The organism is Micromonospora luteifusca (assembly GCF_016907275.1).
Classification (GTDB): Bacteria; Actinomycetota; Actinomycetes; order Mycobacteriales; family Micromonosporaceae; genus Micromonospora; species Micromonospora luteifusca.
In genome coordinates, this window is the sequence record NZ_JAFBBP010000001.1 from 5,372,679 (window position 1) to 5,484,639 (window position 111,961).

Consider the following 111,961-nt stretch of genomic DNA (forward strand, 5'->3'; position numbering starts at 1 on the left):
ACTGCGCGATGCGACTCATGTGGACCAGCTGTTCGGCCATCACCGCAGCACCGCCGACCGGGCGCAGCAGCACCGCCTCGTTGAGGACCATCGACAACTGGACCGGGTCCTCGCGGCTCAGCACCTCCTGGCGGCGCAGCCGGGCGGCGACCTTGCGCTCCAGGCCGTCCTCGCCCGCGGTGCGTCGGAAGATCTCCCGCGCGTACGCCTCGGTCTGGAACAGCCCGGGCACCGACTCGGCCTCGTACGAGCGCAGCGCCGCCGCCTCGGCCTCCAGCCCGACGTAGAACTCGAACCACTCGGGCAACACGTCGCTGTAGTTCTGCCACCAGCCGCGCTGCTGTGCCCCTCGGGCGATCTCGATCAGCGCCTCGGCGTCCGCACCGGTCACCTGGTACAGCGCGAGCGCCGCCCGGACGTCGCGCGGCTTGATGCCGATCTGCGCGTTCTCGATCCGGGAGAGATTGCTCTTCGACATGTCGAGCTGGCGGGCGGCCACATCGAGCGTCATGCCCTCGCGTTCCCGAAGCTGGCGGAGCTCCCTGGCGATGCGTCGACGGCGCACGGTAGGGCTGGCGGCGGGTCGGATGGCGGGGGAGGCGGTCACCGTCTGAGTCTGCCACGACAAGATCCGCAGGTCGCGCGTGCACGGAGTGCAACTATCAAATCTGGGAGTTGCGTTGCAGTAGCTGTCGGTGCATCCTTTCCCGGTCGCGATCACTGTGGACACACCTGTGTGGGAGGACCGTTGCTCATCGCCGACGAGTTCTTTCTGATCGCGCACAACGACAGTCGTGGCAAGGCCAAACTGCATCCGGCGGCGACCGGACTCGGGTTGGCGAGCGGGCTGCTCGGCGAGCTGCTCCTCTACGGACACATCACCGTCTCGTCCGGGCGGGTCACCGTCATCGACCGGCGACCGCCGGCCGACGCGCTGGCGCACACCGTGCTCGACCAGCTCATCGGCGAGTCCCAGCACCAGGAACTGCGTACCTGGCTCAGCTTCCTGGCGCAGAGCGCGACGACCTCGGTCGGGGAGCGGCTGGCCCGCGCCGGCGTGCTGCGCCGCCAGGAGAGCCGCCGGCTGCTGCGCACCTCGGTCAGTTACCTGCCGATCGACCTCAACGCGGTGGCCTGGCCGGCCACCCGGCTGCGGGCCCTGCTGGACCGGCCGGACCCACCGAGCGTGCCGGACGCACTCCTGCTGGGCCTGGTCGTGGCCGCGGGGCTGACCCGTGAGGTGCTGTGGAGCGCTGGCCCCCGCGCGCACCACCGGCTGAACGTCCTCATCCCCGCGCTGCCGGCACCCCTGAAGGAACTCGTCGGGCACACCGAGGCTGCCGTCGGCGCCGCCGTGCTGCGTGGCGTCCCGTGATCCCCCGGTAACCCCCTACCCCCTCCCCTCGACGACCGGAGTAGTCGTATGCCCCCGACATCGACAGTCGACCGACCCAGCAACGTCTCCGAAGCCCTGGCCCGAGGCCGTCTCGGCATCCCCTCGGTGATCTTCTTCGTGCTCTCCGCCGCCGCCCCGCTGACCGTGGTGGCCGGCGTCGTCACCACCGGCTACGGCGTCATCGGGGTGACCGGCATCCCGCTGGCCTTCCTGCTTGTCGCCGCGGTGCTCGCGCTGTTCTCGGTGGGCTACGTGGCGATGTCCCGCAGGGTGGAGAACGCCGGCGCCTTCTACGCCTACATCTCCCGTGGACTGGGCCGACCGGCCGGCGTCGGCGCCGCCTGGGTCGCACTGATCGCGTACAACGCGCTGCAGGTCGGGCTGTACGGCACCATCGGTGTCGCCGCCGAACCGGTGCTCGACCGGATCTTCGGCGGGCACCCGCACTGGGCCGTCGTGGCCCTGGTGGCGTGGGCGGTGGTCGGTCTGCTCGGCCTGCTCCGGGTGGACCTCAACGGCCTGGTCCTGGCCGCGCTGTTGATCGCCGAGATCGTCGTGATCCTCATCTTCGACCTGGGGCAGATCGGCAACCCGGCCGACGGTCAGGTCAGCTTCGCCGCGTTCTCGCCGGACAACCTCTTCGTGCCCGGGGTCGGCGCGGTGCTGGTGCTGGCCATCCTCGGCTTCGTCGGCTTCGAGTCCGCCGTCGTCTTCAGCGAGGAGAGCAAGGACCCGAAGCGGACGGTTCCGCTTGCCACCTACCTCTCGGTGGCGATCATCGCCGGGCTGTACGCGCTGTCGTCGTGGACCATGACGGTGGCCGTCGGGCCGGACCAGATCGTCGCGCAGGCCGGCGAGCAGAGCGTCGGGCTGATCTTCAACCTGGCCGCCGCCCAACTCGGCGACACCGCCGTCACCATCGGGCAGGCGCTCTTCCTGACCTCCGTGCTCGCCGCGATGATCTCGTTCCACAACACCACGGCCCGCTACACGTTCGCGCTCGGTCGGGAGCGGGTGCTGCCCGCGGTGTTCGGGCAGACCTCGGTCCGTACCGGGGCCCCACGCGCCGCCTCGGTCGCGCAGAGCGTCCTCGGTCTGGTGGTCATCCTGCTGTACGCGGTCAACGGCTGGGACCCGGTGGTCAAGTTGTTCTTCTGGGGCGGCACCACCGGCGGGTTCGGCGTACTGCTGCTGATCGCCACCACCTCGGTGGCGGTGATCGTCTACTTCGCCCGCTCCGGCGGCGGCGAGAACCTCTGGCGGCGGGTCGTCGCACCCGGTGCCGCAACCATCGCGCTCTTCGTGATCATCTGGTTGGCCGTCTCGAACTTCGCCAACCTGCTCGGCGTCGCGCCGGACTCCACCCTGCGCTGGGCGCTGCCCGCCGTGTACCCGGTGGCGGCCGTGCTGGGCATCGGCTGGGCGCTGGTGCTGCGCGGCAACCGGCCCGACACGTACGCCCGGATCGGCCTCGGCGCGGCGAGCGCCGCCGCAGCCGTCAAGCCGGAGGCGCCGACCACGGCGGAGGTGACCCGATGAGCGTGACCATCGAGCGCCTCGGGCCGGAGGAGACCAGCCTGGTGGCCAACCGGATCGCCGAGGCGTTCACCGCTCTTGAGGTGACGTACTGGCTGGTGCCCGACGCGAGCAAACGGGAGGCCGTGCTGGCGGGGGACTTCGAGATTCTGGTCGGGCACGCGATGCGGCACGGCATGGTGTACGCCACCGCGGACCGGGCCTCGGTCGCGGTCTGGTTCACGTCGGTCGGTGAGCCGCCCCCGCCGCCGGCCGACTACGACGCTCGACTGGCCGCCGCCTGTGGCGAGTGGACCGACCGGTTCCAGCATCTCGACGACCTGTTCGCGGCGAATCACCCGCATCCGGATCATCACCACCTCGCATTCCTGGCTACCGAGCCGGGCCGGCAGGGGCAGGGGCTGGGCAGCGCTCTGATGCGGGAGCACCACGCCTGGCTGGATGCCAACGGGATGCCGGCGTACCTCGAGGCGAGCAGCCCGCGCAGCCGGGACCTGTATGCCAGGCACGGATACCTGGCCGGTGAGCCGTTCCGGGTGCCCGACGGCACGCCGTTCTGGCCGATGTGGCGGGAGCCGGTCGGCCGGTGACCCTCCGCTGACGCTCGGAGGGGCCCCTTCCCAGGTGCGTCACGTGCGCGTGACAACGCGGGCACGCGAGAGGGCCGGGTCCGACGGACCCGGCCCTCTCGCATGAACCAACTACTCAGTACGTGCCGTCGAGCTGGCCGCGCAGCTTGGTCAGCGCCCGGGTCAGCAGCCGCGAGACGTGCATCTGCGAGACACCGATCTGGTCGGCGATCTGCGACTGGGTCAGGTTGCCGTAGAAGCGCAGCGTGAGGATCTTCTGCTCGCGCTCGTCGAGGGTGGCCAGCGCCGGGCCGAGGGCGACGCGCAGCTCAGCCAACTCGAACTCGCTGTCCTCGCCGCCGAGCATGTCGCCCAGCTCGGTGGCGCGCTCGCCGTCACCGGTCGGGGTGGACAGCGACACCGCGTTGTACGCGCGGGCGCCTTCCAGGCCTTCCAGCACCTCTTCCTCGGTGAGCTTGAGGTGGGCGGCGATGTCGGCGACCGTCGGCGAACGGCCGAGGGTCTGCAGCAGCGAGCTGTTGGCGTCGGAGATGGCCAGCCGCAGCTCCTGGAGGCGGCGGGGCACCCGGATGTCCCAGGTGCGGTCCCGGAAGTGCCGCTTGAGCTCGCCGATGATGGTGGGGATCGCGTACCCGGCGAAGTCGACGCCGCGGGACGGGTCGAACTTGTCGATGGCCTTGATCAGACCGACCGCGGCGGTCTGGGCCAGGTCGTCGGTCGGCTCGCCGCGCCCGCTGTAGCGGTGGGCCAGGTGGTTGGCCAGGGGCAGCCACGCTTCGATCGCCCGGTCCCGCAGTGCGGACCGGGACGGGTGGTTCGCGGGCAGCGCGGCCATCGCGTTCAGCAGGTCTGCGGCGCTGTCGGTGAGAGCGCGCGGGTCAAGTTTGGGGGTGGCCTTGGCAGCGGTGCTCCGCTGCTCGGTGATCGTTGGCGCGGTCATGGGTGGTCCTCCCTGCACCTCGTCCGCGGACAAAAAGGTGTGACGCTTTGGTTTAACTTTCAATGGGCCGTTCGGGACTCACCTTAACCTGATCGTCTCCCCGAAATCTAGCCGAAAGGCTGATGTACTTAAGGTGTGTTGAGCTACAAAAGGCGCAAACAGGGCAGAAGTTGAGCGGGTTGTGATCGCCCTTACCCCGTTTTCCGGCCATGCCCTGCCGCCGGTCGGCCACCCGCCTCGCCGGTCGGTCACCTCGGCTCGGCCGAGCGGTCAACATGAAATCCGACATCGGGGCAGGAGTGTCGCCTATCCGTCGTTGTCCCGCTGGCGGGACCCGCCGTAGCGTCGCGTGTACACATCCGGTTTTCGGAGGCACCGTGCTCGATCCAGCCGCTCCCCAGCTCGTCGTGAACAGTCAAACGCTCTTCTTCAGCTGGCTCCCGGCCGATCCGGACGCGGTCAGCGCACTGGTACCGCCCGGGCTGCGCCCCCGCCCCGACCGGCAGGTGTTCCTCAACCAGTACATCGTCGAGGACGAGACACAGACCTCCGGCTTCGGCGCGTACTCACTCACGTACCTCGGCATATCGCTGCTGGGCGTCGATGCGCCCGGCGGGCTCAACCCGGGCGGCTGGTGGACCACCTACGTGGCCTCCAGCCGGCGCGTCCGGGAGTACGCTGCCGCTCGCGGTGCCCCGGTGGTCACCGGAAGAACCCGGTTCGACCTCAACGGCGAGGACCTGCTCTCCGAGACGGAGATCGACGGAACGCCGTTGATCCGCGCACGGTGCCGAGTGGGGGAGACCGGCCATGTGATCAGCAGTGGCCACCACCGCTACTTCACGCGCCGCGACGGCCAACTCCTCAGCTCGGTCTACCCCTTCGTCGCCGAGCCGGTCGCCCCGTTCGAGATCGAGTCGGTGGAGTTCCTCCAGCCCGGGCATCCGATGTACGCGCTCCGCCCGGCCAACCCGCTGAGCATCGGCTTCGGCTACTACTCGCCGCGCTCCTCGTTCGCCTACCCCGGTGGGCTGAGCGTGCACCCGGTCGTCGACGCGGCGGAGCCGACCCGGTCAGCTCACCAGGTGCCGGCCAACCTCGCTCGCAGCGGCCTGCCGTCCGGGTCGTAGACCAGCCGGTACACCGGCAACGCCCAGGCCCGGGTGTACCACGGCAGCCGCTCGGGGCGGTGCGGACGCAGCCGTCCGGGTGGCCGCTCGCCGACCTGGCCGTCGTCGTACCACCGTTGCAGCGCGTCGGCGGCGGCCGTGACCGCCGCGACGGCGTCCGCCGGGTCGAGCAGGTCGGCGTCGTCCGCACCGGCCGGGTCACGGTCCAGGTGCTCGCGCCAGAGTCGCAGTCGCAGGTCCCGCGCGAAGGCCCGCGCGCCATCGCCCTGACCCGCGGGGTCGGTGGGCTCCCGCTGGTCGCGGGTGTCGTCGAGCACCGCGCAGGACAACTCGCTGTCGTGCGTCCAGGATCGGCGGTTGAAGTTGTCGCTGCCCACGCTGGCCCAGACGTCGTCGACCACGCACACCTTCGCGTGCACGTAGACCGGGTCGCCGGCGTGGTTCTCCACGTCGAAGACGTGCACCCGGTCCGGGGCGGCCCGCTCGCACAACGACAGCGCCTGCTCGCGCCCGACCATGTTCGGCGGCAGCGCCAGCCTGCCGTCCACGTCCGGGTGTCGGGGCACGACGGCGATCAGGTGCAGCTCCGGATTGGCTCGCAGCGCACGTGCGAACAGGTCCGCCACCTCGGCCGACCAGAGGTACTGGTCCTCCAGGTAGATGAGTCGGCGGGCGCGGCGTACCGCCTTGGTGTAACCCCGGGCCACGGTGCGCTCGCCGTCGGGTGCGAACGAGTAGCGCGGGCGGACGGCGGGGTAGGTGCGCAGCACCTGGATCTGGTGCGGCCCGCAGGCCGGCGGATCGGCCGGTTGCTCGGGCAGCGGGTCGGGGCGCAGGTCCGCGCCGCGCAACCGATCCCGCAGGTGGGCCATCGGATTCTCCGAGTCCAGTGGCATCGGGTCGGTCCAGCGTTCCCGGAACAGGGTGTCCAACGCGCCGACGACCGGGCCGCGCACCGCGACCTGCACGTCGTGCCAGGGCGGGTTGGGTCCGTACCGGGGGGACATCTGCACCGGCTGCGGGTCGCCGTGGTGCGCGGCGTCGTCGCGTCGGCTGTGGCACAGGTCGATCCCGCCGGCGAACGCGATGTCCCGTTCCGGTGCGCCCTGGTGCCGCAGCACCACGAGCTTCTGGTGGTGCGAGCCGCCGCGCCGGACCCGCTGGTCGAGCAGCACCTCGCCGCCGGCGGCTGAGATCGTCTCGCTGAGGTCGCGGTTCTCCACCTCGCTGTAGGCGAGCACGTCGAGGTGCGAGCGCCAGATCAGTCCCTTGACCAGCACGCCGCGTTGGGCGGCCTGGGCGAAGAGTTGGGCGACGGTCGGGCCGTCCGGGCGCAGCCGCTGGTCCGGGTCACCCCGCCAGTCGGTGAAGAACAGGTGGTCGCCGGGGCCCAGGGCCTCCACCTCGTCGACCAGTCGGTTGAAGTACGCGGCACCGTGAATCAACGGCTCAACGAGGTTTCCCGTGGTCCAAACGGGTAACCCAGACACCGGGTTGGCGCGTTCCTGCGCGGTGAGGAACCAGTCCTGCGACGGCAACGTCCAGCCCCCTGGAGGTCGGCAACGTCCTCACGGTAGGACCCCCGACGCGGGTCCGCACGCCAGCCCGGCGGACCGGTGATCTGGCCAACGCCATCGGAAGCGACGCGACAACAGCCCAGGAGGCCACACTATGCCCCGCGACACGACGAATCCCGTGACCGAGTACCGCGAGCCGGCGGTGGAGAGCGAACGGGGTGCGCTGGTAGCGGTGTTGGTGATGGTGATTCTGGGGGTCGCCGGGATCTTCGCGGTCTCCTGAGGCGGCGTCGGCGCCCCCGGATTGACCCGGAGGCGCCGACGCCGATCTCAGTGGTTGCGTGTGGTCAGGGCCGGGCGCCCTGACCGCCGGTGTGCGGCAGCCGCTCGGTGGGGATCACGCCGAGCCGTCCGGCCTGAAAGTCCTCGAACGCCTGGACCAACTCGTCGCGGGTGTTCATCACGAATGGGCCGTACTGCGCCACGGGCTCCCGGATCGGCTTGCCGCCCATGATGTAGAGGTCCAGTGCCGGGGTGTTGCTGTCCTGCGCGGTGTCGGCGCTGAAACGCAACGCGTCGCCCGGACCGTGCACCGCGAGCTGGCCGGTGCGCACCGGCCGCCGGTCGGTGCCGACCGTGCCACGGCCGCCGAGCACGTACACCAGGGCGTTGAAGTCGGGCTGCCAGGGCAGGTCGACCTGCGCCCCCGGCTGCACGGTGACGTGCGTGATGGTGATCGGGGTGAAGGTCGAACCCGGGCCGCGGTGCCCGGCGATCTCACCGGCGATGACGCGGATGAGCGCGCCGCCGTCGGGCGTGGTGAGAAGTGCCGACTCCCGACCCCGGATGTCCTGGTAGCGGGGCGGATTCATCTTGGCCGAGCGGGGCAGGTTGACCCAGAGCTGGGTGCCGTGGAAGAGCCCGCCGCTCACCACCAGGTGCTCCGGCGGCGCCTCGATGTGCAGCAGGCCGCTGCCCGCCGTCATCCACTGCGTGTCGCCGTCGGTGATGGTGCCGCCACCGCCGTTCGAGTCCTGGTGGTCGAAGACGCCGTCGATGATGTACGTGACGGTCTCGAAGCCGCGGTGCGGGTGCCACGGGGTGCCCTTGGGCTCGCCCGGCGCGTAGTCGACCTCGCCCATCTGGTCCAGGTGGATGAACGGGTCCAGGTCGGTGGTCGACACCCCGGCGAAGGCTCGACGGACCGGGAAGCCCTCACCCTCGAAGCCGGTGGGCGCGGTGGTCACCGTGCGGACCTTGCGGAACTTGGTGCTCTCGCCGAGTCGGGGCAGGCGCGGCAGGACAACGACGTTGTCGACGGTGATCGCGGGCATCGGGGGGCTCCTTAACGTGTGGCGTGGGTGGACGACGTGACCTGGGCCGCCCGCAGGCGGTGACCGAGTCGGTCGAAGACCCGGGTGAGGCAGGCGACCTCGGCGTCGTCGAGGTCGTCCATCAGGTGGGTACGCACCGATGCCAGATGGTGGGGTGCGGCTTCGGACAGGGCGAGCAGCCCGGCGGCGGTGAGCACAGCCTCGCTGCCGCGTCGGTCGTCCGGGCAGGGCTCCTTGCTGACCATGCCCCGGCGCTGCATGGAGGAGATCTGGTACGTCAGTCGGCTGGGCGAGAAGATGAGCCGGTTGGCCAGCTCGCCCATCCGCAGCCGCTGCCCCGGCGCCTCGGAGAGCAGGACCAGCACGTGGTAGTCGGCGAAGCTGAGGTCGCTGTCGGCGCGCAGGTCCTCTTCCAGCTGGGTGAAGAGACGCTGGCTGGCCTCGATGTAGGCGCGCCAGGCGGCCCCTCGGATGCTGTCCAGGCTCTCGGTCATGTCCAAGACCGTAGCACTCTTTCAAAATTTAACTAACGTTTTTGAGCGTTGCCTGCATCACGTTCTCGTAGGCCGTGTGCCAAGTCGTGCAGGTTTGAAGGAAGGTGGCGATAATTCAGAGGCGAGTGACGATGCGATGTGCCAGACTCCGGCCTCGTGGAACACGTGGAACTCACCACCGCCGACCTGCTGCTGCGCCCCTGGCGGGACGAGGACGCCCCAGCGGTGCGCGATGCCCTGCGCGACCCGGACATCGCCCAGTGGAACCCGCAGGGTGGCGATCCGATCGACGACGACGTCGCGCTGCTCTGGGTCCGCCGCCGGGCCGACTGGTCCACCGGCAGTCACGCCTCGATGGCGGTGACGTCGGCGGCCGACGGCAAGCTGCTGGGCTCGGTGTCGCTGCACCGTATCCACGACGGCGACGCCTCCATCGGCTACTGGACGGTGCCCGCGGCACGGGGGCGTCACGTGGCGGTACGCGCCGTCGTCCGGCTCACCGACTGGGCGTTCGCGGATCTCGGGCTGCACCGGGTGGAGCTGTGTCACGCGGTAGCCAACCCAGCCTCCTGCCGGGTCGCCGACCGGGCCGGTTACCCGGCCGAGGGGACGCTGCGCGAGTCGTACCGGTACGGCGACGGCCGCCGCTACGACGAGCACCTGCACGCCCGCCTGGCCACCGACCGCTAGTTCGCGGGCATCATTCGGTGACCTTGCGGAGGAACGTCGCGAGGGCGGCGTTGACGCGGTCGATCCGCTCCGGCTGGGGTAGCGGCTCGGGCATCGGGGGCCCGGCGTGCTTCTTGCCCCGCACATAGAGCGAGCAGGCCAGGTCGGAGCACATGTATGTGCCGACCGAGTCGCCCTGGCGGCCACCCGGGCCGGCCTTGCGGGCGGTCATCAACGAGACGCCGTCGCTGAGGTGCGTGGTCAGGCAGAGCGAGCACATGCTGCGCCGCACGCGCCCGATCTGGTGCGTCGCGGCCCGTAGCACCACTCCGACGAGCTTGCCGTCGGATTCGGTGACCAGGTAGGCCCGCTGCGGCGCCGCCGGGTCCCGCCAGCCGAAGAAGTCGAGGTCGTCCCAGGGGCGCATCTCAAGATCGTTTGGTACGGCCATCCGCTTCGCCTCACCCTGCGAGCAGTTGACGAAGGACTTGCGGATGGCGGATTCGGTTACAGCTAACATAGGTAGTAGCCTAGCCCTCTTAGGCAAACGATTATTAGAGCTAGGTTGGGGTGTGCTGCGTGGCACGTGCGGGGGTGACCGTCGAGCGCCTGGCGCTGGCCGCGGCCGAGCTGGCCGACGAGGTGGGCCTGGAGAACGTGACGGTCGCCGCGCTCGCGCGCCAGTTCGGTGTGAAGGACGCGAGCCTGTACTTCCACCTCAAGAACGCACGGGACCTGCGGGTCAGGATCGCTCTGCTGGCACTGGCGGAGCTGGCCGACCGGGTCGCCGCCGCCCTGGCCGGCCGTGCCGGCAAGGATGCCCTGGTGGCGTTCGCCAACGCGTACCGGGACTACGCGAGGCAGCACCCGGGCCGGTACGCCGCCATGCAGATCGACCTCGATCCGGAAACGGCCGCCACGAGCGCCGGCGTCCGACACGCCGAGATGACCCGGGCGATCCTGCGCGGCTACCGGCTCGCCGAGCCCGACCAGACCGACGCGGTACGGATGATGCACAGCATGTTCCACGGCTTCGTCAGCCTGGAGAAGACTGGCGGCTTCCGGCACACCCCGCGCACCACGGACGACTCGTGGACCCGCACCCTGGACGCCCTCGACGCCGTCCTGGCCAACTGGCCGCCACGCTGATGTGCGACACCGCGACGGCATAGGCTCGACGGCGTGGATGATCTGGAGCTGGCCGACTGGCGGGAGAGGGTGGCCCGGCTGTACCTGTCCGACGTCGACCTGACCGGGTTCCGCGCGGGGCGCGACGAGCTCTTCGCCACCCACCCGCAGAGCCCGATCCCGGCGGCGGACCGAGCTGACTTTCCCGGGGTGCGCTACTTCCCCGCCAATCCGGACGCAGTGGTGGAGGCACCGCTGCGGTCGGCCAGGGGCGAGCTGCGCGTCGACACGGGCGGTCCGGACGGCGTGGTCGCGTACCGACGGGTCGCGGTGGCCGAGACACCGTGGGGGCCGTTGACCCTCTGGTGGATCGAGGCGTACGGAGGTGGCCTGTTCGTGCCGTTGCGCGACGGCACCTGTGGCCAGGAGACCTACGGTGGCGGCCGGTACCTCACCGACACCGTGAAGGGCACCTTCGGCCGGGGCGTCGAGCTGCTGCCCGGCGACCGGGTCCGGCTGGACGCGAACTATCTCTACAACCCGAGCTGTGCGTACGACGACCGCTGGGCCTGCCCACTGGCACCGCCGGAGAACCGGGTCGACGTGCCGCTACGGGCCGGCGAAATGGCGTACCACGACTGAACGGCCGCCCCGGCGTACCGCCGGGACGGCCGGTCGATCGTCGCTCAGCCGGCGTTCGTGGCCGGGCTGGGCGTCCGGATCCGGGCCAGCAGCTGTCGGGCCTGGTCGGCGAGCTGCGCGTCGACGATCACCGCGTACTGGCCGGCGCGCAGTGAACTGGCCGAGGTGAAGTCGCGTTGCCCGCCCGTCATCGCGTGGGCGACCGCACCGAACACGGCACCCCAGATCGCGCCGATGACCAGCCCGACCAGGATCACGGCCAGCCAGTTGCCGACGGTGAAGATGCCGAACAGCAGACCGATGAAGAGCCCGAACCAGGCTCCGGTACCGGCGCCGAGCAGGCCGGCTCGGCCGGTGGTCATCCGCCCGAGCACCGTCTCCACCAGGGTGAGGTTGGTGCCGACGATGGCGCTGTGCTCCACGGGGAAGCGGTTGTCGGCCAGATAGTCGACGACCCGCTGCGCGGCCGGATAGTCCGGGTACGAGCCGATCGTCACGGTAGGCGGGCCGGTTTCCGGCCCGTGGCCGTCACCGGACGGCGTCGACAGCCGGCCGGCCGGCCCGGACGGAAGCAGGTCGCCACCTTGTGTGCCGGGCTGCCACGCTGCGGTGGGCCCCGAAGCTGACGTCATGAGCATCCTCCCTCGTCAGCGTCCCGGGTTCCCGCACACGCCGACCGGTAACGCCAGCGAGCACGCTGAGTGCTGTCCCTCCCTGGGAATGCACGCGGGCGGCCCGGGTAGGAAGGGAGGTGGAGAGCGGACAGATCAGCGACTACGGCTTCCTCGCCGACGGCCGGACTGCGGCGCTGGTGGACACCAAGGGCTCGGTGAACTGGTGGTGCCCGGGCCGGTTCGACGCCCCGTCGGTGTTCGGGCGGCTGCTCGACGACGACGCCGGGCACTGGTCGATCCGACCGGAGGGCGACTTCACCGTCGAACGCTGCTACCTCAAGAACACAATGGTGTTGCGGACCGTCTTCCGCACCCCGCAGGGGGACGTCGCGCTGACCGACGCGCTCGCCTTCGAACCCGGCTCGCGTGGCCACGACATCGGGATGCGTCCACCGCAGGTGCTGGTCCGGAGCGTGCAGGGACTCTCCGGTGAGGTGCCGATGCGGGTGCACTACCGGCCGCGCTTCGAGTATGGGCGCACAACCGCGTACCTGGTCGAGCGGGACGACATGCTGGAGGCCATCGCCGGGGCCGCACGGCTCACGTTCCGCAGCGACGTGCGGTTGGAGTGCGGCGACGGCGAGGCCGCGACGACCTTCGCCGTGCGCGCCGGCACGACCCACAACTTCTCCCTCGGGTACGCCCCGACGTACGACGCCCCGCTGCCCAAGGTGCCCGACGCTGATCAGACCATCGCCGACACCGTCGCCGGCTGGCAGTCCTGGGTCGACGAGCACGGGTACCCGGGGCTCTACGCCGATGAGGTGCGGCGTAGCGGGCTGGTGGTGCAGGGCATGACGTACCGACCCAGCGGCGCGGTGGTGGCCTCGGTGACCACCTCGCTGCCGGAGAAGGTCGGCGGGGACCGTAACTACGACTACCGCTACGTCTGGGTACGCGACTTCAGCCACACGCTGCGGGCGCTGTGGCGGTCGGCGTGCTTCGACGAGGTACGGCGGCAGTTCGCCTGGTTGGGGCGGGCGATGGGCCGGATCGATGACAAACCGGTGCCCATCATGTACGGGGTGCTGGGGGAGCGGGACCTCACCGAGCATCGCCTGGATCAGCTCGGCGGTTACCGCGACAGCCCGCCGGTGATGATCGGCAATAACGCGTGGCAGCAGCGGCAGAGCGACATCTACGGCGCCACCATGGACGCCGCATGGCTGATGCGCGACCAGCTGGAACCATTCGACCAGGAGGTCTACCACCTGCTCCGGGTGCTCGCCGACCAGGCCGAGCGGGACTGGAAGCTACCGGACGCGGGAATGTGGGAGGAGCGCGGAGTCCAACACCACCACGTGTCCTCGAAGGTGGAGTGCTGGGTCGCTCTGGACCGGGCGGTCCGCTTCGGCGACCGGCTCGGCGAGCCGCAGGACGTGGCCCGCTGGACGGCGGCCCGCGACGAGGTACGCGCGGTGGTGCTGGAGCGGGGGTGGAGCGACCGGCTCCAGTCGTACACCGGGATTTTCGATTCCGACGAGTTGGACGCGTCGGTGCTGGTGATGCCGCTGGTGGGGTTCCTGCGCGCCGATGACCCGCGGATGCGCTCGACGATCAGCGCGGTGGAGCGGCGGCTGTCGCACAACGGCCTGCTGCGGCGCTGGGAGGGCGACCCCGCGGGTTTCGTCATCTGTTCCTTCTGGCTGGTGAGTTGCCTCGCCTTGGGCGGTGAGCGGGAGCGCGCGCATGAACTGTTCCGCGAACTGGCGGGACGGGTCAACGACCTGGGGCTGTTCGCCGAGCAGATCGACACGTCGACCGGCGAGCAGTTGGGCAATTTCCCCCAGGCGTTCTCGCACATCGGCCTGATCAACGCCGCCGGCGTGCTCAGCGACGTCGAGCTGGACCCGACACTGCGCGAATGCGGCATGCCCCCCGCGCATTTCACCCCGACGCGTTCCGGTTCCGAATAGCGGGCCCTGGCGCTGTTCTCCTGGCGGTGGCGTGCCGTGGCGGCGGGGCCGTGGCCGTGCCGGGGGACAATGCCAGGATGCGGCTGGTGCTCACGGCGGACACCCACCTACCGAAGCGGGCCCGGGACCTGCCCGGGCCTCTCTGGGCGGCCATCGAGGAAGCGGACGTGGTGATCCATGCCGGCGACTGGGTGGATGAGGCGCTGCTCGACGCGATGACCCTGCGCTCGCGCCGTCTGATCGGGGTGTACGGCAACAACGATGGTCCGGCGCTGCGCGCCCGGCTGCCGGAGGTGGCCCGGGTGGAACTCGACGGCCTGCGGGTCGCGGTCGTGCACGAGACCGGGCCGCGAACCGGCCGCGAAAAGCGGTGCGCGGCCCGTTTCCCCGACGTCGACCTGCTGGTTTTCGGGCACTCGCACATTCCCTGGGACACCGAGGCCCCCGGTGGGCTGCGCCTGCTCAACCCCGGCTCGCCCACCGACCGTCGCTCCCAACCCCACGCGACCTACCTGACCGCAGAAATTCGCGCCGGCCGTCTCACCCAGGTAGAGCTGCACCGCCTACCCCGCCCCTGACCCGCCCCGTCGTCCCGAGCGGGAGAGGGTTACTGGCCTCGGCCTGTTTTTGCTTGGAGTTCGTCGATGCGCTTGGAGGCCTCGGCCTTGGTCAGGTCGGGCGGTAGCTCCGCGTGGGCTTCCCGAGCCAGGGTGCTCAGATAGGACTCCTGAGCTGCGGTCGGCGGCTCGTCACCGGTGACCCACTCGTCCGGGTCCTTGATCGCCGCGCTCTGGTCGGCCTGTTCGTTGCCTCGGTCGGTCATCGTCATCATCCTTTCTTCGAACAGGTGTGCCATTACCCTGATTTCGGCTCCTTCATGCCTGCCCGCTCGCCGCCACCTGAGATCACTCGCCGCCACCTAAAATCGCCGGATGAGCGTGGACCGGTCGGGTGTGGTGGTGGTCGGGGCGGGCATCGCAGGGGTGGCTTGCGCGGTGGAGTTGACCCTGGCCGGGGTGCCAGTTCAGGTCCGCGAGCGGGGGCATGTCTGCGGCGGCCGGATGGCCAGCAAACGCTTCGAGGGCCGGCCCGCGGACATCGGTGCCGCGTACTTCACCGCCACCGACCCCGACTTCGTCGCCGTGGTCGAGCGGTGGCGCGCCGCCGGCCTGGTCCGCGAATGGACCGACACCTTCCAGGCGTACGACCAGAGCGGGCAGCACGACGTGCCCGGGCCGATGCGTTTCGCCGCCCCGAGAGGGCTGCGCTCGCTGGTCGAGAACCTGGCCGACGCGGTGCCGGTGACCGTCGACCGGCTGGTGCTCAGCGTGGAGCGCGGGCCGACCGTGGACGGCGAGTCGTGCGCGGCGGTTGCCCTGGCCATGCCAGGCCCACAGGCCGCCCTGTTGCTCGACCCGGCCCTGACCGACGCCACCCAGGTCGTACAGGCGCAGCACTGGTCGCCGTCACTGGCCGCGGTGCTGCGCTTCCCGACGCGGCGCTGGCCGGACTTCCGTGGTGCGTTCGTCAACGATCATCCGGTTCTCAACCTCGTCTGCGACGACGGCGACCGGCGCGGAGACGGCGCGCCGGTGCTCGTCGCGCACACCGCGCCGGAGTTCGCCGCCCGACACCTGGCCCAGCCCAGCGCGGCCGGCCCGGCGGTCGAGCAGGCCGTCCGGGACCTGCTGGGCTTGCCGGAGCAGGCCGTCGATGTGCACGTGCACCGCTGGACGTACGCGAAGCCGACCGGCAACTCCGCTGGTGCCAGCCACCACCTGGATGCCGACGGGATCGGCCTGGCCGGCGACGCGTTCGGCAAGCCCCGGGTGCAGAGCGCCTGGCGCTCCGGCCGGGACCTGGGTCGCGCTATCGCCGCCCGGCTGGCCTGACCGCCACTTCCCGACACCCGGCCCCTGGGTGTTGACGCGCCCGGAACGATGCCGGCCGACATTCACGTCCCATCGGAATCGGGACCTGCGGCCTCGGCCCGCGCCTGGAACGCCACCCAGGATCCGCGTCTGCCCGCCTCGACCCGGGCCCGCATCCGGCCGGCGGCGGACGCCTGCGTATCGATCCAGGCCACCGCGACCTGCGACTTGTCACAAACGATCGGCGCGGATCGACGTTCTTGTGAAAAGCCACTTCGGGAGGGAGTTCACGAGATGCGTATCGTCGTCTTCGGCGCGAACGGGGGCACGGGTCGTCGCCTGGTACAGCAGGCGCTGGACGCCGGCCATGACGTACGGGCGGTCACTCGGCAGCCGGACTCGTTCCCGGTCAAGGGCCCCGGCTTGGAGGTGGTGGACGCCGATGCGACGGTGGATGCCCCCGTGGACGGTGCCGACGTGGTGTTGTCGACCCTCGGGGTGCCGTTCACCCGGCACCCGGTGATGGTCTACAGCCGTAGCACCGCGACGGTCCTGGCCGCGATGCGCCGTGCGGGTCTGCGGCGGCTCGTCGTGGTCAGTTCCAGCGCCACCGAGCCGCATCGCCACGCCGAGGGTGGCTTCCTGCTCAACCGTGTCATCCAGCCGTTGGTCACCGCCACGATCGGCAAGTCCACCTACGACGACATGCGCGCCATGGAGAGGATGGTGCGGGACAGCAACCTCGACTGGACGATCGTGCGTCCGTCGGGGCTCTTCGACAGTGACAGCGTCACTCGCTACCGGCTCTCCGAGAATCGCTCCGACGGTGTCTTCACCAGCCGCGCCGACCTGGCCGCCTGTCTGCTCGCCCAAGCCAGCGACAGGGCGTGGGTCGGCCGGACCGTGGCGGTCACCACCGGGGAGGGCACCCCGACACTATTGGCGATGCTGCGCCGGGAAGCGTTCGGGAAATAGGAAGATGGACGACCAGGAGTGGTTCGCCGAGCAGTTGGCGCAGCACCGCCCCCGGCTGCGGGCCGTCGCCTATCGGCTGCTGGGGTCGTCGATCGAGGTCGACGACGCGCTGCAGGAGACGTGGCTGCGCACCACGCGCGCCGATCCGGCTGCGATCACCAACCCGGCCGCGTGGCTGACCACGCTGGTCGGCCGGGTGTGCATCGACATGCTGCGGGCCCGGCAGGCACGCCGCGAGCAGTTGAGCGCGACCTGGGAGCCGCTCGTCAGCGAGTACGGTGATCCGGAGGAAGCCAGCCTGCACACCGACGCGGTCGGCATCGCGTTGCTTGTGGTGCTGGACAGCCTCGAGCCCGCCGAGCGGCTCGCGGTGGTGCTGCACGACATGTTCGGTATGCCGTTCGAAGAGGTGGCCGTCGTCGTGGGACGCACACCGGCGGCCACCAGGCAACTGGCCAGCCGCGCCCGGCGGCGACTGCGCGAGAGTGCCCCGCAGCCCCGTGCCGGTCTGCCCGCCCAGCGACGTGTCGTCGACGCGTTTCTGGCCGCTGCCCGCGCCGGTGACTTCGACGCCCTGCTGACCCTGCTGGCCCCCGACGTCGTGTTCCGCTCCGACCACGGACGCCGTGCGCGGCTCGCACCCGCCCTGCTCACCGGCGCTGGTGCCGTGGCCGCACGCGCTGCCGACGCCGGGCCACGGTTCGCACGCCTCTGCGTTCCCGCGTTGGTCAACGGGGTCGCTGGCGTCGTCGCCCGCGACCGGAGCGGCAAACTCATCGCCGTCGTGGGGTTCACCGTGTACGACGAGCGCATCGCCGCCATCGACATGATCCTCGACCCGGACAAGCTTCCCTTATGAGACCGACCCTAGGCGTGCCCGGCCGCGGCGACCGGGCGGGAGCCGGTGTCACGTTCGGCCGGGTCGGAGGTCCGCTCGCCTTCGGCGTCCAGCAGTTGCATGACCGGAGTCGCCGTGATGCCGTGCACCACCACGGAGACGAGCACCACCAGCCCGGTGGTGGCCCAGAGCAGTTCGGCCTGCGGGAAGTCGGCCTTCGTGGTGGCGTACGCGAGGTAGTAGAACGAGCCGACGCCGCGGATGCCGAACAACGAGATGACCCAGTGCTCGGCCGGCCGTCCCGGCGCGCCGCGCAGTGACAACCAGCCGACCAGCGGCCGGATCACGAACACCAGCGCCAGCCCGACGGCAGCCGCCGGCCAGGTCAGTGGGACCAGCAGGCCACCCACGATCGCGCCGCCGAGCAGCAGCAGCAGCACCAGGGTGAGCAGCCGTTCGACCTGCTCGGCGAAGTCGTGCAGCACCGAATGGAACTCGTGGGTCCGCTCGGCGGCCCGGATCGCCCGAGCGGCCACGAACACCGCCAGGAAGCCGTACCCGCCGACCACCTCCACCAGCCCGTACGCCAGGAACGTGGCGGCCAGCGCCAGGAAACCCTCGGCGTGCCGGGCCAGCCGCAACTCGCTGGGCGCACGGAAGAACAACTTGCCGAGCAGCCAGCCGATGAGCAGGCCACCCCCGACGCCGACGCCCACCTTCCAGAGCACGTCCACGGTGAACCACTCGGCGAACCAGTCGCGCGGGGCGAGGCTGGTCGACGCGATGGCGATGGCGGCGTAGACGAACGGGAACGCCAGGCCGTCGTTGAGGCCGGCTTCGGAGGTCAACGCGAAGCGGACCTCGTCCTCGGAATCCTCCACGTCCGTCGGCTCGCCGACCTGCACGTCGGCGGCGAGCACCGGATCGGTCGGGGCCAGCGCGGCGCCCAACAACAGTGCGGCGGCCGGCACCAGCCCCGCCCACCACCAGCCGAGCAGCGCCACCGCCGCGATGCACAGTGGCATCGCGATCGCCAGCAGGCGCCAGGTGGACGACCACCGCCGCCAACTTAACGGACGGTCGATCTTGAGACCGGCACCCATCAGCGCGACGATCACCCCGACCTCGGTGAGGTGGGTGATCAGGTCCGGGTGGGCCAGCGGGTCCGGGGTCGGCAGCCCGACCGGCAGCAGGAACACCAGCATGCCGAGGGCGAGGAAGGCGATCGGCATCGACAGTGGGCGCCGCTCCAGCACCCGCGGTAGGACGCCCGCGAGCAGAGCGCCCAGGCCCACCAGCGCGAATGCCACGTCTACCGGCTCCACGGCACCACCCTTCCGCCGCACCCGCGAGGCGCGGGGCAGGTGGTGACAGACCATGCCCCGGAGGGCCTCCGGCTATGCGCGTACGGGCCGGCGAACCGGAGTGAGGCTCACCTCGGTCGGGTGAGCGGCGAGTCTGCCAGTTCGCCCAGCAGCGCGGCGGGGTCGTCGTACACCGCCACCGCGCCGGCGCCGGCGAGTTCGCCGCGGCTGGTGCCGCCGCAGGTCAGCCCCACACACGGGATGCTCAACGCGCCGGCCGCGACGACGTCCCACACCGAGTCGCCGACGAAGACCACCCGCTCGGCGGTCAACCCGGACTGTGTCAGCGCGGCGACCAGGATGTCCGGCGCCGGCTTGCTCTGCTGGGCGTCCGCCGAGGAGGTGACGGTGTCGATCACGTCATCGGCGGCCAGCGCCCGACGCAGCGCGCCGAGTTCGGCTTCCGAGGCGGAGGTGGCGAGCACCACCCGCAGCCCTCGCTCGGCGCAGGCGCGCAGCAGGTCCGCCGCCCGGGGCAGCGGCGTGAGGCGTTCCCAGTACTCGGCGTACAGGGTGTCGTGCGCGTCGCGCAGCTTCTCGTCGGCGTCCCGGTCCCGCTCAGGGCCCAGCAGATGGTCCAGGAGCTTGTCCGAACCCATCCCGATCGATCGGTGCACCGTCGCCATCGGCACCGGCTGGTCGGTCTGGCGCAGCGCCTCCCACCAACTCACGGTGTGGAGGTAGGTGGTGTCGACCAGGGTGCCGTCGACGTCGAAGAGGACTCCGTTGGGCTGGTCGGTACGCATGGGCGTCCTCCTACCCGTCGGGCGTCTCAGGGATGCGCGGTCGGCGGCGTCAGAATCTCGAACCAGACCGTGGAGCCGCGGACCGACGGGTCGGTGCCCCAGGCGTCACTGAGCTCCTCGATCAGGCCCAGGCCCCGCCCACGACTGCTCAACGTGTCGGTGCGGGTCCGGGTCACGGTGCCCCGGGTGCCGGAATCGGCCACCGAGACCAGCAGCCGCTCGGGGCTGAGGTCGATCTCCACGCGGGCGGCCGTGCCGGCGTGCAGCAACGCGTTGGTGGTCAACTCGCTGGTGCAGAGCACCGCGGCCCCGATCACCGATTCCGGCACCCGCCACTCGGTGAGCTGGCCGGTCATCCAGTGCCGAACCCGGCTGGGCGCGGTCGGCTCGGCAGGCACCTCCATGCTCGCGGAACGACTCGGCTTGAGCGCATGCTCCACCGCCAGCACGGCCACGTCGTCCTCCGTGCTGCCCGGTACCGCCGCGGTGGCCACCGCGCAGAGCGCGCGAGGGTCGCCGCTGCCGGCCTTGGCGACGGCGTCGCCGAGGGTGGCCAGCCCGGTGGTGAGGCTCTGCCGCCGGCGCTCCACCACCCCGTCGCTGAACAGCAGCAGGGTGTCTCCGGGGCGGAACGCGACCGTGACGGTGCTCGGCCGGCCGCCGAGACCCAGCGGGGGACCAGCCGGCACGTCGACGTACTCGGCGTGCGAGCGGCCCGCCGGGTCGCTGCGGCGGATCAGCGGCGCGGGGTGGCCGGCGCTCGCCAGGGTCAACTCCCGCCGCCCCGCGTCGATCACCCCGAACACCACGGTGACGAAGAGCTCGTGTGTGCCGGCCTCCGCGCCCAGGCTGGTCACCAGGCGGTCCAACCCCGCCAGCACCGCGTCGGGCGCCGGGTCGGCGAGGGCCAGCGCACGCAGGGCGGCCCGGACCTGCCCCATCCGCGCGGCGGCCTGCACGTCGTGGCCGGCGACGTCGCCCAGCACCACGCCGAGCGCGCCGCTGGGCAGCAGAAACGCGTCGTAGAAGTCACCGCCGGCGGCGTTGCCGTCCACCCCCGGGTCATAGCGGGCCGCGACCCGCAACCGAGGCAGGTCCGGCAGGTGCTCCGGCAACATGCTGCGTTGCAACAGCTGGGCGGTGCCGTGCTGGGTCTCGAACCGGCGGGCCCGTTCGGCGGCCTGGCCGATCAACTCGGCCGAGGCGGCCAGCAGCGCCCGCTCGGCGGGCGACCAGGTGTGCGGCACCTGGTAACCGACCGCCAGCCCGCCGCGGACCACCGAGGTGCCCAGGGGCAGAGCCGCCATCGAGCGGATCTTCTGGTCGTGGCGGTCCACCGCGATCTCCCACAGCGGTTGCCCGTCGCGGATGAACGACGGGCCGCCGGAGCGTGCCGCCTGCACCACCGGGGCCGTCCAGCCCGCCGGGGCACGTCGCCAGAGCGGGGGAAGGCGCTCGTCTGCCTCGTCCAGCAACTCGCCGCGGACCCGGCGCACCATGCGCCAGCCGCCGCCGCCCTCGTCGACCGCGAACGAGACCTGGTCGGGGTCGAACGTGGTGATCGCCCACCGCAGGGTCACCCGGGCCACGTCGTCGAGGGTGAGCGTGCCGGCGAGCGCCGCGGCCACCTCGCTGAGGCTCTGCAACTGCTCGGTGACATGGGTGGTCTCGGCCGCGACCATCAACGTGCCGACGATCTGCCCGGCACTGTCGCGCACCGGCGAGTAGCCCCGGGTGAAGACCGCCTGCTCCACCGTCGCGGAGTGCCCACGCACCAACGGCAGGGTGGATTCCCTCTCCAGGAACGGCACGCCCTGCCGGTAGGTGCGCTCGAACACCTGGCCGACACCGGGCAGCGCCCAGATCTCGGCGAACACCTCGGCGGCCGGGCGGCCGAGGGCGCTCGGGTGTTTGGCGCCCAGCAACTCGGCGTAGCCGGCGTTGTAGAGCAGAACGAGGTCGTCGCCGTACGCCAGGGCCATCGGCATCGGTGAGGCGAGGATCAGGTCGACGACCGCCCGGATCGCCACGTCCCAGCTCTCGGGCGGGCCCAGCGGGGTGCCGGCCCAGTCGTGGGCGAGCACGTCAGCGGCCGCCCCGGGCCCGGCGGATGCCTCCGGGGCCGGAGTTGCTGGCGTGGGGACTCGCCCGACCGTTCCTGGCATGTTCGCAGCCTAGTCGGCTGACCGGAAAAGGCATCCGATCATAGCGGCGGGCCGTCGCTTTCACCATCGAGGTGGCCGTTCGGGCAGTTCAGGGCCGCTGCCCGGCGGCCTGCCGCAAAAAACTCGGCGCGTTGCGCGGACTGCCAGACCGGTAGCCGGGTATGCGCCCGGCGCAGTCCATGCGACAGGAGGGACATCATGCTGAAAACCCTCGCGGTCCGGCAGGCCGACATCGGCGATGCCATCGCCGACACCTGGAGGTCGGTGCTGCTCTTCATCCCGAAGGCAGTGGCCTTCATCGTCATCCTCGTGGTCGGCTGGCTCATCGCCAGAGCCGTCCTGAAGGTCGTGGATGCGGTGCTAGAACGGGTGCACTTCGACCAAGCGGTCGAACGCGGCGGTATCAAACGGGCCCTGGAGAGAACGAAGTACGACGCCTCCGACATTCTGGCCAGACTGGCGTACTACGCCGTACTGCTGTTCACGCTGCAGTTCGCGTTCGGAGTCTGGGGGCCCAACGCGATCAGTGACCTGATCAGCGGCGTGGTGTCCTGGCTGCCGCGTGCGTTCATCGCGATCGTCATCGTGGTGGTGGCGGCCGCGATCGCCAACGCCGCCCGGGATCTGGTCACCGGGGCGCTGGGAGGACTCTCGTACGGCAAGGTCCTGGCCGACCTGACGGCGATCTTCATCATCGCGCTCGGCGTGATCGCCGCGCTGAACCAGGTGGGTATCGCCACCACGGTGACGACCCCGGTGTTGATCGCGGTGCTCGCCACGGTGGGCGGCATCCTGGTCGTCGGTGTCGGTGGCGGTCTCGTGAAGCCGATGCAGAAACGCTGGGACGGCTGGCTGGAGCGGGCGGCTCGGGAAGCCCGGGCGGTGCAGCAGCAGCGTCAGGCCAACGTGGCCGGGCGGAGCGACGTGGAGCGGCAGATGGCCGACCGCGGGGGCGATCGTACCCAGGCCATGCCTCGGGTGGAGGAGGAAGCCCCGCAATACCGCTCGTAGCATGGCAAAAGGCACGGAGGGTGGGGAGGGTGTTCCGCGGACGACGCGGGGTGCCCTCCCCGTCCCCGTCAGGCCGGATCGAGCGAGCGGGCCAGCGCGCAGACCGCGAGCAGCCGGGTGAGCAGCCAATCCGGCTCGCTCCAGTCCACCGAACCGTCCGGCGGCGCCCACCCGTGCTCCAGGGCAGCGGCGCGGACCCCCTCGGCGTAGCCGGCGAGGGCCGCGGCGGTCAGCGGCTGGCGGTCACCATCGAGGCTGTCCCGCACGGCGGCCGCATGCTGGTCGACGAGGGCCAGCAGCCCTGGTCGCGCGGCGGCGGCGGCGAGCCCGACGGTGCCCACGGAGACGGTGAGGGCGGCCAGGGTGGACCGCGCCGAGTCGACGGCGGTACGGGAGGCGACCCGGTTGAACGGCACACGCATGGTGACCGAGGTTAACCGACGCGTCACCGGGTCGACCTCGGCCGGCCGGCGGGTGTCGCCTGCGCCACCTGGACGCCAGGTGCTGGCCGCGGGGGTTGATCCGGCACAGACGGGGCACCAGGAGAACCACGCGCAGAGGGCGGCACACGGTACGGAGGCACGCCATGGGACAACAGCCGGACGGACCGGACGAGCAGCACCGGCGCCCGCCGGCAGTGAGCGACGCGACGGTCGCCGCGCTCGGCAAGCTCAGCGAGGCACTGGAGTGCGTGGAGCGGGCCCGGGGGCATCTGTACTCGTTGCACCAGTTGATCGGCCACGCCGACCTCATGCTCGACGACGCGGTGGAGCAGTTCCGGGCCGCCGGACATCCGCACCTCGCCGACCGGATCGACACGGAACTGCTGGGCCGGAATGTCATCGCCGGCCGGTGGACGTTCCAGATCGTCGAGGACTTCGACGACGGCTACCACGCGCTGTTCCGGGAGCTGGACCAGCAGGCCCGCGACGAGCTGGTGGGCGGGCGACGCCACCTCTACGAGGCGGAGATGAAGGAACGCCGCCGCAGTCGGGGCCGACCAGGTCACGAGGCCCGGCCGGCCAGCGGAGGTTAGTCGCTTGTCGCGTCGGCCGGGCGTCGCCGCGCCGCGTCGTCAGCGATGATCACGGTGGCCACCATCAGCGCGACGCAGAGGCTGAACAGCCACGACTCGTCGGCGACGAGCTTGGCGGACAAGGGCGCCTGCAGCGCGGCGAGCAGAAAGCCGAGCCAGGCGAGCCGGCGCTGACGCGTCGAGAGGATTCCGGAGCCTTGAGACATCCCGAAATTCTTACGCGAATCAACCGGCTTGCCGTCCTCCGATCGGCCGATTCTGGACGAGCTGTCCGCTTTCTCGACCGTCCGGACACGATTTCTTTCCGCCGTGGGCGATCGGACACCTACGGCGCTAGGGTGCGCCTGCGGCAGGATGGTGTCCCGTGTCCACCACGCCCGCGCGCCCCCGCGCCTCGTTGCTCCTGCTGGCCTACCTCGCGTTCGTCAGCCTCGGCCTGCCCGATGGTCTGCTCGGGGTTGCCTGGCCCTCGATCCGGGGCGACTTCGGTGTGCCGACGGAGGCGGTCGGTCTGGTGCTCACCGCGGGCACCGTCGGTTATCTCACTTCCAGTGTGCTGGCCGGGTTCACGTTGGCCCGGGTCGGCGTCGGTGCGCTGCTCGCCGGCAGCACCCTGCTGGCCAGCCTGGCGCTGACCGGCTATTCCCTGAGCCCGGCGCTGGGCGTGCTGGTGGCGTGTGCGCTGCTGCTCGGGCTCGGCTCCGGCGCGGTGGACTCCGGGCTGAACGCGTACGCCGCAGGGGCCTTCGGGCCGCGCCACATGAACTGGTTGCACGCCTTCTTCGGCCTGGGCGTGGCGATCGGGCCGCTGATCATGACCGGGGCGCTGAGCGCCGGGCTGGCCTGGCGGTGGGGCTACGGAATCGTGGCCGTCGCGCAGCTCGTGCTCGCCACCGCGTTCGCGCTCACCGTGCGCGCCTGGCAACGCGACAGCCCGGCCAGAACCGAAGCGGGCACCGCCACGGCCAGAACCGAAGCGGGCGCTGCCGTGGGGACGGCACCCGCCGACGCGGGCACCGAAAGGTCACCGGCCGTCCGAGTTCCGATCCGGGCGACGCTGCTGCTGCCGGCGGTCTGGTCGGGGACCCTCGCCTTCGTGCTGTACGTCGCCATCGAGGTGTCCGCCGGCCTGTGGGCGTTCCTGCTGCTGACCGAGGGGCGTGGCGTGAGCGCGGCGGTGGCCGGCGGCTGCGTCTCCGCGTACTGGGGCAGCCTGTTCGTCGGCCGGGTGGTGCAGGGTGTGGTGGCCGAGCGCCTGGGGGCCGGGCTGGTGCTGCGCGTCAGCCTGGTCGGAATGGCCGTGGGCGCGGCGCTGATCGCCGTTCCCGGGCCGGCCGCGCTGGCGGTGCTCGGCCTGGTCGTGGTCGGCTTCGCCGCCGCGCCGGTGTTCCCGCTGCTCACCCTCACCACCGCCGAACGAGTCGGCGCGGCGCACGCGGACCGGGCCATCGGGTTGCAGATCGGTGCCGCCGGCATCGGCGCGGCGCTCGTCCCCGCCGGGCTCGGCGTGCTGATCGCCAACACGTCGGTGCAGGTGCTGGGCTCGGCCCTGGTGGTGCTCGCGCTGGCGCTGATCGTGCTGCACGAGTGGGGGGCACGCCGATCGACCGGTCGACCCGCCGCGGAGCTGGTCGCGCCACCGGTGCCGGCTCAGCCCGGCGGGGAGGATCAGACGTCCGGCCCGGTCCGGCCGGTGGTGGACGGGCGGTAGGCACGCTCGGGGTCGGTGGCCTCCCGGCTGTTCGCCCCGTTGTCCGCCGCTTCCGGACCGTGCCCGAATGCGGCCTCCTCGCCTGCGTCGTTGCCGGTCACGTCGTCGGCCTGCCCGTCGAGGCTGGAGCCCGACACCGCGCGCTCCAGCTCTTCCAACGGAAGCCGTTCCTCGTCTCGCCACACCCTGTCGTCGGTCATGCCATCAGCCGTACCCGGGCGCGATGATCGCAAACGGCGCCGTGCGACAAGGCCCAGCCACAGCGATGGCCGCCGGAATTCCGGCGGCCATCACGCGCTGTTCGCGTACGGGATCACGGTTGCGGACGGTCCACCGATCCGCGCCAGGCGCCGGTCTCATGACCGCGTCGCTCGATGTAGGTCTTGAACCGCTCCAGGTCGCCCTTGGCACGTCGGTCGACGATGCCGAGCTTGTCACCGGCCTGCTCGACGACCCCGTGCGGCTCGAACTCGAGCTGCAGGGTGATCCGGGTCTTGTCCGGGTCGAGCCGGTGGAACGTCACCACACCGGCCTGCTGGGTGCCGTCGGTCGAGCGCCAGGCGACCCGCTCGTCGGGAAGCTGCTCGGTGATCTCGGCGTCGAACTCGCGCTTCACCCCGGCGATGTCCACCGTCCAGTGGGTCATCGTGTCGGAAAGCTGCCGGACCTCCTGCACACCCTCCATGAACTCGGGGAACTGCTCGAACTGCGTCCACTGGTCGTACGCGGTGCGGACGGGTACGGAAACTTCGACGTGTTCGGTAACGCCACTCATGAGAGAACCTCCTTCAGCCGCTGGTGGTCATCGAATCGGGGGGCGATTCCTCTCACCAGCGAGTCGTCTCGTTCTTGTTGCCGAGCGCGGCCCACACCTCGGAAACCGTCTGGTAGACGGTGCCCTCGGGCAGTCGTTCCAGCGCCGCCACGATGTCGTCGGGCGCCTCGTTCTCGCGGGCGCTGGCGATGAGCACCATGCGGTCGCCCGGCAGCGCGCTCATCGAGATGAACCGGCCGAGCCGGCTGCGCTGCTCGACGTCGACGGAACTCATCCCCTTCGGGGCACCGGTGCGCGTCTCGCCGGCCGGCGCGGTGGTCACCTCCGGCTGGTCCTCGCCAGCCGGTTCCGGCACCCGCGCCTCGTCGATCCGAGAGCCGCCGGTCCCCGGCCCCTGCACGAGGCCGCTGACCTCCTGACTCATCTGTTCGTCGATCCTGGGTCCGTGCTTGCTGTTGCCACGCTCCATGCCTTCTGCGCTACCCGGCCCCGTGCCCGGTAAACCGGCACCGGGCCACGAACCGGCCCTCGGCCCGGCCCCGGACCGGACATCCGACCCCGAACGGGCGTCAGTCGTCGGCGGGCTTGCGTGGCGGCAGCACCGGCTCCTCCGGGTCGGGGTCACCGGCCTGCAACTGCCGTCCACGCTGCACCTCGGCGTTGATCTGCACCCCCAGCATCAGCGCCGAGTTGGACAGGTAGAGCCAGACGAGGAACGCGATGGCCGCACCGAGGCTGCCGTAGGTCGTCTTGTACGAGGCGAAGGTGGCCACGTAGAAGCCGAAGGCGAAGGAGACCGCCGCCCAGGAGAGCAGGGCCACCGCGCCGCCGGGGGTGAGCCAGCGGAAGCGGGGCTGGCGCACGTTCGGGGCGATCCAGAACAGCAGGGACAGCAACGCCATCATGATCATGGCGAGTACCGGCCACTTCGCCACGCTCCACACCGTGCGAGCCAGGCCCCCCGCGTTGATCAGGTCGCCGACCGCGTCGGTGACCGGGCCACTGACGATCAGACCGAGGGCGACCACCGCGAGCAGCACCAACGTGATCGCGGCCAGGCCGATCTGCAACGGCCGCAGCTTCCAGACCGGCCGGCCCTCGCTCACCCCGTACACGGCGTTGGAGGCCCGGGTGAACGCCCCGATGAAGCCCGACGCGGACCACAGCGCGCCGAGCAGGCCGAAGCTCAGCAGCAACTCGGGGTTGCTCTGCTCGAGCACCACGGACCGGATCACCCCGACCACGCCGTCCTTGTCGGTCAGCACCGACCCGGCACCCACCTGGTTGGCCAGGTCGACGACGGTGTCGACGGTCTGCTCGCCGCTGGAGACCAGACCGACCAGGGCCACCACCACGATGGCGGACGGAAAGAGCGCCAGGACCCCGTAGTAGGTCAGCGCGGCGGCCCAGTCGGAGCAGTTGTCGTCGACGAAGTTCCGCACGCTGCGGACCAGCACCCCGCGCCAGGTCCGCCAGCTCAGCTGCCGCATCCGCCGGGGAACACGCGTGTCCTGTGCGCCGTCGCGCGTCGTACCGGGCTCCGTGGTCGTCATGCCCGCTCCCTGCGCCCCGGCCACCGGATGACCGGTCGTCCGGTCGGGCCTGGCCCGCCGGTACCCGGATCACGAAATCGACAAACTCGCCCTGCCCCGCGCGGGTACCGCGTATGGTTTGCCGCCGCGTCACAGGGGAACGGTCGGGGTGACCCTGTCGACACGGAGGAGGACGAGATGCCCGGGCGCGAGGACCTGCCCAGCACGCTGCGACGCTCCCCGGATAAGGCGCAGCGCACCTGGGAGAAGACACACGACTCGGCGGTCGAGACCTACGGTGAGGGGGAGCGGTCACACCGCACCGCCTTCGCCGCGGTAAAGCACCAGTTCGAGAAGGTGGGCGACCACTGGGAGCCGAAGGGCCGCAAGGGCCCGAGCGACCAGCAGGCCGCCGGTGGCGGGCCGGAACGGCGCGCTCCCACCGCCGCTGGAGTGGACGCCAACGCCACCAAGGACCACCTCATGTCGGTGGCCCGCAAACTCGACGTACCCGGCCGGTCCAGCATGACCAAGCCGGACCTGGTCAAGGCGATCGAGAAGGCCAACGACCGGGCCACCCGCAAGGCTCGCGGGGACTGACCAGCACCGCGCCGGAACACACCGACGCGGTACGGGCGGACGCGCGACACCTGCGTCCGCCCGTACCGTTCACCAGTGCCCGCCGCCCGGCGCCTCGATGTGCACCGCCTTTGTGGCCGTGAACTCGTCCAGCAGTTCCGGGCCGTACCCGAAGCCCTGCCCACTGGCCCCGCGCGGGTGCGCGGCACCGCCCGGCGCGCCCCCGAACACCGCGTTGACCTTGACGGTGCCGACCGGCAGCTCCCGCCAGGCCCGCTGCGCGTGAGTCATCGACGCGGTCAACACGGTGGCGGCCAGCCCGTACGGGGAGTCCGCGGCGCAGCGCAGAGCCTCGTCGAACGAGTCGACCACCACCACCGGCGCGACCGGCCCGAACGTCTCCTCCCGCACCAGCGGCATGTCGTGCCGGCAGTCGGTGACCACCGTGGCCGGGTAGAACGCTCCCGGGCCGTCCGGGACCTCACCGCCGAGGCGGACCTGGGCGCCGGCCGCCACCGCCGCCGCCACCTGCCCGTGCACGTGGTCCCGGTGCCGCCGGTCGACCAGCGGGCCCAGCTCGGTGCCGGGGTCCCGGCCCGGCCCGACCCGCAGCGCCCCGGCACGCCGCACCAGGGCGGCGACGAAGTCCTCGGCCACCGTCCGGTGCACGTAGATCCGCTCCACCGCCACGCAGATCTGCCCAGCGTTGGCGAACGCACCGAGCGCGGCCTGACCGGCCGCCCACTCCGGGTCGACGCCCGCGTCGACGATCAACGGGTCACTGCCGCCGTTCTCCAGGAGCACCTTCGCGCCGGTGCGGGCCGCGGCGGCGGCGATCGCCCGCCCGGTCGCGGTGGACCCCACGTGCGCCACGACGTCGACCTCCTGGGCCGCCAGCGCCGCACCGACCTCGGGGCCGCCGGTGAGCAGCGACAACACGCCGGCCGGCAACGCCTGATCCAGGGCCCTCGCCAGCAGCCAGCCCGTCGCCGGCGTCCGTTCGCTCGGCTTGTAGAGCACCACGTTGCCGGTGACCAGGGCAGCGCCGAGCAGCCCGCAGGAGACCGCCACCGGGTCGTTCCAGGGCGTGATCGCGGCCACCACACCGCGCGGCTGCGGGGTCAGGAAGTCCAGTGCGTCCGCTTCGCCGTTCAGTGTCCGCCCGCCGCGTAACGGGGCCAGCTCCGCGTACTGTCGCAGGGTGCCGATACCTGCCTCGACGCCGCCGCGGGCGTCCGCCAACGGCTTGCCCATCTCGGCGGTGACGGCCTCCGACAACTCCTCGATGACCGCTTCCACCGCGTCCGCGGCCCGGTGTAGCGCCCCGGCCCGCTCGGCGGGCGCGGTCGCCGCCCACTGGGCCGCCGCATTGCGTGCCGCCTGGGTCGCCTTGCCGACCTCGTCGGCCGTGGCCACCGGCACCGTGCTGACCGGCGAGTCGTCCGCCGGATCACGCACGACCAGTTCGCCACCGTCGCCGCCCGCGCCCCACACTCCGCCCACCAGTTGCGCAACCGTGTACATGCGGTGCTGGATGCCCCGACCTCGGCGCGGCAAACGCGTTTCGCCCGGTTGCGCGCCGGGTAGGCGGATCGGATGACAACCACCTCCGCGCAGAGCGTGGACGCCGTCATCGTCGGGGCCGGTCACAACGGTCTGGTGGCGGCCAACCTGCTGGCCGACGCCGGCTGGGAGGTGGCGGTGCTGGAGGCGACCGCGGTGCCCGGCGGCGCGGTCCGCTCCGCCGAGGTCACCGCGCCCGGCTACCTGAGCGACCTCTACAGCTCGTTCTACCCCCTGGGGTACGCCTCACCGGTGCTGGGCAGCCTCGACCTGGGTCGGCACGGATTGTCCTGGCGGCACGCGCCGGACGTGCTGGCGCACCTGCTGCCCGACGGCCGGTCCGCGGTGATCAACCGGGACCCGGATGTCACAGCCGCCTCACTGGAGCAGTTCGCCCCCGGTGACGGCAAGCGCTGGCTCAACGCGTACTCCGACTGGCTCGAGGTGGCCGAGCCGATGCTGGAGGCCATCACCTCGCCGTTCCCACCGGTACGCGGCGGGCTGGGTCTGCTGCGTCGGCTACGCGTGGCCGGCGCGCTGCGACTGGCGCGGCGCCTGGTGGTGCCGGTCCGCAAACTCGGCGACGAACTCTTCGACGGCGCCGGCGGGCCAGCTCTGCTGGCCGGCTGTGCCCTGCACACCGACCTGTCCCCCGAGGAGGCCGGCTCCGGCGTGTACGGGTGGTTGCTGGCCATGCTCGGCCAGCAGGTCGGCTGGCCGGTGCCCGACGGCGGCGCGCAGCAGATCACCAACGCGCTGGTGGCGCGGTTGCAGCAGCGCGGCGGAGCGATCCTCTACGGCGCCCGCGTCGACCGGGTGCTCACCGCCCGGGGCCGGGCGATGGGGGTACGCACGGAGGGCGGCGCGCTGTGGCGAGCCCGCCGGGCCGTGCTCGCCGACGTGCCGGCGCCAGCGCTGTACCTCGACCTGGTCGGTGCGGCGGCGCTGCCGTCGAGGCTGGTGGAGGACCTGGCGCACTTCCGGTGGGACGGTTCGACGCTGAAGGTGGACTGGGCGCTCTCCGCGCCGGTGCCATGGACGAACCGGGAGCTGGTCGGCGCGGGCACCGTGCACCTCGGCGCGGACCTGAACGGGCTCACCCACTACGCGGGTGAGCTGGCCCGTGGCGAGCTGCCCCGTGACCCGTTCCTGCTGGTCGGGCAGATGTCCGTGGCCGATCCGAGCCACTCCCCGCCGGGGACCGAGTCGCTCTGGTCGTACACCCACCTGCCGTTCCGCCGCACCTGGCGGGCCGAGGACATCGCCGGGCACGTGCAGCGGATGGAGGACGTGCTGGAGGCGGCGGCACCGGGTTTCCGGCAACTGATCGTCGGCCGACACGTGGCCGGGCCGGCCGACCTGGAGAAGGGCAACCCGAGCCTCGTCGGCGGGGCTCTGGGCGGCGGAACCGCCGCCGCGTACCAGCAGCTTTTCCTGCGCCCGATCCCTGGCCTGGGCCGGGCGGACACCCCGGTGGACCGGCTCTTCCTGGCCAGCTCCTCGGCGCACCCCGGCGGTGGGGTACACGGCGCACCCGGCGCGAACGCCGCCCGCGCGGCGTTGGCCCGCGACCGCGCGCTGACCGGCCGCGCCTACGCCGCAACCATCGCAACAGCCCACCGCGCCCTCTACCCCAACTAACCCACCCCCCACCCCCCTACCCCCCACCGCCCCGGGTCCGGCCTCCCACCCCACCTCGCCCGTTGATCATGAGGTTATTGCGACGACACGCCGATGCGAGTGGCAATAACCTCATGATCAACCGGCGAGGGCGGGCCAGGGCCGGACCGGGGGCCGGGTGGGTGGGTGGGGGTTAGTTGGGGTAGACGGGGGTTAGCGGGTGATGTTGCGGTGCTTGCTTCGCAGGCGGAAGGGCATCAGGGCGCTCTCCACCTTGGTCGCGGTGGTCATCTTCGAGATGCCGTCGCGCCGCTCCTCGAAACGGATCGGCACCTCCAGGATGGTGTGCCCCAGCTTGGTGGCGAGGTAGTGCATCTCCACCTGGAAGCTGTAGCCGTTGGACTGCACCCGGTTCAGATCGATGTCGCGCAGCGCATCGGCCTTCCAGATCTTGAAGCCGGCGGTCAGGTCCCGGATGCGCACCCGCAGCAGGGTGTGCACGTAGAGGTTCGCCCAGCCACTGAGGGCCCGACGGTACAGCGGCCAGTTCTCGTCGAGCTCTCCGCCAGGCACGTAGCGGGAACCGATCACCACGCTGGCCTGGGTGGAGACCAGCGCGCCCAGCATCCCCGGCAGCGCCTCCGGCGGGTGCGACAGATCGGCGTCCATCTGCGCCACATACTCGGCGCCGCCCTCGATCGCCCGGGTCATACCGTCGACGTACGCCCGACCGAGGCCCTCCTTGCCGGCGCGGTGCACGACCTCGATCCGGTCCGGATGCTCAATGGCCAGCTTGTCGGCCACATCGCCGGTGCCGTCGGGAGAGTTGTCGTCGGCGACGAGGATGCGCAGGCCGGGCAGCGGCAGGGCCAGCAGCCGCTCCACCAGCGTGGGCAGGTTGCCCGCCTCGTTGTAGGTGGGCACGACAACGGTCAGGCGTGCGTCCCGCCACGGCGACGGCAGCTGCACAGGCTTGATCATGCGGACATCCTCGGTTTGCGGAAAGGGCTCCCGGAAAGGGTATCCAGTTGTCAGGTCCGGGTTGAAGAGGCACCCCGTCCGGGCGTTGCGTGATGGCGGGCACCGAGTAGTCGTCCGGGCATCGATGCGCTGGTCGGGGCGTACGTGCCAGCGCCAGCGGCGGCGATCAACGTCTGCGGCTGGCCACGGCGGTGAGGGCGAGCGCCACAGCGGCGAGCGCGACACCGGACAGCGTCGGCTTGTGGGTGCCGACCCAGAGCGCCGCCGACCGGTTACGCGCCTGTTCATGGAACACGCCCGCCGTGCCCCGGTCTGTGTCCTCATCGACGGGCTGGTCGAGATTGTCCCGCCAGGTGGTCGGATCGATCTCGTCTCCGGTCTGCTGGCTCTCGTACCCGTCGCGGGCCAGCTTCCGGTCGAGCAGGCCGGGGAACAGGATGTCGGCCAGTCGGGCCTTCCACGTCGGGCCGCCCACGTTCAGCTCCCTGGTGCCGCGGTCGGCGGCCCACACGATCGCCCGGGCGGCCAGCTCCGGCGTGAAGATCGGCGGGACCGGCTGCGGATGCCGGGGCAGCCGGGTGCGGACCCAGGAGAACTGTGGTGTGTTCACCGCCGGCAACTGCACCATCGACAGCTTCACCGCCGGGCAGTCGTGCAGCAACTCGGCGCGGAGCGAGTCGTTGAACCCCTGCACGGCGTGCTTGCTCGCGCAGTACGCCGACTGCAGCGGAATCCCCCGGTAGGCCAACGCGGAGCCGACCTGCACGATCGTGCCCCGCCGGTGCGCCCGCATGTGCCGCAGCGCCGCCAGGGTGCCGTGCACGGTGCCGAGGTAGGTCACCTCGGTGACCCGCCGGAACTCGCGTGCCGGGATCTCCCAGGCCGGCGCGAAGACCGACGCCATGGCGTTGTTGACCCACACGTCGATGCGGCCCCAGCGGTGCACCGCGTCGTCGGCGGCCTGCTGCACCGCACCCGCGTCGGCCACGTCGACCCGGTACACGCGCACGTCGGCGGCGCCGCGCTGCCGGCACTCCCGCTCGGCGGCGGCCAGGCCGGCGTCTCCCCGGGCCAGCAGCGCCAGCCGGGCGCCCCGCGCCGCGTACGCGTGCGCGACCGCGCGTCCAACGCCAGCGCTCGCGCCCGTCACCACCACGGTCTGCGTCACTGCGGCCCCTTCTGCCGGGTGGCGAAGTCGGCGAGCCGGTCCAGGGTCTCCCGGTTACGCAGGTGCAGCACCAGATCGTTGACCTTGTTGCGGACCCAGCGCAGCGGGCCGGCCGCGAAATCCTCCCCGATGCGTACCCGGGTGGCGCCCCCGTCGACCGGCTGCAGCGTGAACGCCACGATCGCCTCGCCGGCCGGCCAGAGACCCGCCTTCAGCACGAGCCGGTGCGGCGGCTCGCAGACCAGCACGGTCGAGGCGTCCTGCAACGAGAACGGCCACGGCCCGGCCTTGTGGTGCAGTTGGCTGCCCACTCGGGGCCAGGTGTCGTCCACGTCCCGCACGTGTGTCGTACCCACCACCCAGTCGCTGTACGACCACCCGTCAGCGAGCACGTCGAACACCTGCTGCGGGGGAGCTTGGATCACTTTCTCCACAATCGCCACTGGGCTTCCATACCCACACCACGACACGGGTAACGGTTTGCGGGTTAGCTTCTCCCGCGCGGCGGGTAAGGCCGGTCCGGGCACCGCCGGCGCGCTGGCCCACCGCCTCGGTGACGACGTTTACTCCTCGGGGCGCAGGGAACCCGCCGGCTGTGCGACAGGACCAGGAGGATCCGTATCAGCGCAGGTCAGCCCGGTGGTACGCCGCTGCTGACCGCGCCGGCTCCGGGTCCGTCGGGAGTCCCCGAGGCGTCCTGTACGACGCGGTGTTGCTGGATCGCGACGGCACCCTGATCGAGGACGTGCCGTACAACGGCGACCCGGAGAAGGTGCGGCCGGTGCCGGGAGCGCGGGCGGCGCTGGACCGGTTGCGGGCGGCCGGGCTGCGGCTGGCGGTCGTGACGAACCAGTCGGGCCTGGCCCGCGGTTACTTCACCGGCGAACAGATGAGGGCGGTGCACGCCCGCGTCGAGGAGTTGCTGGGCCGGTTCGACGCGTGGTTGATCTGCCCGCACGACGACGCGGACGGCTGTGACTGCCGCAAGCCGGCGCCCGGCCTGGTGCACGCCGCCGCCCGGGAGTTGGGCACGACCGCGTCCAGGTGCGTGCTGGTGGGTGACATCGGCCGCGACGTTGCCGCCGCGTTGGCCGCGGGTGCCGCCGGGGTGCTGGTGCCGACCCCGGTGACCCGGCCGGAGGAGGTCGCCGCCGCCGGATGGGTGGCCAGCGACCTGCCGGCGGCGGTGGACGAGATCCTGCGCCGCCAACAGGCCGTGCGGCCCGCCACCCCGCCCGATGATCCGGTGCGGACAGCGCTGGTGGTCAGGTCGGATTCGGCGGGGGACGTGCTGGTCACCGGGCCGGCGATCCGCGCCGTCGCGGCCGGAGCGCAGCGGGTGGTGCTGTTGTGTGGGCCGCGTGGCCGTGCCGCCGCCGACCTGCTGCCCGGCGTCGACGAGATCATCGAGTATCCGCTGCCGTGGATCGACCCCACGCCGGCCCCGGTCGACCCGGAAGTCATGTGGGGCCTGACCGCACGCCTCAGCGCGGTCGGCGCGGACCAGGCGGTGGTGTTCACCTCGTTCCACCAGTCCGCCCTGCCCCTGGCGTTGCTGCTGCGAATGGCGGGGATCGGCCGAATCGCGGCGATCAGCGACGACTACCCGGGCTCGCTGCTGGACATCCGGCACCGGGTGCCGGTGGGCGTTCCCGAACCCGAACGTGCCCTCTCCCTCGCCGCCGCCGCGGGCCACCGACTGCCCGACGGCGACGAACCCGTTCTCCGGCTGCGCCGCGACGCCATGGCATCGCGTCCAGCCGATCTCGGTGACCCGGGGTACGTGGTGCTGCACCCCGGCTCGGCCGCGTCGAGCCGGGCCTGCCCGCCCGACCTGGCGGCCCGGATCGCCGGGGCGCTGACCGCTGCCGGGCACCGGGTGCTGGTCACCGGCAGCGCCGACGAGCGTGGGGTCACCGCCCAGGTCGCGGCGGCCGGCGGCACCGACCTGGGTGGCCGAACCGACCTGGCCGGGCTGGCCGCGATCGTGGCGGACGCCGGCGCGGTCGTGGTCGGCAACACCGGGCCCGCGCACCTGGCCGCCGCGTCGGGCGTGCCGGTGGTGAGTCTCTTCGCGCCGACCGTTCCGTTCGGCCAGTGGGGGCCCTACCGGGTGCCCACCGTCCGGCTCGGCGACGCCGCCACGCCCTGCCGGGACACCCGCGCAGCCAGCTGCCCGGTCTCCGGGCACCCCTGCCTCAGCGGCATCGACCCGGACGAGGTGGTCGACGCGCTGCGGACGCTCGCCGTGAGCGGTGGTGGTGGCGGCCGATGAACATCCTGCTCTGGCACGTGCACGGCTCCTGGACCACGTCGTTCGTGCACGGCAGCCACCGCTACCTGATCCCCACCACACCCGACCGTGGCCCCTACGGCCTCGGCCGGGCCCGCACCTACCCCTGGCCGGAGAGCGCGGTCGAGGTCAGCCCGGAGGACCTGCCGGGGACCGACGTCGACCTGGTCATCGTGCAACGCCCCGAGGAGATCGACCGGGCCGAGGCGTGGCTGCGTCGCCGGCCCGGCCGCGACGTCCCCGCCATCTACGTCGAACACAACACACCCAAGGGCGACGTGCCCAACACGCGTCACCCGATGGCCGACCGTGACGACCTGCTCATCGCCCACGTCACCGGGTTCAACCAGATCTTCTGGGACACCGGCACCTCCCGCACCACAGTGGTCGACCACGGCATCGTCGCACCCTCCGCGTCCTACACCGGCGAGCTCGACCGGCTCGCCGTGGTGATCAACGAGCCGGTACGACGAGGCCGGGTCACCGGCACCGACCTGCTGCCCCGGTTCGCCGAGATCGCGCCGCTGGACGTGTTCGGCATGGGCGTCGCCGGCCTGGCCGACCATCTCGGGCTGCCCGCCGACCGGCTCACCAGCCACGACGACGTACCCCAGGACCGGATGCACGCCGAGTTGGCCCGGCGGCGTGCGTACCTGCATCTGTGCCGGTGGACCTCGCTCGGGCTCAGTCTCATCGAGGCGATGGCGATCGGTATGCCGGTCGTCGCGCTCGCCACCACCGAGGCGGTGATGGCGGTGCCGCCGGAGGCGGGGGCCCTCGCCACCCGAACCGACACCCTGCTCGACGCCGCCCGCCGGTTCATCGCCGAACCGGCGACCGCGCGCCAGGCCGGCGCGGCGGCGCGAACCGCCGCGCGCGACAGGTACGGCCTCGACCGTTTCCTCGCTGACTGGGACCGGCTGCTGGAGGAGGAAGTATGCGGATCGCGATGATCTCGGAGCACGCCAGCCCGCTCGCCGTCCTCGGAGGGGAGGACGCCGGCGGCCAGAACACGCACGTCGCGGAGCTGTCCGCCGCGCTCGCCGCCGCTGGGCACGAGGTGCGGGTCTACACCCGCCGGGACGCGCTCGACCTGCCGGTGACCGTCCGCAGCCCGGACGGGTACGACGTGGTGCATGTGCCGGCCGGCCCGGCCGAGCCGGTGGCGAAGGACGCGCTGTTGCCGCACATGCGGGAGTTCAGTCGGTGGTTGATCGAGCGGTGGCGGGGCGGGGACTGGGTGCCCGAGGTGATCCACGCGCATTTCTGGATGAGTGGTCTGGCGGCGCTGACGGCCGGCCGGCAGACCGGGGTGCCGGTGGTGCAGACGTATCACGCGCTGGGCACGGTGAAGCGTCGCTACCAGGGCGTGCAGGACACCAGCCCGGCTCGGCGGGTGTCCTACGAGCGGGAGTTGGGCCGCTCGGTGGACCGGATCGTCGCGCAGTGCCGCGACGAGGTGGGCGAGCTGGTCCGGATGGGTGTGCCGCGGTCCCGGATGACCGTCGTGCCGTCCGGAGTGAACCTCGCCACGTTCGCCCCGCTCGGGCCGGCCGCTGACCGCGAACCGGGTCGGGCCCGGATCCTGACCGTGGGCCGGCTGGTCGAACGCAAGGGCTTCCAGACCGTGATCCGCGCGATGGAGCTGGTCCCGGACGCCGAGTGCGTGGTGGTCGGCGGCCCACCCGAGGGGCTGCTGGAGACCGACCCGTACGCCCGGCGGCTGCGGGCTCTCGCGGAGTCGTGCGGGGTCGCCGACCGGGTGCACCTGGTCGGCGCGGTACCCCGCGAGGAGATGGGCCGCTGGTACCGCTCGGCGGACCTGCTGGTCGCCGCGCCCTGGTACGAACCGTTCGGGTTGACCCCGCTGGAGGCGATGGCCTGCGGGGTGCCGGTGGTCGGCACCGCAGTCGGCGGCATCCGGGACACCGTGGTCGACGGGACGACCGGTGACCTGGTGCCGGCACGGGACCCGCACGCGCTGGCCACCGCCATCCAGGGGCTGCTCGACGACCGGATCAGGCGCTTCGCGTACGCCGCGGCGGCGCGCGAGCGGGCCCGGGCGCGGTACTCGTGGGCGGCCACCGCGGAGCGGCTGGTCGAGGTCTACAGCGAGGTGGCTGCCGTGCGCCGGCCGGCCCGGGTGGTGGCCTGATGCCGGCGGGCAGTCTGCTCGACACCCACCTGACGAATCTCGCCGCCGCGCTGGTGCCGTACCGGGGGTGTGAGTCGCAGCTGGCGCGCTGGGGTGCGGATCTGGCCCGCCGGCTGGCCGCCGGGGGTCGCCTGCTGGTCGCCGGCAACGGTGGCAGCGCCGCCGAGGCCCAGCATCTCACCGCCGAGTTGGTCGGCAAGCTTCACGACGACCGTCAGCCGCTGTCGGCGATCGCGCTGCACGCCGAGACGAGCGCGCTCACCGCCATCGCCAACGACTACGGCTACACCGAGGTCTACGCCCGACAGGTGCGCGCACACGGTCGCCCCGGCGACGTTCTGCTGCTGCTCAGCACCAGCGGTACCAGCCCCAATCTGGTCAGCGCCGCGCAGGCCGCCCGCGACGTCGGCGTGACGACGTGGGCGCTCACCGGCGCCGCCCCCAATCCCCTCGCCGACGCCTGCGACGACGTGCTGGCCGTCGCGTCCCCGGACACCCAGGTCGTCCAGGAGCTGCACCTGGTGACCAGTCACCTGCTCTGCGAGTACCTCGAACAAGAGCTGGCCGCGCCCAGCGACCCGGCGGTTCGCCACCGCGTGCCGGAGGAGCCCACGCCCGCTGGTCAGCTCCCGTCCGGGCCGGTGCGCGCCGGGGTCGAAGTGGTGCTCGACGGTGGGACCGGACAGCAGGTCGACGCGTGACGACGGGGAGGCAAGCGTGAGGGGACCTGTGGTGGTGCTCGGGGACACCCTGCTCGACCGGGACGTGGAAGGGGTGGTGAACCGGCTCTGCCCGGACTCGCCGGTGCCGGTCCTCGACGAGACCGCGGCCAGCGACCGACCCGGTGGCGCAGGTCTGGCGGCGGTGTTCGCTGCCGCGCAGGGCGCTGACGTGGTGCTGGTGACCGCGCTCGCCGACGACGCCGGCGGGGCCCGACTGAGCGCGCTGCTCGCCGCGGCCGGAGTGCAGGTGTACCCACTGGCCCTGTCCGGTGCGACGCCGGAGAAGATCCGGCTGCGGGCCCGGGGTCGGGTGCTGCTGCGCCACGACCGCGGCGGCACCTCCGGGGAGCCGGGTCAGCCCTCCGACGAGGTGCTCAGGGTGATCGGCTCGGCGTCCGCGGTGCTGGTCAGCGACTACGGCCGGGGCGTGGCCCGGCAGCCCGCACTGCGCGACGCGTTGGCCGCCACCCGCGCCCCGGTGGTGTGGGACCCACACCCGCGCGGCCCGGCGGCGGTCCCCGGCGTACATCTGGCCACCCCGAACGAGTCGGAGGTGCGCGAGCTGGTCCCCGCACTGCCCGGTGCCTCCCGGCTGGCCACCGCGTCGCGCGGCGCGCAGGGCCTACGGCGGCGCTGGCGGGCGGGTGCCGTCGCGGTGACGCTGGGCGGGGACGGTGCACTGCTCTGCCACGCCGGGTCGACACCGCTGGTGGTGCCGACACCGGGCAGCGCCGAGGGGGACACCTGCGGGGCCGGCGACCGGTTCGCGGCCGCCGCCAGCCTCGCGTTGGCCCAGGGCGCGCTGGTCTCCGAGGCGGTGCAGGCGGCGGTCGCCGAGGCGTCCGCGTACGTGGCGGGTGGGGGAGTGGCGGCGGCGCTGCCATCGAGCGCGAGGAGTGAGTCGTTGATGCGAGCCCCGCAATCGCAGACGAAGGGCGGCCGAATGTCGACAAGCGTCGTCGGCCCGGGGGGTGAACGGGTGGGAGTGGCCGCGGTTGCCACGCTCCTCGGCGAGGTACGGGCCGCAGGCGGCACGGTGGTGGCGACCGGGGGTTGCTTCGACCTGCTGCACGCCGGGCACGTGGCGACCCTGCAGGCCGCCCGGCAGCTCGGCGACTGCCTGATCGTCTGCGTGAACTCCGACGCCAGCGTGGCCGGGCTGAAGGGGCCGGATCGGCCGGTGATGTCCGAGGGTGACCGCAGCCGGCTGCTGGCCGCGTTGAGCTGTGTCGACGCGGTCCTCATCTTCGACGAGCCGACCCCGGAGGCGGCGCTGTCCTGGGTGCGACCGGACATCTGGGTCAAGGGCGGCGACTACGCCACCGGCGGTGGCGATGCCAACGTAACGCTGCCGGAGGCGGCGGTCCTGCGGCGGTGGGGCGGTAACACGGTGGTGGTGCCCTACCTGGACGGCCGTTCCACCACCGACATGATCGTTCGCTCCGTCGGGGAGCGGACCCGATGACCGCCACGCGGTCCGGCGCCGGACCCACCGTCCTGGTCACCGGCGGCGCCAGCGGGCTCGGTGCCGCGGTGGTCGCCGCGGTGGCCGCCTCCGGCGGTCGCCCGGTCGTGCTGGACCGGCAGCCGCCGGCCGACGGGGTGTCCTGGACCGAGTGCGACCTGGCCGACACCCGGGCGGCCGAGGTGGCCACCCAGCATCTCGCCGAGCAGTCCGGTGGCCTGGACGCGGTGGTCACCGCCGCCGGCACCGACGTCCCGGGGCGACTCGGCGACGTGCCGGGGGAGACCTGGGACCGCATCGTCGCCGTCGACCTGCTGGCCACCGCGGCGGTGATCCGGGCCGCGCTGCCGTTCCTGCTGACGTCTCGGGGCCGCATCGTCACGGTCGCCTCGACCCTGGGTGTCAAGGCGGTCAGTGACGCGACGGCGTACTGCGCGGCGAAGTTCGGTGTGGTCGGCTTCACTCGCGCCCTCGCCGCCGAGCTCGCTGGTCAGGTCGGCGTCACGCTGCTCATCCCGGGCGGTATGCGCACCGCGTTCTTCGACGAGCGCGACCCGCAGTACAAGCCGGGGGCGGACGCGATCCTCAACGATCCCGCCCACACCGCCGCCGCGATCATGTTCGCGCTCAACCAGCCCGCCGGTTGCGCGGTGCGGGAGATGGTGGTCTGCGCCGAGCAGGAGACCTCGTACCCGTGATCCTCGTCCTGCGCGCCCTCGGCGTCGGCGACCTGGTCACCGCGGTGCCCGCGCTGCGGGCGCTGCGGGCCGCGTACCCCGGTCGGGAGCTGGGGCTCGCCGCGCCCGCCTGGCTTGCCCCGCTGGTGGACCTGGTCGGTGGCGTCGACCGGCTGGTCGACACCGCCGGGCTGGATCGGCCCCTGCGGGTCGGTTCGGCCCCACCGGTCGCGGTCAACCTGCACGGGCGCGGCCCGCAGTCGCACCGGTTGCTCGCCGCCACCCGGCCCGGCCGGCTGCTCGCCTTCGCCAACCCGGAGGCCGGCTGCACCGACGGCCCCCGGTGGGCCGCCGACGAGCACGAGGTGGACCGGTGGTGCCGGCTGCTGTCCTGGTACGACATTCCGGCCGACCGCACCGACCTCGGCCTGCGTCGGCCCGGTCCGACCGGGCTGCCGACCGGGGCCACCGTGCTGCACCCCGGCAGCAGGATCCCCGCCAAGCGCTGGCCCGCCGAGCGGTTCGCCGCGCTGGCCCGGGCGCTCACCGAACGGGGGCACCGGGTGCTGCTCACCGGCTCGGCCGACGAGCGGGCGCTGGCGGCCCGGGTGGCGGACGCGGCCGGCCTGGCATCCGACTCCGTGCTGGCCGGCCGGACCGACCTCGGCGCGCTCGCGGCGCTGGTGGCCGATGCCCGGCTGGTGGTCAGCGGGGACACCGGGGTGGCCCATCTGGCCACCGGGTACGGCACCGCGTCGGTCGTCCTCTTCGGGCCGGTGCCGCCCGCGCAGTGGGGGCCGCCGCCGGACCGGCCCCGACACCGGGTGCTCTGGGCCGGCGAGGGCGATTGGCCCGGGTGGGACGGGGTAGGAAGTCACCCGACGATGGCGGCTCTGCGCCTCGACGAGGTGCTGGCCGCGGTGGCCGAGGTGGAGAGGGTGGTGCGGGTCTCCGGTGCGGTTGCGGCGTAGCGACCCGGGTGGACCGGGGTACGGACGGCGTCGGCGCGGACGGGGCTGGCTCTTCGTCGACCCGACCGGCGCTCCGGTCCGGGATCCGGACGTCCTGGCCCGGTTGCGGGAGCTGGTCATCCCTCCGGCCTGGCAGAACGTCTGGATCTCGCCGTACCCGAACGGGCACATCCAGGCGATCGGAATCGACGCGGCCGGTCGTAAGCAGTACGTCTACCACCCGCTGTGGCGGGAGAAGCAGGACGAGGCGAAGTTCGACCACATGCTGGAGGTGGCCCGGCGGCTCCCGGTGCTGCGGGAGCGGGTGGGGCGTGACCTGGACGGCCGAGGGCTGGGCCGGGACCGGGTGCTGGCCACGGTGGCTCGACTGTTGGACATGGGGATGTTCCGGGTCGGCAGCGACCAGTACGCGGCCGGCGACGACCCGACGTACGGGGTGTCGACCCTGCGTCCCGAGCACGCCCGGTCCCGGCGCGGCTGCGTGGTCTTCGTGTTTCCGGCGAAGGGTGGCATCGAGCAGGTACGCCGGATCGAGGACCCGGAGCTGTGCCAGGTGCTGGTCAATCTGCGCCGTCGTCGGCGCTGGGCGGACCGGCTGTTCGGCTACTGGGACGGTCGGGAGTGGCGTGATGTGCGCAGCGACGAGGTCAACGGGTACCTGCGCGACGCCAGCGGTGGGGAGATGACCGCCAAGGACTTCCGTACCTGGCACGCCACAGTCCTCGCCGCCACCGAATTGGCCACCGTCGGCCCGGCCCGTTCGGTGACGGCCCGGCGCAAGGCGGTGGTCGCGGTGATGCGTGAGGTGGCCGAGCTGCTGGGCAACACTCCGACGGTGGCTCGTGCGTCGTACGTTGATCCGCGGGTGGTCGACCTGTACCACGACGGGGTGGTGGCGTCGGTGGACCCGCGGGCGTCACGCGAGGAGGCCGAGCGGCTGGTCCTGGAGTTGCTGGAGAAGGCTTGACCGGCCCACCGGGCGGCCGCCCGCCGCACTCGCGGCGGACGCCTCGCCGCGGCCCCCGTTGGCGCAGCCCACCTTGGCTCGCGGTGCGGGCGGTGGCAGGCCGCGTTGGTGTCAGTCTGCCGGCAACGAGTTGACCGTGGACGCCGGGCGGTTGACGATCCGCGCCGGATGCAAGCTGCCCTCGCGATGCTCCTGCGGGCTCATCCCGTACGCATCCGTGTCCTCAGGCCGCTCGCCGGCGGATCAGAGCCTCGATGCCGTCGAGGATCCGGTCCAGGCCGAAGGTGAACTCGTCGTCCGGGTCGTCGTCCTGGTCGAGCACACCGGCGGTCAGCACCCGGTGCAGCGCCGGGAAACGGGACGGGTCGATGAGCCGAGCCACCATCCGGCTGTACGCGGGCATCATCTCGCCCGGCTCGATCCCGGCGGCTCGGCTGCCCTCGGTGATCTGGGCGGTGAGCGAGGCCTCGTTGCGGATGTATCCGGTGATCAGCAGGAGCACGGAGATCTTCTCGCCCTCGGCCAGGGCGGTGTCGTCGAGGCAGCGCAGCCCGTCCTCCAGCCAGCCGAGCTGCTGCGGGGTGATCGGCGGGCCGGTGATCGGCACGTGCAGCAACCAGGACCGGTGCCGCAGCACCTCGTGCTCGGCCCAGGCCCACCGGGTCAGGCCGGCGCGCCAGTCGGCCTCCGGCGGGGGCGGGCCGGGCGGCGGGCCGTACCCGGTGTCCACCATGAGCATCAGCAGCTCGTCCTTCGAGCCGACGTACCGGTAGAGGGCCATGGTGGCGGCGCCCAACTCCTTGGCCACCCGGCTCATCGAGACGGCCGCCAGTCCGTCGGCGTCGGCCACCCGGACTGCGGCGTCCACGATGGTGGGCACGCTCATCTGGGGCCGGGGGCCCTTGGGGGGCCGTTCCCGTAGCCCCCAGGCGCTCTCGATGGCCGGTGGGATCACTGGCCCGCTGTCGTCTGTCTTCGCCGCCACATTTCCTCCTTGCCTCGCCATCCTAGTTCTGCGTATGGTCTACGCATTACAGCGTACGACATACGCAGAAGGGGACTGGATCATGACGACGATGACCACACCGGCACCGCGGGCGGGCCGGCGGGAGTGGATCGGGTTCGCGGTGCTGATGCTGCCGCTGCTCCTGGTCTCGATGGACGTGTCCGTGCTCTATTTCGCCGTCCCGTTCATCAGCGAGGAGTTGCGCCCCACCGGCACCCAGCAGCTCTGGATCTTCGACATCTACGGCTTCGTGCTGGCCGGGCTGCTCATCACCATGGGCGCTCTGGGCGACCGGATCGGCCGACGCCGGCTCCTGCTGATCGGCGCCGCGGCGTTCGGGGCGGCGTCGTTGCTGGCCGCGTACGCCGACAGTGCCGCGACGCTGATCGCCGCGCGCGCCGTCCTCGGCATCGGCGGAGCCACCCTGATGCCCTCCACGCTCGCCTTGGTGCGCAACATGTTCCACGACGCCAAGCAGCGCGGCACCGCGATCGGCATCTGGACCGCCACCCTCACCGGCGGCATCGCGATCGGCCCGGTGCTCAGCGGCATCCTGCTGGAGCACTTCTGGTGGGGCTCGATCTTCCTGATCAACATTCCGGCAATGCTGATGCTGCTCCTGCTCGCCCCGCTCCTGGTGCCCGAGTTCCGCAACCCGGCGACCGGGCGGTTCGACCTGCTCAGCGCCGCGCTCTCCCTCGGCGCGCTGCTGCCGGTGATCTACGGCATCAAGGAGATGGCCCGCGACGGCGTCAGCGGTGTGCGGGTGCTCGCCATCGTCGCCGGCCTGCTGGTGGGCGCGCTGTTCCTGCACCGGCAGCGGACCCGGGCGTACCCGATGGTCGACCTTGCGTTGTTCCGTCGGCGCGGCTTCGCCGGGTCGCTCGCGGTCAACCTGCTGGCGATGTTCGCCCTGGTCGGCTTCGCCATCTTCACCACCCAGCACCTCCAGCTGGTGCTCGGCCTGAGCCCGCTGCGGGCGGCACTGTGGAGCCTGGTGCCGTCCCTCGCCGTGGGCGGGATCGCGCCGGCCGCGGCCGCGCTCGCCCAGCGCGTCGAGCGGGCGTACCTGATCGGCTCGGGGTTCGGGATCGCCGTGCTCGGCTTCGCGGTGCTGACCCGGGTCACGCCGGAGACGCCGCTGTGGCTGCTGCTCGTCGGCGCGAGTGTCTACGCCGGCGGCCTGGTGATGGTGATGTCGCTCGTCACCGAGCTGGTCCTCGGTGCGGCCCCGCCCGAGCAGGCCGGTGTCGCGTCGGCGCTGACCGAGTCCAGCAGCGAGCTGGGCGGCGCGCTGGGGATGGCGATCCTCGGCAGCGTGGGCGCGGCGGTCTATCGCCGCGAGATCGTCGACAGCCTGCCGGCCGGGTTGCCCGCCGACGCCGGTGACGCGGCCCGCGAGACCCTGGGCGGCGCGCTCGCCGTGGCGCAGGGGCTGCCGGCGGAGCTGGCCGACGCGGTGCTGCACGCCGCACGGGTCGCGTTCACCGACGGGCTGCACCTCGCCGCCATCGCCGCCATGGTGTCGATGGTGCTGGGCGCGGTCACCGCGCTGGTCGCCCTACGCGGCGTCCGTCCGGCCGACCCCGCGGCGCTGGCCGCCGAGCCGACCGGTCCGGTCGATGCGTCGTTGTCGTCGGTCAATCGGTGAGCACGTGTGCGAGCCGGTCACGGAAGCGCCGCTCGGAGTCGCTGACGGACTCGCCGCCGATGCCCAGCAGCCCACCGCTGGACGCGGCGCCCACCACCTGTTCGGCGATCGTCACGAGCCAGTGCTTGTACGCGCCGGCCTCGCCCTCGTCGACACGACCGGCCAGCAGCGCGGCGGCCTGGCCGGCCCGCAGCAGCACGTCGTCGATCAGCGCCCGTGGGTCGTCGGGCGCGATGACCGGCAACTCCGCACCGGTCTCCGGGTCGCCGACCCGGGTGACGATCTCGCCGGCCACGGCGGCGACCAGCGAGCTGGCCGACTCCCGGCCGGCGGAGATGGTCTCCAACCCGGCCGCGGTCTCCGCCATGGTCCGGCGGGTGCCGTCGGACTCGGCGGCGCTCGCCGCGGTCAGAACCGACTGCGGCAGGCCGACCAGCAGCCCCCACTCCCCGTCGGAGAAACCGAAACCGGTGTACGCCGGCTGCTCGATCACGGCAACGCCCCTTCCGCCCTGCTCTGCTTGGTCAATCGAAGCTCTGCTTGGTCGATCCACCGGGCGCCACGTCGGTGCCCGGGTCAGGCTAGTCCAGGGTCAGCAGGCCCTGTTCGGACACCACGCGCACCGACAACGTCTTGTACCCGACCTCATCGAAGAGAACCGTCATCTTGTCCTCCTCGTAGGAGAGCACCATGCCGTTCCCCCACTCCGGGTGGCGCACCTGGCTGTGCACCGGGAACGGCCCGACCGCGCCCTGGTCGGCGACGCTGGTGCCGGCATGGCAGTTGTCGCAGTGCCCGCAGACCTCGGTCATCTGCTCGCCGAAGTAGGCCAGCAGGGTCTGCCCCCGGCAGGCGCTGGTCTCCGCGAAGGCCCGCATCATGTCGGTGCGGGACCGGGTCACCGTCTGCTGCCGCTCCGCCTCGCCCAGCGCCGCCGCGGCGGCGTCGCTCGGGGTCGGAGAGTAGCGGGGAGCGCCGATGCGCTGCCGGGCCCGCGGCTCGGCCGCGCCGACCTGCTCCAGCAGGGACAGATACTGGCCCAGCTTGCGCGGCCCGAGGCCGGTGGCCTCGCGCAGCTCGGTCTTTGTGGCCGGCTTACGGCGCAACAGCGCGGCCAGGTCGCGCAGTTCGTCGGAGTTGGGCAGGCCGCCGCTGAAGAACCGTTGCAGGCCCACGTCCTCGGCCTGCCAGAGCAGCAGCACCCGGGCCGGCTGCCCGTCGCGCCCGGCCCGGCCGATCTCCTGGAAGTAGCTGTCCGGGGAGTCGGGCAGCGCCATGTGCACCACCCAGGCGATGTTCGGCTTGTCGATGCCCATGCCGAACGCCGAGGTCGCCACCATGATGGGGACCTGATCGGCGAGGAACGCCTCGTGCAGTTCCGCGCGGGCGCCGGCGGACATTCCACCGTGGTAGCACTGCGCCGGGAAGCCGGCGTCGGTCAACCGGGTGGCGAGCTCCTCGGCGGCGCGGCGGGTCGGCACGTAGATGATCCCGGGCCGCTCGTCGTCGCGCAGCAGCGTGATCAGCCGCCGCCACCGGTAGTCCTCGGTGGGGCAGTGCGCGACCTCGACGAACAGGTTCGGCCGGTCGAGTCCGGAGACCACGACCTCCGGCTCGCGCAGTCGCAGCCGGGCGATGATGTCGTCGCGTACCGGCGGGGACGCGGTGGCGGTCAGCGCCACCACCGGTGGCCGGCCGATGCCCTCGATCAGGTGCCCGAGCGCCAGGTAGTCGGGGCGGAAGTCGTGCCCCCAGGCCGAGATGCAGTGCGCCTCGTCGATGGCCACCAGCGCCGGCTTCAGCGCGGCGACCTCGGCCATCCGGTCCGGGTTGCTCAGCTGCTCCGGCGTGATGAACAGGAACTCCGCCCGACCCTCGCGGATCTCGGTGATCGCCTGGGCCTGCTGGGTGGGCGACTCGTTCGAACTGATCCGCACCGCCCGCAGTTCCGGGCGTTGCCGCTCGTTGAGGGAGGCGATCTGATCCTGCTGGAGGGCCAGCAGTGGGGAGATCACCACGGTGGGGCCGGGGATCAGGCTGGCCGGAATCTGGTAGATGGCCGACTTGCCGGCACCGGTGGGCAACACCACCAGGGCGTCACGTCGCTTCATCACCGCGCGCATGGCGGCGAGCTGGTTGGGCCGTAGCGCCTTCCAGCCGAAAAGGCTGCGGGCCGCGCGGCGCAACGTCATCGAATGCGTGGACAGTTTCATCGAGGGCCGGAGGTACCCGAGCCCATGACCGCCGAAACGCGTTCCGACGATCATGGGCTCTACGGCTCGGGCTCTACGGCTCGGGCTCGGCGGCTGTCGGGCTCGACGGCTGCGGGGGCTCGACGGCTGCGGGGGCTCGACGGCGGCGGGGCTCAGCGCAGGCGGGGCAGGACCTCGCGCTGGTAGAGGTCGAACAGGCCCTGGTAGTGCGGGCCGGTGTTCGCCACGTAGAGCTCGTCGAAGCCGGCCTTGGCGTACTGGTCGATCATCTCCAGGTGGGCGTCGACACTGTTGCCGCAGACGAACGCCTCCTTCAGCATCTCCGGCTTGACCAACTCGGCGGCCTGCTCGAAATGTCGTGGTGAGGGAAGCACCTGGGACAGCTCGCCCGGCACCCCGGCGTTGGGCCAGCGTTCGTACGCGATGCGCATGCCCTCGTCCTCGCTGTCGGCGTACGCCGCCTTGAAGCCGGCCTGGCACGGCTTGTCGCCGCCGCCGTTCTCGCGGAAGCGGCGCACCATCTCCGCGTCCGGCATCGTGCTCACGTAGCCGTCGCCGATCCGGGCGGCGAGGTCGATGGACTTCGGCCCGAAGCCGGAGACGTAGATCGGCGGGGGAGTGTCGGGCAGCGTGTAGATCCGGGCCTGCTCGACCGTGTAGTGCTTGCCGTGGTGGTTGACGAAGCCGCCGCCCCACAGCGCGCGCAGCACCTCGACGGCCTCCTCCAGCATCTCCAGCCGGACGTCGGCCTGCGGCCAGGCGTCACCGAAGATGTGCTCGTTGAGCGCCTCGCCGGTGCCGACGCCGAGCACGAACCGCCCGCCGTGCAGCACCGCGCTGGTCGCCGCCGCCTGCGCGATCACGGCCGGGTGGATCCGTACGGTGGGGCAGGTCACCGCGGTGGTCACCGGCAGCGAGCAGACCTGGCTGAGCGCGCCGATCATCGACCAGACGAATGGGCTCTGGCCCTGTGCGTCCACCCAGGGGTGGTAGTGGTCGGAGATCCACAGTGCCTCGAACCCGGCCCGTTCGGCGCCGCGCGCCTGCTCCAACAGTTCGGCGGGTGTGAACTCCTCACTGGATAGAAAGTAACCGATTTTCATCGTCTCCCCTTCGGCGCGCGGACCTGCTCCTGCACAGAGCCGTACCCCGGCCGAGGTCGGTCACACCGCCCAGGCGGGGTGTCGATCGGCGGGTCGTGCTCAGCGCCGGCCGAACATCGCCCGGATCGCGGCGAGCAGCAGCAGGGCGCCGACCACCAGGCCGAGGAGGCGTACGCCGGGGATGTCGGCCGGGCTCGTCGCGTCGGCCAGCAGGGCGGGATCCATCCCCGCACTCTCCCGGGGAGCGGGCCGTCGGGCAACTGTAAGGTTTATTGACTATTGAATCGCCCGGTGTGACCATGGCATGACCGCCGGCCGGTGGCGGTGCGCCGAGGGCGCGCGAGAGATGGGGTACGGGGGCCGCATGAGCGAGCGCAACCAACGGGTCGACGGGGGCGCATCGACGCCGGTGACCGACGACGCCAACCGCCAGGAGGGGGTGGCGTGAGCGCGCCCAGCGGGCACCTCCCGGCCCTCGCCGCAGCCGTCCTGCAACCCGGGTTCGTCGGCACCACCCCGCCACCGTGGGTGTGCCGCTGGCTCGGCGAGGGCCTCGGCTCGGTGGTGCTCTTCGCCCGCAACGTCGTCGATCCCGCGCAGGTGGCGGCACTCACCGCGACGCTGCGCGCCGAACGTCCGGACGTCATCGTGGCCATCGACGAGGAGGCCGGCGACGTCACCCGGCTCGAGTCGGTCCACGGCAGCTCCCGGCCCGGCAACTTCGCTCTCGGCACGGTCGACGACCCGGAGCTGACCGAGGCGGTCGCCCGGGACCTCGGTGTCGAGCTGGCCGCGGCAGGGGTCACCCTCAACTACGCCCCGGACGCCGACGTCAACTCCAATCCGGAGAACCCGGTGATCGGCGTCCGTTCGTTCGGTGCCGACCCGGCGCTGGTCGCGCGGCACACCGCCGCCTGGGTCCGCGGGCTCCAGGCCGGTGGCGTCGCGGCCTGCGCCAAGCACTTCCCCGGGCACGGCGACACGCGCGTCGACTCACACCACGATCTGCCCCGGATCACCGCCGACCGGGACCGGCTGGACGCCTGCGAGCTGGCTCCGTTCCGGGCGGCCGTCGCCGCCGGGGTGCAGGCCGTGATGACGGGCCACCTGCTGGTGCCCGCCCTCGATCCGCAGCTGCCGGCCACGCTGAGTCGGCGCATCCTGGGTGGGCTGCTCCGCGACGAGTTGGGCTTCTCCGGCGTGGTGGTGACCGACGCGGTGGAGATGCGCGCGGTCGCCGACCGGTACGGCTTCGCCGGGGCGACGGTCCGCGCCCTCGCCGCCGGTGCCGACGCGATCTGCATCGGCGGTGAACGGGCCGACGAGCAGGCGGCCCGCGAACTGCGCGACGCCATCGTCGCCGCGGTCGTCTCCGGTGAGCTGCCCGAGGAACGCCTCGCCGAGGCGGCCAAGCGGGTCGGTCAACTCGCCGCCTGGACGGTGGCCGCCCGCACCGCGGGATCGGCCGTCGGGCGCGGCGCGGCCGACGTCGGGCTGGTCGCCGCCCGCCGGGCCGTTCGGGTCACCGCCGGCCCCAGCGCGACGGTCGCGCTGCCGTTGACCCGCGCCGCGCACGTCGTCGAGTTCGAGCCGCCGCGCAACATCGCCATCGGTGCGGAGACCCCGTGGGGCATCGGCGCACCGCTGGGCGAGCTGCTGCCCGGCACGGACACGGTCCGCTACGCCGAACCCGACGTACCGGCCGACCCCGGCGCCGGGGCGGGCCTCCGCCCACTGGTCCTGGTGGTCCGCGACCTGCACCGGCACGACTGGATGCGCGCCGCGGTGCAGCGCGCGTTGGCCGCCCGCCCGGACGCGGTCGTGGTCGAGCTGGGCGTGCCCGAGCTGGTCACCGGGGCGGTGCACCTGGCCACCCACGGCGCCACCCGGGCCAGCGGTCGGGCCGCCGCCGAGGTGCTGACCGGCACCTGCTGAGCCGCGCCGACCGGCCGGTGCTGATCCGGTCGGTGCTGGCTCGTCGGCGCTAGGGGAGGTCGGCGACCAGGTCCGCGTACTCGGGGTGTTTGTCGATGAACGCGGCCATGAAGGAGCACTGCGGCACCACCTTGGTGCCGCGGGCGCGGAGCTCATCCAGCGTGCCCCGCATCAGCGCGCCCCCCACGCCCTTGCCCTGGAAGTTCCGGTCCACCTCGGTGTGGGTGAAGACCAGGATCTCCCCACGTGCCAGGTACGCGGTGAAGCCGGCCAACGCGTCGTCGATCAGGATCTCGAAGCGGTGCTTCGCGGGGTTGTCCTCGACCAGGGTGCTCATCCGGCCATTCTCCCCGCACCGTCGATCAGCGCGTCCAGTTCGCCGAGCAACCGGTCGACCTCGTCGGCGGTGTTGTAGTGGTAGATGCTGGCCCGCACCGCGCCGCCACTGTCGCGCAAACCCATCATCTGGAAGTACTCGTAGGCGTAGTAGTCGCCGACGGAGAGGCAGAAGCCGGCGGCGCCCAGCGCCTCCTGGGCCGCCGCCGGGGACATCCCGGCGACCCGGAACGAGACCGTCGGGCAGCGCCGGACCGGCGAGCCGTAGACGGTGATCGCCGGACGCTCCGCCAGCCCGGCGAGCAGCCGGTCCAACAGGGCCTCCTCGTGTGCCTGAGCGGCGGCCAGCCCGGCCCGCAGCCGCGCCCGCCGGTCGCCGACCGCGTCCGGGTCCAGACCCGCCAGATGATCCACCGCGGCGGTCACACCGGCCAGCAGCGGGAAGCTCGGTGTGCCGTACTCGAACCGGTCCGGCACCGCGTCGGAGGACGGCACCAACTTCGTCGGGCGCAGGGCCTCCCACCGGGCCGGGTCCGCCACCATCGCCGCCAGGTGCGGTCCGGACCACTTGTAGGCGCTGGTGACCAGGAAATCGGCGCCCAGCGAGGTCAGGTCGGTCGGCCCGTGCGGCACCGAGTGCACCCCGTCGACGTAGACCAGCGCACCGGCCGCGTGCGCGGTCTTGGCGATCGCGGGCACGTCCGGCATGGTGCCGATGGCGTTGCTACCGGCGGTCACCGCGACCAGCCGGGTCCGTTCACCGACCAGGTCGGCGTACTGGGCTGCGGGCAGCTCGCCGGTGTGCCGGTCGACCTCGGCCCAGCGCACGGTCGCGCCGGCCGCCTCGGCGGCCTGCACCCACGGGCGCACGTTCGAGTCGTGGTCGAGCCGGGAGACCACCACCTCGTCGCCCGGGCGCCAGGTCGCGCCGAGCGTGCGGGCCAGGGTGTACGTCAGCGCGGTGGCGCTCGGGCCCAGCACCACCCCGGACGGGTCGGCGCCGAGCAGGTCGGCCACCGCCGAGCGAGCCTCGGCCACCAACTCCAACGACCGGCGACCCGCCACGTTGGCGGCGCTGCGATTTCCGACCGCGGTACGCATGGCGGCGGTGACCGCGTCGATCACACCGGCCGCGGTCTGGGTGCCGCCGGCACCGTCGAGATGGACGAAGCCCTCGGTCAGGGCGGGGTAGGCGGCCCGGGTGCGGGCGATGTCGAAGGGCATGTCCGGACCCTAGCCGGTGCCCCTCGTGCCCTGGTCGGCCGCCGGGTGATCACCGTTGGGCGATGCCATCGCTTTCGTCTCGTACTCTTGGCGAGGTGACGAAACGATCCGCCACCATCCCATTGACCCCCATTCGCCGCGCTGCCGGCCTTTTCGCCGGTCTGGCGCTCGGCCTCGCGGTGCTCGCCGGCTGCAGCTCGCAGGGCGCCTCCACCGACTGCGCGGTGGACGCCTGCACGGTCACCTTCGATCGGGGTGTCGACGCGAGGACCACCATCCTTGGCATCGAGGCCAAACTGGTCGGCGCCGAGGGGGACCAGGTGACCGTCGAGGTCGCCGGGGAGCAGCTCACCCTCACCACCGGGCAGCAGGCCGCCGAGGCCGGCGGCTTCGCGGTCACCCTGGACAGCGTCACCGACCAGCAGGTCAAAATTCGCGTAGCACGTAACCCGGGCAGCTGAGCTGGGCGGGCGGCGGTGGCCGACGTTTGGGAACCTCCGAAACCGGAGATTGTGACGCCATGTCACTCACCCGTAGCGCCGAAGCCACCGCCTCCCGAACGGCGGACAGCCGGTGGCTGGAACTTCTCGCCCGGGCCGGCTTCCTCGGCTACGGCCTCGTCCACCTGCTCTTCGCCTGGTTGGCGTTGCAGATCGCGTTCGGCACGTCGTCCGACGACGGCGACCAGTCCGGCGCACTGCGTACCCTCTCCGAACAGCCCCTGGGTAAGTTCCTGGTCATCGCCACCGCGATCGGCCTGCTCGCGATGGCGATCTGGCAGGCGCTGGAGGCGGCGGTCGGGCACCGCGCCGAGCGGGGCAAGGAGCGGGTCACCGAACGGCTCGCCTCGGCTGGCCGAACCATCGTCTACCTCTACTTCGCCTGGACCGCCTTCAAGGTCTTCAAGGACGCCTCGTCGAACAGCGCCGACCAGCAGGAGGCGTTGACCGGCAAGCTGATGACCTCCAGCGGCGGTCGCTGGCTGGTCGGCCTGGCCGGGCTGGTGCTGGCCGCGATCGGTGTCGGCCTGGTCATCTACGGGGCCGTCAAGCGGTTCGAGAAGCACCTCAAGACCGGTGAGATGAGCCCGAAGACCCGCATGCTGGCCCGCCGGCTGGGCATGGCCGGGTACATCGCCAAGGGCGTCGCGTACGGCATCGCCGGTCTGCTGATCATCGTGGCTGCGGTGAAGTACGACCCGGAGAAGGCCCGTGGTCTGGACGCCGCGCTGCACACGCTGCGGGAGCAGTCCTACGGCGTGTTCCTGCTGACCCTGGTCGCCCTGGGCATCGCCGCCTTCGGCGTCTACTGCTTCCTCCAGTCCCGGTACCGCAAGGTCTGAGCTGGTCGAATCTGAGGATGACGGGCACTCTTGGGCTTTTGCCCGGAGTGCCCGTCGTCTGATCGAAGGGAAGCCTGGAAGCCGTGCAGAGTTATCTCGAAACGGCCGTCGCCGCGCTCGTCGCGGCGGCGGTCGCCCTGTTCCTGGTCGAGGTCGTCCACCGGCTGACCCGGCGGTTCGGCCGCCGGTCACAACTGCTGACCGAGCTGACCGATCACGCGCACCGCCCCTTCCAGGTCGCCGGGACGGTCCTCGCCGTGCAGTTCGGGGTGCGCTTCAGCACCGGGTACGCGGTCGGCGAGAGTTGGCGGCAGCAGGTGCTGCACCTGCTCGTCCTCGCTGTCATCGCCACCACCGCCTGGCTGGTCGCCGCCCTGCTGGTCGTGGTGGAGGACACCGCGCTGGCCCGGTTCCGGGTCGACGTGCCCGACAACCGGCACGCCCGGCGGGTCCGGACCCAGGTGGTGATGCTGCGCCGCCTGACCATCGCGGTGATCGTCATCCTGACCGTCGGCGTGATGCTGATGACCTTTCCGAGCGTGCGTGGCATCGGCGCCGGTGTGCTGACCTCGGCCGGCGTGGTCGGTGTGGTGGCCGCGCTCGCCGCGCAGAGCCTGCTCGGCAACGTCTTCGCCGGCCTCCAGCTCGCCTTCAGCGACGCCGTCCGGCTCGACGACGTGGTCGTCGTCGAGGGGGAGTGGGGTCGGATCGAGGAGCTGACCCTGAGCTACGTCGTCGTACAGATCTGGGACGACCGGCGGTTGATCCTGCCCACCTCGTACTTCACCAGCAAGCCGTTCCAGAACTGGACACGGACCGAGTCGGCGGTGCTCGGCACCGCCGAGTTCGACGTGGACTGGGCGGTGCCGGTGCAGACGATGCGCGAGGAGCTGCGCCGCCTCGTCGAGGGCACCGAGCTGTGGGACGGGAGGGTCTGCGTCCTGCAGGTCACCGACGCCACCGGCGGGATGGTGCGGATGCGCGCGCTGGTCAGCGCCGCCGACGCGGGCAGTCTGTGGGACCTGCGCTGCCTCGTCCGTGAGCACCTGGTGGCCTGGATCCGGGACAACCGCCCGACCGCGATGCCCCGGACGCGCACCGAACTGGGCGACGCCCGCAGCGACCTGCCCTGGCAGTGGGTGCAGCCGAGGCGGCCCGCGCGCCGCGCCGCCGACATGGAGGCACCGGACGACGCGCGTGTCTTCGGCGGCAGCGACGACGGCGACGCCCGCAGCGAAGCCTTCGTAGGCCCCGAAGAATCCCGCCCCTGACCCGCCCCTGCAGCCGCGACGATCATGGCCTTGGCGGGTAGGTCTGCCCGGTTTGTCCCCCGCCAAGCCCATGATCACCGCTGCGAACGTGGGTGGGCGGGGGAGAGGGGGCCGGGTGGGAGGTTTGGTCGGGCTTGGGTGGGGGATCTGCTGCCGGACGTCTCTGGCGCGATCGAGCGGGACGGACACCGGGCTCCTCGGCGCGGCGTCCGGACAACGGGGACGGTGAGCTGCTCGGCGCGTTCTAGGATTGACGGGCGGCGACTTCGGGCATACAGCGCGGTGATGAGGAAAGGAGGACAGCATGGCTGACGTGGCGAACGCCCGCACATCCCACAACGGGAGCGAGCCCTCCACCGCCGAGTTGGTGCAACGAGCCACCGAGCAGGTCTCCCGCCTCGTGCGGGACGAACTGGCGCTGGCCCGGGCAGAGTTGACCCAGAAGGGCAAGCACGCAGGCATCGGGATCGGCCTGTTCGGCGGCGGCGGCGCACTGGCATTCTTCGGGCTGGGCGCGCTGGTCGCCACGGCGATCCTGCTGCTCGACCTGGTGTTGCCCGCATGGGCCGCCGCGCTGATCGTGGCGGTGGCCTGTTTCCTGTTGGCCGGCATCCTCGCCCTGGTGGGTAAGAAGCAGGTCAGCCGTGCCGTCCCGCCGATGCCGTCGGCCACGGTCCGCAGCCTCAGGGCCGACATGGACACCGTCACCGCCGCAGTGAAGGACAGGGGGCGGCAATGACGGGCAACGGGACCGGCGACACGGAGGCACTCCGCGAGGAGATTCGTCGCACCCGGGTCGAGTTGGGCGAGACGATGGAGGCGTTGGCCGCCAAGGCCGACGTCAAGGCGCGCCTGAAGGAGTCCGCCGGCCAGGCGAAGGAGCGGATGCGCGAGCAGGCGGCGCAGACCGTCGCCCGGGTCCGCGGGCAGGCTGTGCGGGGCGCCGGCATGGCGCGGGCACAGGCCTACGAAAAGGGTGGGTTGGTGCGTGCGCAGGCGCACGACAAGGGCGAGTTGGTGCGCCGCCACCCGATGCCGTGGGCGGCCATCGCCGCCGGTGCGGTAGCCACCGTGGTGGTGCTGATGATCGTGCGGGGGAGGCGTAGGTGAGCAAGAGTATCGGCAGGGTCGCGTACCGGCCGGTCGGCGTGTTGTTGGGTATCGCCGCAGGTGCGGTGGCCGGCGCGATCTTCCGGCAGGTCTGGAAGGTCACAGCGGGCGACGGCGAGGCGCCCAACGCGACCGACGAGGATCGGCGCTGGGGCGAGATCCTCGCCGCCGCGGCGTTGCAGGGCGCCATCTTCGCGGTCGTCCGGGCTGCCGTGGACCGGGGCGGTGCGGTCGGCGTCCGCCGGATGACCGGCAGCTGGCCAGACTGACCACTCAGCGCGTTCAGCCCTCTTCCGCATCGATGGGAAGGGGGCTTTCGCATGGTGTCGGACGCCGCACAGCGGATCTCAGGCATCCGTCAGGTCACATGTCGGAGAAATTCGTTCCAGAGGTCGTGACAGACTTTTTGCGTACGTGATTTGCTGTTCCACGCTGTTGCGAGATGGCGTGGGTTGAGAGAAGTCTCCTCATGGGGGCCGCCTCAGACGCCGCTGCTCGAAAACGGCCAATCGGCCGGACGGCGTGCACGGCCACCAGTTTTTAGAGGGAGATACACATGGCTCAGGGAACCGTGAAGTGGTTCAACGCTGACAAGGGCTTCGGCTTCATCACCGTCGATGGTGGGGGTGCTGACGTGTTCGTCCACTTCTCGGCCATCCAGACCAGCGGCTACCGCTCGCTGGAGGAGAACCAGCGGGTGGAGTTCGAGATCGCTCAGGGTCAGAAAGGCCCGCAGGCCGAGCAGGTCCGTCCCATCTGAGTAAGCTGGCCGGCCCCCGCCGGCCAGTGGGACGATCCGGCCAGGGTCATTGCAAAGCCCCGTATCCCGTCCGGGATACGGGGCTTTCCCCTGAGCCGAGGCCGCCGCCAGTGTGGACGGGCGGGTCGAGGCCGCGTGCCAGTGTGGACCGGCAGGTCAGCTCCGTCGACGCGAGCGCAGGCCGAGCCAGAGCACCACCAGCCCGGCCAACGCCACGAGCGGGCCGAGCACCGCCCAGATCTTCTCGTCGGTCATCACGCTGCCGCTGACATACCCGAGGCCCTGCACTGTCCACACCGCACCGATCACGACGGCCAGCAGGCCGAGGGTGAGCGAAAGCCAACCCCTCATCGCGTCCCCTCTCCGCCGCCCGGGGCGGCGCACCGCCCACCAGCATCGCTGGTGGGGCGGTGCGGTGCGAGCACCCCGGGTGCGCGGGTCACCACCGGTCGTGGACCTGCGGGCGGATCAGCTCGTCGTAGATCTCGCGTACGGCGGCCAGCTGGCCGTCGGTGAGCGGAGACAGGGACGCCGCCGCGGCGTTGCGCCGGGCCTGGTCCGCGTCGCGGGCGCCGGGGATGACGACGGTGACGCCCGCCTGGTCGAGCACCCAGCGCAGCGCGAACTGCGCCATCGTGCGGTCCGCGTCGACCAGCGGGGCCAGCCGGCGTACGGCGGCAAGGCCCTGCTCGTAGTCGACTCCGGAGAACGTCTCCCCGACGTCGAAGGCCGCGCCGTGCCGGTTGTAGTTGCGGTGGTCGTCGGCGGGGAACTGGGTGTGCTCGTCGTAACGGCCGGAGAGCAGGCCGCTGGCCAGCGGCACCCGGGCGATGATGCCCACCCCGGCCGCTGCGGCTGCCGGCAGGACACGCTCGAGCGGCTTGTGGCGGACCGCGTTGAGGATGATCTGAACGCTCGCCACCCCTGGCCGGGCGATCGCGGTGAGGGCCTGGTCGCAGGTCTCGACACTGACCCCGTACCCGGCGATGGCCTTCTCGGCGACGAGGGTGTCCAGGCCGTCGAAGACCTCGTCGGAGGAGAAGACGGCCGTGGGCGGGCAGTGCAGCTGGACCAGGTCCAGCGTGTCCATGCCCAGGTTGGCCCGGGACCGGTCGGTCCACTCCCGGAAGTTGGCCAGGGTGTACGCCTCCGGCAGCTGCTCGACGCGGCGGCCCATCTTGGTGGCGACGGTGAGCCCGGCGTCGGGCCGGGAGCGCAGGAAGCGACCGATCAGTTGCTCGCTGCGGCCGTCGCCGTACACGTCGGCGGTGTCGAGGAAGGTGACCCCGTCGTCCACGGCGGCGGCGAGCACCGCCATCGCGTCGGATTCGGTGACGGTGCCCCAGTCGGCGCCCAGTTGCCAGGCGCCCAGGCCGACCGCGCCGACGGTCCGGCCGAGCCGGTTGAAGCTGCGCTGTTCCATGCCCCGAGCCTAGTGATCGGGTTGCGCCCCTGCCAGGCGAGCCGTACCTTTCAACAAGACGGACGTACGGTTTGGAGGCGGCCATGTGGGATCCGACGACCTACCTGCGCTACGGCGACGAGCGGTCCCGGCCGTTTCACGACCTGGTCGCGCGGATCCCGGCCGAGCGGCCCCGGACGGTGGTCGATCTCGGCTGCGGCCCCGGTCAGCTCACCGCCACCCTCGCCGAGCGCTGGCCGACGAGCCGGGTGCTCGGCCTGGACTCCTCGCCCGAGATGATCGAGAGGGCCGGGGCCCTCGACGCTCCCGTCGACTTCACCGTCGCCGACCTGCGCGACTGGCACCCCACCGGCGACGAAGACGTGGTGGTCAGCAACGCGGCACTGCAGTGGGTGCCCGGCCACCAGGAGCTGCTGCGCCGCTGGGCCGCCGAACTGCCTGCCGGCGCGTGGCTCGCCATGCAGGTCCCCGGCAACTTCGCCGCACCCTCGCATCGCGCGTTGCGCGAGGTGGCCGACCTGCCGACCTGGCGGGCCGAGGTCGCCCCGCTGCTGCGAGCGGACCCGGTCGACGACCCGGCCGACTACGCGGCGCTGCTGACCGCCGCCGGCTGCGCGGTGGACGCCTGGGAGACTACCTACGTGCACCTGCTGCCGGCTCGGCCCGCCGCCGAGCACCCGGTCTTGGCCTGGATGGAGGGCACCGCGCTGCGCCCGGTGCGGGCCGCGCTGGACGCCGCCGGCTGGTCCGCCTTCCGTGCCGAGCTGGGGGTACGGCTCACCGCCGCGTACCCGGTGCGGCAGGGTCAGGTGTACTTCCCGTTCCGCCGCGTCTTCGTCGTCGCCCGCACCGGCGACCGTGCCCAGGAGAACCTGTGACCGACCTGCCCACCTTCATCGCCGGCCTGCCCAAGGTGGAGCTGCACGTGCACCACGTCGGCTCCGCCTCGCCCCGGATCGTCGCCGAGTTGGCTGCCCGCCACGAGGGACGCACCCCGGTGCCGGCCGACCCGGAGGCGCTCGCCGCCTACTTCGAGTTCCGCGACTTCGCACACTTCATCGAGGTCTACCTGAGCGTCGTGGACCTCATCCGCGACCCCGAGGACGTCTGGCTCCTCACCCACGAGGTGGCCCGGGAGTTGGCCCGCCAACAGGTCCGGTACGCGGAGCTGACCATCACCCCGTACTCGCACGTGCGTCGGGGCATCCCCGCGCCGGCGTTCTGCGAGGCGATCGAGGACGCCCGCAAGCGGGCCATGGCGGACTTCGGCCTCGAACTGCGCTGGTGCTTCGACATTCCGGGCGAGGCGGGCCTGCCCGCAGCCGAGGAGACACTGCGCATCGCCATGGAGGAACGCCCGGAGGGGCTGATCAGCTTCGGCCTGGGTGGCCCGGAGATCGGCGTACCCCGCCCCCAGTTCCGCCCCTACTTCGACCAGGCCCGTGCCGCCGGGCTGCGCTCGGTGCCGCACGCGGGAGAGACCACCGGGCCGCAGACGATCTGGGACGCCCTCAACGAGCTGGGCGCCGAGCGGATCGGGCACGGCATCTCCGCCGCCCAGGACCCGGCGCTGCTCACCTACCTGGCCGAGCGGCAGATCGGAATGGAGATCTGCCCGACGTCCAACGTACGAACCCGGGCCGTGGCCAACCTCGACGAGCACCCGCTGCCCCGGCTCGTCGAGGCCGGGCTGCTGGTCACCATCAACTCCGACGACCCGCCGATGTTCGGCACGACCCTCAACGACGAGTACGCGGTGGCGGCCCGCCTGCTCGGGGCCGGTCCCGAGGGTCTGGCCGGGCTGGCCCGCAACGCGGTGACCGCGTCGTTCCTCGACCCCGCCGGCAAGCAGCGGATCGCGGCCGAGATCGACGCATACCTCGCTGCCGCTGGCTGAGTCGGTTCAGCTCGCTGCTGCCGGCAGCCGGTTGGGCTCGCGGCGGCTGGCTGCGCCGGTCGGGGGAGCAGGGCGCGCGGCGGGAGCGTGGGTGTGGGGGGACCTGATACTCCCGCCGCGCGCGCGACTTCACCGGCCAAGGGTGCGTGGTGCGCTTGGCCGGTGAAACTGGTGGGTTCGTGCTCTGATCCTGTCAGCCCGAGGCCGATCCAAGGCGGTCGTTAACCGGGATCTAAGGAAGACTTGCGCTGGCGCACAGCCCGGGCCGGTGCCCGGTCAGTCGTCGGTGGGGCGCTGGCGGGGCCAGCGACGTCCGGCGGCCTTCGTGTCGCGGGCGTCGCGTGCCATCCGGCCGACCAGACCGAATCGGCTGACCTGCCGCGGCGTTGCCTCCGGGTCGGCCAGCAGCATCACCACGCTGGCCCCGCCCAGTCGGGCGCGGTCGATGCTCACCGAGCCGTTGGCCTGCAACGCCACCCGCTTGGCGATGTCCAGGCCAAGCCCGGTCGAGCCCTGGTCACTGGTTCCCCGGCGCAGCGCCCGGTCCGGGTTGGCGATGCCGGGGCCGGCGTCGTCGATCCGGATCGCCACGTACCCGTCCCGCCGGGACACGGCCACCTCGAACGCGGTGCCTTGCGGGGTGTAGCGGAAGACGTTGCCGATCACCGCGTCCAGCGCGGCGGCCAACTCGGCCCGGGGCACCGGCGCCGGGATGCGCAGCTGCGCGCCGTTCACCCGGTGCGGCCGATTCTGGTCGCCGGCCAGCGCGGCCCAGAACACCATCCGGTCCCGGACCACCTCGCTCACGTCGCACATCGCCGGCCCGGCCTCGTGCGCCACCGCCTTACGGGTGGTCTTGATCAACACGTCGATCTCACCCTCCAGGGTGACGATCGCCTGCCGGATCCGCCGGATGCCGCGGAGGCGGTCCAGCTCCGCCGGGCTGAACGAACCCACGCTGGTGTCGTCGGACTCCAACGCCTCCGCGTCCAACCGCAGCACGGTCAACGGGGTACGCAGACGATGCGACAGGTCAGCGACCAGTTCCCGCTCATCGGTGCGGGCCGCGTCCAGCCGGTCAGCCATCCGATTGAAGGCGTACCCGGCCTCGGCCAGCTCGCGGGGACCGGTCGGCTCGACGCGTACCCCCAGGTCGCCGTCGCCGATGGAGAGCGCGGCCTTGACCAGACCTCGGGTCGAATCCACCGCGCGGGCGGCGACCCGGTCGACCACCAGCACGGCCGCGCCGGCCATCGCCGCGCCGACCGCGAACAGCAGCAGCCAGGTGCCGCCGGCGCCCCCGCCGAGCGTCGAATCCGGGAGGAACACCTCGACCACGGCCGCCCGGTCACCGAGGACGACCGGGTCGAGCCGGACCACGCCCCCGTCGACGTCGACGACCAACGACCGTCGGTCGGCGCGGGCCCGGTCCAGGTCGCTGCCGCTGGCCCGACCAGCGGACTCGTCCAGCCCCAGCCCGTGCACCACCGGCCGGGTCGGGGCGCCCTCGGCGCTCGCCACCACGGCACGCTCGACGACCGCCGGGTCGGTGCTCACCGCCAGCGCGCCGGTCACCACCGCGCTGCGCCGGGCCGCGTCGGCGATCGCCTCGTCCCGGCGCTGCTCACGCAGGCTGAGCCCGAGCGGGATCAGGAACGCGAGCGCGACGAGACTGCACATGCCGGCCGTGAGCAGGGCCAGCGCCGTCCTCAGTCCGGTGCTACCAGCCGGAACCCCACCCCCCGCACGGTGCGCAGGTAGCGCGGCTTCGCCGCGGACTCGCCCATCTTTCGGCGGAGCCAGTACAGGTGAACGTCGATGGTCTGATCCTCGCCGACCGATGGCTGCCGCCATACCTCCTCCAAGAGTTCCCGGCGGGACACTACCCGCCCAGGTCGTGCGGCGAGATACGCCAACAGGTCGAATTCCTTGCGGGTCAGCGCCAGCGACTCCCCGTCGAGCTGGGCGCTGCGCTCGCCCACGTCCACCCGTAGCCCGCCGACGCTGTGCACCGCCGGCTGGACCGTCCGGCTGGCCCGGCCGGCCCGGCGCAGCACGGTGGTGATCCGCGCGTCCAGGTGCGCCCCGGTGAACGGCTTGACCATGTAGTCGTCGGCGCCGGCGCGCAGCAGTTTGACCACCGACTGCTCGTCGTCGCGGGCGGTGGCGATGATGATCGGGACGTCGGTGATGCCGCGCAGCATCCGCAGCGCGTCCGAGCCGTCCAGGTCGGGCAGGCCGAGGTCGAGCACCACGAGGTCGGGTGTCTCCGCGGCGACCCGACGCAGGGCGTCCAACGCCGTACCCACGGCGTGCACGGCATGCCCCCGGTCGGTGAGGGACCGCAGCATCGCACCACGCACGACGTGATCGTCTTCGACCAGGAGGACGGAGGCCACGACAAGACCGTACTTTGCCTGGCAAGTTGATCGCGTTGCGACGTGCCTGGCGAGCGGGCAAGCTGGTAGGACGATGTCTTTCACCCTGTTCGTCGATGCCCGCCTCGCGCTCGCCCGGGACAGCCTCGCCGGTCTCTCCACCGGCGACGCGCTCGGCGCGCAGTACTTTCTGCCGGGGCCACCGTCCGCGGATCTCGACACGGGGTCACCGTCCGTGGATCTCGCCACGGGCGCACTGCCGCCGGCACCCTGGGAGTGGACCGACGACACCGAGATGGCCTGCTCGGTCCTCGCCGAGCTGGCCGACTCCGGCGGCATCGACCGGGACCGGTTGGCCCTGGCCTTCGCCGAGCGGTGCGCACCCCGGCGGGGCTACGGCGCTGGCGCCATGCTGATCCTGGGGCTGATCCGCACCGGCACCCCGTGGCCGTTGGCCGCCGCTTCCGCCTTCGACGGCCAGGGCTCCTGCGGCAACGGCGCGGCGATGCGGGTCGGCCCGCTGGGCGCGTACTTCGCCGACTCGACCGCTCGCGCCGCGGCACAGGCCCGCGCCTCAGCGGAGGTGACGCACGCGCACCCGGAGGGGATAACCGGCGCTGTCGCGGTGGCGGTTGCCGCCGCGCTGGCCGCCCGGGCCCGCCTCGACGGGCACCGTCCGGCCCCGGAGCGGCTGCTCGCGGGAATCGCCGCGGCGCTCGATCCGGGCACCGAGGTACACCGGAGCGTGAGTCGGGCGGCCGGGCTGCTCGGCCGGCCACTGCCCCGGGTGGTGGCGGCGCTCGGCAACGGGTCCCGGATCACCGCCCAGGACACCGTCGGGTTCACCCTCTGGGTAGCCGCCACCCACCTCGACGACTACCCGGCGGCGATCCAGACGTGCGTGCGGGCCGGCGGGGACGTGGACACCACGGCCGCCATCGCGGGGTCGGTGGTGGCGGCGTACACCGGTGTCGGTACTCCCGGCGGTGTGCCCGACTCGTGGCTGGCCGCCCGCGAACCGTTACCCACCTGGCTGCCCTGATCGTCGTCATGCCGGGCCTGCGTCGTCGCGCCGGGCCGTGTCGTCACGTCGGCCTGTGTCGTCGCGCCGGGCCTGCCTCGTCGCGCCGGGCCGTGTCGTCACGTCGGACTGCGTCGTCGGGGCGCCGCTAGGTCGTGATCCACTCCGTATCGCCGACATGGGGGTATCCGGGCGGCGGGATACCCCCATGTCGGCGATGTTGAGTCGATCATGCCTGGAAGATCGCGGGGTCGCGGCGGTGGTCGCTGATCAGCCGACGTGGGCGGGAGTGCCGACCTCGGTCGGACTCGGGTCGGAGGCCGGGTCTCTGTCGGAGGCCGGGTCCGTGACGGGCGCGGCCAGCGCCGAATCGGCAGGCGGCGTCGTGGCCGTCTCGGGCATATCGGCTGCTCCGCCGGTCGCCCCTGTTCCGCCGGTCACGTCTCCATCGCCGGTCGCTCCTGCTCCGCCGGTCGCCCCTGCGCCGCCGGTCACCTCGGCGAGCGCCGCTTGCTCGGCCGGGTCGCGTCGGCGCCACCGACTGACCAGCCAGCCGATCGCCGCGCCGCCGCCCAACCCGGCTAGCAGGCCGGCGGCCAGCATCCCGTCGGCGCTGCCGGACTCGCGGTCGGCCGGTGTCGCCCCGTCGGCGGCTGGAGCGTCGACACCGGTGTCCGCTGCGGCCGGCGCACCGGCAGCCGGGGCGCTATGACCGCCGTGCCCGGCCGGTCCGGCCGCGCCGGCGGCCGCCGGGAGCAGGGTGAGCACCGGGGCCCGGTGCGCGCCGGTGGCGTCCGCCCACCGGACCACCGTGCCATCGGTGTACGTCTGAACGACCTCGAAGGTGAGCCGCTCCACCTGCGGCATCGGCCCCATGGACAGCGCCAGCCGGGCCGGCCCGGGTTCGCTCCCGCCGACCCGGACCCAGGTCACCGCAGTGGTCACCGTGCTCACACCGGTGGAGTGGATGCCGGTCACCGGCCGGTCCAGGGTGCGCGAGCTGATCCGGGGCGCCCAGCCGTTCACCGACATCGGGTAGACCTCGGCGATCGGCGCGTCCGCCGGCAACCGGACCTCGATCTCGCGGGTCGTCGTGCCGGCCCGCTCCTCCGGCACGGTGAACTCCAGGCGTACGGCGTCGCCCTGCCGAGCCTCGGTCGGGGTGGTCGTCACGTCCGCGGCGTGCGCCGCACCGGGCCAGAGCAGCAGCCCGGCGGCGGCCAGCGCGGTCACCGCCGCGATCCGCCGTCGACGTCCGCCGCCATGCGTGCTCGCCATCCTGTGCCCCCATCCGTGTCGGTGTGGCCGGCACCGGTTCCGGCCACATCTGGTAGTTCGGCTGCGCGGCGTGAAAGGTTCAACGCGGCCGTGAGTAAGGTGCCGTTCCCGGTGGGGGACGGGGCGACCGATAGCATCGGCAGGAGCCGAGGATCGGCACCGTTTCGTACCGCTTGGAGGAGTCACCGTGTCCGCACCCCGTACCCCCGCCGTGGCCGACCCCGTCGTCGTCGTCGCCGCCGGGACCACGGCGGCCGACGCGGTGGCCGCGGCCGGACTGCCCGCGAACGGCCCCAAGGCGATCGTGGTGGTCCGCGACCCGGAGGGTCAGCTGCGCGACCTGGACTGGTCGCCGGCCGAGGAGACTGTCGTCGAGCCGGTCAGCCTGGATTCGCCCGACGGGCTGAACGTGCTGCGCCACTCCACCGCGCACGTCCTGGCCCAGGCCGTGCAGGACATCTTCCCCGAGGCCAAGCTGGGCATCGGCCCGCCGATCGAGAACGGCTTCTACTACGACTTCGACGTCGACAAGCCGTTCCAGCCCGATGACCTCAGCAAGCTCGAAAAGCGCATGCAGGAGATCATCAAGTCCGGCCAGCGGTTCCGCCGGCGCCGCTTCCGCAACCTGGACGAGGCGCGCACCGAGCTGGCCGACGAGCCGTTCAAGTTGGAGTTGATCGACCTCAAGGGTGACGGGCTGGACTCCTCGCAGGTGATGGAGGTGGGCGGTGGCGAGCTGACCATCTACGACAACCTCGACGCCAAGGAGGACAAGGTCTGCTGGTCGGACCTGTGCCGGGGGCCACACCTGCCGACCACCCGCCTGATCGGCGCGTTCAAGTTGATGCGCTCCGCCGCCGCCTACTGGCGTGGGTCGGAGAAGAACCCGCAACTGCAGCGGGTGTACGGCACCGCGTGGCCGACCCGCGATGAGCTGAAGGCGTACCTGAAGCTGTTGGAGGAGGCCGCCCGACGCGACCACCGCAAGCTCGGTGCGGACCTCGACCTGTTCAGCTTCCCTGACGAGATCGGCTCCGGCCTGGCGGTCTTCCACCCCAAGGGCGGCATCATCCGCCGGGAGATGGAGCACTACTCGCGGCGCCGGCACGAGGAGGCGGGGTACGAGTTCGTCAACACCCCGCACATCACCAAGGCGCAGCTGTTCCAGACCTCCGGTCACCTGCCGTACTACGCGGACACCATGTTCCCGCCCATGCAGCTGGAGGGCGCGGACTACTACCTCAAGGCGATGAACTGCCCGATGCACAACCTGATCTTCAGGGCGCGCGGGCGGTCGTACCGGGAGCTGCCGCTGCGGCTGTTCGAGTTCGGCACCGTCTACCGGTACGAGAAGTCCGGCGTGGTGCACGGCCTGACCCGGGTTCGTGGTCTGACCCAGGACGACTCGCACATCTACTGCACCCGTGAGCAGATGGCCGGCGAGCTGTCCACGCTGCTCAGCTTCGTGCTGGATCTGCTGCGCGACTACGGTCTGGACGACTTCTACCTGGAGCTGTCGACCCGGGACGACTCGCCCAAGTTCATCGGCGCCGACGAGGACTGGGCGGAGGCCACCGAGGCGCTGCGGACCGCCGCCGCGACCTCCGGCCTGGAGTTGGTGCCCGACCCGGGCGGCGCGGCGTTCTACGGCCCGAAGATCTCCGTGCAGGCGCGGGACGCGATCGGCCGGACGTGGCAGATGTCCACCATCCAGGTCGACTTCAACCAGCCGGAGCGGTTCGGGTTGGAGTACCAGGCCGCCGACGGCACCCGCCAGCGGCCCGTGATGATCCACCGCGCGTTGTTCGGCTCGATCGAGCGGTTCTTCGGGGTGCTCACCGAGCACTACGCGGGCGCGTTCCCGGCGTGGCTGGCGCCGGTGCAGGTGATCGGCATCCCGATCCGCGAGGACCACACCGACTACCTGCACGGCTTCGTCGCGGCGCTGCGCGCCGAGGGGATCCGGGCGCAGGTGGACGCGGGCGACGACCGGATGCAGAAGAAGATCCGTACGGCGCAGCAGCAGAAGATCCCGTTCATGGTGATCGCCGGCGACGACGATGTGGCCGCCGGCACGGTGTCCTTCCGCTACCGCGACGGCTCCCAGCGCAACGGGGTGCCGATCGCCGAGGCGGTGAACCACGTCCTGGACGTGGTCAGCTCGCGGACCAACATCGGCCCCTCGGCCGCCGCCGAGTAGCGCCTCACGGCCCCGCGCGGACCGGTCCGCGCGCGGCCGGTAATGATCGTGCTTGATCCATGAAGTAGTGGCCTCCCGGCTGTGGGAGGCCACTACTTCGTTGTTCGAGCGTGATCTCCGGCGGCCGACCGCCAAAGATCACGCCCGGCGTCAGATGCCGCAGGTCGGCGCCGACCAGCCGCCGACCGCCGCCACGTGGGTGTGGTCGTTGTGGTCCGGGTAGCCGGGACCGAGGATCTGTCCGAAGCCGTGGTAGCGGGCCTGCTGGGCCAGTCGGCACAACGACGGTGAGCCGACCAGGTCCACCGCGTCGCCGTACAGGTGCCGACTGTTCGACGCCCCGCCAACCGCGCTGTTGCAGGCGTAGCTGCGGAAGCTGCTGCTGATCGCGATGGGCACGTCACCGAGGGCGTGCCGCAGGGCCTGGAGCTTCCACATCGAGACGAGCGCGTTGAACCGTGCGGTGCTCGCCGCGACCGCCCCGCCGGACCAGGTGCTGTTGCAGTTGTTCAGCTCGGCGTAGCTGAAGTTGGCGGGGGTGCAGTCGTCGTCCTGGAGGGCGTAGAGCCGGTTGAAGGTCTGCGGGCCGGCGATTCCGTCCGCGGACAGCCCGTACGCCTGCTGGAAGCGGATCACCGCCGAGCGGGTGGCCGCGCCGAAAGCGCCGTCGATGGTCAGCACGGCACCGTAGCCGGGATAGCCGGCGACCCGGATCTGGAGTTGCCGGACGTCTTCACCGGACGCCCCCTGGGACAGGCTGCGACCCCAGGTGTAGCAGCCGTCCGCCTGTGCCGCTCCGGCGGTGAGGGTGATGCCGGCCACTGTGGTGGCGGCGGTCAGCGCAAGTGCCGCGAGAAGCCTGCCGAGCCGTCGGATCATGTAACCCTCCATCAATGAATGGAAGTACGTGGATGCATGAAATCTTCAGATGTGAGCATCAATACGTCAAGAATTTGCAGCAAGGATTTTCCCGGCGGCAGGTGTCGCGGCCCGCCTGAGCGGCTCCGTAGGATCGGCTCGTGACAGGCGCGGAACGGCATACGGACATCGGTGGCATGACAGACGGCCTGGAACGGCTCTGGACGCCGCATCGGATGACCTACATATCCGGCGACGACCGCCCGGCCGAGGGCTACGAGAAGCCCGCCGGGTGTCCGTTCTGTCGGGCCCCGAAGCTGCCGCCGGAGGAGAGCCTCGTGGTGGCCCGTGGCGAGCACGTCTTCGTGGTGCTCAACCTCTACCCGTACAACCCGGGGCACCTGCTGGTCTGCCCCTACCGGCACGTCGCGGACTACACCGACCTGGACGTGCCGGAAACCATCGAGCTGGCGTCGTACACCCAGACCGCGATGCGGGTGATCCGCAAGGTGAGCAACGCGCACGGCTTCAACCTGGGCATGAACCAGGGCGGGGTGGCCGGGGCCGGCATCGCCGCCCACCTGCACCAGCACGTCGTGCCGCGGTGGGGCGGCGACGCGAACTTCATGCCGGTGATCGGTCGCACGAAGGTCCTGCCGCAACTGCTCGGCGACACCCGCGACCTGCTCAGCCGCGCCTGGCCGTCCTGACCGGCGTCCGCGTTGTGCGGCGTCCGCCTTGGGCGGGGGCCGGTCGCGCGGTGTCCGCGCCGGTCGGGTCAGTCGGCGCGCAGCAGCGGGGTCAGCTCCGGCCAGCTCTCCACCCGATGTACGCGAGGCAGCAGCGCGGCGTGTGCGGCGACCTGCGCCGGGCGTGGCCGGAACAGGAAGCGGTGCGGCACCGAGTCGAGGTAGCCGAGCACCTCCAGCTTGTCGTCCACGAAGTGGGTCAGCCCGAGTCGCCGGGCGATCGGTGCCTTGTCCGGACGGGTGCGGCAGAAGTGCACCCGCTGCTCGGGGATGCCGGTGCGCGCCGGAAAGTCGTGGTGGGCCAACCACTCCCGGGTGCGCCGCTCGGTGGACTCCCCGCACTTGGACACCAGGTGCACCTCGTCGAACGCCGGGCCCACTGCCGCGAGCGCCTCGAAAGCCCCGTCGACGACGGGGGTCCGCAGGTAGTGCGCGCCGAAGAACGACGTGTCGGCGTCCCCGTCGGCCGGCTCGATGATCACGCCCCCGATGTCCACACCCAGCCTCCGCATGCGGCCGATCATGCCGCACCGGCAGGTCGACACACACCCGGGTTTCCGCACGGGATCTGCTACGCCCCGGCGCGGTGAAGGTGGCACGATCGGCCGATGGCAGTCACGACACGGACGTTGGGGCGCAGCGGCATCGAGGTCAGCGCCCTCGGCATGGGGTGCTGGGCGATCGGCGGCCCCTGGGCGGAGGGCTCCCAGCCGTTGGGCTGGGGCGCGGTCGACGACGACGAGTCCGTGCGGGCGGTACGTCGGGCCCTCGATCTGGGCATCACCCTCTTCGACACCGCCGACACGTACGGTGCCGGGCACGGTGAGCGGGTGCTCGGCCGGGCGCTCGCCGGCCACCGGGACGACGCCGTGATCGCCACCAAGTGGGGTTACACCTTCGACGAGCCGAGCCGGCAGGCAACCGGGGAGGACGCGTCGCCCGCGTACCTGCGGCGGGCCGTGACCGCCTCGCTACGCCGGCTCGACACCGACCGGATCGACCTCTACCAGTTGCACCTGGCCGACCTGCCGGTGCCGCGGGCACAGGCGCTGATCGGCACCTGCGAGGACCTGGTCGCCGAGGGGCTGATCCGGGCGTACGGGTGGAGCACCGACCGACCCGACCGGGCCGGCCTGTTCGGGCATGGCGCCGCCGGCGCCACCGCCGTGCAGCACACCCTGTCGGTACTGCGGGACGCCCCCGAACTGCTCGCCGTCTGCGACAAGTACGACCTGGCGAGCGTCAACCGGGGTCCGCTGGGGATGGGCCTGCTCACCGGCAAGTACTCGGCCGGGTCGATCCTGCCCCACGACGACGTGCGCGGGCTGGCCCCGGGTTGGTTGGAGTGGTTCCGTGGCGGCCGGCCGGCGCCGGAGTGGCTGCGCCGGGTCGCCGCGGTCCGCGCCGCGCTCACCGCCGACGGGCGCAGCCTCGCCCAGGGTGCGCTCGGCTGGATCTGGGCCCGCAGTGGTCGTACCATCCCGATCCCGGGCTGCCGTACGGTCGCGCAGGTCGAGGAGAACGCCGCGGCACTGCACCGGGGTCCACTGCCGGCGGATCAGTTCACCGAGGTGGAACGCCAGTTGGCCGCACTCCGTACCGCCGCCCTCCGCGACGCCGACCGCCCCCACTGGCCCCCTCCCACGCACCCCACCATCCATCCCTGAGCGGGTACCCGCACCCGTCGGGTCCGTGCTGCCATTCCGTCCTGGATTCGGGTGCCCACCTCACCTGTGAGTGCGGCCTCCTGTAGAGCTGCCCCGTATCTGGGGCGGTGGCCTGGTCGGGTGGTGGTGGCGTGTCAAGCTGCGGTGTGCCTGGTGCGGTGGCTCGGTCAGGTCCCGGCGCGCGGGTAGAGCTGCCCCGTATCTGGGGCAGCTCTACAGGGCGCACGACATGCCATGCCAACCCGCCGCACCGCCCCCTGTCGATCACGAGTTGTGGTGCCCCGCGGATCGCGGAAACCGGGCGCGGTGGGGCGAGGTCAGGGGGTGTGTTCCTTGCGGATCTGGTCGGCCAGGTGGGCGGGCATGGGGTCGTGACGGACGAAGTTGCGGCGGAAGGTGCCCGTGCCGGCCGTCATCGAGCGCAGCTCGACGGCGTACCGAAGTAGTTCGGTGGCTGGCACTTCCGCGCGGACGAGGGTGCGGCCCTCGGCGTCCGGGTCCGGTTCGGTCCCGAGGACTCGGCCGCGGCGGCCGGACAGGTCGCCCATCACGGTGCCCACCGAGCCGTCCGGTACCCGGATGGTGACCTCGTCGATCGGTTCCAGTAGTGCCGGCTGGCCTCGGTCGGCGGCGTCACGCAGGGCGAGTGCGCCCGCGGTTTGGAAGGCCGCGTCGGAGGAGTCGACGCTGTGCGCCTTGCCGTCGACCAGGGTCACCCGCAGGTCCACCACGGGGTGGCCGACGACGAGGCCGCGTTCGAGTTGGGCGCGGACGCCCTTCTCGACCGACGGGATGTAGTTGTGTGGCACCGCGCCGCCGACGACCCGGTCGACGAATTCGAAGCCGCTGCCCGGGGGCAGGGGCTCGACCTCGATGTCGCAGACCGCGTACTGGCCGTGGCCTCCGGACTGCTTGACGTGCCGGCCGTGCCCCTTCGCGGGCACGGTCAGCGTCTCGCGCAGCGACACCTTGACCGGCTCGGTGTCCAGTTCGACGCCGCCGGCGCGCAGCCGGTCGAGCACCACGTCGGCGTGTGCCTCGCCCATGCACCAGAGCACCAACTGGTGGGTTTCCGGGTTGCGCTCCAGCCGCAGGGTGGGGTCGCCGGCGACGAGGCGGGCGAGGTTGCGGGCCAGGGCGTCCTCGTCGGCGCGGCTGTGGGCGACGACCGCCACCGGCAGCATTGGCTCGGGCATCTCCCAGGGTGCGATCAGCAGCGGTTCGTCCCGGGCGGAGATGGTGTCGCCGGTCTCGGCGCTGCCCGACTTGGTGATCGCGCAGATGTCGCCGGCCACGCAGAGCGGCACCTCCCGCAGGGTGGCGCCCAGCGGGGTGAAGATGTGCCCGACCCGCTCGTCGGCGTCGTGGTCGGGGTGCCCGCGCTCGGCCATGCCGTGACCGGAGACGTGCATGGTCTGGTCGGGGCGCAGCGTGCCGGAGAAGACCCGGACCAACGAGACCCGGCCGACGTGGCGGTCGATGGTGGTCTTGACGACCTCCGCGACGAGCGGCCCGGCCGGGTCGCAGGTCAGCGGCGGACGCGGCGAGCCGTCCACGCCGGTCACCGCCGGCAACTCGTGCTCCAGCGGCGACGGGAACGCGGCGGTCAACACCTCCAGCAGCACGTCCAGCCCGACACCGGTCTCGGCGCAGACCGGCACCACCGGGTAGAAGTGGCCACGGGCGACGGCCTTCTCCAGGTCGTCGATGAGCACCTCGGTGCTGATCTCCTCGCCGTCGAGGTAGCGGTCCATGAGGGTCTCGTCCTCGCTCTCGGCGATGATCCCCTCGATCAGCTCGTCGCGGGACTCGTCGATGGCCCGCTGGTGCTCCGGGTCGGGATCGCGGACGTCGGCGGGAAGCCCGGCGGAGTAGTCGAAGACCCGGCGGGTGATCAGGCCGAGCAGACCCTCGGTGGAGACGCCGTCGTCGCCGAGCATCGGCAGGTAGAGGGGCATCACGTTGTCGCCGAAGAGGCGCTGGCAGAGCGCCACCGTCTCGTCGACGTCGGCGCGGGGCTGGTCCAGTCGGGCCACCGCGACCGCGCGGGGCATGTCGACGGCCGCGCACTCCTCCCACAGCGCGACGGTGGCCGCGTCCATGCCGCCCGCTGCGGAGACGACGAAGAGGGCGGCGTCGGCGGCCCGCAGCCCGGCGCGCAGCTCGCCGACGAAGTCGGCGTACCCGGGGGTGTCCAGCAGGTTGACCTTGATGCCGTTGTGCAGCAGCGGTGCGCAGGACAGGCTGACCGACCGTTGTTGGCGTACGGCGGCGGGGTCGTGGTCACCGACCGTGGTGCCGTCGACCACGGTACCGGCCCGGCTGATCGTGCCGGTCGCCGCGAGCAGGGTCTCGACCAGGGTCGTCTTGCCTGCCCCGGAGTGCCCGACGAGTACGACGTTGCGTACCCGCTCGGGCTCGGTGATCACCGGCGTGCCGCCGGTGGAACCCTTGTCCTGATTTTTTTGCGCCATGGGGCGCACCTCCCTCAGCCGGTGGTGGTGGCGACCGCCGCGCGACGGGAAGCGGCCCGGGGCGAGTGCGCGGCGATATCCTCCGGTGGTCTGCTGCACAGCGGGAACGGGACGGGCGGACGGGTGAGCTGGCTCACCTCCCGGCTCGATCTCACACCCGTTGCCGGGTAGGCACAAGCCTCTCCCGGGCGGGTCGGCGGTACCGTCCGTATCGCCGGAGCTGGGCCGACCGTTATCGTGGGGACCGCCATGGCGAAGATCTTCCAAGTGTCGGCCCGCGCGGGGATGACCCGCGTCGTCGAGCCGATTGCCCGCGCCCTGCTGCGCGCGGGCGTCACCCCCAATGCCGTCACCGTTGCGGGCACCGTTGGTGTGCTCGTCGGTGCGCTCGGCTTCGGTGCCCGCGGCCATCTGGTCGCGGGCGCGTTAATCGTTACCGTTTTCGCGCTCACCGACCTGCTCGACGGGACGATGGCCCGGATGAGCGGCGGCTCCACCAGGTTCGGCGCGTTCCTCGACTCAAGCATGGACCGGGTCGCCGACAGCGCCGTCTTCGGCGCGGTCGCGTACTGGCTGGCCACGCAGGGCAACCACTCCGGGGTGGCCGCCGCGTTGGTCTGCCTGGCCGCCGGCAGCCTGGTCTCCTACGTGAAGGCCCGCGCCGAGGGGCTGGGCATGACCTGCAACGTGGGCATCGCCGAGCGCACCGAGCGGCTGCTGATCGTCGGGGTCGGCGGCATCCTCACCGGCCTGAACGTGAAGCCGGCGCTGGAGATCGCGCTCTGGCTGCTCGCCGCGGTGTCGATCTTCACGGTGGGGCAGCGGATGGCGCACGTCTACCGCCAGGCCCAGCAGCTCCAGCCGGACCGTCAGGCGTGAGCGGCGTGTCGACGGCCCGGCACCGGCCGACCGGCGGCCGGGCCGCGTGAACCTCACCGAGCTCGGCTACGTCGCGGGCTGGCGGGTGGTCCGCGCGCTACCCCGGCCGCTGGTGGCGGCGGCGTTCCAGGTGGGCGCGGACCGCGCCCACCGCCGCGCCGGCGGGGGTACGGCCCGACTGCGCGCGAACCTGCGCCGGGTGGTCGGCCCGGAGCTGCCCGAGGCCGAGCTGGACGATCTCGTCAAGCGCGGGCTCCGCTCGTACGCCCGGTACTGGATGGAGGCGTTCCGGCTGCCCGCGTTGAGTCGGGCGCAGATCCTGTCCGGCTTCCGACTCGACGGCGCCGAGCTGCTCGCCGCCGACGTGGCCGCGGGCCGGGGCGCCGTGGTGGCCCTTCCCCATGCCGGCAACTACGACGCCGCGGGCGCCTGGGTGGCGGCCACCGGCTGGCCGATCACCACGGTGATGGAACGGCTCAAGCCGGAGGGCGTGTACAAGCGTTTCGTGGCCTTCCGGGGGAGCGTGGGCATGGAGATCCTGCCGACCCACGGCGGGCCGCGTCCGGCGTTCGACGTGTTGCTGGACCGGCTCCGGGCCGGTGCGGTGGTGCCGCTGCTGGCCGACCGCGACCTCTCCGCCCGGGGGGTGGAGGTGGACTTCTTCGGCGGGAAGACCCGCATGCCGGCCGGGCCCGCACTGCTGGCGCTGCACACCGGAGCGCCGCTCTACGTGGCCTCGATGTGGTACGAACCGGACGCCGCGTGCGCGTCGCTCGCCGGCCCGTTGCCGGTGCCGGGGCCCGAGGTGGGGCCTCTGGACCAGCGGGTCCGGTCGCTGACCCAGCTGATCGCCGACCGTCTGGCGGCGGGCATCGCCCGGCATCCGGAAGACTGGCACATGTTGCAGCGGATGTGGCTGGACCAGCGGAGGGCGGGGGACGGCACAGCGCTGCCCTCGTCGGCCTCCGGTCAGGCCTGAGGAGGTGGGCTGACGCATGCGGATCGGCATCGTGTGCCCGTACTCCTTCGACGTGCCCGGTGGCGTGCAGAACCACGTGATGGACCTGGCCGAGGCGCTGATCACGCTGGGCCACGAGGTCAGTGTGCTCGCCCCGGCTGACGAGGATTCGCCGCTGCCGGCGTACGTGGTGTCCGCCGGTCGTGCGGTGCCGCTGCCGTACAACGGGTCGGTGGCCCGGATCGCGTTCGGTCCGGTCTCGACCGCCCGGGTCCGCCGTTGGATCACCAACGGTGACTTCGACGTGCTGCACGTGCACGAGCCGCTCACGCTGAGCCTGTCCCTGCTGGCCGTGCTGTCCGCCCGCGGGCCGGTGGTGGCCACGTTCCACACCGCGATGACCCGTTCGCGGGTGCTGGCCGCCGCGCAGGGCGTGCTGCAGATCGTGTTGGAGCGGATCACCGCCCGGATCGCGGTCAGTGCGCTGGCCCGCAAGGTCCAGGTCGAGCACATGGACGGCGGCGCGGTGGAGATCCCCAACGGGGTGGCCGTGGCCAAGTTCGCCGACGCCAAGCCGTTGCCGGGCTGGCCGGGGGAGTGCGCGCCGGGCAGCGGCGGCACCCTGGGCTTCCTGGGCCGGTTCACCGAGGCGCGCAAGGGCTTCCCGGTGCTGCGCGACGCGTTCGTGGCGATGGCCGCGACCCGGCCTGGGCTGCGGCTGCTCGTCGCTGGCCCGGGTGATCCCGACGACCTGTACGACCAGTTCCCGGCCGAGCTGCATGAGCGGGTCACGTTCCTCGGCCTGGTCACCGAACCGGACAAGGCGCGGATGCTGCGCAGTGTGCACCTCTACGTGGCACCGAACACCGGTGGCGAGTCGTTTGGCATGATCCTGACCGAGGCGTTGGCGGCGGGTACGACGGTGGTCGCCAGCGATCTGGACGCGTTCCGGCGGGTGCTCGACGGTGGGCGCGCCGGTCGGCTCTTCCCCACCGGTGACCCGTTGGGGCTGCGCGACGCGGTGACCGACCTGCTGGACGATCCGGCCGGGCGGGCCGCGCTGAGCGCCTGCGGCGATCAGGTGGTGGCGAATTACGACTGGCCGACGGTTGCTCGCCGCGTTGTGGAGGTATACGCAGCGGCGATCGAGGCAACCGACGGACGGGTGATCGACCAGGAGTGGGTGGGGCTGGGCTGACCCGGTGTGACAGATGGTGCGGATGACGACGGCGTGACCGGCGTGGCCGCGCCTCGGCGGAGGCGAAACGGAGCAGCACTACGATGCGGCACATGTGGTGGGTGGTGGCCGCGAGCGTGGTCCTGGGGCTGGTCGCGGCGTACCTCATCTGGACGGCCGGCCGGGTGGAGCGGCTGCAGGGCCGCGCGGAGCTGGCGGCCCGCGCCCTCGACGCCCACCTGTTGCGCCGGGCCGCGGCAGCCGCCGTGCTGGCAGAACGGCGCTTCGGCGTGGAGTTGTACGCGGCGGCCCGGATCGCCCTCGACGCCAGCCCGGATGAGCGGGAGGCGGCGGAGAACGACCTCACCCGGCAGTTGCGTGCCGTCCAGTTGGATCCGGGCGATCCGGACTGCGGTGCGGTCATCGCCGCCAGTCGTCGGCTCGCGCTGTCCCGGCAGGTGCACACGGACCTGGTCCGGGACGCCCGCTCGGCGCGTAGCCGGCCGTTGGTGCGGTTGTTGCGGATGGGGCGGGGCCGGGAGTGGCCGCGCTACTTCGACATCGACGATCCGACCCTTGTCGTCCCGGCGGACGTTCCGGCCGCCTGACCTGTCGCCGTGCGCCGGCTCCTGGAGCCGTCGCCAACCCGCCGCCGGGGCTGGTGAGCCGGGCCACAGTGCAGGCCACCGGGGGCTTGATTGGCTGTCGGTGTGGCGTTGACCTGCGCGTAGCATTTTCGCTGCCACCCCCAGAGTGCCTCTAAGGAGCGATGAGCCGTGCCCGAAAACACCGCCTCGAACACCGGTACCGCCCCCGTCGTCGGCACCGCCCGCGTCAAGCGTGGCATGGCCGAGATGCTCAAGGGCGGTGTGATCATGGACGTGGTCAACGCCGAGCAGGCCAAGATCGCTGAGGACGCCGGCGCGGTCGCGGTGATGGCCCTGGAGCGGGTGCCCGCCGACATCCGCGCGCAGGGCGGGGTGTCCCGGATGAGCGACCCCGACATGATCGACGGGATCATCGAGGCGGTCTCCATCCCGGTGATGGCCAAGGCCCGCATCGGCCACTTTGTGGAGGCGCAGATCCTCCAGTCGCTGGGTGTGGACTACGTCGACGAGTCCGAGGTGCTGACCCCGGCCGACTACGCGAACCACATCGACAAGTGGGCGTTCACGGTGCCCTTCGTCTGCGGCGCGACCAACCTGGGCGAGGCGCTGCGGCGGATCACCGAGGGTGCGGCCATGATCCGCTCCAAGGGGGAGGCGGGCACCGGGGACGTCTCCAACGCCACCACCCACATGCGCAGGATCCGTCAGGAGATCCGTCGACTGTCGTCGTTGCCGGCCGACGAGCTGTTCGTCGCGGCCAAGGAGCTGCAGGCCCCGTACGAGCTGGTCAAGGAGGTCGCCGAGAGCGGCAAGCTGCCGGTGGTGCTGTTCACCGCCGGTGGAATCGCCACCCCGGCCGACGCGGCGATGATGATGCAGCTCGGCGCCGAGGGTGTCTTCGTCGGCTCCGGGATCTTCAAGGCCGGCAACCCGGCTCAGCGGGCAGCCGCGATCGTCAAGGCCACCACCTTCCACGACGACCCGGACGTGCTGGCGAAGGTCTCCCGTGGCCTCGGCGAGGCCATGGTCGGCATCAACGTCGACGAGATCCCGCAGCCGCACCGCCTGGCCGAGCGCGGCTGGTGAGGTGAGCACCATGGCCGTACCCGTGATCGGTGTGCTCGCGCTCCAGGGGGATGTCCGCGAGCACGTGGCGGCGTTGGCGGCGGCCGGCGCGGACGCCCGCCCGGTCCGCCGTCCGGCGGAGCTGGACGCGGTGGATGGCCTGGTCGTCCCCGGGGGTGAGTCCACCACCATCAGCGAGCTCACCGACATCTTCGAGATGCGCGAGCCGATCGACAAGCGGATCGCCGACGGCATGCCGGTCTACGGCTCCTGCGCCGGCATGATCATGCTGGCGACCGAGGTGCTCGACGGCCGACCCGACCAGCGGGGCTTCTCCGGCATCGACATGACCGTGCGGCGCAACGCGTTCGGGCGGCAGGTCGACTCCTTCGAGGCCCCGGTGGAGATCACCGGGGTGCCGGGTGAGCCGTTCCACGCGGTCTTCATCCGGGCGCCCTGGGTCGAGCGGGTCGGTGCCGGCGTCGAGGTGATCGGATCGGTGACCGGCGGCCCGGCCGCCGACCGGATCGTGGCGGTCCGGCAGGGCAACCTGCTGGCCACCTCCTTCCACCCGGAGTTGACCGGTGACCTGCGCGTGCACGCGTACTTCGTGAACCTGGTCCGCACCGTCTCCTGACGGCGCCGTCGCTCAACCGGCGACCGGGTTTTGTCCCGTCTGCCCTGGTCCGAGCGGACGGAACGGAACCGCCACGCGCGGTGCATGACAGCGACCCGGGGGACGTCGGTAGGATTGCGGAGATTCGGCAGGGCCATCTGCCCGCCACGGCTTCCACCAGAGCTGACCGGCACCTCCGCGTGCGCCGGCGGGAGCGGGGCGTGAGCGGTGCGGTCGATGCAGACGGCGGGTAGCAACGGAGGTAGAAGATGTCCGGCCACTCAAAGTGGGCGACGACCAAGCACAAGAAGGCCGTCATCGACGCCAAGCGCGGCAAGATGTTCGCCAAGCTGATCAAGAACGTCGAGGTGGCCGCGCGGATCGGCGGCGGCGACCCCACCGGCAACCCGACGCTCTTCGACGCGATCCAGAAGGCGAAGAAGAGCTCGGTGCCGAACGACAACATCGACCGCGCCGTCAAGCGCGGCTCCGGCCTGGAAGCGGGCGGCGCCGACTGGCAGACGATCATGTATGAGGGGTACGGCCCGAACGGCGTGGCCATGCTCATCGAGTGCCTCACCGACAACCGCAACCGGGCGGCGACCGAGGTGCGCACCGCGCTGACCCGCAACGGCGGCTCGCTCGCCGACGCCGGCTCGGTGTCGTACATGTTCTCCCGCAAGGGCGTGGTGATCGTGCCCAAGGAGGGCACCAGCGAGGACGACGTGATGTTGGCTGTCCTCGACGCCGGCGCCGAGGAGGTCAACGACCTCGGTGAGGCGTACGAGGTGGTCTCCGAGCCGACCGACCTGATTCCGGTGCGGACCGCGCTGCAGGACGCCGGCATCGAGTACGAGTCGGCCGAGTCCTCCCTGATCCCCAGCATGAACATCCCGCTGGACGAAGAGGGCGCCCGCAAGATCTTCAAGCTGATCGACGTCCTGGAAGACTGCGACGACGTGCAGAACGTCTACGCCAACTTCGACATCTCCGACGACGTGATGGCGGCAGTGGACGCCTGAGAGCCTGTCGCCCGCTCGGCAGTGATCAGCACGTTCGGCTGTGCAGAGCCTCCGACGATCGAAACCTCGACCCGACAGGGCAGGGGCGGACGATCGGCGGAGGCTTTGCGCTGCACCCCGTCCGACAGCCGTTGCGGTCGTTGATCCGGCGCCGGGATACCCTGCCTGCGGTGCCGTGAAGCGCCTGACCGGAGGAGTCGATGCGGGGATGACGGTGAAGCGGGCGATGCCCACACAGGATGACGTGCTCGGGTATTTCGACACGCTGTCGAACTGGGGCCGGTGGGGCGACGACGACGAGCTCGGCACCCTGAACCACATCACCGACGACGTCCGGCTGGCGGCGGCGCGGGCCGTGCGTCACGGCAGGAGCGTGTCCTGCGCGTGGGAGGTCGCCGCACCGCGAGACATGGAGCGGTCGACGACGGCGTGCCCGTGCACCGCCGACATGCCGGGTGCCGAGAACATGCCAGCAGCCTTCCACGCCGACCGGCGCTGGGGCTTCTCGTCCGAGCAGCTCAGCATCTCGTACCACGGCAACACCCTCACCCACCTCGACTCGCCGTGCCACATCTTCTGGGACGGCATGATGTACAACGGGCGGTCGCACTCGCTGGTCGACACCGCGACGGGGTCGGCGTGGGCGGCCGTCACGGCGGCGGCGAACGGGATCATCACGCGCGGTGTGCTGCTGGACGTCGCGAGGGTCCGTGATGTGCCGTGGTTGGAACCGGGGCAGGGTGTGTATCCCGACGATCTCGAGGAGGCCGAGCGTCGCCAGGGTGTACGGGTGCGGCCCGGCGATGCGGTACTCCTGCGGACCGGCTATGGACGCTCCCGGCACGAGGCCGGTGCGGCCAGCGGTTTCACGCAGGCCGGCTGGCACGCGTCCTGCCTGCCGTGGCTACAGGAACGTGGCGTCGCGCTGATCGGCGCCGACACCCCCCAGGACGTGCAGCCGTCGGGGTACGACGATGTGTTGATGCCGGTCCACGCCGTGAGCCTCGTCGCGATGGGTCTGTGGATGCTCGACAACTGCGACCTGGAGGCGTGCGCGGCAACGGCCGCCGACCTCGGCCAGTGGGACTTCCACCTGTCCGTCGCGCCGGTCCGCTTCGCCGGCACGTCCGGCAGCCCGGTCAACCCCATCGCCACCTTCTGAGGGTGGTCCACGAGGAGGTGCTGAGCCGTGGGATTGCCACACCGATTTTCGCCGGGTGACGTGGTCGTTCGGCGTGAGGTTCTGCGTGGCGAGGTGTGGTTCGGCTGCCCGACGATCTGCGTCGAGGACTCACCCGACCTGCTCGCCCTCTACCTCCCGTCCGGAGCCGAGTTCGGTTTCCCGGCGACCGGCGTCTTTCCGTGTGGGCGGCACCCGTGGGAGACCGCCGGGCACCGGTCCTGGTCGGGGCACGGCAAGCTGATGCTGCAACGTCCCGGCGAGGCGCACTCGGTCGATGTGTTCTGGACCGGCCCGGGCCGGGACTTCGCCGGGTGGTACTTCAACCTCCAGGACCCGGTGCGGCGTACGCCGATCGGGGTGGACACCCTGGACCACGAGCTGGACCTGTGGTGGGCGGCGGACGCCGACCGGTACGTCTGGAAGGACGTGGAGATGTTCGCCCAGCGCCTCGTCGAGGGGCGCTACCCGGGTATGGGAGACGCGATCCAGGCCGAGGGTGACCGGATCGCCGCGCTGCTCGACGCGGGCGAGCGCTGGTGGGACCCGGCGTGGGCGAAGTGGCAGCCCGACCCGACCTGGTCGGCGTCCCCGCTGCCCGCCGGCTGGGACCAGGTGCCGCCGGCCCGCTGACCCGCGCGGTCGGTCCTCCGCCAGGTACGGCTGCGGGCGCCGGGGTCCGATCAGGACTCCGACGCCCGCGTGGGGTGGCCAGGGGTTCAGCCGATCGTCTCCCGCTCCCGCCAGGCGGTCCGCAGGGAGGTTCGGCCGTTGGTGCGCAGCAGCGACCCCTCGTACACCCGGGCCCCGGCGACCAGGAACGCCCCGGCGGCGAGCAGCAGGATGACCAGCGAGACGAACGGCTCCCAGCCGGCCGCGTCGCCGGTGAACAGCCGCAGCGGCATGGCCGTGGGCGACGAGAACGGCAGGTAGGACAGCACCCGCATCGCGGTGTCGTTGTCGTTCAGGAAGATCACCGCGAAGAACGGCAGCATGACGGCGAGTTGCACCGGCGTCGATACGGCGGCGATGTCCTCCTGCCGGTTGGCCAGGGCGCCGGCCGCCGCCCACATCGCGGCGAGCAGCACGAAACCGAGCAGGAAGAACGGCACGAACCAGCCGATCGCCGGGGCGAGCAGGGTGAGGAGACCGCCACTGTCACCGATCTGCATGCCGACCACCGCCACCACCGCGATGAGCGCGATCTGGGCGAACGCCAGGATGCCACCGGCCACCACCTTGCCGGCCAGCAGCGCTCGGACCGGCACGGCGGCGACCAGGATCTCCACGATCCGGGTCTGCTTCTCCTCGATGACGCTCTGCGCGATCTGCACCCCGAACGTCTGCGAGGTGATGAAGAAGACGAACGCGAAGACGAACGGCACCAGGAACGCCACCACCGGGTCGACCGCGTCCGGGTCGAGCAGGTGCACGGTCGGCTGGCTGCTCAGCGCCGCCACCACGTCGTCGGGGGCCTCGTCCATGGCCAGGACGGCCGGCCCCGCGACCACCGCGGCGTCGACGTCGTCGTCGCGGACGGCCTGCTCGGCGGCCCGGTCGTCGGCGACCACCCGGACCTCAAGGCCGGCCGCGCGCAGCGGAGCGGCCGCGCTCTCGGTCGCCGCCACGGTGGACGGTCCGCCGGAGAGCAGCGGAGGCAGGATGGTGCCGGCCGCGGCGATGAGCAGGAAGAAGAGCGTGCCGAACAGGAAGGTACGGTCGCGGATCTTGACCCGGATCTCGCGTTCGGCGACCAGCCGGATGGCCTGGGTGATGTTCACTGGGTGACCTCTCGGAAGATCTCGGTGAGCGAGGGGCTGACCGGGCGGAAGGCGCGGACCGGGCCACGGGCGAGGGCCGCCTGCAGCAGGGGCTGTTCGTCGGCGCCGGCCGGCAGGTCGAAGACCACTCGCGCCCCGTCCAACTCGACCAGGGTCACCCCGGGGTGGTCGCGCACCCAGCCGGCGTCGCTCGCCACCACCAGTTCGTAGCGGGGCACGGTGTAGGAGTCGCGCAGTTGCTGCCGGCTGCCAGCCGCCCGGATCACCCCGTCGGCGATGATCACCAGGTCGTCGCAGAGCCGCTCCACGACGTCGAGCTGGTGGCTGGAGAAGAGCACCGGCGCTCCGGCCGAGGCCCGTTCCCGTAGCACGGTGACGACGGTGTCGACGGCCAGCGGGTCGAGGCCGGAGAACGGCTCGTCGAGCACCAGCACCTCGGGGTCGTGCACCAGCGCGGCCGCGATCTGGGCGCGCTGCTGGTTGCCCAGCGACAGTGTCTCCAGCAGGTCGTCGCCGCGTTCGCCGAGCCCCACCCGTTCCAGGAGCGTGTCGGTGGCACGCCGAGCCGCAGGGGCGTCCAGGCCGTGCAGTCGACCCAGGTAGGTGACCTGCTCCCGGGTGGTCATCTTGGGGTAGAGGCCCCGCTCCTCCGGCATGTAACCGAAGCGTCGGCGGTCCTGCCGGGTCAGCTTCGCGCCACCCCAGCTCACCTCCCCGGCGTCCGGGGAGAGCACACCCAGGATGATCCGCATGGTGGTGGTCTTGCCGGCGCCGTTGGCGCCGACGAAGCCGGTCATCCGGCCGGCGGCCACCTCGAAGGAAACGTTCTTGAGTACCTGCCGGTCGCCGAAGCTGCGGTCGACGCCGTCGAGGCGAAGCGTTCTGGTCACGCACCCACGCTAGATCGAATACCGCGCTCAGCCGTCCGCCCGGCGGGGGAACGGGTGGGTCCGCCGCGCGACGGATGCCGGTCACCCGCCGGGTCGGACCACCCCGTTCTCGTACGCGAACACCACCGCCTGCACCCGGTCTCGCAGGCCGAGTTTGGCCAGCACCCGGCTCACGTGCGTCTTCACCGTCGCCTCGCCAAGGTGGATGGTCGCGGCGATCTCCGCGTTGCTGGCGCCGGAGGCGAGCAGCATCAGCACCTCTCGTTCACGCGTGGTCAGCTCACCCAGCGCGGCCTCGGCGTCCGGCCCGCGGTGGGCGGTGCCCGACGGGTCTCCGGGGCGGGCGAACGTGGAGATCACTCGACGGGTGATCTCCGGGGCGAGCAGTCCGTCGCCCCTGGCCAGCACCCGGATCGCCTCGATCAGTTCCTCCGGTGTGCCGTTCTTGAGCAGGAAGCCGCTGGCTCCGGCCCGCAGCGCGGCGAACAGGTAGTCGTCGCGGTCGAAGGTCGTGAGGATCAGCACCGCGGGTGCGCCCGGCCCGTCGGCGGTGATCTGCCGGGTGGCCTCCAGGCCGTCCATCCCGGGCATCTCCACATCCATGAGTACGACGTCGGGGCGGGTGGCGCGGGTCATGGTGACGGCCCGTTCGCCGTCGGCGGCCTCGCCGACCACCTCGATGTCGTCCTCTACCTCGAGGATGACCCGGAATCCGGTGCGGACGAGATGTTGGTCGTCGGCGAGCAGCACCCGGATCGGCGCTCCCGGTGTGGCGCTCATGACGAACGCCCCGCGCTGACCGGTAGGGGGAAGCGGGCGCGTACCCGCCACCCGCCGCCGGCGCGCGGTCCGGTCTCCAGGTCGCCGTCGTGCGCGGTGACCCGTTCGCGCATCCCGATCAGTCCCAGCCCGACGGTGTTGGTCGTGCCACCGGCCCGTCCGTCGTCGGTCACGTCGACCTCCACCTCCCGAGCCAGGTACCGGACGCGCACGTCCAGCATGTCCGCCCCGGCGTGCTTCAGGGTGTTGGTCACCGCCTCCTGCGTCACCCGGTAGGCCGCCTGCGAGACCGATTCGGGCAGCGCGATCGAGTCGCCGTACACCCCGAGGGTCGCCGTCAGGCCGGCGGCCCGGGCCCGCTCGATCAGCTCGCCGATTCGTTCGACGCCGCCGGCGGCCGGTGGCGCGGCGACGGCGTCGCCGGAGGTCCGCAGCACGCCCAGCATTCGCCGTAGCTCGTCCACGGCGGTGCGGGCGCTCTGCTCGATGGCGGCGAGTGCGGTGCGGGCCTTGCCCGGGTCGCGGTCGAACACCCGGCGGCAGGCGGACGCCTGCACCCCCATCACCGACACGTGGTGGGCGACCACGTCATGCAACTCCCGGGCGATCCGGACCCGTTCGCCGAGCACCGCGCGTTCCCGGGACTCGGCCTGCGACCCGCGCAGGTCCTCGGCCTGGGCGTGCAGTTCGTGCTCGCGTCGGGTGGCCACCCAGGCGGTCTCGCCGAAGAAGTACGCGAAACCGAAGACCAGAACATTGACCAGTACGCCGTTGACCATCGCGGCGAGCACCGGTGGCACCGGTCCGACCGCGTCGGCGAAGGCCCCGGGCGGGATGTGTTCGATCGTCACCGCGTAGTAGATCCCCAACCAGGCGAACATCGTGGCGATCACACCGATGCGCAGCCGGCGGGCCAGCTGATGGTTCTGCCCCCAGGCGCCGACGGTGTAGAGGGCGCAGAACAGGGCCCAGGAGGAGAACTGGGTCTCCGGTGCCGATCGCGCCTGCCCGGCGATGAACACCACCGAGACGATCAGCAGGGTGGCGACCGGCCAACGCCGCCGCCAGATCAGCGGCAGCGTCACCGCGACGGTCCAGAACAGTTGCTCCGGCCCGGACGGCGGCGGACCCAGCAGGAACGCCCCGGTGCTGCGGGCCAGGGTGAGGCTCACCAGCGCCAGCCCCGTCATCCCCAACCCGAGCCACAGGTCGTTGCGGCGCTGCTCGGCCGTTGGACCCGGGCGGTGCCATTCCCCCTGCTGTGCCGCGATCATTCGAGAACGATGCCACGGGCCCGGCCAGGCGTGTCCGGCGGGCGGGCCAGCGGTGCCGGCCAACGGGCGGCGGCCCGGCGCGGGGTACGCGCCGGGCCGCCCTGTCGGGAATCGCTCACGCCGTCTGGCGTCGGGTCTTGGTCGCGGTGTCGATGAGGTCCCAGACCATGATCACGGCCGCACCCAGCGCGATGGCGGCCCCGAGGGTGTCGCGGTTGTCCGCGTTCGCCAGCCAGCTCAGGCGCTCGGCCAGGGCCGGGTTGAGCAGCCGGTCGGAGAGCGCCAACCACATCAGCGGCACCGCGAACGCCACGTTGAGCAGCGCCTTGACGCCGAACAGGGGCCAGGTCCAGCGCCCGATCCGGTACTTGACGATTTCGAAGATCGCGGTGGCGACAAGCACCACGATCAGCGCCGGCAGCCAGAACGACCACAGTGCCGGGTCGAGGATCGGAAGGTTGTCGCCATCGGTGTCGTGCACCCAGGACTCGTAGTGCTGGAAGGGCAGGTACGCGATGGTCACCATGATCGTGACCACCGACGCGATGGTGTCGGCGAGGGGGATGCCCCGACGCACTTGCGCGTCGGGCAGCTGGTCGAGGTTCCACTCCGGCAGGTCCACTGTCGTTTGGGAGCGCTCGATGATGGCGAAGACCAGGGTGAGCCAGAAGCAGATGTGCACGGCCACGTGCAGGACGACGACGACGCCCGTCCCGATGGCCCCGAAGCCCTTGCCCTGGGCGGCTTCGACGACGGTGACCGCCGTGCCGGCGATCGCCGGGATGAAGCTGAGCAGCAGCTTCAGCAGTCGCAACCAGACCAGGTAGTAGGTCGGGCCGATGAGCTGCAGCCGCCGGTCGGCGTACTGGGCGGCCAGTAGGTCGGGGTTGCCCAGCTCGGTGAGCACCTCCCGCTCGGCGGCGGTCGGGTTCGCCCCGTCGCTGGTGCGGCCCTCGATCATGTCGTCGATCGAGGCGCGCAGCTCGTTGGCGATCTCCTCGCGTCGCGGAGCGGGCACTGAGCGCAGGGTGGCGGCGAGGTAGCGGTCGGTCAGGGTGTTCATCGTTCCACTCCTTGGATCAGCCCGGTGATGGAGGTCTGCACGGCGGCGAGGTCGTCGAGAAGCCGGGTCAGCATCGACTCGCCCTCGTCGCTGGTCCGGTAGAACTTGCGCGGTCGGCTCTCCTCGGTGTTCCACTCGCTGGTCAGCAGGCCCTGGTCCTCCAGGCGGCGCAGCAGCGGGTAGAGGGTGTTGGCGTCCACCGGGAAGCCGTGGTCGGTGAGCCGTTGCAGCAGTGCGTAGCCGTAGTCCGGTCGCCGCAGCGCGACCAGGCTGGCTACCACGACGGTGCCTCGACGCAACTCCTGTAGGTGCGTCCGTAGAACATCCTCGCTAACCATGTGTCACACCATACTGTGTGCCACACAGTGTTGTCCACCCCGACATCATCGTGTCTCCCACAGATCCGTGCCCCGGACAGGACGCGGGGCGCCCGGTACCGACCGGACGCCCCGACGACTGACGCTGATCAGCAGGCCGAGCCCAGCCGGAAGTTCCGCTCGACGAAGTCGGCCGGCCCGACCTCGAAGAAGCCCACGCCGGGACGGATCGGGTGCCCGGTGAACAACTCCACCCGCGAGCCGACCCGCACGAGGTACGCCTCGGCGTCGCCCGCGTCGTTGCGGATCAGCGAGCCCCGCCGGCCGTAGATCTCCTCCAGTTCGGCGAAGGACATGCCGACCGTCGCTCCGGCGGGGGAGCGGGGCGGCGCGGTGGCCGTACCCACCGCCACCAGCCGACCGTCGCGGAACGCCAGCATGAGCACGCCGGCCCAGGAGCCGGTCACCCCCGCGTACACCACCGGGCCGCAGCCGGGCGCCACCCAGTCGATGCGCCCGGCCGCGGTGAGCGCCGCCAGGCTGGCGCCGATCCGGTACGCCCCGGCGCCGTGGACGCTGAGCACCTGCGGGTGGTGGTGCCCGACGAGGGCCGCGGTGGCGAGCGGGCCGCGCGCCGTGGCGGACGCGGGGCCGGCGGTGGGAGAAGCCGCCGAGGCCGGGCCGGCGGTGGTCAGCGGGACGAGCGTGCTGAGCGCCAGCGCGGCGGTGGTGAGGACGATCGAGGGACGCTTCATGGTGTGCTCCTTCGGTGACGGGTCTCTGCCCTGTTAGTCACCGCGCCCGGGCCAACGGTTCGTCGGGTTTCCGATCGGGTCGGTCTACTGTGCAGAGGAATGCGAACCGACGGCGCTGGCCGGGGGTGACGCGGTGACGGCTCCGCAGCAGATCGGGCCCTACGCCATCGAACGGCTGCTGGGCGTCGGTTCGTTCGCGATGGTCTGGCTGGGCTACGACCCGGTGCTCGACGCGCACGTGGCGATCAAGGTGTTGGCCGAGAACTGGAGCCACGACCTGCGGGTCCGGGAACGCTTCCGCGACGAGGCCCGGCTGCTGCGGCGGCTGGAGCACGAGCGGTTGGTCCGGGTACACGCCGTCGGTGAGCTGCCCGACGGCCGGCCGTACGCGGTGCTGGCCTGGGCGGACGGGGGGAGCCTGCGGGACCGGCTGGCCGCTGGCGAGATCCCGGTGCCGGCGGCGCTGCGGCTGCTCGGTGAGGTCTGCGCCGGGGTCGCCGTGCTGCACCGACACGGTGTCGTGCACCGTGATCTGACCCCGGGCAACATCCTGTTCCGCTCCGCCGGACCGGAAGACCCCGGTGCCGAGCAGGTGCTGATCGCCGACCTCGGCCTCGCCAAGGCGCTCGCGGCCGCCTCCGGGCTGACCGCCCGGGCCGGTACCCCCGGTTACATGGCCCCGGAGCAGGACGACCCCGGTGCGGTGATCGACACACGCGCCGACGTGTACGGGCTCGGCCGGCTCGGCATTCGGCTGCTGGCCGCCGACCCGTTGGGCGCGAACCCGCCCCGGCCCGATCAGCCTCGGCGCGTCCCGGAGATCCGACTGCGGGACGGCGTACCGCCGGCTGTCGCTGGGGTGCTCGCCCAGGCCACGGCGCACCACCCGGCCGACCGGCATCCCGACGCTGCGGCCCTACACGCCGCGCTGGTACACGCGAGTGCTCCGGTGCGGGCGCCGGCCGCATCGGCTCGGACGACCGGCTCGCCGTCACCTCGGCCGGAGGGCCGCCGCCCGTACCGGTTGCGGCTGGCCGGGGCCGCGATCGTGGCCGTCGCCGCAGCGGTGGGTGGGGCGGGCGCCGAGCCGGGTGGCACCGGGTCACCTCGGCCGGTCGGCGGCACGTACACGACCGGGCCACTGACCGTGGCCCTGCCGGCCGGCTGGTCGGCCAGGGGGACGACCTGGGCCGGTCAGTACGATGCCGACGGCGCACCGGAACCGGCGCTGGTGATGTCGCCGCAGCCCCGCCGCTGGGCCGCCGATCCCGGACTGCCCGGCGCCTTCGTCGGCCTCTCCGCCACCACGGGGGCACGCACCACGCCGGTCGGATTCCTGGCCGAGCGGACGCACGGGGACTGCGTACCCGCCCCGGCCCGCACCACCCGGCAGGCGAACGTCGAGTGGACGGTCATCCGGTACCGCTGCGACCAGGGCCGGCCGCAGATCGTCGAGTCGGCCGGCCTGCATCCCGGCCGGCCCGCCCTGGTGTACGTGCAGATCGCGCCACCAGCGGACGCCGCGCCCGAGTTCGTGGACACCCTGCTCGCCGGCGTACATGTGCGGTGACGGCCGTCGCGGTGCCGGCGAACGCGCCCGGTGGTGGGCCCTCGGGTGTGAAGCTGTCACCGTGGCGGCACAGCGCGGGCGGAGGCCGGGGAAGGCCGAGACGCGTCAACCGCCGACCCGCGGGCCGGGCGGACCGCAGCGGACGGATCTGCTGGAGCTCTTCTTCGACCTGGCCTTCGTCGCCGGGCTGGCCATGACGTCGCAGAAGATGGCGACCGAGCTGACCTGGATCAGCTTCGCCCAGGGGCTGCTCGCCCTGTCGACGCTCTGGGCGGTGTGGGTGACCACGACGTTGATCACCGACACCTACAGTCCCCGGAAGCAACCGATCCCGATCCTGATCCTGGCCGCCATGTTCGGCCTCATGCTGATGGCCGCGGCCCTGCCGGGGGCGTTCGGCGATCACGGGCTGTTCTTCGGCGGGACCTGGGCCGTGATCATCGTGGGCCGGGGACTGGTGCTCATCCGGTCTCTGCGTGGCCGGCAGGAGCAGGAACGCACGGTGCGCGCCCTGGTCTGGGGCGTGTGCTCGGGAAGCATCTGGGTGGTGGGCGGCCTGGTGCCCGACCCGGGGTGGCGACTCGCCGTGTGGCTGGCCGCCCTGGCCGTGGACTACACCGGCTACGGACTCCGCTTCCCGATCCCGGGTCGGCCGCCCCTGCCCGTGTACCAGGTGGCATCCGAGCACCTCGCCGAGCGGTACCAGCAGATCTACATCCTCGCCGTGGGTGAACTCATCCTGATCAGCGTTCTCGCCCTGGGTCACCAGCCCTTCACCGGGGACCGACTCGCCACCTTCGTCGTCGCTTTCCTGACGGCCGTAGTGCTCTGGTGGAGCTACGCGCGAGGAGCGGGCGCGACCCTGCGCGCCGCCATCGACGCCTCACCACACCGGACCCGGCTGGTGCAGACCAACCCGTACGCCCACTGGTTGATGATCGTCGGGGTGGTCGCCACGGCCGCCGGGGTCGAACGGATCATGGACCAGCCCGGGGCGCGGACAGGCGCCGCCATGACGGCGCTCATCCTGGGCGGCGCCGGGCTCTTCCTGTGCGGTCGGGCGGTGCTCGAACACGAGGCGTACGAGCGGTGGCCGTTGTCCCACGTCATCGGTGTGGTCGCGACGATCGCCCTGGCGTCCTTCACGGCGTACCTGCCCGGTCTGGCGGTGAGTGTGGCCGCCGGGCTGGTGCTGCTGGGGGTCGCGGTCGGCGAGTTCCTCCGGATGCGGCGACGACCCGTCCCGGCTCCGGTCAGCTCGTGACGCGGCTCAGCGGACCACCACCGTGATCGTGTGCGACCGGTCCTGCTGCGGGATCGTGACGTCGACGGTGCCGGGGCGGACGAACCGGATGTCCACGACCCCGGCCTCGTACTGCTGCGACACCAGCTCCGGGCGGTCCACGGTGACCAGGCCGGGGCCGATGCCCTGGATCCGCAGCACCGCGCCGGTGGCGAAGCAGAGGGAGCGCAGCAGCTCAAGCTCGGTCTCGGCCAGCGGCAGGTCGTAGCGAACGGCGCCCTGGCAGCTCGTGGTCGGCCCGGTCGGCGTGGTCGACGTGGGGGCCGTTCGCTGCGGCGTACCCCTGGCGGTGGTTGGTGCGGGCGGTGCCGCGATCGGACGCCCGCTGGTCGGCGGGGGTCGGGACGGCGACCCGGTGGGCGCGGGGGTCGCGGAGGGGGTCGGCGGCGGACTGGACGGGCCGGGCGGTTGCACGGGCAGCGGCGCGACCGCGTCGGCGCCGCAGGCGGCGACCACCACGGCAGCCACGAGGGCGACGACACCGGTGCGGAGCCGGCGCAGTGCGCGGCGTCGCGCGGCGGGGCTCATTCGGCGCCGAGGCGTTGCCGGACCTGCCGTCGGGCCAGGTGCAGCCGGGACTTCACGGTGCCCACCGGCACGTCGAGCAGTGCGGCGATCTCGGGATAGCTCAGCCCGAGGATGTCGCGCAGGGCCACCACCTCGGCGAGGTCGGGGCGGACGGCGTCGAAGGCGTCGAGCAGGTCGAGGCGGGTGCCCGCGACCACGCTGGTCCGTCGTGGGTCGGCCTGCTCGGGCAGGGGTACGCCGCCGGCCTCCAGCCGCCAGCGGCGGCGCAGCGTGCGGTACGTCGAGCGGGCCCGGTTGGCGGTCAGCCGGTGCAGCCAGGTGCGGAACGAGGAGCGGCCCTCGAACCGGGTGATGCCGCCGGCCAGGGCCACCAGCGTGTCCTGGCAGGCCTCCTCGGCGTCCTCCCGGCTGGGCAGGAACCGTGCGCACAGCCGCAGCACCTCGGGGCGTACCGCGAGCAGTAGAGCGTCCAGTGCTGCCGGGTCGCCGCACGCGGCGGACCGGGCCAGGGCGTCGATGTCGTCCGCGTCGGGCATGCCGGGTTTCCAATGCTCGCCGGTGCCGATCCTCAAGCGTACGACCGGCGACGCCGGCGCGGCCCGGTACGGTCCGGCATCCGACGCGAACCGGCCGGCGCGCTACTCGAAGCGTGAGACGTCTCCGGCGCCCCGGCGCAGGATCTCCGGCTCGGGCCCGGACAGGTCGATCACGGTCGTCGGCTCCTTGCCGCAGTCGCCGGCGTCGAGCACCGCGTCGAGTTGGTGGTCGAGCCGTTCCTTGATCTCCCACCCCTGGGTCATCGGCTCGTCGTCCCCGGGCAGGACCAGGGTGCTCGACACCAGCGGCTCGGCCAGCTCGGCCAGCAGCGCCTGGGTGACGGTGTGCCGGGGTACGCGGACACCGACGGTCCGTTTCTTGGGGTGCAACATCCGGCGTGGCACCTCTCGGGTGGCCGGCAGGATGAATGTGTAGCTGCCCGGGGTGGACGCCTTCACCAGGCGGAACACCGAGTTGCTGATCTGGACGAACTGGCCGAGCTGCGCGAAGTCGCGGCAGACCAGGGTGAAGTGGTGCCGATCGTCGAGGTGCCGGATCTGGCGGATCCGGTCCAGCCCGTCCTGGTTGCCCAGCTGGATGCCGAGCGCGTAGCAGGAGTCGGTGGGGTAGGCGACCAGCCCGCCACCGCGGATCAGGTCGGCGACCTGGCCGATGATCCGGGGCTGCGGGTTCTCCGGGTGCACGTCGTAGTACCTGGCCATGCACCGAGCCTAGGCTCATCCGCCGGCGTTGAGGAGACGAGGGCCACGACCGTCGGCGCGGACGGTGGAGCCGCCGAGATCACCTCGGTAGGGTAGGTCCCGGTCGGCTCCGACCATCAAGATCCACACCGCCGGGGGGCGCCACGCATGGCCGACTCGTTCGCGCATCTGCACGTGCACACCGAGTATTCGATGCTCGACGGAGCGGCCCGCCTCAAGGACCTGTTCGTCGAGGCCAAGCGGCTCGGCATGTCCGCCGTGGCGATCACCGACCACGGCAACATGCACGGCGCGAACGACTTCTACAACAAGGCGATGGAGGCCGGGATCACCCCGATCCTGGGCGTCGAGGCGTACGTGGCACCGGAGTCGCGCTTCCACAAGGCGCGGGTCAAGTGGGGCCGGCCGGAGCAGAAGAGCGACGACGTCTCCGGTAACGGCGCGATCACCCACAAGACCATGTGGGCGAAGAACGCGCAGGGCCTGAAGAACCTGTTCACCCTCAACTCGCGGGCATCCATGGAGGGGCACTACATCAAGTGGCCCCGGATGGACATGGAGCTGATCGCCGAGTACGCCGAGGGGATCATGGCCACCACCGGCTGCCCGTCCGGCGCGGTGCAGACCCGACTGCGGCTGGGCCAGTTCGACGAGGCGCTCAAGGTCGCCGCCACCTACCAGGACATCTTCGGCAAGGACAACTACTTCGTCGAAATCATGGATCACGGTCTCTCCATCGAGACCCGGGTCCGTGCGGGGCTCACCGAGATCGCCCGCAAGTTGAACATCCCGCCGGTGGTCACCAACGACTCGCACTACACGGTCGAGGAGCAGGCCACCGCGCACGACGTGCTGCTCTGTGTGCAGACGGCCAGCAACATCGACGACCCCAACCGGTTCCGCCTGGAGGGCGGCGGCTACTTCATCAAGAGCGCCGACCAGATGCGCGCGGTGGACTCGTCGGAGCTGTGGCAGGAGGGCTGCCGTAACACGCTGCTGGTCGCGGAGAAGGTCGACCCGACCGGCATGTTCGAGTTCCACAACCTGATGCCGCGCTTCCCGGTGCCCGAGGGGGAGACCGAGGAGTCCTGGTTCCGCAAGGAGACCTTCGCCGGCCTGGGCCGCCGCTACCCGAACGGCATCCCGGAGGGGCACGTCGTCCAGGCGGAGTACGAGCTGGGCGTCATCAACCAGATGGGCTTCCCGTCGTACTTCCTCGTGGTCGCCGACTTCATCCAGTGGGCGAAGAACCAGGGCATCGCGGTCGGGCCGGGCCGTGGTTCGGCCGCCGGCTCGCTCGTCGCGTACGCACTGGGCATCACCGACCTGGACCCGATCCAGCACGGGCTGATCTTCGAGCGGTTCCTCAACCCCGAGCGGGTGTCGATGCCGGATGTCGACATCGACTTCGACGAGCGTCGGCGCGGTGAGGTGATCAAGTACGTCACCGACAAGTGGGGCGAGGACAAGGTCGCCCAGATCGCCACCTTCGGCACGATCAAGGCGAAGGCCGCGATCAAGGACTCGGCCCGGGTGCTGGGCTTCCCGTACGCGGTTGGTGACCGGATCACCAAGGCGATGCCGCCGGCCGTGATGGGCAAGGACATCCCGCTCACCGGCATCTTCGACACGAAGCACCCCCGCTACGCCGAGGCCGGCGAGATCCGCGGCCTGTACGACTCCGACCCGGACGTCCGTAAGGTGATCGACACCGCCAAGGGCATCGAGGGGCTGATCCGGCAGACCGGTGTGCACGCCGCCGGTGTCATCATGTCCGCCGAGCCGATCATCGAGCACATCCCGTTGATGCGTCGTGACGCCGACGGGGCGATCATCACGCAGTTCGACTACCCGACCTGCGAGTCGCTCGGGCTGCTGAAGATGGACTTCCTCGGCCTGCGCAACCTGACGATCATCGACGACGCGGTCAAGAACATCGAGCTCAACCACGGTAAGAAGCTCGACCTGCTGGCCCTGCCGCTGGATGACCTGGCCGCGTACGAGCTGCTGGCCCGCGGTGACACGCTGGGCGTGTTCCAGCTCGACGGTGGGCCGATGCGGTCGCTGCTGCGGTTGATGAAGCCGGACAACTTCGAGGACATCTCCGCCGTCCTGGCGCTGTACCGGCCCGGCCCGATGGGCGTCGACTCGCACACCAACTACGCGCTGCGCAAGAACGGCCTGCAGGAGATCACGCCGATCCACCCGGAGCTGGAGGAGCCGCTACGGGAGATCCTGGCGCCCACCCACGGCCTGATCGTCTATCAGGAGCAGGTGCAGCGCGCCGCGCAGATCCTCGCCGGCTACACCCTCGGTCAGGCAGACCTGCTGCGCCGGGCGATGGGTAAGAAGAAGAAGGAGATCCTCGACAAGGAGTTCATCCCGTTCCGGGACGGCTGCCGTGAGCGCGGCTACTCCGACGAGGCGATCCAGGCGGTGTGGGACGTCCTGGTGCCGTTCGCCGGGTACGCCTTCAACAAGGCGCACTCCGCCGCGTACGGCCTGGTCTCCTACTGGACCGCGTACCTGAAGGCGCACTACCCGGCCGAGTACATGGCCGGGCTGCTGACCAGTGTCGGCGACGACAAGGACAAGATGGCGCTCTACCTGTCCGAGTGTCGCCGGATGCGCATCCAGGTGCTGCCACCGGATGTGAACACCTCGGCCGGGCCGTTCACCCCGGTCGGCTCGGACATCCGTTTCGGCCTGGCCGCGGTGCGCAACGTCGGCGCGAACGTGGTCGCCTCGATCATGCGCTGCCGCGAGGAGAAGGGCGACTACACCGACTTCTACGACTTCCTGTCCAAGGTGGACGCGGTGGTCTGCAACAAGAAGACCATCGAATCGTTGATCAAGGCCGGCGCGTTCGACTCGATGGAGCACCCCCGCAAGGGCCTGCTCGCGGTGCACGCCGACGCGATCGACGCGTACGCCGACGTCAAGCGCAAGGAGGCGGTCGGGCAGTACGACCTCTTCGGCGCCGGCTTCGGCGATGGCGACACCGGCAGCACGACGGTGATGCCGACCATCAGCGACAGTGAGTGGGACAAGCGCGACAAGCTGGCCTTCGAGCGCGAGATGCTCGGCCTCTACGTCTCCGACCACCCGCTGTTCGGCCTGGAACACATCCTCAACGCGGCGGCCGACACCACCATCGCCGCGCTCGCCGAGGAGGGCGGGGTGCCCGACGGGGCGGTGGTCACCCTCGCCGGCATCCTCTCCGGGGTGCAGCGCCGGGTCACCAAGCAGGGCCGGGCCTGGGCCTCGGCCACCCTGGAGGACCTGGCCGGTGGGGTGGAGACGCTGTTCTTCCCCAACACCTACGAGGTGATCGGGCAGTACATCGCCGAGGACGCCATCGTGGTGGTCAAGGGTCGGGTGGACCGCCGCGACGACACCCCACGCATCATGGCGATGGACATGTCCATGCCGGACGTCAGCACCAGCGCCACCAACAAGCCGGTCACCCTCACCATCCCGGTGCACCGGTGCACGCCACCGCTGGTGGAGAAACTGAAGGAAACCCTGGTGCTGCACCCCGGCGACACCGAGGTGCACGTCAAACTCCAGAACGGTGGGCGCACCACCACCCTGCGGCTGGGCCCGTTCCGGGTGGCGGCGACGACCGCGCTGATGGGTGACCTGAAGAGCGTCCTCGGCCCGGCCAACGTGAGCTGACCGGGCCGCGGCCCGGTCCGGCTTGCGCCGGCCGGGCCGCGGACTTCCCGACCGGGCTCAGACCCGGTCGGGGGCCCCGATTTCCCGCAGTTGGCCGTCGGCCAACCGCAACCAGCGCTGCACGCCGATCTCGGCGAGGAACCGTTCGTCGTGGCTGACCACGACAAACGCACCCTGGTACGCGGACAGCGCGCTCTCCAACTGGGCGACGCTGACCAGGTCCAGGTTGTTGGTCGGCTCGTCGAGCAGCAGCAGTTGCGGCGCCGGCTCGGCGCAGAGCACACACGCGAGGGTCGCGCGCAGCCGCTCACCGCCGGAGAGCACCCCGACGGGCAGGTTCACCCGGGAGCCCCGGAACAGGAACCGGGCGAGCAGGTTCATCCGCTGAGCGTCCGGCAGGCTCGGCGCGTACGCGGCGAAGTTCTCCGCCACCGTGCGGTCGAGGTCCAGCAGGTCCAGCCGCTGCGACAGGTACGCGATCCGCCCGTCCGCCCGTCGGATGTCGCCGCCGGCCGGGTCGAGATCGCCGTTGATCAGGCGCAGCAGGGTCGACTTGCCGACGCCGTTCGCCCCGGTGAGCGCGATCCGTTCCGGCCCCCGGATCACCAGGTCCGCGCCGTCGCCGCCGAACAGGTCCCGGTCGTCGAAGCGGGCCCGCATCCCCTGGCCGGAGAAGACCGTGCGTCCGCCGGGGACGGTGGTGTCCGGCAGGTCCACGGTGATCCGGTCCTCGTCGCGTACCGCCCGCCCGGCCTCGTCGAGCCGGGCCTTCGCCTGCCCGAGCCGGCCGGCGTGCGTCTCCTGCGCCTTGCCCGCCGACTCCTGCGCACTGCGCTTCAGCCCACCGGCCACGATCCGCGCCAGGCCGGCGTTCTTCAGGTTCTTCGAGGCGTTGCTGGCCCGCCGGTCGGCGCGCTCCCGGGCCTGCTGCATCTCCCGTTTCTCCCGCTTGACCTCCTGCTCGGCGTTGCGCAGGTTGCTCTCGGCCACCTCCCGCGCAGCCTGCACCGCCTCGGTGTACGCGGTGAAGTTGCCCCCGTACCAGCGGATCTCGCCCTGGTCCAGCTCAGCGATGCGGTCCATCCGGTCCAGCAGCTCCCGGTCGTGGCTGACCAGCAGCAGGCAACCGGACCAGTCGGTGAGCACGTCGTAGAGCTTGTGCCGAGCCTCCAGGTCCAGGTTGTTGGTCGGCTCGTCGAGCAGCAGCACGTCCGGGCGGCGCAGCAGTTGCGCCGCCAGGCCGAGGGACACCACCTGACCACCGCTGAGGGTGTGCAGCCGGCGGTCGAGCGACAGGTCACCCAGGCCGAGCCGGTCCAGTTCGGCGCGGGTGCGCTCCTCGATGTCCCAGTCGTCGCCGATCGTGGCGAAATGTTCCTCGCTGGCGTCGCCGGATTCGATGGCGTGCAGCGCCGCGATCCGCTCGGCGACGTCGAGCACCTCGGCGACGGTCAGGTCGCCGGCCAGCGGCAGGGTCTGTGGGAGGTAGCCGAGCAGGCCGTCGACGGTGACGCTACCGCCGCTGGGCCGCAGCTCTCCGGCGATCAGCCGCAGCAGAGTGCTCTTGCCGGCCCCGTTGGGCGCGACCAGGCCGGTACGACCGCCGGGAACGGTGAAGGACAGATCCGAGAAGACCGGGGTGTCGTCCGGCCAGGAGAAGGACAGGTTCGAGCAGACGATGAAGGCATCAGACATGCGAGTGACCTCAAAGGGTGGGGTGGGCGCGCCGAAGCCGCCCGACGGAACGGGGACCGTGGAACGACGACATGGCCACGGCGGCTGCGCCTAAGCGCGCCGAACCGATGGCCGAACACATCCGGTCTCACCCGGAGATGTCGTCGTCACCCGCCATGTCTGGTCTCCCCAGTCGTACCGCTAACCCAACTCCGCAAGTCTAACAACGGATCTTCGCCCCGCCACCTGGTTCCCGACCGGCTGATGTCCGAGGACTCTCAGCACGGCCTAGGAGACGTCGAAGAGGCGTAGCCCGTCATACTCGGCGAAGTCGGCGAAATCCTTGCCGTTGAACGTCGCCAGCGGCAGACGGTCAACCAGACAGCACGCCGCTATCCAGGAGTCGTTTGTCGGCCGTGGCCGTCCGCGTGCTGCGCCCGTGCCTGGAGATGCCCCCATGTCACCGCCACCGCCTCGTCGAAGGGGAGCACGACGACCCCGCTCCGCCACTGCGCGAGGTCAGCCAGCTTGCGCGGCCCCCAACTACGGAGTGCCGTCCACTTGGTCAGCTCTGCGAGCGTCACGAACGTGATGCAGAGGGTTTTACCGACCAGACGGGCACGGAGACGTCAGGGAGCCGCCCTCGCAGGATCGCCGATGCCACATCGGTGTCCAGGACGACGAGACTCACGCGGCACCGGCCCGCCGGGAGACGTAGAGGTCGGCGAGGAATGCATCCAACTCGTCGTCCGACTCGAACAGATCTGGGCGTGCCAGGTCGTCCACGGAGGCGATGGGCCGAATGCCCTGCCGGCGGGCCAACTCCTCGGCCGGTACATGCTCAGCCGTCGGCCACTCGGGCATCCGCTCTGCGTTGCTCGACGTCACGGCGCACCTCCTGCGTGTCGGGTCGTCTTCGATTCTCCCACTTCCGACATCGATACATGGCACGTCAGGGCCGGTCGTTCAGGCCGAGTTGCAGTTCGCTCACCGGGGTCGGTACTCGACTTCGGGGCGGCCGGGGGTGCCGTAGCGGGGGCTGCGGACCGCCCGGTCGATGGTCACCAGATATTCCAGGTAACGGCGGGCCGTCACCCGGGAGATGCCGGTCAGCCCGCTCACCTCGGTCGCGGACAGGCCCACCTGCGCGCGGGTTCCGTCGGTGAGCGCGGCGCGTACCCGATCGAGGGTCTGCGCGTCGAGCCCCTTGGGCAGGCTGTGCCCGGCGGTGCCGCGCAGGGTGGCGAACATCTGGTCCACCTCGTGCTGGGCGGCTACCTCACCCTCGGCGAGGGCCTGCGCGCGGTAGTCCGCGTACCGTTCCAGCTTGTCGCGGAACGCGGCGAACGTGAACGGTTTGAGCAGGTAGTGGGTCACCCCGAGAGACACCGCGGTGCGTACCACCGCCAGGTCCCGCGCGCTGGTCACGGCCAGCACGTCGACGCTGCTGCCGGCCGCGCGCAACGCCCGGCAGACGTCCAGGCCGTGCAGGTCGGGCAGCCGAAAATCAAGGAGTACGAGGTCGACGTCGCCACCGTCGTTGGCGCGCAGTGCCGCCATCGCCGCCCGCGCGGTGTGCGCCACCCCGACCACGACGAAACCCCGCACCCGTTCGGTGTACGCGCTGTGCGCCTCGGCGAGCAGCGGCTCGTCCTCGACGACAAGTACCCGGATGTCGGTCATGATCGTTGACCTCCGCCCGGCAGCCGGACGGTGAACAGGCTGCCGCCGTCGTCCGAACGAGCCACCTCGTAGCTACCGCCGTGCCGGTGCACCACCTGCCCGACCAGCGCCAGGCCGAGGCCCCGGCCGGTGCTCTTGGTGGACCAACCGCGCCGGAACGCGTCGGCCACCCGCTCCGGGGCCAGCCCGGGGCCGCTGTCGGCAACCCGTATCACCAGCTCGTCATCGACCGCACCGACGAAGACCCGTACCCGGCGTGGCGCCGGCGTGCCGACCACCGCCTCCAGGGCGTTGTCGACCAGGTTGCCGACCACGGTGAGCAGGTCGCCGGTCGGCAGTGGGCTGTCGTCGAGGCGGCAGTCCGGGTCGATGACCAGGTCGACCCCGCGCTCGCCGGCCTGCGCGGACTTGCCGAGCAGCAGCGCCGCCAACGCCGGTTCGGTCACCGCGCCGACCACCCGGTCGGTCAGCTGCTGGGCGAGCGCCAGGTCCCGGGTGCCGAGCCGGACGGCCTCGTCGGCGCGGCCCAACTCCACGAGAGTCAGCACGGTGTGCAGCCGGTTGGCCGACTCGTGGGTCTGCGCCTGCAACGCCTCGGTCAGTGCGCGCACCGAATCCAACTCACTGGCCAGCGCGCGCAACTCGGTCTGGTCGCGCAGGGTCAGCACGGTGCCGAGCACCGTGCCCTCGAAGCGGGTGGTGCGCTGGTTGGCGACGAGCACCCGGTCACCGGCGAGGATCGGCTCGTCGCGGGCGTCGCGCCCCGAGTCGAGCAGCTCAGCCACCGCGGGCGGTAGGTCGATCCCGGCCGCCGGCTGGTCGATCACCGGTGCGTCCACGTCGAGCGTCAGCAGCCGGCGGCCCTCGTCGTTGATCAGCGCCACCCGTCGGTCGACGGTCAACACGACGAGGCCTTCGCGCACCGAGTGCAACACCGCGTCGTAGTACTCGTACATCCGGGTCATCTGCGCCGGCCCCAGACCGTGCGTCTGGCGACGCAGCCGGCGGCTGAGCAACCAGGAGCCGGTCGCGGCGAGCGCGAGAGCCGGTGCGACGACACCGAGCAGCACCGGCAACTGGCCGAGCAGCTTGCGGTCGATCTCGCGGGTGGTGATGCCCACCGAGACCAGACCGACGATGCGCTGCTGCTCGTCGAAGACCGGAACCACCGCGCGCACCGACTCGCCGAGCGTGCCGACGTTGGTGGTGGTGAACGGCCGGCCCGCCAGGGCGGGCCCGATCTCCCCGACGAACGGCTCGCCGATCCGTTCCCGGGTGGGATGGGAGAAACGGGTGCGGTCGGGGGCCATCACCACCACGAAGTCGGTGTCCGTCGCGTGCCGGGTCGATTCGGCGTACGGCTGGAGCTTGCTGGCCGGGTCGGCGGTCAGGAGGGCCGCACGGACGTCGGGGGAGCTCGCCACGGTCTGCGCCACCGCGAGCACCTCCTCCTCTGCCGCCTGCTGGGAGTCGCTGCGGGCCAGCCAGACGGCACCCGCCGCGCCGGCCAGGACGAGCAGCGTCACCACCATCGCCTGGAGGGCGAAGAGTTGCCCCGCAATGCTCCACTGACGCCGGGCCACCTCCATCACCTCCTCGTTACGTTCGCGGCCGTTGGTGCTTCGCGGTGAACAGAATGACCGCAAGGCTGTCAACGGGTGAGATGCGCTTCACATTGTCGACATGGACACCACCGCACCCGCCACCCCACCGACACCGGCGGTCCGCCGGGACCGTACCCGTTACCTCTACCTGGCCGTCATCGTGGCCGTGTTCGCCGGCATCGTGGTTGGCCTGGTCGCCCCCGATTTCGGCAAGGAACTCAAGCCGATCGGCACCGGCTTCGTCAACCTGATCAAGATGATGATCAGCCCGGTCATCTTCTGCACCATCGTGCTGGGCGTCGGCTCGGTGCGGCAGGCCGCGAAGGTCGGCAAGGTCGGCGGCCTCGCCCTCGGCTACTTCCTCACCATGTCGACCGTCGCGCTCGCCATCGGCCTGGTGGTCGGCAACCTCATCCACCCCGGCTCTGGTCTGGACCTCGGCCAGGACCTCGCGGGCGCGGGCAAGGCCGCCGCAGGCGACGAGGCCGGCGGGACTGCGGACTTCCTGCTCGGGATCATCCCGACCACCCTGCTCTCCGCGCTCACCGAGGGCGAGGTGCTCCAGACGCTGCTGGTCGCCCTGCTGGTCGGCTTCGCCGTACAGGCCCTGGGCCGGCGCGGTGAGCCGGTGCTGAGCGCCATCGGTGTCATCCAGCGGGTGGTCTTCAAGGTCCTCGCCATGATCATGTGGCTCGCACCGATCGGCGCGTTCGGTGCCATGGCCGCCGTGGTCGGCGCGACCGGCGTGGACGCGCTCAAGAGCCTCGCCCAGATCATGCTGGGCTTCTACGCGACCTGCCTGATCTTCGTGCTGGTCTTCCTGGGTGCGTTGCTCTGGTTCGTGGCGCGGATCTCGATCTTCGGACTGCTGCGCTACCTCGGCCGGGAGTTCCTGCTGATCCTGTCGACCTCGTCGTCGGAGTCGGCGCTGCCGCGGCTGATCGCGAAGATGGAGCACTTCGGCGTGAGCAAGCCGGTCGTGGGCATCACGGTGCCGACCGGATACTCGTTCAACCTGGACGGTACGGCGATCTACCTGACGATGGCGTCACTGTTCATCGCCGACGCGTTGGGCAAGCCGCTGTCGATCGGCGAGCAGATCTCGCTGCTGCTCTTCATGATCATCGCATCGAAGGGTGCCGCCGGGGTTACCGGCGCCGGGCTGGCGACGCTGGCCGGTGGCCTCCAGTCGCACCGGCCGGACCTTGTCGACGGCGTGGGGCTGATCGTCGGCATCGACCGGTTCATGTCGGAGGCTCGGGCATTGACCAACTTCGCGGGCAACGCCGTCGCGACCGTACTGGTGGGGACCTGGACCGGCGAGTTCGACCGGGACCGCGCGGTCGGGGTGCTGAGTGGCGACGACCCGTTCGACGAGGCCACCATGCTGGACGAGCACGACGACGCGGACGAGGTGGAGCCGCGTCGCTCCGACGACTCAGCCGCGACGGTCGGGGCGAACACCTGACCCTGCCATACGCAGAGCCCTGGCCGGGCTGCCAATCCCGGCCAGGGCTCTCTTGTCATCGCTGGGGTACCACTGTGGATGGTCATTGTTCGGGACTTTGCGGCTCGACGAACGACCGTACAGTCGATGGTTATGACAGCAACGCCACCGCCCGAGGAAACATCGGGGTCAAAGCCGGTCAGTGGTGAAGCATCCCCCCAGGAGTCGGCAACGCCCGGTCCGGGCCCACGCGGAGCCGCACCGGCCGGCGCTGAACAGCAACCGGCATCCGTTGCCGCCAGGAACGGAGCCGGCGAGGGCTACGAGGCGATCGCCTACGAAAAATTCGGGGCGGGTCCCGGAGCGTCCCGTCGCAAGAACCGGCGCTGGATCGTGGCGTCGCTGGTGACAGGCCTCGTGGCGGGGGCCGTGCCGCTGACCTTCGAAACGGTGCGGGACTACGTTGCCATCCCGTGGACCGTTGCCAAGGAGAACGACTCGCAGAAGAAGGTCGACGCGTCCCAGCCGCCATTCACGGTGTCCGTGCAGCCGGAGCGGGGTGAGCCGGAATCCTGGACGATGGTCCTCGACCGGGAGCTGACCGCCGACGAAACGCAGAAGATGCAGGACAGTTCGTCCCCCTTCGCCTACCTGCGGGACCTGGGTGGTCATCCGCTGGAATACGCGTCCTCGCTGGTAAACGCCCCGCAGCGATACCTGGAACAGCAGACGGCGTCCGGCAGGTTGGAGAACGTCGACACGTTCAAGCTCAACTTCCTGAGCACCCGGGCATATCCCGTGATGATCGACGACTGGAAGGTCGTCGACCTCGCCTGCGTGCAGAGCACCAGGAAGACGGTCGTCTCCAGACCGTCGCAGGGCGGAGCGGCCTACGAAGGGATCAGCCTTCACCTCCCGCCCCGAGCCGACGAGCCGGTCCTGACCGACGACACCGAGGGTCAGGGCATGCCCTACTTCGACAGCCGGTACATCGAGGTCGGAGGCGGCCAATCCTCGGGCGCCCTCCGGGTGGAGGCGATCGCGCCGCCCGGCCAGTCGTGCGAGTGGGGCATCGAGGTCCACTACGCGGACGCCCACCATCAGGACGAATACGTCCAACTGACCGACGGCGACGGGAGCCCTCTCCGTATCCACACGGAGTCCGCACCCGAGAACCCTCGACAGAAGTGGGTGTTCGGCTCGGTTCCCTGGACGCCATGCCACCTGAACCCTCAGGGGGACCAGTGCGATCTGGTGTAGCTCCGAAAATGATGGCGGTCGCGCTGGCCGTCCTGTGCGCCGCGGCCTGCAGCTCGACGCCGAAAGCACAGAAGCAGGGCTCCGGCCCGCCCACTGGAAACCGGGGCAACGACGGGTACGCCCTTGCGGACACCCCGTTCACCCGCAAGGGCGCCGTCATCACCGCGACCTGTTCCATCGGCGCGCGCGCCGCGGCCGTCTCGGTGCAGGCGTGGGATCCCGACGGGTGGCAACCGCTCGACGAGCGCATCTTCGGCATACCGGCCAGCGCCGCTTTCTCCAACTATCACGGCGTGGAGGCGGTCAACAGCCCTCTCGTGGACCTGTGCCGGCAGAGCACGGACCGCGAGTCCCCCTACCGCCTGGACGACCTGGAACACCTGGCCCCGCGGGCCCGTGCCCTCTTCGACCTCGGATTCACCCGCATGGCGGTGGTGTTCCGGGGGCCCGACGGCAAGGCCACCCACGCCGGCTCCGTGGCAAGCGGTGACCCCCAGGGCGACGCCGCAGCCCCGAGCGGCGCGACGAGCGACGACGAGCAGAACGCCGCGATGGCGCCCGACGGGCGCAGCGTCTGGTTCACCTACACGAACCCTGCCGGGGAGCAGAGGATCGGATCCCGGGCCGTCGAGGGCGACCAGGGCCTGTCGGACGAAGGACCAGCGGCCGGGCATGAACTTCCCCTGACCGTCTCGGGTAAGCCGCCGCGGGCCATCCAGGCCGACATGGTCCGCGTTTCGCCGAACGGCCGGCGATTCACCGGGTTCGCGCCGAAGGTCTTCGGAAGGATCTTCGACGCCGCGGACTCGTCGATCGCGTTGACCGGGAAATCGGCCGGCAACGCCACCCTGGTCAGGGACTGTGTCGCCATCGTGGGCTGGATCAGCGACGCCCAGGTGCTGTGCCGAACCCCGTCCGGGTCGTTCCAGGTCGCGGACGCCCACTCCGGTGACCCCGTGGGGGCCGCGATCGAGGTGGTCGGCGCGAACGACGGCACCGTCGCCGAGGGGATGCTGGTCTCGGCGGACGGGAAACACTTCATCGTCGCCGTCCACATTCCCAACGACCCGTACGGGGAGCCAGGTCAGCTCCCCGACCTCAGGGTCGTGCCCACCAGCCCAGGAGGGGAGAGCATCCCGATCGCCAACGACAGCCTGAGTGTCGACACGGTCTTTCTGGCGTGGCGGTGAGCTTGCGCGGTCGAGGCCGCAAACGGTGCTGACTACCGGCCGCGAGCGGGCCGAGCGGAGGGGTCGGCACGGAAGGTTTGGGGAGACACCCCGAAGGTGGCGGTGAAGACCCGGCTGAAGTGAGCCTTCGCGGGGAAGCCCCAGCGGGCGGCGATGCTATGGATCGGTCGCTCTCGTTGCAGGGGATCGCACAGGTCGCGTGCGCACCGGTCCAGGCGCTTCGTCCGGATGGTCTCAGCGACTGTCTGGTCCTCGGCCTCGAACGCTCGGTGCAGGCTGCGCAGCGAGACGTGGTGCGCGGCCGCGACGGTGCTCGGCGAGAGGTCCGGGTCGCCGAGGTGTTCGTCGATGAACGCCTTGACCCGCACGCGCAGGGTGTGGCCGCGTACCTCGGTCGGTAGAGCGTCAGTGAGGTCCAGGTGCTGGGCCACCGCCGCGGAGATCAGGTTTCGGGCAACGGTGCCCAGCAGCGGAACGTCACTCTCCTGGTACTGCTCCGGGTGGGTCAGTATCTGGCGTACGAATTGGCTGAGCAGTACGCCTATCCCCTCGGTGGCGGGGATGTTCGTGGCGAGGAGTCGCGCGATCTTGTCGGGATGCAGCGGTATGAGACCGTGCGGAACGAGGATCGTCAGGGTGGTCAACAGATCGTCGCGCTGCGACCGCCCCTGGTGCGAGGACTGATGGGGTCGGGACGTGTCGACAACGGCGAAGTGCCCCGGCGTGAACAGGCTCGTCCGCCGCTCCTGCTCCATCCCGCCGTGCCCGGACAGCGGCAGCGCGAACTGGTACATCTCCGGGTCGCTGCGGCGGATGAATGTGCCGGTGCGCTGCATGTCCAGGGATGGGTACCGCCAGGACGACAGCACGACCTCACCCAGGTTGATGACCTCGGCCCGGGCACGGAAGTCTGCCGCGTGGGCACTGTGGATCCGCATCGGCACCGACTCACGTGCCACCAGGTCGTGCCAGAATCCGAATCGCTCACCCTCGGGCACCGCGGTGGTGTCCGCCGAGGCTACGGTGAGCACTGGCCTCCTCGATCCCTGTCGATGTCGTTGACGCGGCCAAGGCTGCGCTGCCGCACCAGCTTACCGATCATTCAGGTCCCGGCTCAGGTTCGGCGGGAGCGGCCTTGTCGCAGGCAACGCCGACGCCGAGGTTGACGCGGTCCTCGTGGCCGTTCGACCGCACGACGAGCGGTACGCAGGCAGCCCGCGCGACCCACGTGCCACCGACGAAGACCCTCCACTGCGCCTGCGCACCCTCCGGCGCGCAGGCGTGCACCGTGACGGTCGCCGCCGGCGGGCTGAGAGCACCCCATCCGATCCGAGCCTCGCCGTCTGATCTCGGTGCCACCTGAAGGTCGACGACCGCGCCCGCGCGGACGACCAGCCCCCATTTGGCGAATAGCCGAGCCGAGCGATCAGTCTCCCCGGAGTCCTGCACGGAAAGCACCGCGCGGTCGGGCACGGCCACGTCTTTTCCGACCAGTCGATAACCCGCCGGTATTTCCGGCATCGACGTTACCGAGGGCGTGCACGGCAAACCGGCACCGCCCTCGCGTATCGACGAGGTCGCGCTGTCGGCGGGCGGCGTGTCGGGTCGGCGCGCGTCGCTTGCGGGCGTGCATGCTGTCAGCACCGCGACCAGGCACACGCTGGCCCGCCAGGTGATCGGCCGGGCCCACCCGACGGCCGCCGCCTCCGGGTGGACCGGGGTGCGGGTGGTCCGGGTCCACGCAGAATTCGAATTCATTCGATATCTTATAGCACATTGCCGATATACGTGTTGGTAACATCGCGTTGGGCGACAGTGGCCGCGCCAATAGTGGAGTGATGTCGAAATGAACGATCGATCAGTAGTCGATCTTGCATGTGACATATCCAACTGTCGCTTTTCCACCTGCCATCAAAAATTGGGCACGTAATCTTCGCCGGGTACCTTCCTGTCGTGCCAGACGCCACTCGACAGTTGATTGCCGATCGCTATCGGCTGGTCCGCCCCCTCGGTCAGGGCGGGATGGGCCGCGTATGGCAGGCCCGCGACGAGATGCTGCAGCGCGACGTGGCCATCAAGGAGTTGGTGGCACCGCCCGGCCTGCGTGACGACGAACGCCGGGAGTTGCGCGAACGGTCCATGCGCGAGGCGCGGGCCGTCGCCCGCCTGGGCCACGTCAACGTGGTACGCGTCTTCGACGTGCTGCACTCGGCCGACGACCCCTGGATCGTGATGGAGCTCGTCCCGTCCCGATCCCTGCAGCAGGTGCTCGACGACGAGGGGCCGATGCCGCCGGCCCGCGCCGCGCACATCGGGCTCGGTGTGCTGGGCGCGTTACGGGCTGCCCACCAGGCCGGCGTGCTGCACCGCGACGTCAAGCCGGCCAACGTGTTGCTCGCCGACGACGGCAGAGTGGTGCTGACCGACTTTGGTCTGGCCACCCTCCCCGGCGACCCACGCATGACCCAGACCGGGATGGTGCTCGGCTCGCCGGCGTTCCTCGCGCCGGAGCGGGCCACCGACGGCGACGTCGGTCCGGCCGCCGACCTCTGGTCGCTCGGTGCGACCCTCTACGCGGCGGTCGAGGGACGCACCCCGTACCAGCGGTCGTCCCCGATCGCCACGCTGGCGGCGCTCGCCACCGAGCCGCCACCGCCGGCGCAGCGAGCCGGTCGGCTGACCCCGCTCCTCGAAGGACTGCTGCGCCGGGAGCCGGACCAGCGGATCACCGCCGAGGAGGCTGAGCGGCTCCTGCGCCAGGCCGCCATCCCGGACGAGCCGGTCACCCCGGGGAGCACCGGAGGTGGGCCGGTAACCCGGGTCACCGCCACCGCCACCACCGACGGGCCCCGTCCGAAGATCGTGCCCGAGTTCGTCACCGCCGAGTCCGGTCCGACCGCGCCGCCGCAGCTTGTCGCCGACGCACCGCAGCTTGTCGCCGACGTGCCGCCGTCTGTCGCCGACACGCCGGTGGCGGGGTCGGGTCGCAAGCGCCGGGCTCGGCTGATCGGTTCGATCGCCGCCGCCGCGCTGCTGGTCGTCCTGCTGGTGACCGCGTCCCTGCTGAACCGCGGGCTGTTCGGCGGTGTGGGGGCCGGCGGAGTGGCGGCGCCCGCCGTCGACCCGTCACCGATTGCCGAATCGCCGGTTTCCCGGGAACTCGCACCAGCGCCCGCGGGATGGCACTACTACCGCGACGATCCCCGTTTCCTCGTACCGGTGCCGGACGGCTGGCGGGTGCGGCGCGACGGTGAGCGGGCCGAGTTCCAGGAGCCGGACGGCAGCCGGGTGCTCGTGGTGGACGAACTCCGGTCCGTTCCCGCGGACCTCGTCGCCGAGCTGCGGGCGCGGGAGACGGTCGAGCGCAAGCGGTACGCCGACTACCGGCAGGTCCGGCTCGCCGCGCTGCGCTACCAGGTGCGGGCCGCCGAATGGGAGTGGACCCACACCGACGAGGACGGCACGCCGCTGCACACGGTGAGCCGTGCGTTCATCGGTCACAACGGGCACGCGTACTCCATCGGCTGGACCACCGCGGCCGCCGAATGGTCGGCGAGCGCGGGCGTCTTCGCGCTGATCACAGACGGTTTCCAGGGGATGCCGGTCCAGGGCGTGCCGGTCGCGGGCGGCTCGCCGTCCAGACCCGCCGGCCCGCCGCCGTCGGCAGGCGCGGGGCAGCCGACACCGGGGACGGCCAACGGTGCGACAACCGTTCCGGGGAATCCGCCGCAGCAACCGCCGGCCCCGCCGCCGCCCTCCCCGACGCAGAGCAACGCGCCCGCCGGGAAGCAGATCCAAAGCTTCGCCAGTGACCGTTGCATCGACATCCCGGACGGCAACGCCACCGCTGGTGCGCGACTGCAGATCTGGGACTGCCGTCGGACCGCCAAGCAACTGTGGACCTTCCCCGCGGACGGCACGGTCCGCTCGATGGGCAAGTGCCTGGACGTCGCCGGCCACTCCACCGAAGACGGGGCCGCGATCCAACTGGCTGACTGCACCGGCGCGGGGTCACAGAAGTTCACCCTCAACAAGGCCTACGACCTGGTTAACACCAAGGCGGACAGGTGCGTCGACGTGCTCGACCAGAACCCGGACAACGGCGCCCGACTGCAGCTCTGGCAGTGCACCGGGAATGCGAACCAGAAGTGGAAGGCCATCTGAGCGCTGACTGCGGGCGCTCCGATGGTTACGGTCGTGAATGCCGAGCTTTCCCGACCGTTCGAGGAGTGATCGCATGTCCCCCTCTCCTTCCCGGCTCTTCGCGGAGATAGCGACGGCGGAACCACCGGTCGAGACACCAGTGCTCATGCGACGCGCGGTGGTGCTCGGTGGCAGCATGGCCGGGCTGATGGCCGCTCGGGTGTTGAGCGACCACGCCGAGGAAGTGCTGATCATCGAACGGGACCCGTCCGATGTCGATGCCGGGCCTCGGCCGGGTGTGCCCCAGGGCAGCCAGGTGCACGCGCTGCTGCCCGCCGGTCAGGTCCAGCTGGAACGCTGGTTTCCCGGCATCGCCGACGAGGCGCTCGCGCTCGGTGCTCCTCCGCCGCCGAGCGACCAGGGCACGGCGAAGGTCTTCGTCAACGGCGTGCTGGGGCTGCCGCCGGCCGCGACCGACACCGGGCCGGCGCTGATCACCACGCGTCCGTTCCTGGAAGCGCTGGTCCGACGGCGGACGCTGGCCGTCGACAACATCCGCATCGTGTACGGCCGGGCCGAGGGTCTGCTCTTCGACGAGCGGCGTGTCACCGCCGCCCGGTATGTGCCCGAGGGCGGCACCGAGCCGCTCGTCGAACCGGCGGACCTGGTGGTCGACGCGATGGGGCGGTCCAGCCGGCTCAGCGACTGGCTGGCCGAGCACGGGTGGCCCCGCCCGCCGATGCAACGGATGCCGATCAAGCTGAACTACGCGACGGCGCTCTACAAGCGCGACGAGAAGGTCAGCGACGCCTGGGTGGCGGTCTTCCACACCATGGCGGGCAAGGGGCGTACGGCCCGGATCGGTGGGATCAACTCGGTCGAGGGGGACCGCTGGATCATGCTGGTGGCCGGCTACGACGAGGACCGGCCCAGCCGCGACGTCGCCGACTTCACCGCCCGCTGCCGGAAGCACTATCCGCGGATGTTCGGCGACATCGCCGAGCGCGCGGAGATGCTGGGCGGGGTGGTCACTTACCACCAGGCGGACAGCCGACGCCGTGACTTCCACAAGCTCGACCGCCTGCCCGCCGGGTTGGTTGCCGCCGGCGACGCGGTCGCGTCCTTCAACCCGGTGTACGGCCAGGGCATGACCTCGGCGACACTGCACGCTTCCTGCCTGTCGGCGTACCTGCGCTCGGGCCCGCAACCGCACGACGAGCCCGCGCGGGCGTACTTCGACCAGGTCCGTGTGGTCGTCGACGCCGCCTGGCAGATCTCCACCACCGCTGACATCGAGCTTCCGCACGTCGACGGGCCGTACCCACCCGGGTACAAGGTCACCAAGTGGTTCGGGGATCTGCTCTTCCGGGCGTCGCTGACCGATCCGGTGCTCAACGCCCGGCTGGGTCGGGTCACCACCATGCTCGACCACCCGGCGACCCTGAGTCGCCCCGGCACCCTGCTGCGGGCCCTGCGGCTCGGCCTGTTCGGGACCTCGCGACGGTGATTCGGCGCGATAACCGCCGGCACCGGGGAGGCGGCGGACAATGATGGGTCGGGGAGGGGTGCTGCGACGAACCCGGGGGAGCAGGCGTGCTCGGATCCAGCCTCCTTGGCCGGCTCCGCCGCCGTGACCCGGGGGACGCCATCCTGCGGCGAGCGGCACGCCTGACGCTCGTCGCGTCCGTCGTCTTCTACAGCTGCCGTTACGGCGTGGGCAGCGCGGTGCTCGCCACCTACGGCCTGTTCGGCACGATCGCCGCCGGGTCGTTCGCGCAACTGCCCGGTCCGGCGCCGCAGCGGGCGCGGATCCTCGTCACGTCCCTACCGGCGGTCTGGGCGCTGATCGTGGCGGGCTCGCTGCTGGCATGGAGCACCTGGGCGGCCGCCGGCGGCATGCTGGTCGTCGGCTTCGTCGTGGCGTTCGCCGGGGTTGGCAACCCACGCCTGGTCGGGTTGGCGAGCGCGTTTCAGCTCTTCTACATCCTGGCGTCCTTCCCGCCGTACCAGCCGGGCACCGTGCCGGAGCGACTCGGCGGGGTCACGCTCGGCATCGTGCTGCTCGCCGCGGCCGAGGCGTTCCTCTGGCCCGACCCGGTGCCGGTCTCCTACCGGCAGCGCCTCGCCGAGGCGGCGGACGGCGTCGCGGCGTTCCTCGATGCCGCCGCCGACGGGTTGACCGAGCCGCAGGCCGATCCGGGTGGCCGGGACACACGGCGCGAACGGGCATCCGAGCTGATCGCCGCCATCGAGTTGGGCCGCAACCCTCCCGAATGGGCCCCCAGCGCGGCGGGCGCTCGGGATCGTGCGCTGCGGATCTGCGCGGCCGCGCTGCGGGAGGTCTTCGCCGAGGCGGTCCGGCTGGCGGCGGACACCCCGTCGGAGCCGATCCCGGACCTGGCGGCGGCGCGTCTGCTGCGCGTGTGTGCGGACACGACCCGCGCCACCGGCCGGGTCCTGTCGCCGGGTGCCCCAACAGTGCAACTCGGCGACCTGGACGCCGCGATCGGGCGAGCCGAGGTGGCGTACCCGGAAGGAGAGGGCGACGGCCGGGACGCGCCGGACGTCCCCCGGTTGTGTCGGGACGCGACGGCACTGGCCGTCGCCGACCAGGCGCGGATCTTCGCCGTCGGTGTCCGGGTGGCGACCGGGTCGCGGCTCGAGGGCGAGGACGCCTACTCAGGGCTCTTCGAGTACGCGCGACACAGCCCCTGGAGGCTGTACTGGTGGCAGTTCCGCGCCCACCTGGCGCCCCGCTCAGCCCACCTGCACAGCTCGGTGCGGCTGGCCGTGGCGCTCGCCATCGCCCGGGTCGCCGCCGGGTTGTTGCAGCTCACCCACGGCTTCTGGGTGCTGCTGGCCACCCTAACGGTCCTGCGTACCTCGGCCGCCGACACCCGCACCGCGCTGCGGCCGGCCGTGCTGGGCACGATCGCCGGTGCCATCGTCAGCGGCGGGCTGATGCTCGTCGTCGACCAGCCGATCATCTACGCGGTCGTACTGCCGATCACGCTGATGCTGGCCTTCGGTGTTGGTCGCCTGCTCGGTCCGGTGTGGCAGCAGGCGCTGTTCACGGTGCTGCTGACGGGCGTCTTCGCCCAACTCAACGCCGAAGGGTGGCGGCTCGCCGAGGCCCGTCTCGTCGACGTACTGCTCGGGGTGGTGATCGGCGTGCTCGTCGGCGTGGCGATGTGGCCGCGTGGCGCGGGC

112 protein-coding genes (2 of these 112 only partly in view) are annotated in these 111,961 nt (G+C 71.6%); 59 read left to right on the forward strand and 53 right to left on the reverse strand.

Annotated elements, in window-relative coordinates; genetic code table 11:
- Positions 1-565, reverse strand: partial view of a helix-turn-helix domain-containing protein gene (locus tag JOD64_RS24540; protein ID WP_307813984.1) — the 5' portion only. The gene continues 260 nt to the left of window position 1, outside the view; only the first 565 of its 825 coding nucleotides appear in the window; its start codon is at positions 563-565; the stop codon falls past the left edge of the window.
- A gap of 183 nt (positions 566-748) precedes the next feature.
- On the opposite strand from JOD64_RS24540, the gene JOD64_RS24545 reads away from it, so the two are divergent.
- The 3 genes from JOD64_RS24545 to JOD64_RS24555 are packed head-to-tail and all read left to right on the forward strand — an operon-like array spanning position 749 to position 3,522.
- Positions 749-1,375, forward strand: coding sequence for a GOLPH3/VPS74 family protein (locus JOD64_RS24545; protein WP_204944387.1), 627 nt, complete (start codon positions 749-751; stop codon positions 1,373-1,375).
- A 48-nt stretch (positions 1,376-1,423) separates the two neighbouring features.
- Positions 1,424-2,935, forward strand: a complete 1,512-nt coding sequence (locus tag JOD64_RS24550) for an APC family permease (RefSeq protein WP_204944388.1) — start codon at positions 1,424-1,426, stop codon at positions 2,933-2,935.
- On the forward strand, positions 2,932-3,522 hold the full coding sequence (locus JOD64_RS24555; RefSeq protein ID WP_204944389.1) for a GNAT family N-acetyltransferase: 591 nt from the start codon (positions 2,932-2,934) through the stop codon (positions 3,520-3,522). The genes JOD64_RS24550 and JOD64_RS24555 overlap by 4 nt, the downstream gene beginning before the upstream one ends.
- A 115-nt stretch (positions 3,523-3,637) precedes the next feature.
- Here the strand turns inward: JOD64_RS24555 and JOD64_RS24560 are convergent, their stop codons facing one another.
- A complete protein-coding gene (locus tag JOD64_RS24560) occupies positions 3,638-4,462 on the reverse strand; it encodes a SigB/SigF/SigG family RNA polymerase sigma factor (protein ID WP_204944390.1) in 825 nt (274 codons plus the stop codon).
- A 377-nt stretch (positions 4,463-4,839) separates the two neighbouring features.
- Here JOD64_RS24560 and JOD64_RS24565 point away from each other — a divergent pair, with 377 nt between their 5' ends.
- Entirely contained in the window at positions 4,840-5,592 is a 753-nt protein-coding gene (locus tag JOD64_RS24565; RefSeq protein WP_204944391.1) for a hypothetical protein, read from the forward strand.
- Here JOD64_RS24565 and JOD64_RS24570 read toward each other — a convergent pair.
- The 3 genes from JOD64_RS24570 to JOD64_RS24580 form a co-directional block, all read right to left on the reverse strand.
- The gene (locus JOD64_RS24570) at positions 5,541-7,130 is read right to left on the reverse strand and encodes a phospholipase D family protein (RefSeq protein WP_204944392.1); all 1,590 of its coding nucleotides are present in this window, start codon (positions 7,128-7,130) and stop codon (positions 5,541-5,543) included. The two genes, JOD64_RS24565 and JOD64_RS24570, sit on opposite strands and share 52 nt — an antisense overlap.
- 326 nt (positions 7,131-7,456) lie before the next feature.
- Positions 7,457-8,443, reverse strand: coding sequence for a pirin family protein (locus JOD64_RS24575; protein ID WP_204944393.1), 987 nt, complete (start codon positions 8,441-8,443; stop codon positions 7,457-7,459).
- Positions 8,444-8,454: 11 nt separating this feature from the next.
- The gene (locus JOD64_RS24580) at positions 8,455-8,937 is read right to left on the reverse strand and encodes a MarR family winged helix-turn-helix transcriptional regulator (protein WP_204944394.1); all 483 of its coding nucleotides are present in this window, start codon (positions 8,935-8,937) and stop codon (positions 8,455-8,457) included.
- 156 nt (positions 8,938-9,093) lie between these two features.
- On the opposite strand from JOD64_RS24580, the gene JOD64_RS24585 reads away from it, so the two are divergent.
- Positions 9,094-9,627, forward strand: a complete 534-nt coding sequence (locus JOD64_RS24585) for a GNAT family N-acetyltransferase (RefSeq protein ID WP_204944395.1) — start codon at positions 9,094-9,096, stop codon at positions 9,625-9,627.
- A 10-nt stretch (positions 9,628-9,637) separates the two neighbouring features.
- Here JOD64_RS24585 and JOD64_RS24590 read toward each other — a convergent pair whose 3' ends face one another.
- Entirely contained in the window at positions 9,638-10,126 is a 489-nt protein-coding gene (locus JOD64_RS24590) for an FBP domain-containing protein (RefSeq protein WP_204944396.1), read from the reverse strand.
- A gap of 59 nt (positions 10,127-10,185) precedes the next feature.
- Here JOD64_RS24590 and JOD64_RS24595 point away from each other — a divergent pair, with 59 nt between their 5' ends.
- Entirely contained in the window at positions 10,186-10,755 is a 570-nt protein-coding gene (locus JOD64_RS24595; RefSeq protein WP_204944397.1) for a TetR/AcrR family transcriptional regulator, read from the forward strand.
- A 33-nt stretch (positions 10,756-10,788) separates the two neighbouring features.
- Entirely contained in the window at positions 10,789-11,376 is a 588-nt protein-coding gene (locus JOD64_RS24600; RefSeq protein ID WP_204944398.1) for a DUF1684 domain-containing protein, read from the forward strand.
- Between the two features lie 44 nt (positions 11,377-11,420).
- Here JOD64_RS24600 and JOD64_RS24605 read toward each other — a convergent pair whose 3' ends face one another.
- Positions 11,421-12,008: a general stress protein gene (locus tag JOD64_RS24605; RefSeq protein WP_204944399.1), complete on the reverse strand. Its 588-nt coding sequence runs from the start codon at positions 12,006-12,008 to the stop codon at positions 11,421-11,423.
- A gap of 119 nt (positions 12,009-12,127) precedes the next feature.
- On the opposite strand from JOD64_RS24605, the gene JOD64_RS24610 reads away from it, so the two are divergent.
- Together JOD64_RS24610 and JOD64_RS24615 are read left to right on the forward strand one after the other, a co-directional pair.
- Complete coding sequence (locus JOD64_RS24610) at positions 12,128-13,966, forward strand: glycoside hydrolase family 15 protein (protein ID WP_204944400.1); 1,839 nt, start codon at positions 12,128-12,130, stop codon at positions 13,964-13,966.
- 77 nt (positions 13,967-14,043) lie between these two features.
- Positions 14,044-14,544, forward strand: coding sequence for a metallophosphoesterase family protein (locus tag JOD64_RS24615; protein WP_204944401.1), 501 nt, complete (start codon positions 14,044-14,046; stop codon positions 14,542-14,544).
- Between the two features lie 29 nt (positions 14,545-14,573).
- Here the strand turns inward: JOD64_RS24615 and JOD64_RS24620 are convergent, their stop codons facing one another.
- Positions 14,574-14,789, reverse strand: a complete 216-nt coding sequence (locus JOD64_RS24620; protein ID WP_363724002.1) for a DUF3072 domain-containing protein — start codon at positions 14,787-14,789, stop codon at positions 14,574-14,576.
- 109 nt (positions 14,790-14,898) lie between these two features.
- Between JOD64_RS24620 and JOD64_RS24625 the strand changes: the two genes are divergently transcribed.
- The 3 genes from JOD64_RS24625 (at position 14,899) to JOD64_RS24635 (ending at position 17,671) form a co-directional block, all read left to right on the forward strand.
- The gene (locus JOD64_RS24625; RefSeq protein WP_204944402.1) at positions 14,899-15,858 is read left to right on the forward strand and encodes an NAD(P)/FAD-dependent oxidoreductase; all 960 of its coding nucleotides are present in this window, start codon (positions 14,899-14,901) and stop codon (positions 15,856-15,858) included.
- 273 nt (positions 15,859-16,131) lie between these two features.
- A complete protein-coding gene (locus JOD64_RS24630; RefSeq protein WP_204944403.1) occupies positions 16,132-16,812 on the forward strand; it encodes an NAD(P)-dependent oxidoreductase in 681 nt (226 codons plus the stop codon).
- Positions 16,813-16,816: 4 nt separating this feature from the next.
- A complete protein-coding gene (locus JOD64_RS24635) occupies positions 16,817-17,671 on the forward strand; it encodes a sigma-70 family RNA polymerase sigma factor (RefSeq protein ID WP_204944404.1) in 855 nt (284 codons plus the stop codon).
- An 8-nt stretch (positions 17,672-17,679) separates the two neighbouring features.
- Here the strand turns inward: JOD64_RS24635 and JOD64_RS24640 are convergent, their stop codons facing one another.
- From JOD64_RS24640 to JOD64_RS24650, 3 genes are all read right to left on the reverse strand, one after another.
- On the reverse strand, positions 17,680-18,975 hold the full coding sequence (locus JOD64_RS24640) for a cation:proton antiporter domain-containing protein (RefSeq protein WP_204944405.1): 1,296 nt from the start codon (positions 18,973-18,975) through the stop codon (positions 17,680-17,682).
- Positions 18,976-19,082: 107 nt separating this feature from the next.
- Positions 19,083-19,760, reverse strand: a complete 678-nt coding sequence (locus JOD64_RS24645; RefSeq protein WP_204944406.1) for an HAD family hydrolase — start codon at positions 19,758-19,760, stop codon at positions 19,083-19,085.
- Positions 19,761-19,786: 26 nt separating this feature from the next.
- Positions 19,787-21,925 carry an ATP-binding SpoIIE family protein phosphatase gene (locus tag JOD64_RS24650; RefSeq protein ID WP_204944407.1) on the reverse strand — a complete coding sequence of 713 codons (2,139 nt, stop codon included), beginning with the start codon at positions 21,923-21,925 and terminating at the stop codon, positions 19,787-19,789.
- Positions 21,926-22,123: 198 nt separating this feature from the next.
- On the opposite strand from JOD64_RS24650, the gene JOD64_RS24655 reads away from it, so the two are divergent.
- Positions 22,124-22,936, forward strand: a complete 813-nt coding sequence (locus tag JOD64_RS24655; RefSeq protein WP_204944408.1) for a mechanosensitive ion channel family protein — start codon at positions 22,124-22,126, stop codon at positions 22,934-22,936.
- Between the two features lie 68 nt (positions 22,937-23,004).
- Here the strand turns inward: JOD64_RS24655 and JOD64_RS24660 are convergent, their stop codons facing one another.
- The gene (locus JOD64_RS24660) at positions 23,005-23,358 is read right to left on the reverse strand and encodes a DUF6401 family natural product biosynthesis protein (protein WP_204944409.1); all 354 of its coding nucleotides are present in this window, start codon (positions 23,356-23,358) and stop codon (positions 23,005-23,007) included.
- A 164-nt stretch (positions 23,359-23,522) separates the two neighbouring features.
- Here JOD64_RS24660 and JOD64_RS24665 point away from each other — a divergent pair, with 164 nt between their 5' ends.
- Complete coding sequence (locus JOD64_RS24665) at positions 23,523-23,972, forward strand: hypothetical protein (RefSeq protein ID WP_204944410.1); 450 nt, start codon at positions 23,523-23,525, stop codon at positions 23,970-23,972.
- Here JOD64_RS24665 and JOD64_RS24670 read toward each other — a convergent pair.
- Positions 23,969-24,178: a hypothetical protein gene (locus JOD64_RS24670; protein ID WP_204944411.1), complete on the reverse strand. Its 210-nt coding sequence runs from the start codon at positions 24,176-24,178 to the stop codon at positions 23,969-23,971. The two genes, JOD64_RS24665 and JOD64_RS24670, sit on opposite strands and share 4 nt — an antisense overlap.
- 158 nt (positions 24,179-24,336) lie before the next feature.
- Here JOD64_RS24670 and JOD64_RS24675 point away from each other — a divergent pair, with 158 nt between their 5' ends.
- Positions 24,337-25,683: an MFS transporter gene (locus JOD64_RS24675; RefSeq protein ID WP_204944412.1), complete on the forward strand. Its 1,347-nt coding sequence runs from the start codon at positions 24,337-24,339 to the stop codon at positions 25,681-25,683.
- Here JOD64_RS24675 and JOD64_RS24680 read toward each other — a convergent pair.
- The 4 genes from JOD64_RS24680 to JOD64_RS24695 form a co-directional block, all read right to left on the reverse strand.
- A complete protein-coding gene (locus tag JOD64_RS24680; RefSeq protein ID WP_204944413.1) occupies positions 25,641-25,883 on the reverse strand; it encodes a hypothetical protein in 243 nt (80 codons plus the stop codon). The two genes, JOD64_RS24675 and JOD64_RS24680, sit on opposite strands and share 43 nt — an antisense overlap.
- A gap of 113 nt (positions 25,884-25,996) precedes the next feature.
- The gene (locus JOD64_RS24685) at positions 25,997-26,458 is read right to left on the reverse strand and encodes an SRPBCC family protein (protein ID WP_204944414.1); all 462 of its coding nucleotides are present in this window, start codon (positions 26,456-26,458) and stop codon (positions 25,997-25,999) included.
- Positions 26,459-26,510: 52 nt separating this feature from the next.
- The gene (locus tag JOD64_RS24690) at positions 26,511-26,927 is read right to left on the reverse strand and encodes a DUF2795 domain-containing protein (RefSeq protein ID WP_204944415.1); all 417 of its coding nucleotides are present in this window, start codon (positions 26,925-26,927) and stop codon (positions 26,511-26,513) included.
- A 100-nt stretch (positions 26,928-27,027) separates the two neighbouring features.
- On the reverse strand, positions 27,028-28,011 hold the full coding sequence (locus JOD64_RS24695; protein WP_204944416.1) for a YihY/virulence factor BrkB family protein: 984 nt from the start codon (positions 28,009-28,011) through the stop codon (positions 27,028-27,030).
- 177 nt (positions 28,012-28,188) lie between these two features.
- On the opposite strand from JOD64_RS24695, the gene JOD64_RS24700 reads away from it, so the two are divergent.
- Positions 28,189-28,590 carry a ChaB family protein gene (locus JOD64_RS24700; RefSeq protein ID WP_204944417.1) on the forward strand — a complete coding sequence of 134 codons (402 nt, stop codon included), beginning with the start codon at positions 28,189-28,191 and terminating at the stop codon, positions 28,588-28,590.
- A gap of 69 nt (positions 28,591-28,659) precedes the next feature.
- On the opposite strand, the gene JOD64_RS24705 is transcribed toward JOD64_RS24700, so the two are convergent.
- Complete coding sequence (locus JOD64_RS24705; protein WP_204944418.1) at positions 28,660-30,093, reverse strand: aldehyde dehydrogenase family protein; 1,434 nt, start codon at positions 30,091-30,093, stop codon at positions 28,660-28,662.
- Positions 30,094-30,165: 72 nt separating this feature from the next.
- Between JOD64_RS24705 and JOD64_RS24710 the strand changes: the two genes are divergently transcribed.
- Positions 30,166-31,773, forward strand: coding sequence for a phytoene desaturase family protein (locus tag JOD64_RS24710; protein ID WP_204944419.1), 1,608 nt, complete (start codon positions 30,166-30,168; stop codon positions 31,771-31,773).
- Between the two features lie 192 nt (positions 31,774-31,965).
- Here the strand turns inward: JOD64_RS24710 and JOD64_RS24715 are convergent, their stop codons facing one another.
- The 3 genes from JOD64_RS24715 to JOD64_RS24725 all read right to left on the reverse strand — a co-directional run bounded on the left by JOD64_RS24715 (position 31,966) and on the right by JOD64_RS24725 (position 34,326).
- Complete coding sequence (locus tag JOD64_RS24715; protein WP_204944420.1) at positions 31,966-32,733, reverse strand: polyprenol monophosphomannose synthase; 768 nt, start codon at positions 32,731-32,733, stop codon at positions 31,966-31,968.
- Positions 32,734-32,899: 166 nt separating this feature from the next.
- Positions 32,900-33,901: an SDR family oxidoreductase gene (locus JOD64_RS24720; protein WP_204944421.1), complete on the reverse strand. Its 1,002-nt coding sequence runs from the start codon at positions 33,899-33,901 to the stop codon at positions 32,900-32,902.
- Positions 33,898-34,326 carry an SRPBCC family protein gene (locus JOD64_RS24725; RefSeq protein WP_307813614.1) on the reverse strand — a complete coding sequence of 143 codons (429 nt, stop codon included), beginning with the start codon at positions 34,324-34,326 and terminating at the stop codon, positions 33,898-33,900. The genes JOD64_RS24720 and JOD64_RS24725 overlap by 4 nt, the downstream gene beginning before the upstream one ends.
- Before the next feature lie 170 nt (positions 34,327-34,496).
- Between JOD64_RS24725 and JOD64_RS24730 the strand changes: the two genes are divergently transcribed.
- The 8 genes from JOD64_RS24730 to JOD64_RS24765 are packed head-to-tail and all read left to right on the forward strand — an operon-like array spanning position 34,497 to position 43,151.
- Positions 34,497-36,176 (forward strand): HAD-IIIA family hydrolase, encoded by a 1,680-nt coding sequence (locus tag JOD64_RS24730; protein WP_204944423.1) that lies wholly within the window; start codon positions 34,497-34,499, stop codon positions 36,174-36,176.
- Complete coding sequence (locus tag JOD64_RS24735; RefSeq protein ID WP_204944424.1) at positions 36,173-37,147, forward strand: glycosyltransferase; 975 nt, start codon at positions 36,173-36,175, stop codon at positions 37,145-37,147. The genes JOD64_RS24730 and JOD64_RS24735 overlap by 4 nt, the downstream gene beginning before the upstream one ends.
- The gene (locus JOD64_RS24740; RefSeq protein ID WP_204944425.1) at positions 37,132-38,349 is read left to right on the forward strand and encodes a glycosyltransferase; all 1,218 of its coding nucleotides are present in this window, start codon (positions 37,132-37,134) and stop codon (positions 38,347-38,349) included. Before JOD64_RS24735 ends, JOD64_RS24740 begins: the two co-directional genes overlap by 16 nt.
- Positions 38,346-39,050, forward strand: a complete 705-nt coding sequence (locus tag JOD64_RS24745) for a D-sedoheptulose-7-phosphate isomerase (RefSeq protein ID WP_204946234.1) — start codon at positions 38,346-38,348, stop codon at positions 39,048-39,050. The genes JOD64_RS24740 and JOD64_RS24745 overlap by 4 nt, the downstream gene beginning before the upstream one ends.
- Before the next feature lie 16 nt (positions 39,051-39,066).
- Positions 39,067-40,536, forward strand: a complete 1,470-nt coding sequence (locus tag JOD64_RS24750; RefSeq protein ID WP_204944426.1) for a PfkB family carbohydrate kinase — start codon at positions 39,067-39,069, stop codon at positions 40,534-40,536.
- Positions 40,533-41,234: an SDR family oxidoreductase gene (locus tag JOD64_RS24755; RefSeq protein ID WP_204944427.1), complete on the forward strand. Its 702-nt coding sequence runs from the start codon at positions 40,533-40,535 to the stop codon at positions 41,232-41,234. Before JOD64_RS24750 ends, JOD64_RS24755 begins: the two co-directional genes overlap by 4 nt.
- Complete coding sequence (locus JOD64_RS24760) at positions 41,231-42,184, forward strand: glycosyltransferase family 9 protein (protein WP_204944428.1); 954 nt, start codon at positions 41,231-41,233, stop codon at positions 42,182-42,184. Before JOD64_RS24755 ends, JOD64_RS24760 begins: the two co-directional genes overlap by 4 nt.
- Complete coding sequence (locus tag JOD64_RS24765) at positions 42,168-43,151, forward strand: DNA topoisomerase IB (RefSeq protein WP_204944429.1); 984 nt, start codon at positions 42,168-42,170, stop codon at positions 43,149-43,151. The genes JOD64_RS24760 and JOD64_RS24765 overlap by 17 nt, the downstream gene beginning before the upstream one ends.
- Positions 43,152-43,374: 223 nt before the next feature.
- On the opposite strand, the gene JOD64_RS24770 is transcribed toward JOD64_RS24765, so the two are convergent.
- Positions 43,375-44,136 (reverse strand): TetR/AcrR family transcriptional regulator, encoded by a 762-nt coding sequence (locus JOD64_RS24770; RefSeq protein WP_204944430.1) that lies wholly within the window; start codon positions 44,134-44,136, stop codon positions 43,375-43,377.
- Between the two features lie 82 nt (positions 44,137-44,218).
- On the opposite strand from JOD64_RS24770, the gene JOD64_RS24775 reads away from it, so the two are divergent.
- Positions 44,219-45,808: an MFS transporter gene (locus JOD64_RS24775; RefSeq protein ID WP_443673903.1), complete on the forward strand. Its 1,590-nt coding sequence runs from the start codon at positions 44,219-44,221 to the stop codon at positions 45,806-45,808.
- On the opposite strand, the gene JOD64_RS24780 is transcribed toward JOD64_RS24775, so the two are convergent.
- The 4 genes from JOD64_RS24780 to JOD64_RS33570 form a co-directional block, all read right to left on the reverse strand.
- Positions 45,798-46,301, reverse strand: coding sequence for a hypothetical protein (locus JOD64_RS24780; protein WP_204944432.1), 504 nt, complete (start codon positions 46,299-46,301; stop codon positions 45,798-45,800). The genes JOD64_RS24775 and JOD64_RS24780 overlap by 11 nt on opposite strands.
- A gap of 88 nt (positions 46,302-46,389) precedes the next feature.
- A complete protein-coding gene (locus tag JOD64_RS24785) occupies positions 46,390-48,021 on the reverse strand; it encodes a RecQ family ATP-dependent DNA helicase (protein ID WP_204944433.1) in 1,632 nt (543 codons plus the stop codon).
- Positions 48,022-48,173: 152 nt separating this feature from the next.
- Complete coding sequence (locus tag JOD64_RS24790) at positions 48,174-49,124, reverse strand: TIGR03557 family F420-dependent LLM class oxidoreductase (RefSeq protein WP_204944434.1); 951 nt, start codon at positions 49,122-49,124, stop codon at positions 48,174-48,176.
- Between the two features lie 99 nt (positions 49,125-49,223).
- Positions 49,224-49,349 (reverse strand): hypothetical protein, encoded by a 126-nt coding sequence (locus JOD64_RS33570; protein ID WP_255421242.1) that lies wholly within the window; start codon positions 49,347-49,349, stop codon positions 49,224-49,226.
- A 79-nt stretch (positions 49,350-49,428) separates the two neighbouring features.
- Between JOD64_RS33570 and JOD64_RS24795 the strand changes: the two genes are divergently transcribed.
- Positions 49,429-49,572 (forward strand): hypothetical protein, encoded by a 144-nt coding sequence (locus tag JOD64_RS24795; protein ID WP_204944435.1) that lies wholly within the window; start codon positions 49,429-49,431, stop codon positions 49,570-49,572.
- Positions 49,569-51,059, forward strand: a complete 1,491-nt coding sequence (locus JOD64_RS24800) for a glycoside hydrolase family 3 protein (RefSeq protein ID WP_204944436.1) — start codon at positions 49,569-49,571, stop codon at positions 51,057-51,059. Before JOD64_RS24795 ends, JOD64_RS24800 begins: the two co-directional genes overlap by 4 nt.
- Before the next feature lie 49 nt (positions 51,060-51,108).
- On the opposite strand, the gene JOD64_RS24805 is transcribed toward JOD64_RS24800, so the two are convergent.
- A complete protein-coding gene (locus JOD64_RS24805; RefSeq protein ID WP_204944437.1) occupies positions 51,109-51,396 on the reverse strand; it encodes a GNAT family N-acetyltransferase in 288 nt (95 codons plus the stop codon).
- Positions 51,393-52,619, reverse strand: a complete 1,227-nt coding sequence (locus JOD64_RS24810) for a cysteine desulfurase-like protein (RefSeq protein WP_204944438.1) — start codon at positions 52,617-52,619, stop codon at positions 51,393-51,395. Before JOD64_RS24810 ends, JOD64_RS24805 begins: the two co-directional genes overlap by 4 nt.
- 95 nt (positions 52,620-52,714) lie before the next feature.
- On the opposite strand from JOD64_RS24810, the gene JOD64_RS24815 reads away from it, so the two are divergent.
- From JOD64_RS24815 to JOD64_RS24845, 7 genes are all read left to right on the forward strand, one after another.
- A complete protein-coding gene (locus JOD64_RS24815) occupies positions 52,715-53,080 on the forward strand; it encodes a hypothetical protein (protein ID WP_204944439.1) in 366 nt (121 codons plus the stop codon).
- Positions 53,081-53,139: 59 nt separating this feature from the next.
- Positions 53,140-53,961, forward strand: coding sequence for a DUF1206 domain-containing protein (locus JOD64_RS24820; protein ID WP_204944440.1), 822 nt, complete (start codon positions 53,140-53,142; stop codon positions 53,959-53,961).
- A gap of 83 nt (positions 53,962-54,044) precedes the next feature.
- A complete protein-coding gene (locus tag JOD64_RS24825; RefSeq protein ID WP_204944441.1) occupies positions 54,045-55,232 on the forward strand; it encodes a mechanosensitive ion channel family protein in 1,188 nt (395 codons plus the stop codon).
- Positions 55,233-55,536: 304 nt separating this feature from the next.
- Positions 55,537-55,971, forward strand: coding sequence for a phage holin family protein (locus tag JOD64_RS24830; protein ID WP_204944442.1), 435 nt, complete (start codon positions 55,537-55,539; stop codon positions 55,969-55,971).
- A complete protein-coding gene (locus JOD64_RS24835; protein WP_204944443.1) occupies positions 55,968-56,342 on the forward strand; it encodes a DUF3618 domain-containing protein in 375 nt (124 codons plus the stop codon). The genes JOD64_RS24830 and JOD64_RS24835 overlap by 4 nt, the downstream gene beginning before the upstream one ends.
- Positions 56,339-56,611 (forward strand): DUF4235 domain-containing protein, encoded by a 273-nt coding sequence (locus tag JOD64_RS24840; RefSeq protein WP_204944444.1) that lies wholly within the window; start codon positions 56,339-56,341, stop codon positions 56,609-56,611. Before JOD64_RS24835 ends, JOD64_RS24840 begins: the two co-directional genes overlap by 4 nt.
- A 287-nt stretch (positions 56,612-56,898) precedes the next feature.
- Complete coding sequence (locus tag JOD64_RS24845; RefSeq protein WP_030338233.1) at positions 56,899-57,102, forward strand: cold-shock protein; 204 nt, start codon at positions 56,899-56,901, stop codon at positions 57,100-57,102.
- A gap of 156 nt (positions 57,103-57,258) precedes the next feature.
- On the opposite strand, the gene JOD64_RS24850 is transcribed toward JOD64_RS24845, so the two are convergent.
- Together JOD64_RS24850 and JOD64_RS24855 are read right to left on the reverse strand one after the other, a co-directional pair.
- Complete coding sequence (locus JOD64_RS24850; protein WP_204944445.1) at positions 57,259-57,453, reverse strand: hypothetical protein; 195 nt, start codon at positions 57,451-57,453, stop codon at positions 57,259-57,261.
- 88 nt (positions 57,454-57,541) lie between these two features.
- Positions 57,542-58,525: an aldo/keto reductase gene (locus JOD64_RS24855; protein WP_204944446.1), complete on the reverse strand. Its 984-nt coding sequence runs from the start codon at positions 58,523-58,525 to the stop codon at positions 57,542-57,544.
- Between the two features lie 83 nt (positions 58,526-58,608).
- Between JOD64_RS24855 and JOD64_RS24860 the strand changes: the two genes are divergently transcribed.
- Positions 58,609-59,403, forward strand: a complete 795-nt coding sequence (locus JOD64_RS24860) for a trans-aconitate 2-methyltransferase (RefSeq protein WP_204944447.1) — start codon at positions 58,609-58,611, stop codon at positions 59,401-59,403.
- A complete protein-coding gene (locus tag JOD64_RS24865) occupies positions 59,400-60,422 on the forward strand; it encodes an adenosine deaminase (RefSeq protein WP_204944448.1) in 1,023 nt (340 codons plus the stop codon). The genes JOD64_RS24860 and JOD64_RS24865 overlap by 4 nt, the downstream gene beginning before the upstream one ends.
- Positions 60,423-60,698: 276 nt before the next feature.
- Here JOD64_RS24865 and JOD64_RS24870 read toward each other — a convergent pair whose 3' ends face one another.
- Both JOD64_RS24870 and JOD64_RS24875 read right to left on the reverse strand, forming a co-directional pair.
- Positions 60,699-62,102, reverse strand: coding sequence for a HAMP domain-containing sensor histidine kinase (locus tag JOD64_RS24870; RefSeq protein ID WP_204944449.1), 1,404 nt, complete (start codon positions 62,100-62,102; stop codon positions 60,699-60,701).
- Between the two features lie 29 nt (positions 62,103-62,131).
- Positions 62,132-62,821 carry a response regulator transcription factor gene (locus JOD64_RS24875; protein WP_204944450.1) on the reverse strand — a complete coding sequence of 230 codons (690 nt, stop codon included), beginning with the start codon at positions 62,819-62,821 and terminating at the stop codon, positions 62,132-62,134.
- A 73-nt stretch (positions 62,822-62,894) separates the two neighbouring features.
- Between JOD64_RS24875 and JOD64_RS24880 the strand changes: the two genes are divergently transcribed.
- A complete protein-coding gene (locus JOD64_RS24880) occupies positions 62,895-63,842 on the forward strand; it encodes an ADP-ribosylglycohydrolase family protein (RefSeq protein WP_204944451.1) in 948 nt (315 codons plus the stop codon).
- Positions 63,843-64,091: 249 nt separating this feature from the next.
- Here JOD64_RS24880 and JOD64_RS24885 read toward each other — a convergent pair whose 3' ends face one another.
- Entirely contained in the window at positions 64,092-65,099 is a 1,008-nt protein-coding gene (locus tag JOD64_RS24885; RefSeq protein ID WP_204944452.1) for a DUF1775 domain-containing protein, read from the reverse strand.
- A 187-nt stretch (positions 65,100-65,286) separates the two neighbouring features.
- Between JOD64_RS24885 and thrS the strand changes: the two genes are divergently transcribed.
- Positions 65,287-67,299, forward strand: a complete 2,013-nt coding sequence (gene thrS / locus JOD64_RS24890; protein WP_204944453.1) for a threonine--tRNA ligase — start codon at positions 65,287-65,289, stop codon at positions 67,297-67,299.
- 150 nt (positions 67,300-67,449) lie between these two features.
- On the opposite strand, the gene JOD64_RS24895 is transcribed toward thrS, so the two are convergent.
- On the reverse strand, positions 67,450-68,178 hold the full coding sequence (locus JOD64_RS24895; RefSeq protein ID WP_204944454.1) for a D-Ala-D-Ala carboxypeptidase family metallohydrolase: 729 nt from the start codon (positions 68,176-68,178) through the stop codon (positions 67,450-67,452).
- 176 nt (positions 68,179-68,354) lie between these two features.
- Between JOD64_RS24895 and JOD64_RS24900 the strand changes: the two genes are divergently transcribed.
- Entirely contained in the window at positions 68,355-68,867 is a 513-nt protein-coding gene (locus tag JOD64_RS24900) for an HIT family protein (protein WP_204944455.1), read from the forward strand.
- A 68-nt stretch (positions 68,868-68,935) separates the two neighbouring features.
- Here the strand turns inward: JOD64_RS24900 and JOD64_RS24905 are convergent, their stop codons facing one another.
- Positions 68,936-69,418 carry a hypothetical protein gene (locus JOD64_RS24905; RefSeq protein ID WP_239559640.1) on the reverse strand — a complete coding sequence of 161 codons (483 nt, stop codon included), beginning with the start codon at positions 69,416-69,418 and terminating at the stop codon, positions 68,936-68,938.
- A 96-nt stretch (positions 69,419-69,514) separates the two neighbouring features.
- Here JOD64_RS24905 and JOD64_RS24910 point away from each other — a divergent pair, with 96 nt between their 5' ends.
- Positions 69,515-70,573: an aldo/keto reductase gene (locus JOD64_RS24910; RefSeq protein WP_204944457.1), complete on the forward strand. Its 1,059-nt coding sequence runs from the start codon at positions 69,515-69,517 to the stop codon at positions 70,571-70,573.
- A gap of 317 nt (positions 70,574-70,890) precedes the next feature.
- Here JOD64_RS24910 and JOD64_RS24915 read toward each other — a convergent pair whose 3' ends face one another.
- On the reverse strand, positions 70,891-73,047 hold the full coding sequence (locus JOD64_RS24915; RefSeq protein WP_204944458.1) for an elongation factor G-like protein EF-G2: 2,157 nt from the start codon (positions 73,045-73,047) through the stop codon (positions 70,891-70,893).
- Between the two features lie 249 nt (positions 73,048-73,296).
- Between JOD64_RS24915 and pgsA the strand changes: the two genes are divergently transcribed.
- From pgsA to JOD64_RS24960, 9 genes are all read left to right on the forward strand, one after another.
- Positions 73,297-73,926 (forward strand): phosphatidylinositol phosphate synthase, encoded by a 630-nt coding sequence (pgsA, locus tag JOD64_RS24920; protein ID WP_204944459.1) that lies wholly within the window; start codon positions 73,297-73,299, stop codon positions 73,924-73,926.
- A gap of 46 nt (positions 73,927-73,972) precedes the next feature.
- Positions 73,973-74,905 carry a phosphatidylinositol mannoside acyltransferase gene (locus JOD64_RS24925; RefSeq protein WP_204944460.1) on the forward strand — a complete coding sequence of 311 codons (933 nt, stop codon included), beginning with the start codon at positions 73,973-73,975 and terminating at the stop codon, positions 74,903-74,905.
- 16 nt (positions 74,906-74,921) lie between these two features.
- Positions 74,922-76,082, forward strand: coding sequence for a glycosyltransferase family 4 protein (locus JOD64_RS24930; RefSeq protein ID WP_204944461.1), 1,161 nt, complete (start codon positions 74,922-74,924; stop codon positions 76,080-76,082).
- 92 nt (positions 76,083-76,174) lie between these two features.
- Positions 76,175-76,669, forward strand: coding sequence for a hypothetical protein (locus JOD64_RS24935; RefSeq protein WP_204944462.1), 495 nt, complete (start codon positions 76,175-76,177; stop codon positions 76,667-76,669).
- Between the two features lie 168 nt (positions 76,670-76,837).
- Complete coding sequence (pdxS, locus tag JOD64_RS24940; RefSeq protein ID WP_204944463.1) at positions 76,838-77,755, forward strand: pyridoxal 5'-phosphate synthase lyase subunit PdxS; 918 nt, start codon at positions 76,838-76,840, stop codon at positions 77,753-77,755.
- Positions 77,756-77,765: 10 nt separating this feature from the next.
- Positions 77,766-78,371 (forward strand): pyridoxal 5'-phosphate synthase glutaminase subunit PdxT, encoded by a 606-nt coding sequence (gene pdxT, locus JOD64_RS24945; protein ID WP_204944464.1) that lies wholly within the window; start codon positions 77,766-77,768, stop codon positions 78,369-78,371.
- Between the two features lie 248 nt (positions 78,372-78,619).
- Complete coding sequence (locus tag JOD64_RS24950) at positions 78,620-79,372, forward strand: YebC/PmpR family DNA-binding transcriptional regulator (RefSeq protein ID WP_204944465.1); 753 nt, start codon at positions 78,620-78,622, stop codon at positions 79,370-79,372.
- A gap of 226 nt (positions 79,373-79,598) precedes the next feature.
- Entirely contained in the window at positions 79,599-80,534 is a 936-nt protein-coding gene (locus JOD64_RS24955) for a cyclase family protein (RefSeq protein ID WP_204944466.1), read from the forward strand.
- Between the two features lie 27 nt (positions 80,535-80,561).
- Positions 80,562-81,185: a ribonuclease FAU-1 family protein gene (locus tag JOD64_RS24960; RefSeq protein ID WP_307813619.1), complete on the forward strand. Its 624-nt coding sequence runs from the start codon at positions 80,562-80,564 to the stop codon at positions 81,183-81,185.
- A gap of 86 nt (positions 81,186-81,271) precedes the next feature.
- Here JOD64_RS24960 and JOD64_RS24965 read toward each other — a convergent pair whose 3' ends face one another.
- From JOD64_RS24965 to JOD64_RS24995, 8 genes are all read right to left on the reverse strand, one after another.
- Complete coding sequence (locus tag JOD64_RS24965) at positions 81,272-82,333, reverse strand: ABC transporter permease (protein ID WP_204944467.1); 1,062 nt, start codon at positions 82,331-82,333, stop codon at positions 81,272-81,274.
- Entirely contained in the window at positions 82,330-83,223 is an 894-nt protein-coding gene (locus JOD64_RS24970) for an ABC transporter ATP-binding protein (protein ID WP_204944468.1), read from the reverse strand. The genes JOD64_RS24965 and JOD64_RS24970 overlap by 4 nt, the downstream gene beginning before the upstream one ends.
- Positions 83,224-83,304: 81 nt before the next feature.
- Positions 83,305-84,003 carry a response regulator gene (locus tag JOD64_RS24975; RefSeq protein WP_204944469.1) on the reverse strand — a complete coding sequence of 233 codons (699 nt, stop codon included), beginning with the start codon at positions 84,001-84,003 and terminating at the stop codon, positions 83,305-83,307.
- On the reverse strand, positions 84,000-85,277 hold the full coding sequence (locus JOD64_RS24980) for a sensor histidine kinase (RefSeq protein ID WP_204944470.1): 1,278 nt from the start codon (positions 85,275-85,277) through the stop codon (positions 84,000-84,002). The genes JOD64_RS24975 and JOD64_RS24980 overlap by 4 nt, the downstream gene beginning before the upstream one ends.
- The gene (locus JOD64_RS33575) at positions 85,274-85,396 is read right to left on the reverse strand and encodes a hypothetical protein (RefSeq protein WP_275581593.1); all 123 of its coding nucleotides are present in this window, start codon (positions 85,394-85,396) and stop codon (positions 85,274-85,276) included. Before JOD64_RS33575 ends, JOD64_RS24980 begins: the two co-directional genes overlap by 4 nt.
- Positions 85,393-86,340: a permease prefix domain 1-containing protein gene (locus JOD64_RS24985; protein WP_204944471.1), complete on the reverse strand. Its 948-nt coding sequence runs from the start codon at positions 86,338-86,340 to the stop codon at positions 85,393-85,395. Before JOD64_RS24985 ends, JOD64_RS33575 begins: the two co-directional genes overlap by 4 nt.
- Positions 86,337-86,678 carry a PadR family transcriptional regulator gene (locus JOD64_RS24990; RefSeq protein WP_204944472.1) on the reverse strand — a complete coding sequence of 114 codons (342 nt, stop codon included), beginning with the start codon at positions 86,676-86,678 and terminating at the stop codon, positions 86,337-86,339. Before JOD64_RS24990 ends, JOD64_RS24985 begins: the two co-directional genes overlap by 4 nt.
- A gap of 128 nt (positions 86,679-86,806) precedes the next feature.
- A complete protein-coding gene (locus JOD64_RS24995) occupies positions 86,807-87,412 on the reverse strand; it encodes a hypothetical protein (RefSeq protein WP_204944473.1) in 606 nt (201 codons plus the stop codon).
- A gap of 133 nt (positions 87,413-87,545) precedes the next feature.
- Here JOD64_RS24995 and JOD64_RS25000 point away from each other — a divergent pair, with 133 nt between their 5' ends.
- Positions 87,546-88,982: a serine/threonine-protein kinase gene (locus tag JOD64_RS25000; RefSeq protein ID WP_204944474.1), complete on the forward strand. Its 1,437-nt coding sequence runs from the start codon at positions 87,546-87,548 to the stop codon at positions 88,980-88,982.
- A 61-nt stretch (positions 88,983-89,043) separates the two neighbouring features.
- The gene (locus JOD64_RS25005) at positions 89,044-90,246 is read left to right on the forward strand and encodes a low temperature requirement protein A (protein ID WP_204944475.1); all 1,203 of its coding nucleotides are present in this window, start codon (positions 89,044-89,046) and stop codon (positions 90,244-90,246) included.
- A gap of 6 nt (positions 90,247-90,252) precedes the next feature.
- On the opposite strand, the gene JOD64_RS25010 is transcribed toward JOD64_RS25005, so the two are convergent.
- The 3 genes from JOD64_RS25010 to JOD64_RS25020 form a co-directional block, all read right to left on the reverse strand.
- Entirely contained in the window at positions 90,253-90,813 is a 561-nt protein-coding gene (locus tag JOD64_RS25010; RefSeq protein ID WP_204944476.1) for a hypothetical protein, read from the reverse strand.
- Positions 90,810-91,349 (reverse strand): RNA polymerase sigma factor, encoded by a 540-nt coding sequence (locus tag JOD64_RS25015; protein WP_204944477.1) that lies wholly within the window; start codon positions 91,347-91,349, stop codon positions 90,810-90,812. Before JOD64_RS25015 ends, JOD64_RS25010 begins: the two co-directional genes overlap by 4 nt.
- Positions 91,350-91,451: 102 nt before the next feature.
- A complete protein-coding gene (locus JOD64_RS25020; protein ID WP_179783200.1) occupies positions 91,452-92,072 on the reverse strand; it encodes an L-threonylcarbamoyladenylate synthase in 621 nt (206 codons plus the stop codon).
- Between the two features lie 147 nt (positions 92,073-92,219).
- Here JOD64_RS25020 and dnaE point away from each other — a divergent pair, with 147 nt between their 5' ends.
- Complete coding sequence (gene dnaE / locus JOD64_RS25025) at positions 92,220-95,750, forward strand: DNA polymerase III subunit alpha (protein WP_204944478.1); 3,531 nt, start codon at positions 92,220-92,222, stop codon at positions 95,748-95,750.
- A gap of 57 nt (positions 95,751-95,807) precedes the next feature.
- On the opposite strand, the gene abc-f is transcribed toward dnaE, so the two are convergent.
- The 4 genes from abc-f to JOD64_RS25045 form a co-directional block, all read right to left on the reverse strand.
- Positions 95,808-97,445: a ribosomal protection-like ABC-F family protein gene (gene abc-f, locus JOD64_RS25030; protein ID WP_204944479.1), complete on the reverse strand. Its 1,638-nt coding sequence runs from the start codon at positions 97,443-97,445 to the stop codon at positions 95,808-95,810.
- A gap of 666 nt (positions 97,446-98,111) precedes the next feature.
- Positions 98,112-98,312, reverse strand: coding sequence for a hypothetical protein (locus JOD64_RS25035; protein WP_204946379.1), 201 nt, complete (start codon positions 98,310-98,312; stop codon positions 98,112-98,114).
- A gap of 99 nt (positions 98,313-98,411) precedes the next feature.
- Positions 98,412-99,107 (reverse strand): response regulator, encoded by a 696-nt coding sequence (locus JOD64_RS25040; RefSeq protein WP_204944480.1) that lies wholly within the window; start codon positions 99,105-99,107, stop codon positions 98,412-98,414.
- Positions 99,104-100,690: an ATP-binding protein gene (locus tag JOD64_RS25045; protein WP_307813625.1), complete on the reverse strand. Its 1,587-nt coding sequence runs from the start codon at positions 100,688-100,690 to the stop codon at positions 99,104-99,106. The genes JOD64_RS25040 and JOD64_RS25045 overlap by 4 nt, the downstream gene beginning before the upstream one ends.
- 100 nt (positions 100,691-100,790) lie before the next feature.
- On the opposite strand from JOD64_RS25045, the gene JOD64_RS25050 reads away from it, so the two are divergent.
- The 3 genes from JOD64_RS25050 (at position 100,791) to JOD64_RS25060 (ending at position 104,608) form a co-directional block, all read left to right on the forward strand.
- Positions 100,791-102,179 (forward strand): cation:dicarboxylate symporter family transporter, encoded by a 1,389-nt coding sequence (locus JOD64_RS25050; RefSeq protein WP_204944482.1) that lies wholly within the window; start codon positions 100,791-100,793, stop codon positions 102,177-102,179.
- Between the two features lie 384 nt (positions 102,180-102,563).
- Positions 102,564-103,418, forward strand: coding sequence for a hypothetical protein (locus JOD64_RS25055; RefSeq protein ID WP_204944483.1), 855 nt, complete (start codon positions 102,564-102,566; stop codon positions 103,416-103,418).
- A gap of 8 nt (positions 103,419-103,426) precedes the next feature.
- On the forward strand, positions 103,427-104,608 hold the full coding sequence (locus JOD64_RS25060) for a hypothetical protein (RefSeq protein WP_204944484.1): 1,182 nt from the start codon (positions 103,427-103,429) through the stop codon (positions 104,606-104,608).
- Positions 104,609-104,640: 32 nt separating this feature from the next.
- Here the strand turns inward: JOD64_RS25060 and JOD64_RS25065 are convergent, their stop codons facing one another.
- Positions 104,641-105,639: an AraC-like ligand-binding domain-containing protein gene (locus tag JOD64_RS25065; RefSeq protein ID WP_204944485.1), complete on the reverse strand. Its 999-nt coding sequence runs from the start codon at positions 105,637-105,639 to the stop codon at positions 104,641-104,643.
- 67 nt (positions 105,640-105,706) lie between these two features.
- Positions 105,707-106,267, reverse strand: a complete 561-nt coding sequence (locus JOD64_RS25070; protein WP_204944486.1) for a hypothetical protein — start codon at positions 106,265-106,267, stop codon at positions 105,707-105,709.
- Positions 106,268-106,561: 294 nt separating this feature from the next.
- Here JOD64_RS25070 and JOD64_RS25075 point away from each other — a divergent pair, with 294 nt between their 5' ends.
- The 3 genes from JOD64_RS25075 to JOD64_RS25085 form a co-directional block, all read left to right on the forward strand.
- Positions 106,562-108,772: a serine/threonine protein kinase gene (locus JOD64_RS25075; protein ID WP_204944487.1), complete on the forward strand. Its 2,211-nt coding sequence runs from the start codon at positions 106,562-106,564 to the stop codon at positions 108,770-108,772.
- A gap of 73 nt (positions 108,773-108,845) precedes the next feature.
- Positions 108,846-110,258 carry an FAD-dependent oxidoreductase gene (locus JOD64_RS25080; protein WP_204944488.1) on the forward strand — a complete coding sequence of 471 codons (1,413 nt, stop codon included), beginning with the start codon at positions 108,846-108,848 and terminating at the stop codon, positions 110,256-110,258.
- Between the two features lie 86 nt (positions 110,259-110,344).
- Positions 110,345-111,961: the 5' portion of an FUSC family protein gene (locus JOD64_RS25085; protein WP_204944489.1), read on the forward strand. Its footprint extends 534 nt past the window's final position; only the first 1,617 of its 2,151 coding nucleotides appear in the window; the start codon lies at positions 110,345-110,347; its stop codon lies off the right edge, out of view.

Bases quoted from the DNA above. Each gene is read 5' to 3' on its own strand.
- JOD64_RS24785 (WP_204944433.1), bottom strand. From the start codon at position 48,021: ATGAAACTGTCCACGCATTCGATGACGTTGCGCCGCGCGGCCCGCAGC.
- pdxT (WP_204944464.1), top strand. From the start codon at position 77,766: ATGGCCGTACCCGTGATCGGTGTGCTCGCGCTCCAGGGGGATGTCCGC.
- JOD64_RS24870 (WP_204944449.1), bottom strand. From the start codon at position 62,102: ATGTGCAGTCTCGTCGCGCTCGCGTTCCTGATCCCGCTCGGGCTCAGC.
- dnaE (WP_204944478.1), top strand. From the start codon at position 92,220: ATGGCCGACTCGTTCGCGCATCTGCACGTGCACACCGAGTATTCGATG.
- JOD64_RS24900 (WP_204944455.1), top strand. From the start codon at position 68,355: ATGACAGACGGCCTGGAACGGCTCTGGACGCCGCATCGGATGACCTAC.
- JOD64_RS24735 (WP_204944424.1), top strand. From the start codon at position 36,173: ATGAACATCCTGCTCTGGCACGTGCACGGCTCCTGGACCACGTCGTTC.
- JOD64_RS24635 (WP_204944404.1), top strand. From the start codon at position 16,817: ATGGACGACCAGGAGTGGTTCGCCGAGCAGTTGGCGCAGCACCGCCCC.
- JOD64_RS24620 (WP_363724002.1), bottom strand. From the start codon at position 14,789: ATGACCGACCGAGGCAACGAACAGGCCGACCAGAGCGCGGCGATCAAG.
- JOD64_RS24985 (WP_204944471.1), bottom strand. From the start codon at position 86,340: ATGAACACCCTGACCGACCGCTACCTCGCCGCCACCCTGCGCTCAGTG.
- JOD64_RS25060 (WP_204944484.1), top strand. From the start codon at position 103,427: ATGATGGCGGTCGCGCTGGCCGTCCTGTGCGCCGCGGCCTGCAGCTCG.
- JOD64_RS24795 (WP_204944435.1), top strand. From the start codon at position 49,429: ATGACCGCCGGCCGGTGGCGGTGCGCCGAGGGCGCGCGAGAGATGGGG.
- JOD64_RS25040 (WP_204944480.1), bottom strand. From the start codon at position 99,107: ATGACCGACATCCGGGTACTTGTCGTCGAGGACGAGCCGCTGCTCGCC.
- JOD64_RS24625 (WP_204944402.1), top strand. From the start codon at position 14,899: ATGAGCGTGGACCGGTCGGGTGTGGTGGTGGTCGGGGCGGGCATCGCA.
- JOD64_RS25080 (WP_204944488.1), top strand. From the start codon at position 108,846: ATGTCCCCCTCTCCTTCCCGGCTCTTCGCGGAGATAGCGACGGCGGAA.
- JOD64_RS24670 (WP_204944411.1), bottom strand. From the start codon at position 24,178: ATGTCTCAAGGCTCCGGAATCCTCTCGACGCGTCAGCGCCGGCTCGCC.
- JOD64_RS24605 (WP_204944399.1), bottom strand. From the start codon at position 12,008: ATGACGTCAGCTTCGGGGCCCACCGCAGCGTGGCAGCCCGGCACACAA.
- JOD64_RS24845 (WP_030338233.1), top strand. From the start codon at position 56,899: ATGGCTCAGGGAACCGTGAAGTGGTTCAACGCTGACAAGGGCTTCGGC.
- JOD64_RS24895 (WP_204944454.1), bottom strand. From the start codon at position 68,178: ATGATCCGACGGCTCGGCAGGCTTCTCGCGGCACTTGCGCTGACCGCC.
- JOD64_RS24775 (WP_443673903.1), top strand. From the start codon at position 44,219: ATGACGACGATGACCACACCGGCACCGCGGGCGGGCCGGCGGGAGTGG.
- JOD64_RS24740 (WP_204944425.1), top strand. From the start codon at position 37,132: ATGCGGATCGCGATGATCTCGGAGCACGCCAGCCCGCTCGCCGTCCTC.
- JOD64_RS24910 (WP_204944457.1), top strand. From the start codon at position 69,515: ATGGCAGTCACGACACGGACGTTGGGGCGCAGCGGCATCGAGGTCAGC.
- JOD64_RS24700 (WP_204944417.1), top strand. From the start codon at position 28,189: ATGCCCGGGCGCGAGGACCTGCCCAGCACGCTGCGACGCTCCCCGGAT.
- JOD64_RS24680 (WP_204944413.1), bottom strand. From the start codon at position 25,883: ATGACCGACGACAGGGTGTGGCGAGACGAGGAACGGCTTCCGTTGGAA.
- JOD64_RS24955 (WP_204944466.1), top strand. From the start codon at position 79,599: ATGCCCACACAGGATGACGTGCTCGGGTATTTCGACACGCTGTCGAAC.
- JOD64_RS24690 (WP_204944415.1), bottom strand. From the start codon at position 26,927: ATGGAGCGTGGCAACAGCAAGCACGGACCCAGGATCGACGAACAGATG.
- JOD64_RS24915 (WP_204944458.1), bottom strand. From the start codon at position 73,047: ATGGCGCAAAAAAATCAGGACAAGGGTTCCACCGGCGGCACGCCGGTG.
- JOD64_RS24975 (WP_204944469.1), bottom strand. From the start codon at position 84,003: ATGAGCGCCACACCGGGAGCGCCGATCCGGGTGCTGCTCGCCGACGAC.
- JOD64_RS24555 (WP_204944389.1), top strand. From the start codon at position 2,932: ATGAGCGTGACCATCGAGCGCCTCGGGCCGGAGGAGACCAGCCTGGTG.
- JOD64_RS24755 (WP_204944427.1), top strand. From the start codon at position 40,533: ATGACCGCCACGCGGTCCGGCGCCGGACCCACCGTCCTGGTCACCGGC.
- JOD64_RS24660 (WP_204944409.1), bottom strand. From the start codon at position 23,358: ATGCGTGTGCCGTTCAACCGGGTCGCCTCCCGTACCGCCGTCGACTCG.
- JOD64_RS25050 (WP_204944482.1), top strand. From the start codon at position 100,791: ATGGACACCACCGCACCCGCCACCCCACCGACACCGGCGGTCCGCCGG.
- JOD64_RS24935 (WP_204944462.1), top strand. From the start codon at position 76,175: ATGTGGTGGGTGGTGGCCGCGAGCGTGGTCCTGGGGCTGGTCGCGGCG.
- JOD64_RS24590 (WP_204944396.1), bottom strand. From the start codon at position 10,126: ATGTTAGCTGTAACCGAATCCGCCATCCGCAAGTCCTTCGTCAACTGC.
- JOD64_RS24830 (WP_204944442.1), top strand. From the start codon at position 55,537: ATGGCTGACGTGGCGAACGCCCGCACATCCCACAACGGGAGCGAGCCC.
- JOD64_RS24575 (WP_204944393.1), bottom strand. From the start codon at position 8,443: ATGCCCGCGATCACCGTCGACAACGTCGTTGTCCTGCCGCGCCTGCCC.
- JOD64_RS24990 (WP_204944472.1), bottom strand. From the start codon at position 86,678: ATGGTTAGCGAGGATGTTCTACGGACGCACCTACAGGAGTTGCGTCGA.
- JOD64_RS24805 (WP_204944437.1), bottom strand. From the start codon at position 51,396: ATGAGCACCCTGGTCGAGGACAACCCCGCGAAGCACCGCTTCGAGATC.
- JOD64_RS24715 (WP_204944420.1), bottom strand. From the start codon at position 32,733: ATGATCAAGCCTGTGCAGCTGCCGTCGCCGTGGCGGGACGCACGCCTG.
- JOD64_RS24885 (WP_204944452.1), bottom strand. From the start codon at position 65,099: ATGGCGAGCACGCATGGCGGCGGACGTCGACGGCGGATCGCGGCGGTG.
- JOD64_RS24855 (WP_204944446.1), bottom strand. From the start codon at position 58,525: ATGGAACAGCGCAGCTTCAACCGGCTCGGCCGGACCGTCGGCGCGGTC.
- JOD64_RS24665 (WP_204944410.1), top strand. From the start codon at position 23,523: ATGGGACAACAGCCGGACGGACCGGACGAGCAGCACCGGCGCCCGCCG.
- JOD64_RS25020 (WP_179783200.1), bottom strand. From the start codon at position 92,072: ATGGCCAGGTACTACGACGTGCACCCGGAGAACCCGCAGCCCCGGATC.
- JOD64_RS24550 (WP_204944388.1), top strand. From the start codon at position 1,424: ATGCCCCCGACATCGACAGTCGACCGACCCAGCAACGTCTCCGAAGCC.
- JOD64_RS24980 (WP_204944470.1), bottom strand. From the start codon at position 85,277: ATGATCGCGGCACAGCAGGGGGAATGGCACCGCCCGGGTCCAACGGCC.
- JOD64_RS24705 (WP_204944418.1), bottom strand. From the start codon at position 30,093: ATGTACACGGTTGCGCAACTGGTGGGCGGAGTGTGGGGCGCGGGCGGC.
- JOD64_RS24645 (WP_204944406.1), bottom strand. From the start codon at position 19,760: ATGCGTACCGACCAGCCCAACGGAGTCCTCTTCGACGTCGACGGCACC.
- JOD64_RS25015 (WP_204944477.1), bottom strand. From the start codon at position 91,349: ATGCCCGACGCGGACGACATCGACGCCCTGGCCCGGTCCGCCGCGTGC.
- JOD64_RS24860 (WP_204944447.1), top strand. From the start codon at position 58,609: ATGTGGGATCCGACGACCTACCTGCGCTACGGCGACGAGCGGTCCCGG.
- JOD64_RS24650 (WP_204944407.1), bottom strand. From the start codon at position 21,925: ATGCCAGGAACGGTCGGGCGAGTCCCCACGCCAGCAACTCCGGCCCCG.
- JOD64_RS24655 (WP_204944408.1), top strand. From the start codon at position 22,124: ATGCTGAAAACCCTCGCGGTCCGGCAGGCCGACATCGGCGATGCCATC.
- JOD64_RS24905 (WP_239559640.1), bottom strand. From the start codon at position 69,418: ATGCGGAGGCTGGGTGTGGACATCGGGGGCGTGATCATCGAGCCGGCC.
- JOD64_RS33570 (WP_255421242.1), bottom strand. From the start codon at position 49,349: ATGGATCCCGCCCTGCTGGCCGACGCGACGAGCCCGGCCGACATCCCC.
- JOD64_RS24580 (WP_204944394.1), bottom strand. From the start codon at position 8,937: ATGACCGAGAGCCTGGACAGCATCCGAGGGGCCGCCTGGCGCGCCTAC.
- JOD64_RS24630 (WP_204944403.1), top strand. From the start codon at position 16,132: ATGCGTATCGTCGTCTTCGGCGCGAACGGGGGCACGGGTCGTCGCCTG.
- JOD64_RS24995 (WP_204944473.1), bottom strand. From the start codon at position 87,412: ATGAAGCGTCCCTCGATCGTCCTCACCACCGCCGCGCTGGCGCTCAGC.
- JOD64_RS24950 (WP_204944465.1), top strand. From the start codon at position 78,620: ATGTCCGGCCACTCAAAGTGGGCGACGACCAAGCACAAGAAGGCCGTC.
- JOD64_RS24810 (WP_204944438.1), bottom strand. From the start codon at position 52,619: ATGCCCTTCGACATCGCCCGCACCCGGGCCGCCTACCCCGCCCTGACC.
- JOD64_RS24930 (WP_204944461.1), top strand. From the start codon at position 74,922: ATGCGGATCGGCATCGTGTGCCCGTACTCCTTCGACGTGCCCGGTGGC.
- JOD64_RS24790 (WP_204944434.1), bottom strand. From the start codon at position 49,124: ATGAAAATCGGTTACTTTCTATCCAGTGAGGAGTTCACACCCGCCGAA.
- JOD64_RS24710 (WP_204944419.1), top strand. From the start codon at position 30,166: ATGACAACCACCTCCGCGCAGAGCGTGGACGCCGTCATCGTCGGGGCC.
- JOD64_RS24820 (WP_204944440.1), top strand. From the start codon at position 53,140: ATGTCACTCACCCGTAGCGCCGAAGCCACCGCCTCCCGAACGGCGGAC.
- pgsA (WP_204944459.1), top strand. From the start codon at position 73,297: ATGGCGAAGATCTTCCAAGTGTCGGCCCGCGCGGGGATGACCCGCGTC.
- JOD64_RS24695 (WP_204944416.1), bottom strand. From the start codon at position 28,011: ATGACGACCACGGAGCCCGGTACGACGCGCGACGGCGCACAGGACACG.
- JOD64_RS24560 (WP_204944390.1), bottom strand. From the start codon at position 4,462: ATGACCGCGCCAACGATCACCGAGCAGCGGAGCACCGCTGCCAAGGCC.
- JOD64_RS24850 (WP_204944445.1), bottom strand. From the start codon at position 57,453: ATGAGGGGTTGGCTTTCGCTCACCCTCGGCCTGCTGGCCGTCGTGATC.
- JOD64_RS24685 (WP_204944414.1), bottom strand. From the start codon at position 26,458: ATGAGTGGCGTTACCGAACACGTCGAAGTTTCCGTACCCGTCCGCACC.
- JOD64_RS24835 (WP_204944443.1), top strand. From the start codon at position 55,968: ATGACGGGCAACGGGACCGGCGACACGGAGGCACTCCGCGAGGAGATT.
- JOD64_RS24880 (WP_204944451.1), top strand. From the start codon at position 62,895: ATGTCTTTCACCCTGTTCGTCGATGCCCGCCTCGCGCTCGCCCGGGAC.
- abc-f (WP_204944479.1), bottom strand. From the start codon at position 97,445: ATGTCTGATGCCTTCATCGTCTGCTCGAACCTGTCCTTCTCCTGGCCG.
- JOD64_RS25010 (WP_204944476.1), bottom strand. From the start codon at position 90,813: ATGAGCCCCGCCGCGCGACGCCGCGCACTGCGCCGGCTCCGCACCGGT.
- JOD64_RS24615 (WP_204944401.1), top strand. From the start codon at position 14,044: ATGCGGCTGGTGCTCACGGCGGACACCCACCTACCGAAGCGGGCCCGG.